Origin of the sequence: Nocardioides oceani, assembly GCF_030412965.1 — a bacterium.
In the GTDB taxonomy this organism is placed as follows: Bacteria; Actinomycetota; Actinomycetes; order Propionibacteriales; family Nocardioidaceae; genus Nocardioides; species Nocardioides oceani.
On the sequence record NZ_JAUHJQ010000004.1, the window covers coordinates 15,459 to 128,459 of the forward strand.

General features: G+C 74.3%; 113 protein-coding genes (1 of these 113 cut by a window edge). 55 read left to right on the top strand and 58 right to left on the bottom strand.

Annotated features, from left to right (window positions below; genetic code table 11):
• Positions 1 to 85: 85 nt before the first annotated feature.
• The 21 genes from QWY28_RS11390 to QWY28_RS11490 form a co-directional block, all read right to left on the bottom strand.
• A complete protein-coding gene (locus tag QWY28_RS11390; RefSeq protein ID WP_300952671.1) occupies positions 86 to 880 on the bottom strand; it encodes a flagellar hook-basal body complex protein in 795 nt (264 codons plus the stop codon).
• 63 nt (positions 881 to 943) lie between these two features.
• On the bottom strand, positions 944 to 1,423 hold the full coding sequence (locus tag QWY28_RS11395; protein WP_300952672.1) for a flagellar hook assembly protein FlgD: 480 nt from the start codon (positions 1,421 to 1,423) through the stop codon (positions 944 to 946).
• Positions 1,424 to 1,431: 8 nt separating this feature from the next.
• Positions 1,432 to 2,661: a flagellar hook-length control protein FliK gene (locus QWY28_RS11400; RefSeq protein ID WP_300952673.1), complete on the bottom strand. Its 1,230-nt coding sequence runs from the start codon at positions 2,659 to 2,661 to the stop codon at positions 1,432 to 1,434.
• Positions 2,658 to 3,608: a transglycosylase SLT domain-containing protein gene (locus tag QWY28_RS11405; protein WP_300952674.1), complete on the bottom strand. Its 951-nt coding sequence runs from the start codon at positions 3,606 to 3,608 to the stop codon at positions 2,658 to 2,660. Before QWY28_RS11405 ends, QWY28_RS11400 begins: the two co-directional genes overlap by 4 nt.
• Positions 3,605 to 4,063 (bottom strand): flagellar FliJ family protein, encoded by a 459-nt coding sequence (locus QWY28_RS11410; RefSeq protein WP_300952675.1) that lies wholly within the window; start codon positions 4,061 to 4,063, stop codon positions 3,605 to 3,607. Before QWY28_RS11410 ends, QWY28_RS11405 begins: the two co-directional genes overlap by 4 nt.
• Entirely contained in the window at positions 4,060 to 5,367 is a 1,308-nt protein-coding gene (locus tag QWY28_RS11415) for a FliI/YscN family ATPase (protein ID WP_300952676.1), read from the bottom strand. The genes QWY28_RS11410 and QWY28_RS11415 overlap by 4 nt, the downstream gene beginning before the upstream one ends.
• The gene (locus QWY28_RS11420; RefSeq protein ID WP_300952677.1) at positions 5,364 to 6,059 is read right to left on the bottom strand and encodes a FliH/SctL family protein; all 696 of its coding nucleotides are present in this window, start codon (positions 6,057 to 6,059) and stop codon (positions 5,364 to 5,366) included. The genes QWY28_RS11415 and QWY28_RS11420 overlap by 4 nt, the downstream gene beginning before the upstream one ends.
• Positions 6,043 to 7,056 carry a flagellar motor switch protein FliG gene (gene fliG, locus QWY28_RS11425; RefSeq protein ID WP_300952678.1) on the bottom strand — a complete coding sequence of 338 codons (1,014 nt, stop codon included), beginning with the start codon at positions 7,054 to 7,056 and terminating at the stop codon, positions 6,043 to 6,045. Before fliG ends, QWY28_RS11420 begins: the two co-directional genes overlap by 17 nt.
• The gene (gene fliF, locus QWY28_RS11430) at positions 7,056 to 8,636 is read right to left on the bottom strand and encodes a flagellar basal-body MS-ring/collar protein FliF (protein WP_300952679.1); all 1,581 of its coding nucleotides are present in this window, start codon (positions 8,634 to 8,636) and stop codon (positions 7,056 to 7,058) included. Before fliF ends, fliG begins: the two co-directional genes overlap by 1 nt.
• Positions 8,636 to 8,974 carry a flagellar hook-basal body complex protein FliE gene (fliE, locus tag QWY28_RS11435; RefSeq protein WP_300952680.1) on the bottom strand — a complete coding sequence of 113 codons (339 nt, stop codon included), beginning with the start codon at positions 8,972 to 8,974 and terminating at the stop codon, positions 8,636 to 8,638. The genes fliF and fliE overlap by 1 nt, the downstream gene beginning before the upstream one ends.
• Positions 8,974 to 9,366, bottom strand: coding sequence for a flagellar basal body rod protein FlgC (locus QWY28_RS11440; protein ID WP_300952681.1), 393 nt, complete (start codon positions 9,364 to 9,366; stop codon positions 8,974 to 8,976). The genes fliE and QWY28_RS11440 overlap by 1 nt, the downstream gene beginning before the upstream one ends.
• On the bottom strand, positions 9,366 to 9,737 hold the full coding sequence (flgB, locus tag QWY28_RS11445) for a flagellar basal body rod protein FlgB (RefSeq protein ID WP_300952682.1): 372 nt from the start codon (positions 9,735 to 9,737) through the stop codon (positions 9,366 to 9,368). The genes QWY28_RS11440 and flgB overlap by 1 nt, the downstream gene beginning before the upstream one ends.
• A 173-nt stretch (positions 9,738 to 9,910) precedes the next feature.
• Positions 9,911 to 10,405 (bottom strand): hypothetical protein, encoded by a 495-nt coding sequence (locus QWY28_RS11450; protein ID WP_300952683.1) that lies wholly within the window; start codon positions 10,403 to 10,405, stop codon positions 9,911 to 9,913.
• Complete coding sequence (locus tag QWY28_RS11455; protein WP_300952983.1) at positions 10,402 to 10,773, bottom strand: response regulator; 372 nt, start codon at positions 10,771 to 10,773, stop codon at positions 10,402 to 10,404. The genes QWY28_RS11450 and QWY28_RS11455 overlap by 4 nt, the downstream gene beginning before the upstream one ends.
• A gap of 24 nt (positions 10,774 to 10,797) precedes the next feature.
• Complete coding sequence (locus QWY28_RS11460) at positions 10,798 to 11,259, bottom strand: chemotaxis protein CheX (protein ID WP_300952684.1); 462 nt, start codon at positions 11,257 to 11,259, stop codon at positions 10,798 to 10,800.
• Entirely contained in the window at positions 11,256 to 11,639 is a 384-nt protein-coding gene (locus QWY28_RS11465; protein WP_300952685.1) for a response regulator, read from the bottom strand. The genes QWY28_RS11460 and QWY28_RS11465 overlap by 4 nt, the downstream gene beginning before the upstream one ends.
• 28 nt (positions 11,640 to 11,667) lie before the next feature.
• A complete protein-coding gene (locus QWY28_RS11470) occupies positions 11,668 to 12,024 on the bottom strand; it encodes a hypothetical protein (RefSeq protein WP_300952686.1) in 357 nt (118 codons plus the stop codon).
• Complete coding sequence (gene fliS, locus QWY28_RS11475) at positions 12,021 to 12,419, bottom strand: flagellar export chaperone FliS (RefSeq protein WP_300952687.1); 399 nt, start codon at positions 12,417 to 12,419, stop codon at positions 12,021 to 12,023. The genes QWY28_RS11470 and fliS overlap by 4 nt, the downstream gene beginning before the upstream one ends.
• Positions 12,420 to 12,443: 24 nt before the next feature.
• A complete protein-coding gene (fliD, locus tag QWY28_RS11480; protein WP_300952688.1) occupies positions 12,444 to 13,766 on the bottom strand; it encodes a flagellar filament capping protein FliD in 1,323 nt (440 codons plus the stop codon).
• Positions 13,767 to 13,893: 127 nt separating this feature from the next.
• Entirely contained in the window at positions 13,894 to 15,072 is a 1,179-nt protein-coding gene (locus QWY28_RS11485; RefSeq protein WP_300952689.1) for a flagellin N-terminal helical domain-containing protein, read from the bottom strand.
• Between the two features lie 264 nt (positions 15,073 to 15,336).
• Positions 15,337 to 16,248 carry a sigma-70 family RNA polymerase sigma factor gene (locus QWY28_RS11490; protein WP_300952690.1) on the bottom strand — a complete coding sequence of 304 codons (912 nt, stop codon included), beginning with the start codon at positions 16,246 to 16,248 and terminating at the stop codon, positions 15,337 to 15,339.
• A 290-nt stretch (positions 16,249 to 16,538) separates the two neighbouring features.
• On the opposite strand from QWY28_RS11490, the gene QWY28_RS11495 reads away from it, so the two are divergent.
• Genes QWY28_RS11495 through csrA form a run of 5 tightly spaced genes read left to right on the top strand, consistent with a single transcriptional unit; the run spans position 16,539 to position 19,951 of the window.
• Positions 16,539 to 17,015: a flagellar protein FlgN gene (locus QWY28_RS11495; protein ID WP_300952691.1), complete on the top strand. Its 477-nt coding sequence runs from the start codon at positions 16,539 to 16,541 to the stop codon at positions 17,013 to 17,015.
• A gap of 1 nt (position 17,016) precedes the next feature.
• A complete protein-coding gene (flgK, locus tag QWY28_RS11500) occupies positions 17,017 to 18,396 on the top strand; it encodes a flagellar hook-associated protein FlgK (RefSeq protein ID WP_300952692.1) in 1,380 nt (459 codons plus the stop codon).
• Positions 18,393 to 19,301 (top strand): flagellar hook-associated protein FlgL, encoded by a 909-nt coding sequence (gene flgL / locus QWY28_RS11505; protein ID WP_300952693.1) that lies wholly within the window; start codon positions 18,393 to 18,395, stop codon positions 19,299 to 19,301. Before flgK ends, flgL begins: the two co-directional genes overlap by 4 nt.
• Before the next feature lie 20 nt (positions 19,302 to 19,321).
• Positions 19,322 to 19,708, top strand: coding sequence for a flagellar assembly protein FliW (fliW, locus tag QWY28_RS11510; protein WP_300952694.1), 387 nt, complete (start codon positions 19,322 to 19,324; stop codon positions 19,706 to 19,708).
• A gap of 9 nt (positions 19,709 to 19,717) precedes the next feature.
• Positions 19,718 to 19,951 carry a carbon storage regulator CsrA gene (csrA, locus tag QWY28_RS11515; protein WP_300952695.1) on the top strand — a complete coding sequence of 78 codons (234 nt, stop codon included), beginning with the start codon at positions 19,718 to 19,720 and terminating at the stop codon, positions 19,949 to 19,951.
• A gap of 175 nt (positions 19,952 to 20,126) precedes the next feature.
• Here csrA and QWY28_RS11520 read toward each other — a convergent pair whose 3' ends face one another.
• From QWY28_RS11520 to QWY28_RS11550, 7 genes are all read right to left on the bottom strand, one after another.
• On the bottom strand, positions 20,127 to 20,963 hold the full coding sequence (locus QWY28_RS11520) for a CheR family methyltransferase (protein WP_300952696.1): 837 nt from the start codon (positions 20,961 to 20,963) through the stop codon (positions 20,127 to 20,129).
• On the bottom strand, positions 20,960 to 22,066 hold the full coding sequence (locus tag QWY28_RS11525) for a protein-glutamate methylesterase/protein-glutamine glutaminase (RefSeq protein WP_300952697.1): 1,107 nt from the start codon (positions 22,064 to 22,066) through the stop codon (positions 20,960 to 20,962). The genes QWY28_RS11520 and QWY28_RS11525 overlap by 4 nt, the downstream gene beginning before the upstream one ends.
• 80 nt (positions 22,067 to 22,146) lie before the next feature.
• Positions 22,147 to 23,001, bottom strand: coding sequence for a hypothetical protein (locus QWY28_RS11530; RefSeq protein WP_300952699.1), 855 nt, complete (start codon positions 22,999 to 23,001; stop codon positions 22,147 to 22,149).
• 199 nt (positions 23,002 to 23,200) lie between these two features.
• Positions 23,201 to 24,823, bottom strand: coding sequence for a methyl-accepting chemotaxis protein (locus tag QWY28_RS11535; protein ID WP_300952700.1), 1,623 nt, complete (start codon positions 24,821 to 24,823; stop codon positions 23,201 to 23,203).
• A gap of 48 nt (positions 24,824 to 24,871) precedes the next feature.
• Positions 24,872 to 26,440 carry a methyl-accepting chemotaxis protein gene (locus QWY28_RS11540; RefSeq protein WP_300952701.1) on the bottom strand — a complete coding sequence of 523 codons (1,569 nt, stop codon included), beginning with the start codon at positions 26,438 to 26,440 and terminating at the stop codon, positions 24,872 to 24,874.
• 21 nt (positions 26,441 to 26,461) lie between these two features.
• Entirely contained in the window at positions 26,462 to 26,881 is a 420-nt protein-coding gene (locus QWY28_RS11545; protein ID WP_300952702.1) for a chemotaxis protein CheW, read from the bottom strand.
• Positions 26,878 to 29,118: a chemotaxis protein CheA gene (locus QWY28_RS11550; protein WP_300952703.1), complete on the bottom strand. Its 2,241-nt coding sequence runs from the start codon at positions 29,116 to 29,118 to the stop codon at positions 26,878 to 26,880. The genes QWY28_RS11545 and QWY28_RS11550 overlap by 4 nt, the downstream gene beginning before the upstream one ends.
• 163 nt (positions 29,119 to 29,281) lie before the next feature.
• Here QWY28_RS11550 and QWY28_RS11555 point away from each other — a divergent pair, with 163 nt between their 5' ends.
• Genes QWY28_RS11555 through QWY28_RS11580 form a run of 6 tightly spaced genes read left to right on the top strand, consistent with a single transcriptional unit; the run spans position 29,282 to position 34,958 of the window.
• On the top strand, positions 29,282 to 29,917 hold the full coding sequence (locus QWY28_RS11555; RefSeq protein WP_300952704.1) for a M15 family metallopeptidase: 636 nt from the start codon (positions 29,282 to 29,284) through the stop codon (positions 29,915 to 29,917).
• The gene (gene alr / locus QWY28_RS11560; RefSeq protein WP_300952705.1) at positions 29,914 to 31,083 is read left to right on the top strand and encodes an alanine racemase; all 1,170 of its coding nucleotides are present in this window, start codon (positions 29,914 to 29,916) and stop codon (positions 31,081 to 31,083) included. Before QWY28_RS11555 ends, alr begins: the two co-directional genes overlap by 4 nt.
• Complete coding sequence (locus QWY28_RS11565; RefSeq protein ID WP_300952706.1) at positions 31,080 to 32,018, top strand: D-alanine--D-alanine ligase family protein; 939 nt, start codon at positions 31,080 to 31,082, stop codon at positions 32,016 to 32,018. Before alr ends, QWY28_RS11565 begins: the two co-directional genes overlap by 4 nt.
• Positions 32,015 to 33,019: an acyltransferase family protein gene (locus QWY28_RS11570; protein WP_300952707.1), complete on the top strand. Its 1,005-nt coding sequence runs from the start codon at positions 32,015 to 32,017 to the stop codon at positions 33,017 to 33,019. The genes QWY28_RS11565 and QWY28_RS11570 overlap by 4 nt, the downstream gene beginning before the upstream one ends.
• The gene (locus QWY28_RS11575; RefSeq protein WP_300952708.1) at positions 33,016 to 34,296 is read left to right on the top strand and encodes a sensor histidine kinase; all 1,281 of its coding nucleotides are present in this window, start codon (positions 33,016 to 33,018) and stop codon (positions 34,294 to 34,296) included. Before QWY28_RS11570 ends, QWY28_RS11575 begins: the two co-directional genes overlap by 4 nt.
• Positions 34,293 to 34,958: a response regulator gene (locus QWY28_RS11580; RefSeq protein ID WP_300952709.1), complete on the top strand. Its 666-nt coding sequence runs from the start codon at positions 34,293 to 34,295 to the stop codon at positions 34,956 to 34,958. Before QWY28_RS11575 ends, QWY28_RS11580 begins: the two co-directional genes overlap by 4 nt.
• Before the next feature lie 323 nt (positions 34,959 to 35,281).
• On the opposite strand, the gene purE is transcribed toward QWY28_RS11580, so the two are convergent.
• From purE to QWY28_RS11610, 6 genes are all read right to left on the bottom strand, one after another.
• Positions 35,282 to 35,815 (bottom strand): 5-(carboxyamino)imidazole ribonucleotide mutase, encoded by a 534-nt coding sequence (gene purE, locus QWY28_RS11585; protein ID WP_300952710.1) that lies wholly within the window; start codon positions 35,813 to 35,815, stop codon positions 35,282 to 35,284.
• Between the two features lie 4 nt (positions 35,816 to 35,819).
• On the bottom strand, positions 35,820 to 36,980 hold the full coding sequence (locus QWY28_RS11590) for a 5-(carboxyamino)imidazole ribonucleotide synthase (RefSeq protein WP_300952712.1): 1,161 nt from the start codon (positions 36,978 to 36,980) through the stop codon (positions 35,820 to 35,822).
• Between the two features lie 42 nt (positions 36,981 to 37,022).
• Positions 37,023 to 37,331 (bottom strand): winged helix-turn-helix domain-containing protein, encoded by a 309-nt coding sequence (locus tag QWY28_RS11595; protein WP_300952713.1) that lies wholly within the window; start codon positions 37,329 to 37,331, stop codon positions 37,023 to 37,025.
• 103 nt (positions 37,332 to 37,434) lie between these two features.
• A complete protein-coding gene (locus tag QWY28_RS11600) occupies positions 37,435 to 38,472 on the bottom strand; it encodes an adenylate/guanylate cyclase domain-containing protein (RefSeq protein ID WP_300952714.1) in 1,038 nt (345 codons plus the stop codon).
• Positions 38,465 to 38,974 (bottom strand): PH domain-containing protein, encoded by a 510-nt coding sequence (locus tag QWY28_RS11605; protein WP_300952715.1) that lies wholly within the window; start codon positions 38,972 to 38,974, stop codon positions 38,465 to 38,467. Before QWY28_RS11605 ends, QWY28_RS11600 begins: the two co-directional genes overlap by 8 nt.
• A gap of 71 nt (positions 38,975 to 39,045) precedes the next feature.
• Entirely contained in the window at positions 39,046 to 39,867 is an 822-nt protein-coding gene (locus QWY28_RS11610) for a biotin--[acetyl-CoA-carboxylase] ligase (RefSeq protein WP_300952716.1), read from the bottom strand.
• A 68-nt stretch (positions 39,868 to 39,935) separates the two neighbouring features.
• Here QWY28_RS11610 and QWY28_RS11615 point away from each other — a divergent pair, with 68 nt between their 5' ends.
• From QWY28_RS11615 to QWY28_RS11630, 4 genes are all read left to right on the top strand, one after another.
• Positions 39,936 to 41,567, top strand: coding sequence for an acyl-CoA carboxylase subunit beta (locus tag QWY28_RS11615; protein WP_300952717.1), 1,632 nt, complete (start codon positions 39,936 to 39,938; stop codon positions 41,565 to 41,567).
• Complete coding sequence (locus QWY28_RS11620) at positions 41,567 to 41,815, top strand: acyl-CoA carboxylase subunit epsilon (protein ID WP_300952718.1); 249 nt, start codon at positions 41,567 to 41,569, stop codon at positions 41,813 to 41,815. The genes QWY28_RS11615 and QWY28_RS11620 overlap by 1 nt, the downstream gene beginning before the upstream one ends.
• A gap of 223 nt (positions 41,816 to 42,038) precedes the next feature.
• Positions 42,039 to 43,532, top strand: a complete 1,494-nt coding sequence (locus tag QWY28_RS11625) for a glycosyltransferase family 2 protein (protein WP_300952719.1) — start codon at positions 42,039 to 42,041, stop codon at positions 43,530 to 43,532.
• The gene (locus tag QWY28_RS11630; protein ID WP_300952720.1) at positions 43,529 to 44,350 is read left to right on the top strand and encodes a hypothetical protein; all 822 of its coding nucleotides are present in this window, start codon (positions 43,529 to 43,531) and stop codon (positions 44,348 to 44,350) included. The genes QWY28_RS11625 and QWY28_RS11630 overlap by 4 nt, the downstream gene beginning before the upstream one ends.
• Positions 44,351 to 44,568: 218 nt before the next feature.
• Here QWY28_RS11630 and QWY28_RS11635 read toward each other — a convergent pair whose 3' ends face one another.
• Together QWY28_RS11635 and QWY28_RS11640 are read right to left on the bottom strand one after the other, a co-directional pair.
• Positions 44,569 to 45,831, bottom strand: a complete 1,263-nt coding sequence (locus QWY28_RS11635; RefSeq protein ID WP_300952721.1) for a winged helix-turn-helix transcriptional regulator — start codon at positions 45,829 to 45,831, stop codon at positions 44,569 to 44,571.
• 129 nt (positions 45,832 to 45,960) lie between these two features.
• Entirely contained in the window at positions 45,961 to 46,965 is a 1,005-nt protein-coding gene (locus tag QWY28_RS11640; protein WP_300952722.1) for a glycoside hydrolase family 6 protein, read from the bottom strand.
• A 41-nt stretch (positions 46,966 to 47,006) separates the two neighbouring features.
• Between QWY28_RS11640 and QWY28_RS11645 the strand changes: the two genes are divergently transcribed.
• Positions 47,007 to 47,606, top strand: coding sequence for a Maf family protein (locus QWY28_RS11645; protein ID WP_300952723.1), 600 nt, complete (start codon positions 47,007 to 47,009; stop codon positions 47,604 to 47,606).
• Here QWY28_RS11645 and QWY28_RS11650 read toward each other — a convergent pair.
• From QWY28_RS11650 to QWY28_RS11660, 3 genes are all read right to left on the bottom strand, one after another.
• Positions 47,536 to 48,147: a GtrA family protein gene (locus QWY28_RS11650; RefSeq protein WP_300952724.1), complete on the bottom strand. Its 612-nt coding sequence runs from the start codon at positions 48,145 to 48,147 to the stop codon at positions 47,536 to 47,538. The genes QWY28_RS11645 and QWY28_RS11650 overlap by 71 nt on opposite strands.
• Positions 48,148 to 48,239: 92 nt before the next feature.
• Positions 48,240 to 49,469, bottom strand: a complete 1,230-nt coding sequence (locus QWY28_RS11655; RefSeq protein ID WP_300952725.1) for a glucose-1-phosphate adenylyltransferase family protein — start codon at positions 49,467 to 49,469, stop codon at positions 48,240 to 48,242.
• A gap of 45 nt (positions 49,470 to 49,514) precedes the next feature.
• On the bottom strand, positions 49,515 to 50,687 hold the full coding sequence (locus tag QWY28_RS11660) for an acyl-CoA dehydrogenase family protein (protein ID WP_300952726.1): 1,173 nt from the start codon (positions 50,685 to 50,687) through the stop codon (positions 49,515 to 49,517).
• A 91-nt stretch (positions 50,688 to 50,778) separates the two neighbouring features.
• Here QWY28_RS11660 and QWY28_RS11665 point away from each other — a divergent pair, with 91 nt between their 5' ends.
• Both QWY28_RS11665 and QWY28_RS11670 read left to right on the top strand, forming a co-directional pair.
• Positions 50,779 to 52,143, top strand: coding sequence for a tyrosine-protein kinase domain-containing protein (locus QWY28_RS11665; RefSeq protein ID WP_300952727.1), 1,365 nt, complete (start codon positions 50,779 to 50,781; stop codon positions 52,141 to 52,143).
• On the top strand, positions 52,143 to 53,174 hold the full coding sequence (locus tag QWY28_RS11670; protein ID WP_300952728.1) for a glycosyltransferase family 4 protein: 1,032 nt from the start codon (positions 52,143 to 52,145) through the stop codon (positions 53,172 to 53,174). Before QWY28_RS11665 ends, QWY28_RS11670 begins: the two co-directional genes overlap by 1 nt.
• A gap of 7 nt (positions 53,175 to 53,181) precedes the next feature.
• On the opposite strand, the gene QWY28_RS11675 is transcribed toward QWY28_RS11670, so the two are convergent.
• Positions 53,182 to 54,267 (bottom strand): glycosyltransferase, encoded by a 1,086-nt coding sequence (locus tag QWY28_RS11675; protein ID WP_300952729.1) that lies wholly within the window; start codon positions 54,265 to 54,267, stop codon positions 53,182 to 53,184.
• Positions 54,264 to 55,547 carry a hypothetical protein gene (locus QWY28_RS11680; protein WP_300952730.1) on the bottom strand — a complete coding sequence of 428 codons (1,284 nt, stop codon included), beginning with the start codon at positions 55,545 to 55,547 and terminating at the stop codon, positions 54,264 to 54,266. Before QWY28_RS11680 ends, QWY28_RS11675 begins: the two co-directional genes overlap by 4 nt.
• A gap of 52 nt (positions 55,548 to 55,599) precedes the next feature.
• Here QWY28_RS11680 and QWY28_RS11685 point away from each other — a divergent pair, with 52 nt between their 5' ends.
• Both QWY28_RS11685 and QWY28_RS11690 read left to right on the top strand, forming a co-directional pair.
• Positions 55,600 to 56,739 carry a CDP-glycerol glycerophosphotransferase family protein gene (locus QWY28_RS11685; protein ID WP_300952731.1) on the top strand — a complete coding sequence of 380 codons (1,140 nt, stop codon included), beginning with the start codon at positions 55,600 to 55,602 and terminating at the stop codon, positions 56,737 to 56,739.
• On the top strand, positions 56,736 to 58,124 hold the full coding sequence (locus QWY28_RS11690; protein WP_300952733.1) for a hypothetical protein: 1,389 nt from the start codon (positions 56,736 to 56,738) through the stop codon (positions 58,122 to 58,124). The genes QWY28_RS11685 and QWY28_RS11690 overlap by 4 nt, the downstream gene beginning before the upstream one ends.
• Here QWY28_RS11690 and QWY28_RS11695 read toward each other — a convergent pair.
• Together QWY28_RS11695 and QWY28_RS11700 are read right to left on the bottom strand one after the other, a co-directional pair.
• Positions 58,102 to 58,746, bottom strand: coding sequence for a sugar transferase (locus tag QWY28_RS11695; RefSeq protein ID WP_300952734.1), 645 nt, complete (start codon positions 58,744 to 58,746; stop codon positions 58,102 to 58,104). The two genes, QWY28_RS11690 and QWY28_RS11695, sit on opposite strands and share 23 nt — an antisense overlap.
• Positions 58,743 to 60,266, bottom strand: a complete 1,524-nt coding sequence (locus QWY28_RS11700) for an RNA polymerase sigma factor (RefSeq protein WP_300952735.1) — start codon at positions 60,264 to 60,266, stop codon at positions 58,743 to 58,745. Before QWY28_RS11700 ends, QWY28_RS11695 begins: the two co-directional genes overlap by 4 nt.
• Before the next feature lie 280 nt (positions 60,267 to 60,546).
• Between QWY28_RS11700 and QWY28_RS11705 the strand changes: the two genes are divergently transcribed.
• The 8 genes from QWY28_RS11705 (at position 60,547) to QWY28_RS11740 (ending at position 68,316) form a co-directional block, all read left to right on the top strand.
• Positions 60,547 to 62,337 (top strand): acetyl/propionyl/methylcrotonyl-CoA carboxylase subunit alpha, encoded by a 1,791-nt coding sequence (locus QWY28_RS11705; protein ID WP_300952736.1) that lies wholly within the window; start codon positions 60,547 to 60,549, stop codon positions 62,335 to 62,337.
• Between the two features lie 35 nt (positions 62,338 to 62,372).
• Entirely contained in the window at positions 62,373 to 62,654 is a 282-nt protein-coding gene (locus tag QWY28_RS11710; RefSeq protein WP_300952737.1) for a hypothetical protein, read from the top strand.
• On the top strand, positions 62,651 to 62,917 hold the full coding sequence (locus QWY28_RS11715) for a hypothetical protein (RefSeq protein WP_300952738.1): 267 nt from the start codon (positions 62,651 to 62,653) through the stop codon (positions 62,915 to 62,917). The genes QWY28_RS11710 and QWY28_RS11715 overlap by 4 nt, the downstream gene beginning before the upstream one ends.
• 177 nt (positions 62,918 to 63,094) lie before the next feature.
• Positions 63,095 to 63,610, top strand: a complete 516-nt coding sequence (locus QWY28_RS11720; protein WP_300952739.1) for a PH domain-containing protein — start codon at positions 63,095 to 63,097, stop codon at positions 63,608 to 63,610.
• Positions 63,607 to 65,160 (top strand): PH domain-containing protein, encoded by a 1,554-nt coding sequence (locus tag QWY28_RS11725; protein WP_300952740.1) that lies wholly within the window; start codon positions 63,607 to 63,609, stop codon positions 65,158 to 65,160. The genes QWY28_RS11720 and QWY28_RS11725 overlap by 4 nt, the downstream gene beginning before the upstream one ends.
• Positions 65,127 to 66,386 carry a hypothetical protein gene (locus QWY28_RS11730; protein ID WP_300952741.1) on the top strand — a complete coding sequence of 420 codons (1,260 nt, stop codon included), beginning with the start codon at positions 65,127 to 65,129 and terminating at the stop codon, positions 66,384 to 66,386. Before QWY28_RS11725 ends, QWY28_RS11730 begins: the two co-directional genes overlap by 34 nt.
• Positions 66,383 to 67,642: a hypothetical protein gene (locus tag QWY28_RS11735; protein WP_300952742.1), complete on the top strand. Its 1,260-nt coding sequence runs from the start codon at positions 66,383 to 66,385 to the stop codon at positions 67,640 to 67,642. The genes QWY28_RS11730 and QWY28_RS11735 overlap by 4 nt, the downstream gene beginning before the upstream one ends.
• Positions 67,639 to 68,316: a hypothetical protein gene (locus tag QWY28_RS11740; RefSeq protein ID WP_300952743.1), complete on the top strand. Its 678-nt coding sequence runs from the start codon at positions 67,639 to 67,641 to the stop codon at positions 68,314 to 68,316. Before QWY28_RS11735 ends, QWY28_RS11740 begins: the two co-directional genes overlap by 4 nt.
• On the opposite strand, the gene QWY28_RS11745 is transcribed toward QWY28_RS11740, so the two are convergent.
• The gene (locus QWY28_RS11745; protein WP_300952744.1) at positions 68,313 to 69,545 is read right to left on the bottom strand and encodes a calcium-binding protein; all 1,233 of its coding nucleotides are present in this window, start codon (positions 69,543 to 69,545) and stop codon (positions 68,313 to 68,315) included. The genes QWY28_RS11740 and QWY28_RS11745 overlap by 4 nt on opposite strands.
• 112 nt (positions 69,546 to 69,657) lie before the next feature.
• On the opposite strand from QWY28_RS11745, the gene QWY28_RS11750 reads away from it, so the two are divergent.
• Together QWY28_RS11750 and QWY28_RS11755 are read left to right on the top strand one after the other, a co-directional pair.
• A complete protein-coding gene (locus QWY28_RS11750; RefSeq protein WP_300952745.1) occupies positions 69,658 to 73,059 on the top strand; it encodes a pyruvate carboxylase in 3,402 nt (1,133 codons plus the stop codon).
• Positions 73,060 to 73,068: 9 nt separating this feature from the next.
• The gene (locus QWY28_RS11755; protein ID WP_300952746.1) at positions 73,069 to 74,256 is read left to right on the top strand and encodes a benzoate/H(+) symporter BenE family transporter; all 1,188 of its coding nucleotides are present in this window, start codon (positions 73,069 to 73,071) and stop codon (positions 74,254 to 74,256) included.
• Between the two features lie 30 nt (positions 74,257 to 74,286).
• On the opposite strand, the gene QWY28_RS11760 is transcribed toward QWY28_RS11755, so the two are convergent.
• The 3 genes from QWY28_RS11760 to QWY28_RS11770 form a co-directional block, all read right to left on the bottom strand.
• Entirely contained in the window at positions 74,287 to 75,717 is a 1,431-nt protein-coding gene (locus tag QWY28_RS11760) for an amidase family protein (RefSeq protein WP_439117250.1), read from the bottom strand.
• Positions 75,718 to 75,736: 19 nt separating this feature from the next.
• Positions 75,737 to 76,975 carry a SpoIID/LytB domain-containing protein gene (locus tag QWY28_RS11765; protein WP_300952748.1) on the bottom strand — a complete coding sequence of 413 codons (1,239 nt, stop codon included), beginning with the start codon at positions 76,973 to 76,975 and terminating at the stop codon, positions 75,737 to 75,739.
• 111 nt (positions 76,976 to 77,086) lie between these two features.
• Positions 77,087 to 78,637, bottom strand: a complete 1,551-nt coding sequence (locus QWY28_RS11770) for an LVIVD repeat-containing protein (RefSeq protein ID WP_300952749.1) — start codon at positions 78,635 to 78,637, stop codon at positions 77,087 to 77,089.
• A gap of 863 nt (positions 78,638 to 79,500) precedes the next feature.
• On the opposite strand from QWY28_RS11770, the gene QWY28_RS11775 reads away from it, so the two are divergent.
• The 3 genes from QWY28_RS11775 to QWY28_RS11785 all read left to right on the top strand — a co-directional run bounded on the left by QWY28_RS11775 (position 79,501) and on the right by QWY28_RS11785 (position 82,267).
• Positions 79,501 to 80,823 carry an HNH endonuclease signature motif containing protein gene (locus QWY28_RS11775; RefSeq protein ID WP_300952750.1) on the top strand — a complete coding sequence of 441 codons (1,323 nt, stop codon included), beginning with the start codon at positions 79,501 to 79,503 and terminating at the stop codon, positions 80,821 to 80,823.
• A gap of 88 nt (positions 80,824 to 80,911) precedes the next feature.
• The gene (locus QWY28_RS11780; protein WP_300952751.1) at positions 80,912 to 81,604 is read left to right on the top strand and encodes a DUF305 domain-containing protein; all 693 of its coding nucleotides are present in this window, start codon (positions 80,912 to 80,914) and stop codon (positions 81,602 to 81,604) included.
• Positions 81,605 to 81,625: 21 nt separating this feature from the next.
• Positions 81,626 to 82,267 carry a hypothetical protein gene (locus QWY28_RS11785; protein WP_300952752.1) on the top strand — a complete coding sequence of 214 codons (642 nt, stop codon included), beginning with the start codon at positions 81,626 to 81,628 and terminating at the stop codon, positions 82,265 to 82,267.
• A gap of 4 nt (positions 82,268 to 82,271) precedes the next feature.
• Here the strand turns inward: QWY28_RS11785 and QWY28_RS11790 are convergent, their stop codons facing one another.
• Together QWY28_RS11790 and lpdA are read right to left on the bottom strand one after the other, a co-directional pair.
• Positions 82,272 to 83,669, bottom strand: a complete 1,398-nt coding sequence (locus QWY28_RS11790) for an NAD(P)H-quinone dehydrogenase (RefSeq protein WP_300952753.1) — start codon at positions 83,667 to 83,669, stop codon at positions 82,272 to 82,274.
• Positions 83,669 to 85,060 (bottom strand): dihydrolipoyl dehydrogenase, encoded by a 1,392-nt coding sequence (lpdA, locus tag QWY28_RS11795; protein ID WP_300952754.1) that lies wholly within the window; start codon positions 85,058 to 85,060, stop codon positions 83,669 to 83,671. The genes QWY28_RS11790 and lpdA overlap by 1 nt, the downstream gene beginning before the upstream one ends.
• Positions 85,061 to 85,129: 69 nt before the next feature.
• Here lpdA and QWY28_RS11800 point away from each other — a divergent pair, with 69 nt between their 5' ends.
• The 10 genes from QWY28_RS11800 to QWY28_RS11845 all read left to right on the top strand — a co-directional run bounded on the left by QWY28_RS11800 (position 85,130) and on the right by QWY28_RS11845 (position 95,055).
• Entirely contained in the window at positions 85,130 to 85,582 is a 453-nt protein-coding gene (locus QWY28_RS11800) for a gamma-glutamylcyclotransferase (RefSeq protein WP_300952755.1), read from the top strand.
• 32 nt (positions 85,583 to 85,614) lie between these two features.
• Positions 85,615 to 86,451, top strand: coding sequence for a purine-nucleoside phosphorylase (locus QWY28_RS11805; protein ID WP_300952756.1), 837 nt, complete (start codon positions 85,615 to 85,617; stop codon positions 86,449 to 86,451).
• 8 nt (positions 86,452 to 86,459) lie between these two features.
• Positions 86,460 to 87,125, top strand: a complete 666-nt coding sequence (locus tag QWY28_RS11810) for a TetR/AcrR family transcriptional regulator (protein ID WP_300952757.1) — start codon at positions 86,460 to 86,462, stop codon at positions 87,123 to 87,125.
• A 71-nt stretch (positions 87,126 to 87,196) separates the two neighbouring features.
• Entirely contained in the window at positions 87,197 to 87,877 is a 681-nt protein-coding gene (locus QWY28_RS11815; RefSeq protein ID WP_300952758.1) for a biliverdin-producing heme oxygenase, read from the top strand.
• A gap of 30 nt (positions 87,878 to 87,907) precedes the next feature.
• On the top strand, positions 87,908 to 88,705 hold the full coding sequence (locus QWY28_RS11820; protein WP_300952759.1) for an NAD-dependent epimerase/dehydratase family protein: 798 nt from the start codon (positions 87,908 to 87,910) through the stop codon (positions 88,703 to 88,705).
• Between the two features lie 119 nt (positions 88,706 to 88,824).
• Positions 88,825 to 89,829: an aldo/keto reductase gene (locus QWY28_RS11825; RefSeq protein ID WP_300952760.1), complete on the top strand. Its 1,005-nt coding sequence runs from the start codon at positions 88,825 to 88,827 to the stop codon at positions 89,827 to 89,829.
• A 34-nt stretch (positions 89,830 to 89,863) separates the two neighbouring features.
• Entirely contained in the window at positions 89,864 to 91,519 is a 1,656-nt protein-coding gene (locus QWY28_RS11830) for a phospho-sugar mutase (RefSeq protein ID WP_300952761.1), read from the top strand.
• A 7-nt stretch (positions 91,520 to 91,526) separates the two neighbouring features.
• On the top strand, positions 91,527 to 91,952 hold the full coding sequence (locus QWY28_RS11835) for a BLUF domain-containing protein (protein ID WP_300952762.1): 426 nt from the start codon (positions 91,527 to 91,529) through the stop codon (positions 91,950 to 91,952).
• A 219-nt stretch (positions 91,953 to 92,171) separates the two neighbouring features.
• Positions 92,172 to 92,780, top strand: coding sequence for a hypothetical protein (locus QWY28_RS11840; protein WP_300952763.1), 609 nt, complete (start codon positions 92,172 to 92,174; stop codon positions 92,778 to 92,780).
• 70 nt (positions 92,781 to 92,850) lie between these two features.
• Positions 92,851 to 95,055 carry an Ig-like domain-containing protein gene (locus QWY28_RS11845; protein WP_300952764.1) on the top strand — a complete coding sequence of 735 codons (2,205 nt, stop codon included), beginning with the start codon at positions 92,851 to 92,853 and terminating at the stop codon, positions 95,053 to 95,055.
• Positions 95,056 to 95,101: 46 nt separating this feature from the next.
• Here the strand turns inward: QWY28_RS11845 and QWY28_RS11850 are convergent, their stop codons facing one another.
• Entirely contained in the window at positions 95,102 to 95,707 is a 606-nt protein-coding gene (locus QWY28_RS11850; protein ID WP_300952765.1) for a hypothetical protein, read from the bottom strand.
• Between the two features lie 78 nt (positions 95,708 to 95,785).
• Here QWY28_RS11850 and deoC point away from each other — a divergent pair, with 78 nt between their 5' ends.
• The 4 genes from deoC (at position 95,786) to QWY28_RS11870 (ending at position 98,078) form a co-directional block, all read left to right on the top strand.
• Positions 95,786 to 96,475 (top strand): deoxyribose-phosphate aldolase, encoded by a 690-nt coding sequence (gene deoC / locus QWY28_RS11855; protein WP_300952766.1) that lies wholly within the window; start codon positions 95,786 to 95,788, stop codon positions 96,473 to 96,475.
• Between the two features lie 65 nt (positions 96,476 to 96,540).
• Entirely contained in the window at positions 96,541 to 96,933 is a 393-nt protein-coding gene (locus QWY28_RS11860) for a Rieske (2Fe-2S) protein (RefSeq protein ID WP_300952767.1), read from the top strand.
• A 33-nt stretch (positions 96,934 to 96,966) separates the two neighbouring features.
• Positions 96,967 to 97,569, top strand: coding sequence for an ATP-binding protein (locus tag QWY28_RS11865; protein ID WP_300952768.1), 603 nt, complete (start codon positions 96,967 to 96,969; stop codon positions 97,567 to 97,569).
• Entirely contained in the window at positions 97,566 to 98,078 is a 513-nt protein-coding gene (locus QWY28_RS11870) for a hypothetical protein (protein WP_300952769.1), read from the top strand. The genes QWY28_RS11865 and QWY28_RS11870 overlap by 4 nt, the downstream gene beginning before the upstream one ends.
• Before the next feature lie 35 nt (positions 98,079 to 98,113).
• On the opposite strand, the gene QWY28_RS11875 is transcribed toward QWY28_RS11870, so the two are convergent.
• Both QWY28_RS11875 and QWY28_RS11880 read right to left on the bottom strand, forming a co-directional pair.
• Positions 98,114 to 99,124 (bottom strand): DUF559 domain-containing protein, encoded by a 1,011-nt coding sequence (locus tag QWY28_RS11875; protein WP_300952770.1) that lies wholly within the window; start codon positions 99,122 to 99,124, stop codon positions 98,114 to 98,116.
• Between the two features lie 163 nt (positions 99,125 to 99,287).
• Entirely contained in the window at positions 99,288 to 100,394 is a 1,107-nt protein-coding gene (locus QWY28_RS11880; RefSeq protein WP_300952771.1) for an adenosine deaminase, read from the bottom strand.
• A 68-nt stretch (positions 100,395 to 100,462) separates the two neighbouring features.
• On the opposite strand from QWY28_RS11880, the gene QWY28_RS11885 reads away from it, so the two are divergent.
• The 3 genes from QWY28_RS11885 to QWY28_RS11895 all read left to right on the top strand — a co-directional run bounded on the left by QWY28_RS11885 (position 100,463) and on the right by QWY28_RS11895 (position 101,411).
• On the top strand, positions 100,463 to 100,918 hold the full coding sequence (locus QWY28_RS11885) for a MaoC family dehydratase (protein ID WP_300952772.1): 456 nt from the start codon (positions 100,463 to 100,465) through the stop codon (positions 100,916 to 100,918).
• A 100-nt stretch (positions 100,919 to 101,018) separates the two neighbouring features.
• Positions 101,019 to 101,171, top strand: coding sequence for a hypothetical protein (locus QWY28_RS11890; protein ID WP_300952773.1), 153 nt, complete (start codon positions 101,019 to 101,021; stop codon positions 101,169 to 101,171).
• Between the two features lie 45 nt (positions 101,172 to 101,216).
• Positions 101,217 to 101,411, top strand: a complete 195-nt coding sequence (locus tag QWY28_RS11895) for a hypothetical protein (protein WP_300952774.1) — start codon at positions 101,217 to 101,219, stop codon at positions 101,409 to 101,411.
• A 108-nt stretch (positions 101,412 to 101,519) separates the two neighbouring features.
• Here the strand turns inward: QWY28_RS11895 and QWY28_RS11900 are convergent, their stop codons facing one another.
• Positions 101,520 to 102,248, bottom strand: a complete 729-nt coding sequence (locus tag QWY28_RS11900; protein ID WP_300952775.1) for an SDR family oxidoreductase — start codon at positions 102,246 to 102,248, stop codon at positions 101,520 to 101,522.
• Between the two features lie 107 nt (positions 102,249 to 102,355).
• Here QWY28_RS11900 and QWY28_RS11905 point away from each other — a divergent pair, with 107 nt between their 5' ends.
• The 5 genes from QWY28_RS11905 to QWY28_RS11925 all read left to right on the top strand — a co-directional run bounded on the left by QWY28_RS11905 (position 102,356) and on the right by QWY28_RS11925 (position 107,857).
• Entirely contained in the window at positions 102,356 to 103,201 is an 846-nt protein-coding gene (locus tag QWY28_RS11905) for a LysR family transcriptional regulator (RefSeq protein WP_300952776.1), read from the top strand.
• A gap of 44 nt (positions 103,202 to 103,245) precedes the next feature.
• Positions 103,246 to 103,845 carry a hypothetical protein gene (locus tag QWY28_RS11910; protein ID WP_300952777.1) on the top strand — a complete coding sequence of 200 codons (600 nt, stop codon included), beginning with the start codon at positions 103,246 to 103,248 and terminating at the stop codon, positions 103,843 to 103,845.
• Between the two features lie 10 nt (positions 103,846 to 103,855).
• Positions 103,856 to 105,421, top strand: coding sequence for a peptide chain release factor 3 (locus QWY28_RS11915; RefSeq protein ID WP_300952778.1), 1,566 nt, complete (start codon positions 103,856 to 103,858; stop codon positions 105,419 to 105,421).
• A 46-nt stretch (positions 105,422 to 105,467) separates the two neighbouring features.
• A complete protein-coding gene (locus QWY28_RS11920; protein WP_300952779.1) occupies positions 105,468 to 106,694 on the top strand; it encodes an MFS transporter in 1,227 nt (408 codons plus the stop codon).
• Between the two features lie 92 nt (positions 106,695 to 106,786).
• Complete coding sequence (locus QWY28_RS11925; protein WP_300952780.1) at positions 106,787 to 107,857, top strand: NADH:flavin oxidoreductase/NADH oxidase; 1,071 nt, start codon at positions 106,787 to 106,789, stop codon at positions 107,855 to 107,857.
• A 58-nt stretch (positions 107,858 to 107,915) separates the two neighbouring features.
• Here QWY28_RS11925 and QWY28_RS11930 read toward each other — a convergent pair whose 3' ends face one another.
• The 5 genes in view from QWY28_RS11930 to QWY28_RS11950 are tightly spaced (at most 8 nt apart) and all read right to left on the bottom strand, a layout consistent with a single transcriptional unit that may run on beyond the window.
• Positions 107,916 to 109,424, bottom strand: coding sequence for a fused MFS/spermidine synthase (locus QWY28_RS11930; protein WP_300952781.1), 1,509 nt, complete (start codon positions 109,422 to 109,424; stop codon positions 107,916 to 107,918).
• A gap of 5 nt (positions 109,425 to 109,429) precedes the next feature.
• Positions 109,430 to 110,728, bottom strand: a complete 1,299-nt coding sequence (locus QWY28_RS11935) for a thymidine phosphorylase (protein ID WP_300952782.1) — start codon at positions 110,726 to 110,728, stop codon at positions 109,430 to 109,432.
• Positions 110,725 to 111,132 (bottom strand): cytidine deaminase, encoded by a 408-nt coding sequence (locus QWY28_RS11940; protein WP_300952783.1) that lies wholly within the window; start codon positions 111,130 to 111,132, stop codon positions 110,725 to 110,727. The genes QWY28_RS11935 and QWY28_RS11940 overlap by 4 nt, the downstream gene beginning before the upstream one ends.
• Positions 111,133 to 111,136: 4 nt before the next feature.
• The gene (locus QWY28_RS11945; protein ID WP_300952784.1) at positions 111,137 to 112,465 is read right to left on the bottom strand and encodes an ABC transporter permease; all 1,329 of its coding nucleotides are present in this window, start codon (positions 112,463 to 112,465) and stop codon (positions 111,137 to 111,139) included.
• An 8-nt stretch (positions 112,466 to 112,473) separates the two neighbouring features.
• A protein-coding gene (locus QWY28_RS11950) for an ABC transporter permease (protein ID WP_300952785.1) crosses the window boundary here: on the bottom strand, positions 112,474 to 113,001 show its 3' portion. 735 nt of this gene lie beyond the right edge of the window; the window shows 528 of its 1,263 coding nt (coding positions 736-1,263); its start codon lies beyond the right edge, outside the window; it ends in the stop codon at positions 112,474 to 112,476.

The window sequence follows — 113,001 nt, forward strand, 5'->3', positions numbered from 1 at the left end:
CCCGGGCGGGGGGGGGCCCCACGCCCCCCCCCCGCCCCCCCCCCCCCCGGCCGGTCAGCGTCTACCGGGGCTCAGCGCCGGGCGATCAGCGCTTGAGGTTGACCAGGTCCTCCAGGACCGAATCGGAGGTCGTGATCACGCGCGAGCTGGCCTGGAAGCCACGCTGGGCGAGGATCAGGTTGGTGAACTCGGCGGCCAGGTCGACGTTGGACATCTCCAGGGCGCCGGCCATGATGTCGCCGCGTCCGGCAGCGCCCGGCGCGCCGAGCTCCGCGGCGCCGGAGTTGGCCGACTGGCGGAAGGACGTCTCGCCGACCTTCTCCAGGCCCATCGGGTTGGTGAACGTCGCGACCGCCAGCTGGCCGAGCGGGGTGCCCACGCCGTTGACGATGCCGGTCAGCGTGCCGTCGCTGCCGATGCTCATCGACTCCAGCTCCTGGGCCGGGTCGATCCGGATCGGGTTGCCGTCGACCCCGATGACACGGGCGCCGGAGGAGGTGACCAGGTTGCCGTCCCGGTCGAGCGCGAAGGCGCCGGCGCGGGTGTAGAGGCGCTCGCCGCCGGACTCGACCACGAAGAACCCGTCGCCGGAGATCATCACGTCGGTGGTGCGGCCGGTCGTCTGGGCCGAGCCCTGGCCGAGGTTCGTGGCGGTGGCGGCGAGCTGGACGCCGAGGCCGACCTGGATGGGGTTGGTGCCGCCGCGCTCGGCGTTCGGGCCGGAGGCGCCGGTGAGCATCTGGCTCAGGGTGTCCTGGAAGACGGTGGTGCTCGCCTTGAAGCCGGTGGTGTTGGCGTTGGCGATGTTGTTGCCGGTGACGTCGAGCATCGTCTGGTTGACGCGGAGGCCGCTGATGCCAGCGAAGAGTGAGCGCAGCACGGTGGTGTTCCTTTCGGGGGGTGGTGCTGGGGGTGGTGCCGGGGGGTGGTGCGGGGCGAGCGGTCAGTCGGTGGGTGCAGCAGGGAGCGGTACGTCGGCGGGCACGTCGGTGAGGGCGGCGGTGGGGGCGGCGTCGCGGACCTGCTGGACGAGGGCCAGCGGGACCTCGGCGCCGTCCACGTCGAGCACCGGGCCGCCGGCCCCGAACGTCACGCCGGTGACGGTGCCGGTGGCGGTCGTGCCGTCCTCGCGCCCGTAGGTCACCGCGCGGCCGACCATGCCGCTGGCGCCGAAGGCGAGGGAGGCACCGAGCAGGAGGGCGGTCTGGTCGGCGACCTCCTGCATCTTCTCCAGCGCGGTGAACTGCGCGGTCTGGGAGAGGAACTGCGAGGAGTCCGTGGGGTTCATCGGGTCCTGGTACTTCATCTGCGCCACCATCAGCTGCAGGAACATGTCCTTGTCGGCGGTCGAGCCCGTGCTCGCCGACGGCTGCGGGGCGAAGACGGAGGTCGGGGTGACGCCCTCGGTCGGGGTGATGCTCATCGGTCTCCTCACAGGGCCAGGTCGACGCGCGAGGACGTCCACCCGGCCGGGTCGTGCGGCACGGTCCGGGGTGTCCCGGTCCGCTCGGTCGTGGTCGGTGCCGCCGGGTGGGCGGACGCGTCCTGGGGCGCCTGGCGGTCGGGGCGGTCCTCGCCGCCCGCGGCGGCCCCGCCCGTCTGCTGGCCCATCTGCTGGCCGGTCTGCTGGCCCGTCTGCTGGCCGGCCTGCTGCTCGCCGCCGCCCGCAAGGTCACGCACGGTCACCCGGACGTCGGCGGGGCCGGAGGTCTGCAGCAGGCGGAGCAGCTCCGCGGAGCCCTCGCCCAGGGCCTGCAGCGCCTCGTGGCCGGCGGCGAGGTGGACCTGCAGGCCGCCGTCGCGCACGACCAGGTGGACGCGCACCTCGCCGAGGGAGCCTGGGTCCAGGCGCAGCGTCATCCGGTGGGTCCCCTCGCCGGCGCGGGCGAGCTGCTGGACCGTGTCGGCCAGCTGGCGGCTGACCGGGGCCGGGGGTGACGCGACGCCGGTGTCGCCGGTGGCCGCGGGCGCCGCCGGGGCCTGCGGGGCCACCGCCGCGGACAGCCCCGTGGGGGCCGCGGGCGCCGAGGTGGCGGCCACCGGAGCAGCTCCCTCGCCGGCCCGGCTCGCGGGCGGGACCGCCCCGTCGCGCTCGCCGGTCGCCGGGTGCTGCGCGGGGACCTCCGCGGTGCCCGGCGCCGTGCCTTCGACGGGCCACGGCTCCTCGGCCGCCCGGGACGCGGGCGGTGCGGCCGGGACCCGGCCCGCTGCGAGCGAGGGCTCGCCGCCGGGCTCGTCCGCGGGCACCTCGGTGACGCCGCCGGCCCCGGGCACACCCGACCCAACCACGGACGCGACCATCGACGGAGCACCCAGGGGCGCCGAGGAGGGTTCGACGACCGGGGGCGGCAGGACCAGCGCGGCCTGGAGCGCGGCCAGGGCGGGGTCAACGACGGGCTCCCCGCCCTCCCCTGCTCGCTCCTCCGCCGAGCCCGCCGGGCCCGCCGAGCCCTCCTCGGCCGCGGCGGCGGGCGGAGCGCCCGGCGGCGTACCGCCGGTGGGTGACGCGTCGCCGCTCGCGACGAGCGCGGCGAGCAGGGCGGTGAACCCGCCCTCGCCCGTCCCGGCCTCGGCGCCCGTCCGACCGCCGACGGCGGGGACCACCGGCGCGGGGCCCGGGGCCGCCGGCGTCGAGCTCGGGAGCGCGGTCGTGGTGCTCACGGGGTTCCTCCCACGGTCGCCAGGACGGACCTGACGTAGTTCTGGGTCTCGGGGTAGGGCGGGATGCCGCCGTACCGCAGCACCGCCCCGGGCCCGGCGTTGTACGCCGCGAGCGCGAGGTCGGTGCGGCCGAACCGGTCGAGCAGGTCGCGCACCAGGCGGGCGGCGCCGTCGACGGCCTGGGCCGGGTCGAAGCTGTCGCTGACGCCCAGGCCGCGGGCGGTCGCCGGCATCAGCTGCATGAGGCCCTGGGCGCCGACCGGGCTCACCGCGTCGGGGCGGTAGCCGGACTCCTGCTTCGCGATCGCCGCCAGCAGCCCCGCGTCGACGCCGTACGTCGCGGCGGCGCGGTTGAACAGGTCGGCGTACGGCACGGCCGAGACCGGCGCCGAGGCCCGTCCCGAGACGGTGGGCGCCGACTCGGGGAGCACGCGACGGATGGCCGTGAGGTCCCCGCTGACCTCGGTGACCCGCACCGACAGTCCCGGCCGCGGCGCCTCGATCATCTTGCCGTCGCCGACGTAGATCGCGATGTGGCTGACCGGGGAGTTGAACGCCAGGAGGTCGCCGGGCTGGGCCTCCGCGAGCGAGGCCACCGGCCGCCCGGCCTGCGCCTGGTCGCGGGACACGCGGGGCAGGTCGATGCCGAGGTTGCGGTAGACGAGCTGCACCAGGCCGGAGCAGTCCAGGCCGTTCGCCGGGTCGGTGCCGCCCCAGACGTAGGGGACGCCGAGGTACTTCTCGGCCTCGGCCACCACGCGCGCGCCGCCCGGCGAGGCAGCCGCCGCGGGCGCGCCGGCAGGGGCGAGGGCGGTCGCGAGCGCGCCGTCCATCGCCGTGCGGAAGGAGCCGGCGGCGAGCGCCGAGCCCGGCGCGCGAGGGGCGCCGAGCTGGGACAGGACGCCCTGGATCTCCGCCACGCGGCTCGTGACCGCGGTGACGCTCATCGCTCCTCCTCGGTCCGTCGCGTGGCGACCGCGCGGCGCAGCCACTGGCGACCGGCGGCGTCGTCGAGCTCCTTGGCCTCCTCGCGAAGGGCCTCGGCCCGGCGCGCGTCGGCCCGGCCCTCGAGCAGGCCCTCGACCGCGGAGAGCCGGGTGTGGTCGACCTGCCAGTGCGCGTCGGCTGCGGCGCGGACGACCTCGGCGGAGTCGAGCCGCCCGCGGGCGCCGCCGACGGCCGCGCCGAGGGACTGCAGGCTCGCGCGCCGGGCGACGTACGTCGCGGCGTCGGCGGCCGCGGGGTCCTCGGCCCGCGCCGCGAGCTCGGCCTGCAGAGTGGCGAGCGCGGCGGCGTGCTCCCGCTGCTCCTGCGCGGCTCGCTGGAGGCCCAGCCGGCTGTCGCGCTCCCGGACCTCGCGGACCCGCGCGACCGCGCGCAGGCCCCGGTCGCGGCTGCTCACGGCGCCACCAGGTCGTGGAGGGCCCGCCGGGTGTTCTCGAGCGGGGTGCTCTCCGACATGGACTGGCGCAGGAACGTGTCGATCCGGCCGGACCGGGCGATGGCGGCGTCGGCGTCGGGGTCGGTGCCGGCGACGTAGGCACCGATCTCGACCAGCTCCTTGACGTCGCGGTGGGCGGCGAGCATGCGGCGCAGTCGGGTCGCGTCGGCCTGGTGGTCGGCCGAGGTCACCGCGGAGGTGACGCGGGAGATCGACTCGAGCACGTCGATGCTCGGGAAGTGCCCGGAGGTGGCGAGCCGCCGGGAGAGCACGACGTGGCCGTCGAGGATCGACCGGGCCGTGTCGCCGACGGGGTCCTGGAGGTCGTCGCCCTCGACGAGGACGGTGTAGAGACCGGTGATCGAGCCGGACGGCGAGGTGCCGGCGCGCTCGAGCAGCCGCGGCAGCAGCCCGAAGACGCTGGGCGGGTAGCCGCGGGTCGCCGGGGGCTCCCCCGCCGACAGGCCGATCTCGCGCTGGGCCATCGCCACGCGGGTGAGGCTGTCCATCATCAGCACCACGTGGCGGCCGGCGTCGCGGAACCACTCCGCGATCCGGGTCGCGACGAACGCCGCGCGCAGCCGCTCGACCGGCGGGGCGTCGGAGGTCGAGACGACCACGACGGAGCGGGCCAGGCCCTCGGGACCGAGGTCGTTCTCGAGGAACTCCCGCACCTCGCGGCCACGCTCGCCGACGAGCGCGATCACCGAGACCTCCGCGTCCGTGCCGCGGGCGATCATCGAGAGCAGGCTGGACTTGCCGACGCCGGAGCCGGCCATGATGCCGAGCCGCTGGCCACGGCCGCAGGGCACGAGCGCGTCGAGCGCGCGCACCCCGAGCCGCAGCTGCTGGTCGATCCGGGGTCGCGAGAGCGCGTCGGGTGCGTCCTGGTCGACGGTCACCTCGGGCAGGCCCCGGAGGTCGGGGCCACCGTCGATCGGGCGGCCGAGGCCGTCCAGGACGCGGCCGGTCAGCTGCTCCCCCACCCGGATCCGCAGCGGGCCGCCGGTGTGCCGGACGACCGCACCGACGCCGAGGCCGCGCGTGTCGCCGAGGGGCAGGCAGGTGAGCCCGTCGGTGCTGCTCGCCCCGACCTCGGCCAGCAGGGGCTGCGGGCCGAGCACTTCGACGAGGTCGCCGACCGCTGCCCGCAGGCCGGTCACGCGCAGGTGCAGGCCGAGCATCTCGTCGACCCGGCCGAGCACCTCGGGCCGGGTGGCCGCGAGCGCCGGCTCGCGCAGCCCGGCCAGGGCCGCGGCCGTCACGACAGCACCTCGCGGACCCGCTCGAGGCGTCGGCGCACCCGCAGGTCGACCACGCTCGCGTCGACCTCCACCATCGCGTCGTCCGGCTCGAGGGTCGGGTCCTCGACGACGTGGACGCCCGCGGCGGCGAGCTCGGCGGTCGCCGCGGGGTCGAGCAGGCCGGGGTGGAGCCGGGCGACGACGGGGCGGTCGTCCGGGCGCTCGGCCAGCACGCGTCGTACGACGTCGTCGGCCCGGTCCGGGGAGGACCGCAGCTCGTGGCCGACGAGGGCCTCGGTCAGCTCGCGGGCCAGGTCGACGGCCTGCGCGTGCACGAGCTCCTCGACCACCGCCGCGCGAGCGGCGAGCTCGGCGGCGGCGCGGCGCAGGCCGGCGAGCACCTGCTGGTGCTCGGCCTCGCGCCGCTGGTCCTCCGCGGCCCGGTCGGCCTCGCGGCGCGATGCCGCCTCCCGGGCCACCTCCGCGGCCTCGCGACGTCCCTCGGCCCAGCCGACGGCGTACCCCTGGGACTGCGCGGCGCGGCGGGCCGTCTCGGCCAGCCCGCTGAGCGTCTCCTCCGTGACCCGGTCACCGAGCACCGACCCGGCACCGAACCGGGTCCAGGCGCCGGTGCGCAGCTCGGGGGTGCTGGCGGCGCGGACGGCCGAGGCCTCCGCCCCGCGCAGCACCGGGGCCTCACTCGACGAACTCATCGTCGCCCCCTCGCCGGACCATGATCTGGCCCTGCTCCTCGAGGTCGCGGATGGTGCGGATGACGGCCTGCTGGGCCTCCTCGACCTGGGCGAGGCGGACCGCGCCGAGCAGCTCGATGTCCTCGACGAGGGTCGCGGACGCCCGCTCGGACATGTTGCTGGTGATCTTGTCCCGCACCGCCGGCGCGACGCCCTTGAGCGCCAGCGCCAGCTGCGAGCCGTCGACCTGCCGCAGGACCTGCTGCACGGAGCGGTCGTCGAGCGTCACGACGTCCTCGAACATGAACATCCGGCTGCGCACCTCGTCGGCCAGCTCGGCGTCGAGCGCCTCCAGGCCCTCGACGATCTGCCGCTCGGTGGCCCGGTCGGAGCGGTTGATGATGTTGACCAGCGGGTCCACGCCACCGACCCGCGAGACGGTGGTCGGCTGCAGCATCGAGGAGAGCTTGCGCTCCAGGGTCGCCTCGACGGCCTGGACGATCTCGGGCGAGGTGCGGTCCATGACCGCGATCCGGTGGGCCACGTCGGCCTGCTTGTCCGGCTCGAGGCTCGCCAGCAGCATCGAGGCCTTGTCGGCCGTCAGGTGGGCGAGCACGAGCGCGATCACCTGCGGGTGCTCGTCGATGATGAACGAGCGCAGCTGGGCGGGGTCGGCGGCGTGGAGGAACTGGAAGGGCATCTGCACGGCGGCGGCGTTGAGCCGCTCCATGATCTCCGCCGCGCGCTCGGCGCCGAGCGACTCCTCCAGCAGCTTCTGGGCGTACCCCAGGCCGCCCTGGGCGACGTGGGCCCGCGCCGTCATCAGGTCGCGGAACTCCTCCATGACCGCCTCGCCCTCGGCGCTGCTGATCGAGTCCAGGCGGGCGATCTCGACCGAGATCGCCTCCACCTCGGGCTCGCTGAGCTGGGCGAGGACCTGCGCGGCCTTCTCCTTGCCGACCTGGATCAGCAGGACGGCCGCCTTGCGGGCGCCGAGCCCGTTCAACGTCGTGGTCATCAGGGACGCTCCGAGAGCCAGCCGCGCAGCAGCGCGGCGACGTCGTCGGGCTGGCGCTCGATGAGCTCGGTCAGCTCGTCGCGCAGGTCGTCGGCGCGGCTGGCCTCGGACTCCTCGAGGGCGAGCAGGGCCGGCGACGGCTCGAGCGCCGCCTGGGCCTGTCGGCGCTCGCGCAGCTGCTCGACGATGTACGTCGTCTCCTCCTCGCGCTGGCGGGCGCGTCGGCGGCTGCGGAAGGCGAGGAACACCAGGGCGCCGATGACCAGCAGGCCGATCGCGGCGTTGCGGATCAGCGCGTTGCGGCGGGCGGCGGCCTCCTCGGCCTCCGCCTCCTCCAACGCGGCCGCGGCCGCCTCCTCGGCGCTGCGGTCGAAGGGCAGGAACGCCACCGAGATGGTGTCGCCCCGCTTGCGGCTGATGCCCGCCGTGCCCATCACCAGGTCGCGGACGTCGGTCTCGTTGGCCTGCTGGGCCGTCATCGGGTCGACCACGACACCGATGCTCAGCCGCTCGATCGCCCCGGGCGTGGACTCCCGGCGCTCGCTGCGCGAGCCCACCGCGTTGTCGAGGGTGGTCTCGTTCTTGCGGTAGCTGCCGCTGCCGTCGCCGCCGGCACCCGCCGCGGGGTCCATCTGCCCGTCCGGGCCGACGACGCCGGTCACGCCGTCGGCCGCCGCCCCGTCGTAGCTCTCGGTGCTCCGGCTGGAGGACAACGGCAGGGCGTCGGCCTCGGAGTCGTACTGCACGACCTCGCTGACCGACTTGTCGAAGTCCAGCTCGGCGCTGACCTGGACGGTGGAGTTGCCCACGCCGACGACCCGGTCGAGCATCGACTGGAGCCGGGCGCGGTACTCCTCCTGGACGTCGGAGACCATCTGCGCCCGCGCCGTCCCGTCCGCGCCGGCGACGCCGCCGGGCGTGGAGAGCACCTTGCCGGTGGCGTCGGCGACGGTCACCTGCTCGGGCTCGAGGCCGTCGATGCTGGAGGCGACGAGGTTGACGACCGCCTGCACCTGGCCCGGGTCGAGCGTCGAGCCGGTGCGGGTGCCGACGAGGACCGACGCCGTGGTGGGCGCCTGCTCCTCCTCGAAGACCTGCTTCTCGGGGATCGCGAGGTGGACGAGGGCCGTCTCGACCCCGTCGATGGACTCGATCGTCGCGGAGAGCTCGCCCTCCATGGCCCGCTTGTAGTCGGTGCGCTCCTTGAAGTCCGAGGTGGTCAGGCCCTGGTCGTCGAGCAGCGAGTAGCCGCCCTCCGAGCCGCTGGGCAGCCCCTCCCCGGACATGTCGATGCGGGTGGCGCGGACGACGTCGCGGGGCACCATGATCGTGGTGCCGTCGCCGGCGAGCTCGTACGGCGTCCCCTGCGCCTCGAGCTGCTCGACCACGGCGCTCGCGTCGGTCGAGGACAGGTCGGAGTAGAGCGGCGCCATGCTGGGCCGGGCCGCCCACTGGAAGACCAGGAACGCCCCGAGCAGCACGGCGAGCGTGCCGACCACGGCGACGACCTTCTGGCCGGTGGTGAAGGCGGCGAAGCCCTGCTGGGCGCGCTGGAGGAAGCGGGTGAGGTTCTGCTTCATCAGACCTGCATCCGCATGATCTCGGTGAACGCCTCGACCGCCTTGTTCCGCACGGCCACCGTGACCTGCGTGGTCACCGCCGCCTCGGAGGCGGCGATCGTGTAGTCGTGGATGTTCTGGAGGTCACCGGTCGCGGCCTGCACCGCGAGGTTGTCGGCGGTGCGCTGCACGCCGTCGAGCCGGTCGAGGCCGTCGACGAGGAAGCTGGAGAACGACGGCCCGTCGGCCGCGTCGGGGCCCTGGGGCCCGCGGGCGTCGACGACCGACGTGGTCGGGTCGGTGGAGCGGACCTGGGTGAGGTCGAGCGGCACGAAGCCCTCGATGCCGGCGACGCTCATCAGCGGGCCCCGATCTGCAGCGCGCTGGTGTAGGCGTCCTGGGCGTACTTCGTCGTCTGGACCGACGCCTGGTAGCCGCGCTGGGCGATGATCAGCTGCGACATCTGGCTCGCGAGGTCGGTGGCCGGCGCACGGACGTAGCCGTCCTCGTCCGCCAGCGGGTTGCCCGGGTCGTGCTCGAGCAGGCCCTCGGGATCGCCGAGCACGATGCCGCGCACGTCGACGCCGCCCGCGGGGTCCGCACCGGCGACGACCATCTGCGCCTGGAAGGCGTCCTGGTCGGTGGGGACGACCGTGTTGACGTTGGCGATGTTGTGGGCCAGCGCGTCCAGCCAGGTCTGGTGCATGCCGAGGCTGGAGCCGGCGATGTGCAGGGTGTCGTAGGCGCCCATCAGGAGGCACCCGCCGCCGTCTTGACCAGGTCGAAGCGGTCGCTCATCGCCCGCGTCATCACCTGGTACTGGTACTGGGTCTGCATGGCGGCCATCGCCTCGTGCCGCAGGTCGACGTTGTTCCCGTCGGCGCCGACCGGGGTCGCCGTCGCGGTGACGCCGAGCGCCGTCCCGCGCTCCAGGGAGCCCGCGTCGCCGGAGAGCACCGACGCACGCAGCGCGGTCTCGAAGTCGACGGTGCTGGCCCGGAAGCCGGGGGTGTCGACGTTCGCGATGTTGTCAGCGATCACGTCGCGCCGCAGCGACAGTCCGTCCAGGGTGGTGCCGAGCACGGTCGAGACCGCGTCGTGGCCGACGGGCGAAAGAGGCACGGCCGTCCTTCCTCAGGTGTGCCAGTGCCAATCCGTCGGCGTGGGGGGATGAGCGATCCGTGCTCGCCCTCCCCATCGGCCGCCGCAGGCGCGACCTGAGGAGAAGTCGAGGACGCGCGTGTGACGCGGGCCTCGGGGCCGTCCGCGGCTGGGGCTGCGGCTCGGGCTGCCGCTCAGGTGAGGACGACCGAGAGCCGGCCGCTGCCGTAGCCCGCCACGTCGACCGCGAGGTCCTCGCGGCGGCCCAGGGTGAGCGTGCGCCCGTGCACCTCGCCGGGGAGCGGCAGGCCGGCCGGGTGCAGCGCGTGCAGCTTCAGGTGCGGCGCGTCCGGCACGTTGAACATCGACGCCGCGACGTTGAGCACCTCGTGGAGGTTCTCCGCGAGCGTCTCGTCGAGACCGCCGGCCTCCAGCGAGGCCTCCGTGGCCGGCGGCGGCAGCAGGGCGATCGCGGCCGCGGCGTACGCCGAGAGCGGCAGGTCGCAGACGACGACGGCGCGGACGACCAGCCGCGCGTCGACGTACACCCCCACGCTCGCGGGACGCTTGCGGCTGACGACCAGGGGCGGCGCGGTGCGCAGCTGCACCTCGCGGCCGAGCAGCCCGCTCAGCAGGTCGCGGACCTCCTTGGGCCCGGGCAGGTGCGTCTCGACCGTCCCGAGGGTCACGAGGCGACCAACCCGACCCCGGAGAGCGCCTCGTCGAAGGCCTCGGGCGTGAAGGGCTTGGCGATGAGGAACGCCGCGCCCGCCTGCTGGGCGCGGGCGCGCATCTCCTCAGAGCCCTCGGAGGTGACGAATCCGAACGGCACGGCGCTGCCGGCGCCGCGGAGTGTGAGCAGGGCGTCGATTCCGGTCATCTCCGGCATGTTCCAGTCCGAGAGCACGAGGTCGGGCGCCTCCGTCTGCACCAGCTCGACGGCCTGGCGGCCGTTCTCGGCCTCGACGATGTCGTGACCGCCGTGCCCGGCCTGCCGCAGGGTGCGGATGACGATCTGACGCATCACGCGGCTGTCGTCGACGACGAGGATCTTCATGGTCACTGCTCCAGGGTGGGTCGATCAGGACGACGTGGTGGTGGTGAGGACCCGCACGCGGACCGGGGCCTCGCACCAGGTGAGGTGCAGGACGCTGGCCTCCTCCATCTCGGAGGGGACCTCGACCGCACCGCGGGAGACGACCGGCAGCGAGAGGGTGCTGGGGCCGGGCATCAGGCTCTTGACGTTGCCGCCGACGACGTTGACGAGCTCGCCGACCGCGTCGGTGCACGAGGCGGCGTCAGGCTCCTCGTCGTCGCCGAAGCCGAGCATGCCGCGGGTGACCCCGAGGACGGCGGCCTCGGCGAGGTCGACGCTGACCATGCCGCGCCACTCCCCCGTCACGGTCACCGTCGCGGACCACAGCACCGCGTCGTCGGCGGGCGGGCCGGCCGGCAGCAGCAGCTCCGGGGCGCCGACGAAGGACGCCCACATGTCGGTGACGAGGGCCTCGAGGTCGAGCGCGGACGGCGCGAGGATGCTCATGCGGGGACCTCCTGGTCCAGCAGACCGAGGAGGCCGAGCTTCTCGACGATGGCCTCCGCGGTGAACGGCTTGATGACGTACTCGTGGGCGCCCGCGGCCAGGGCGCGCACGATCTGCCCGTGCTCGCTCTCGGTGGTCACCATCATCAGCGTGACGTCGCGCCAGCGCTGCTCGGCACGGACCCGCTGGACGAAGGTGTAACCGTTCATGACCGGCATGTTCCAGTCGATGAGGCACAGGTCCGGCGCCAGGCCGCCCTCCAGCAGGTCCAGGGCCTCCTGCCCGTCGCCGGCCTCGGCCGTCGTCCACCCGAGGCCGGTCACGATCCGGCGCAGGATCGAGCGCATCGCACGGGAGTCGTCGATGATCAGCGCTTGCATGCGGTGCTCCAGTACGTCGGCGGTCGGATCAGGCGGTCAGGTCGATGTAGGCGGCGCGCGGCTCGGTCGGTGCGGAGGTCCGGCCGATGCTCTCGACGGCGGCCCGCTGGCGCAGCGTCACCGCCATCCGGTGGCGCAGCGCCTCGATCACCGCGTGCTGGCGGGTGACGAGGTCCTCGGCACGCTCGCGGAGCTCGGGTGGCAGCGGCCCGTACCTCGCCGGCACCTCCCAGGGGTCCGCCTCGACGACCCGGTCACCCAAGCCGAGCGAGCGCTCCAGGCGGACCAGGTCGAGCTCCAGCCGGTCGAGGGCGACCTCCCACGCCTCCCGGTCGACGTCGGCGGTGACAGGCAGCCCGCCGCGGTCGACCGGCTCGGGGGTCATCCGGCCGCGGCCACGGCCGGCGCGGACTGCGCCGACTGCATGGCCGCCTCGCGCCAGGTCGCGGCGAGGTCGGTGACCAGGCCCAGGCACTCCTCGGTGATCGTCGTGTCGCGGCTCGTGTTCGCCGCGACCAGCCGCCGGCGGAGGTAGTCGTAGAGCGCGGCGAGGCCCGCCGCGCCGTCCCAGACGTCGAGCCGGAGGCTCGACTGCAGCTCCAGCACGATGTCCTGGGCGTGCAGCAGCTGCCCGTTCGCCTCGTCGAGCACGCCGCGTCGCTGCGCGTCCAGGCCGCGGGTGACGTCGAGGACGAGCCGGTCGAGGAGCATGACGAGGAGCCGCGCGGGGTCCGCGGTGGACACAGAGGCGCCGAGGTAGGTGTCACGTGCGTTGAGCATGAGGGGCCTTTCGTCGGGACCGGGTCAGCTGTTCGAGGACGAGCCGAGGGCGGAGATCTGGCCGGCGAGCCAGGTGGACTGGCTGTTCATCGTGCTGAGCGCCGTCTCCAGCGCGGTGAACTGGCGGCTGAGGGCGGTGCGCCGCAGCTCCAGCCGCAGGTCCCACGCCTCGACGCTGTCGTTGAGCCGCTCGATGCCGGCCTTGCGGCCGGTGACGGCTGCGGTGAGCAGGCCGGTGTCCTTGTTGCTGGCGGCGTCGGCGGCCGCCTCGACCCGCGCCGCGAAGCCGCCGCTGATGCTCGCCGCCGTGCCGGCCGGGTCGGCGGCGTACGTCTTCTTGAAGGCATCCTCGTCCAGCTTGAACGCACCGGTGCGGTCGATCTCGATGCCGTACGCCGAGAGCGACTCGTTCCCGCTGCCGAAGATCGTGGCCCGCAGCTCGGCCTGGACCGAGCGGACCGTCGAGTCGCCGGCGAGCATCCCCTTGCCGGTGCCGGCGGTCCCCGTGCCGTACGCCGTCAGGCTGCTCATCTCGGTGAGCACGGAGTTGAGGCTGTCGACGAGGTCCTTGACCAGCTTGAGGGCGCCGGCCTCGTCGCGCGAGACCGTGACCTCGCTGGTGGTGCCGGCCGAGCCCGCGGCGACGGTGACCGTCACCCCGGGGACCAGGTCGGTGAAGGTGTTGGTGGGCGAGGTGACCGTGATCCCCGCGCCGAGGCCGAGCTCGGCGTCCTGACCGGCGCGCGCCGTGGCGCCGCCGAGCAGCGCGGAGCCGTCGGCATTCGTGAGGCCGAAGTCGGAGGCCCTGCCGGTGGTCGTCGACTCGACGAGCAGCCGGAAGCCACCCGCCGTGCTCACCAGGCTGGCGCGGACGCCGGTCTTGTTCGCGGGGTCGTTGAGCGCGTCGGCGAGGCCCTGAAGGGTCCCGTCCTTGGTATCGATCGTCGTCGTGGTGCCGTCGAGGCGGTCGAGCGTCACCTGCGTGCCGCCGGCGACGACGGCATCGGTGCGGGCGGCCGTGCTTGTGAAGCCGAGCTGGTGGCTCAGCGCGGTCTTCTCGACCTTGATGGTCAACGATCCGGGCGACGCGGTGGCACCGGCCGACACCCCGACCTTGGCGTCGGTGGACGTAGCGGCGAGGCCGCCCCAGGTGGCGAGGTCGGCCGCGGCTGCGGCCCTGGTGGCGAGCGAGGCGACCTTGGAGTTGAGCGTCTGCAGCGAATTGAGCTGGAGCTGCTCGCTCGAGGCGCGGCTCTGGAGCCGCTGCTGCGGCAGCTTCTCCAGCGCCATGAGCTGGTCGACGAGGCTGGCGGAGTCGAACCCGCCCAGCCCACTGACGCTGGCCATCTGCCTGTCCTCCGTGAGTGGTGTCGCCCGAGGTGGTGCGCGTCCCCGGGGGCGGTGGGGTGGCCACCCCGCCGGGACGCGAGCTGGAGCTCCGCCCGCGGCGAGGACGCCGCGGGCGGAGCCGGGATCAGCGGAGCAGCGAGAGCACGCCCTGCGGGGCCTGGTTGGCCTGGGCGAGCATCGCGGTGCCGGCCTGCGACAGGATCTGCGAGCGGGTGAAGCTCATCATCTCCTGCGCCATGTCGGTGTCGCGGATCCGGCTCTCGGAGGCCGAGAGGTTCTCCACGGCGACGTTGAGGTTGTTGATGGTGTGCTCGAGGCGGTTCTGCATGGCACCCAGGCCGGCGCGAGCGGTCGACACCTTGCTGATCTGTGCCTCGATGGTCTTGATCGAAGCCTGCGAGGCGTCGGCCGTGCTGAAGTCGAGGCCGGTGCCGGGGCCGGCGACGACCGCGGCGGAGACCGCGGCACCGGTGCCGGCGGCGGCGTGCGTGCCGGCGGTGTTGCCGCCGTACACAGCCGCGCCGTCCTTGGCCGTGACGACGAGCTGGTTGTCCTTGCTGACCGACGCGTTCAGGGTCTTGGAGAAGTTCGCGTCCTTGTTGAGCGCGTCCGCCAGCGCCCCGACCGTCTTGTACGTGCCCGCCGCACCGAGGTTCGCGGTCGTGACGGTCGTGTCGACGTTGCTCGTCCCGACCGTGCTGCGGGTCGTGAACGTCATCGCGCCCGTGACTGCGGTCGGCGTGACGACGTCCATCGTCGCGCCGGTCGCCGGCGCGCTGAGCGTGTCGGCGATGGACTTGACGTTCGCGCCCGAGAGGTCGACGGAGATGCGGCTGTTGGCGTCGCCGTCGGCGCCGACCTGGAAGTGCATCGTCCCGGCGGAGCCGTCGAGCAGCTCGGTGCCGTTGAAGTTGGTGGACTTGCCGATCCGGCCGAGCTCCTTGACCAGGCTGTCCGCCTCGGTCTTGATGTTCGCGCGGGCCTCGGCGTTGTTGCTGTCGTTCGAGCCCTGGACGGCCAGGTCGCGCAGGCGCTGCAGGACCGAGTGGACCTCGGTGAGGGCGCCTTCCGCGGTCTGGACGACCGAGATGCCGTCCTGGGCGTTGCGCGAGGCGACCTTGAGGCCACCGACCTGCGAGCGCAGGCCCTCGGAGATCGCGAGGCCGGCGGCGTCGTCGGCGGCGCGGTTGATGCGGAAGCCGGAGGACAGCTTCTCGAGGGACTTCGACATCTGGCCCTGGGTGACCGACAGGTTGCGGTAGGAGTTGAAGGCGTCGATGTTCTGGTTGATGCGGAGACTCATGGTGGTTCCTTCCTGGGTGAGTCGACCTGCTGGAGCCCGTCCGTGGGCTCCGTCGGACGATGGATCGGCATCCGGCGCTGCCGGATGAGCGATTCGTGGGGGGAAAGTTCGGCGACCTCCCCGCGAGTGCACGAGGACGCAGCCGGACCGCCGCCTCCATCGGCACCCGGGCACCGGACCTGAGCGGAACGCAGACGACCACGCCGCGGCCGGCACGAGGGCCGGCCGCGGCGTGCGGCGGAACGGAGGAGAAGGAGTGCTGCGTCAGGCGGAGGTGTCGAGCACCGGCATGGTCGCGCGGACGGACCGGGCGGCGGCGTGCCGCTCGGCGACGGCGGCGACGTAGGCGTCGCGGCGGCGCGCGACACACCCGTTCGGCTTCGGGTGCGGCTGGAGCCGGTCGGGGTCGAGCGCGGCGTTGAGGGCGTCGCGCAGCAGCACGAGCGCCTCGGCGCGGATCTGCGAGATCCGCGACTCGGTCACGCCGAGCTCCTCGGCGAGCTCGGCCATCGGCCGCTCGTCGAGGAAGTAGCCGGTGACCACCGCGCGCAGCCGCTCGGGCAGCTCGGTGATCGCCTCCTGGAGGTACTGCAGCCGCTCGGCGACGAGCAGCGACGCCTCGGGGCCTGGCTCGGTCGAGCCGACCGAGTCAGCCACAGAGCCGTCGGACCCGTCCGGACCGGCGTCGAGGGACAGCACGCTCGCGCGGGCGACGTCGTCGTCCGAGCGCTGTACTTCCGCCACGTCGAGGCCGAGGGCCGCAGCGACGGCCGCGTTGTCGGGGAGCCGGCCCATCGTGGCCGCCAGGCGGGTCCGCGCGTCCTCGATCTCCCGGCTGCGGCGGCGCACGGAGCGCGACGCCCAGTCGACCGAGCGCAGCTCGTCGAGGATCGCACCACGGATCCGGGAGGTGGCGTAGCTGCCGAAAGGCACGCCGCGGGCGGGGTCGAAGGACCGGGACGCCTGCACGAGCGCGGCGAGACCGGCGGAGCGCAGGTCGTCGCCGTTCACATGCGACGGGACGCGCGACAGGGTCTCGCGGACGACGTGAGCCACCAGCGGCACGTGGTCGACGGCGAGCTGGTCGGCCTCGGCGGTCGTGAGCGCGAGGGTGTGCGCGGCCGACGGTCCGAGGGGCTCGTGGACAGGGGTGGGGGGCGTGATCGGGGGGGTCACGGGGAGGATTCCCCCATACCGATCGCCCGCTCGGATGCAGTTCAGCGCGTGTTTCACATTAATGGCCGAGACGGGTGGTGCCGACGGCCCCCGAGTAGTCCGAACGGACTATCCGCGAGCGACCGGCCAGCAGTGGCACGAGGGAGGGTTTCTCCGGAAAGGGCTCAGGACCGGTTCGGCCGGGCCGATGGGTCGGCCGTCAGCGGGCAGCCGCTCCCGGCAGCGGTCGGGCGAGCTCCCGGACGAACGAGTGGGCCCGGCCGGCCGAGGGCCGACGGGCGTGAGGGGCCATGGAGAACCTGTCCGCCACCCTGTGGCACGAGCGCGAGCTGCTGGAGACCCTGCAGTACCACCTGGAGGTCGAGCAGCTGGTCCTCGCCAGCGGCCGCACGACGTGGCTCATGCGGGCCGCAAAGGACGTGGAGTCCGTGCTCGAGCAGCTGCGGACCGCTGAGGTGCTGCGCGCCACCGAGGCCGACCAGGTCGCCGAGCGGCTCGGCCTCGAGCCCGCGCCCACGCTGCACCAGCTGGTCGACGCCAGCCCCGAGCCGTGGCGCACGATCCTCGTCGAGCACCGCGACGCCCTGACCGCCATGACCCGGGAGATCACCGCCCTGGCCGACAGCAACCGCGACCTGCTCAGCGCGGGGCACCGGTCCGCGCGCGAGACGTTGCTCGCGATCGGTGGCACGACGTCGAGCTACGACGCCGACGGCACCGCGGTCACCCAGGTGGCCGGGCCGGCCCTCGTGGACAGGACTTTCTGACGTGGCCGGGACCTTCGCCTCCTTCAACACCGGGCTCTCCGCGCTCCGCTACCAGCGCATCGCGATGGACGTCGCAGCGAACAACATCGCCAACGTCACCACCGACGGCTACGTACGTCGCCGGGCCGACGCCGTCTCGACCGGCGCCAGCGTGCAGGCCGCCGTGTGGTCACGCTCCGACGACACCGCGGGCGGGGTCGCCCTGGGCAGCCTGGACCGGATGGTCGACCCGTTCCTCGACCAGCGCGCGCGACGCGAGCACGGCAAGCAGGCCTTCCTCGACACCCGCGTCGCGGTGCTCGACCGGGTCGAGAGCGGCATCGGGGAGCCGGGCGCCAACGGCGTGGCCGCGGCGCTCGACGACTTCGCCGCGGCCTGGGAGGACCTCGGCAACCATCCCGAGCGCGAGGCCTCGCGCAGCGCGGTGCTCGCCGCCGGCGCGACGCTCGCCGACGCGATCCACGTCCAGGCCGCGAACGTCACGACCGAGATCGCCGACCAGGTCGAGCACGCCGCCGACCTCGCGGCGGAGATCGGCACGACCGCGGCCGGCCTGGCGGAGGTCAACCGCAGCCTCGCCGCGGCGCAGCTGGACGGCACCGACACCAACGACCTGCTCGACCGGCGCGACCAGCTCGCGGACCGGCTCTCCACGCTGACCGGCGGCCAGGCGAAGGTCCGCCCCGACGGCGGCATGGACGTGTCGGTCGACGGGGTCCCCCTCGTCGCCGGGAGCACCGCCGGCACCGTGGCCGTCGCCGGCAGCACCGGCGGGGCGCCGCTGAGCTTCGCGATCACCCTCGGGTCCACCACGACCCCGGTCCCGACGTCGTCCTGGGGCGGCGAGCTGGGCGCTGTCGCCGAGCTGGTCACCACGACCCTGCCGCAGCACCTCGCGGGGCTGGACGCCATGGCGGTCACGCTCGCCGACGCCGTGAACACCGCCCACCGGGCCGGCCACGGCCTCGACGGCAGCACCGGCCTGGACTACTTCGCCTACGACGTCGACGCCCCCGCCTCGAGCCTCGCCGTCGCCCTCACCTCCCCCGAGCAGCTCGGGGTCGCCCGGTTGGCCGGCACCTTCGACGGCTCGAACGCCACGGCCGTCGGCCGCGAGGTGGCCGGCGCGGCCTCGGCGTACCAGCGTCTGGTCAACGGCTTCGGCAGCAGCGTCCAGTCCGCCACACGGCTGGCGAGCACCCAGCGCCTGGTCACCGCCCAGGTCGACGGCTCGCGCGAGCAGCTGACCGGCGTGAACCTGGACGAGGAGACGCTCAACCTGGTCGCCGCGCAGCGCGCCTACGAGGCGGCCGCCCGAGTGATCTCCACCGTCGACGCGGTCATCGACACCCTCATCAACCGCACGGGAGTGACCCGATGACGACGTTCCGGGTCACCCAGACCATGCTCGCGAACAGCTCGCTCCGGTCCCTGCAGGCGGGCCTCGGCCGGCTGGCGAGCGTCCAGGAGCAGCTCACCACGGGGCGGGTGCTCAACCGGCCCTCGGACTCCCCCACCGACACGACCAACGCGATGCGCATCCGCTCCTCGCTGACTCAGGCGGCGCAGCACGCGCGCAACGCCGATGATGCCGAGGGGCGGCTGGCCCTCATCGACACGACGCTGGGCAGCATGACGACCCAGGTGCGGCGTGCCCGCGAGCTGGTGCTCCAGGGCGCCAACGCCGCGAGCGGCCCGGCGGCCCGCGAGGCGCTGGCCACCGAGATCGACCAGCTGCGCGAGAGCCTGCTCTCCGCGGCCAACACCCGGTACCTCGAGCGGCCGGTCTTCGGTGGCATCACCGCCGGAGGCAAGGCCTACACGGACGGAAGCGATCCCGCCGTGCCGGCCGGCACGTGGGTGGGCACCCCCGGAGTGGTCTCGCGCCAGGTCGGCACCGACGTCACGGTCCGCGTCGACCTCGCCGGTCCCGAGGTCTTCGGGTCGGGGCAGGACTCGCTCTTCGCCACGCTGGAGGCGGCCTCGACCGCGGTCATCGGCGGCGACCCGGCCGGCATGGACGCCGCCCTGACCGAGCTCGCCGCACACCTGGACAGGATCGGTTCGTCCCAGGCGGTGATCGGCGCCCGCCAGGCCCAGGTGGACCGGGCGGTCGTCGCGACCGGGGACGCGCAGCTGGCGCTGACCACGCGGCTATCCGACGTCGAGAACGTCGACCTGCCCCGTGCCCTCGTCGACCTCAAGCTCCAGGAGGTCGCCTACCAGGCGGCCCTCGGCGCCACGGCCCGGGCGACCCAGCCCAGCCTGCTCGACTTCCTCCGCTGAGCCCGTGGGAGGCTGCTGACATGTCCGACATCCCGGTGATCGAGATGGTGCACCCCCTGCCGGGCTTCCCCGGCGAGCGCCGCTTCACCCTCGTCGAGCTCGACGAGGACGGCGTGCTGTGCGCGCTGCGCTCGCTCGAGGACCCCGACCTGCGCTTCCTCGTGGCGCCGCCGGCGCCGTTCTTCCCCGACTACGCCCCAGTCGTCGACGACGCGACCGTCGCGGACCTCGCGATCACCTCCGCCGAGGAGGTCGTGGTGCTCCTTGTGCTCACGCCGGGCGGCTCGCTGCAGGAGACCACCGCCAACCTGCGCGCACCGCTGGTGCTCAACACCAGCACGCGTCGCGCCTGCCAGGTGATCCTCGACGACGCCGCCCTGTCCGTGACCACCCCGCTCGTCGCGTAGCCTGCTGCCGTGCTGGTTCTGAGCCGTCGGGTCGGCGAGAGCGTCGTCATCGGCGACTCCGTGACCGTCACCGTCCTCGACGTCCGAGGTGACGTCGTCCGGATCGGCATCGACGCGCCCCGCTCGGTGTCGGTCAACCGTGCCGAGCTGCTCGCGGAGCTCGAGTCGAGCAACAAGGCCGCCGCCTCGCCCGCCGACGAGACCGTCTCGGCGCTCGCCGAGCAGCTGCGCGGGCGGCGCTGACCCCGCTCCGCTGGTTGCGCAGCGGAGCCGCCCCGCTGGTTGAGCAGCGAAGGCCCCCAGGCCTGAGCGGGTCGAAACCCCCGCAACCGTCGCAGGAACGCAACCCCAGTCACCGGGTCTCGACACGGCTCGCTGGCGCTCGCCTGCTCAACCAGCAGGACGGCGTCCCCGCTGGTCAGGCGACGCCGCTGCGGACCACCGGACGCGGCCGGTAGATCGAGGACCGCCCGGCGGGGACCCGCTCCCAGGCGTCGTCGACGCCCGTGGTCATCTCCGCTGCGCCGAGGAACAGGTAGCCGTCGGGCGCGAGCACCTGCCGGACCCGGCGCAGGATGTCGCGCTTGGTCGCCAGGTCGAAGTAGATGAGCACGTTGCGCAGCATGACCACGTCGAAGGTCCCCATCGGCGGGAACGGGCGCACCAGGTTCAGGGTCCGGAAGCTCACCCGCGCCGCGATCTGCGGGTCCACCCGCCACCCGACGCCGGCCCGCTGGAAGTACCGCACCAGCGTCGTCGCCGGGAGCCCGCGGTTGACCTCCAGCTGGGAGTACTCCCCCGTCCGCGCGCGCTGCACCATCTCCTCGGACAGGTCGGTGGCGACGATCTCGACGCGGTGCCCGGCGACCGCCGGGCTGTCCTGCACGACCATGGACACGCTGTAGGGCTCCTGGCCGCTGGAGCACGCCGCGCACCACACCCGGATCGGCCGGCCGGGACGACGCCCGGCCAGCTCGGGGAGCACCAGCTGCTGCAGCGCGGTGAACGGCTCGGAGTCGCGGAACCACGACGTCTCGTTGGTGGTGAGCGCCTCGACCACCGCCCGCACCGCCGACGCCGTACGCCGCCGCTCGAGGTCGGCGACGTAGGCGTCGACGTCCGCGTGGCCGCCCGCGCGAGCCAGCGGCAGCAGCCGCGACTCCACGAGGTACTCCTTGCCCGCGGGCAGCACGATCGCGCTCTCGGCGCGGACCAGATCGGCGACGAAGGTGAAGGTGCGGGGACTGATGCTCATCGGTGGGCTCCTGCGGCGGGGACGGCGGCGCGCCGGGGCGAGAGCCTGCGCACCAGCTCGGGGGCGATGTCGGTGAGGGGCAGGACCTGCTCGGCGAGGCCGGCACCCGCGATCGCGCCCGGCATGCCCCACACCACGGAGCTGGCCTGGTCCTGGGCGAGCACGCTCCCGCCGGCGTCGACGAGGAGCTGGGCGCCGCGGCAGCCGTCCTGGCCCATGCCCGTCAGGACGACGCCGAGGGCCGCTCCCCCGACCGCCTCGACGGCCGACCGGAACAGCACGTCGACCGCCGGGCGGCAGTAGTTCTCGGGCGGCTCCTGCGAGAGCCTCGCCGTCAGCCGGCCGGGCCGGCCGGTCACGTGGAGGTGCTGGTCCCCGGGGGCGATGGTCACCGTCCCCGGCAGCAGCGGCTGGCCGTGCTCGGCCTCCACCACGCGCGCCGCGACGTTGCGGTCGAGCCGCGCCGCGAGCTGCCGGGTGAACAGCGGGGGCATGTGCTGGACGACCACCACGGGCACCGGCAACGGGGGCAGCGCCGCGAGCAGCGCTCCCAGCGCCTCGGGACCGCCGGTCGAGCTCCCCACGAGGACCACGCGGTGCCCACCGACCGGCGCCGGCCGCGGCGGCCGCAGGGCGGTCGGAGGGGCCTCGCGCGTCGGGACCACGGGAGGCGCGGTGGCGCCGAGGCGGGCGGCACGGTGGTGCGGCACCAGCGACTTGATGCGCGGGATGAGGGCGTCGCGGACCTGTTCCATGGACCGGCCCACGCTGCCGACGTTCGCCGGCTTGGCGACGTAGTCCGACGCGCCCGCGGCGAGGGCGTCGAGCGTCGCGACGGCGCCCCGCTCGGTGAGGGTGCTGAACATGATGACCGGCACCCTGTTGCCGGTGGCGCGGATGCGGCGCACCGCCTCGATGCCGTCGACCTCTGGCATCTCGATGTCCATGGTGACCAGGTCGGGACCGAGCGCGGCCACCTTCTCGACGCCGGCGCGGCCGTTGACGGCGGTGCCGACGACCTCGATGTCGGGATCGGCGGCCAGCAGGTCGCTCACCAGCCGGCGGATCACGACGGAGTCGTCGACGACCAGCACCTTGATCACGTTGCCACCGCTCCTTTGCCCGGTCCGGCCGTCGGCGGGTCCGCCCCACCATCGGCAGCCGGCGTGCGGACCTGAGGTCGCTAGCGGATCGCGCGCTCCACGTCCTGCCAGGGTCCGAGCAGCACCTCGGCGTCCGCTTCGTCGAGCAGGTCGACGGCGGCGAGCGCCTGCACCGTGCCCGACACCGCGTTCCAGACGCCGTACGCCGCGTCGCGCTCGGTCAGGCCGCCGCGCCCGAAGGCGACGGCCGCGGCGAGCTGGGCGTCGGCGGCGACCCGGAGCCGGTCGGTGACGGTGAGCACCCAGGTGGCGCGGTGCATGGCCGGCGCCCACAGCGCGGGCCGTGACCGGTGGCGGTCGACCACCTCGCGCCAAGCGCGCCGCGCGGCGTCGTCGCTCGATGCGAGGGCGCCGAGGACGTCATCGACCACCGGCAGCCCGACCGCGACCGTGTGGTCGCGGATGGTGACGCCCGATCGGAGCAGCGCCGTCACCATCGAGCGCCGTTGCTGCGGGGCCAGGTCCTCCTCGAGGTAGCAGGCGAGCGCGGCGTCGGCGAGCACGTCGGCGGCCTCGGACGCCGCCGGGTCCTGGACCGCGAGGTCGCCGCTGCGCACCCAGGTCCGCTCGAGCGCGTCGTGGCGCAGGAACCGCTCGAGCGCAGCGGCGTCGCCGAGCAGGGACGTCTCCAGACTGCGCAGCGCGATCCCGTCCCGGGCGAGCTCGCCGGCGGTGCGCGTGCGTCCGGCCGGGACCGGCACGGCCCCGGCCCACCGGGCACGCGCCGGGTCGCCGGGGTGCTGTTCGGCGAGCGCGGCGAGGTCGGTCCCGGTGCACGTCAGCGCCGTGCGCAGGACCGCCGCGGCGCGAGCCCCGCCCGGCAGTCGGACCAGGTCGAAGCCGAGCGCCGACATGCCCACCAGGGTGTACGGCACCTCTCCGCCTCCTCGTCACGCCGACGTCCTCGAGCGCCCCGGTACCCGTACCTGCGAGCCTCGGACGGCCACGTCCCACGCGGGGCACGGGCCGCACAGACGCACGGGCCGCAGGAACGCACCGCGGCCGGCCGGACCCCATGGTCCGGCCGGCCCGTGCTCGTGCCCCGTTCCGCTGGCGGAGCGGGCCTGCCGCTGCTCAGGCCTTGAAGTAGGCCACCGACCCCCGGAGCTCGGCGGCCATGCGGGAGAGCTCGTCGACGGCCACGCGGGACTGGTTCATCGCCTCGGTCGTCGAGACCGCCGCCTGGGAGACGCCGGCGATGTTGCTGGCGATCTCGTTGCCACCCGTCGCAGCCTCCGCCACGTTGCGCGACATCTCGTTCGTCGTCGCCGTCTGCTCCTCCACCGCCGAGGCGATCGTCAGCTGGTAGTCGTTGATCGAGGTGATGATCGACGCGATCTCACCGATCGCCTCCACCGCACCACCGGTGTCACCCTGGATCGCCTCCACCCGACGAGCGATGTCCTCGGTCGCCCGCGCCGTCTCCTGCGCCAGCTCCTTCACCTCGTTCGCCACCACCGCGAACCCCTTGCCCGCCTCACCCGCACGAGCCGCCTCGATCGTCGCGTTCAACGCCAACAGGTTCGTCTGCTCCGCGATCGAGGTGATCACCTTCACCACGTTCCCGATCTCCTGGCTCGACGTCCCCAGCTTCGCCACCGTCTCGTTCGTCAGCTCCACCGTCGACACCGCCTGCGACGCCACCCGAGCAGCCTCGTTCGCCGACTGCGCGATCTCCCGGATCGAAGCACCCATCTGCTCCGCACCCGCCGCCACCGTCGACACGTTCCGCGACACCTCCTCCGCAGCACCCGACACCACACCCGCCTGCACCGACGTCTCCTCCGCACCCGCAGCGATCTGCTGCGCGGAGGCCGACAGCTGCTCCGAGGCGGCCGCGACCGCGTCGGCCGACCCGCTGATCGAGGCCATCAGCTCGCGCAGCTTGGCTGTCGCGGCGTCCATCCCGGTCGCCATCTGGCCGAGCTCGTCGCGGCTCGACACCTCCGCGCGGCGGGTCAGGTCGCCCGCGGCCACGGCGTCGATGACCGCCTTCACGCGGCTGGTGTTGCGAGCCACGCCCCGGGCGACGGCCCACCCCAGCGCGAGCGCGAGCGCCACGCCGAGGAGCAGCACGACGACCATGGTCGTGCGAGTGGAGGCGTAGGAGTCCTCGACGGCCGCGACCGCGTCCGCCCCGGAGGACCGCTCGTGCTGCAGGAGCGACTCGACCGCCCCGCCCATCCGGTCGGTCAGGGGGCTGACCCGCCGCTCGTTCACGGCCGACCAGGCCTCGACCCGACCGGCCAGCGCCAGCGCGGCCATGTCGGTCGTCTGGATCTCGATGTACTCCTCCGAGGCGGTCGCGAGGTCCTCGAAGGCCGGTCGCAGCTCGGCGTCGACCCCGGTGGCGTCGTACGCCTCGATAGCCGTGCGCAGCTCGTCGTACGCCGCCGCGAGCTCCTCGAGTGCGGCCTGCTTGTCGGCCCGGGATGTCTTGATGATCGTGTCCCGGGCGCGCAGCCGCATGTCCCCGATCGCGATCTGCATGTCGGCGGCGGTGTCGACGCCGACCAGGTTCTCCGCGTAGAGCTCGCGGGCGTCGTCGGTGGTCGACCCCAGCGAGCGGATCCCGTTGACCCCGACCACGGTGGCCACCAAGGCGGCGACCGTGACGGCGGCGAGGATCTTGACGCGGATGGGAAGGTCGGCGAACCGCTGCACCGGGGAGCGGCGGGTCACGGGCGTGCTGGTCATGCGGGTGCTCCTGTCAGGGGGGCGAGGGGATTCGGTGGGAGGTCCCGGTCAGCGGACGGTGAAGCGCGAGACCTCGTCCCGCAGCGCGCCGGCGAGCTGGGCGATCTCGCTCACGGCGGCGTGCGCCTGGGACACCGCCTGGGTGGTGGACTCGGCGCCGGCGGCCACGCCGGCGATGTTGCTGGCGATCTCGTTGCCACCCGTCGCAGCCTCCGCCACGTTGCGCGACATCTCGTTCGTCGTCGCCGTCTGCTCCTCCACCGCCGAGGCGATCGTCAGCTGGTAGTCGTTGATCGAGGTGATGATCGACGCGATCTCACCGATCGCCTCCACCGCACCACCGGTGTCACCCTGGATCGCCTCCACCCGACGAGCGATGTCCTCGGTCGCCCGCGCCGTCTCCTGCGCCAGCTCCTTCACCTCGTTCGCCACCACCGCGAACCCCTTGCCCGCCTCACCCGCACGAGCCGCCTCGATCGTCGCGTTCAACGCCAACAGGTTCGTCTGCTCCGCGATCGAGGTGATCACCTTCACCACGTTCCCGATCTCCTGGCTCGACGTCCCCAGCTTCGCCACCGTCTCGTTCGTCAGCTCCACCGTCGACACCGCCTGCGACGCCACCCGAGCAGCCTCGTTCGCCGACTGCGCGATCTCCCGGATCGAAGCACCCATCTGCTCCGCACCCGCCGCCACCGTCGACACGTTCCGCGACACCTCCTCCGCAGCACCCGACACCACACCCGCCTGCACCGACGTCTCCTCCGCACCCGCAGCGATCTGCTGCGAGCCGGCGGAGAGCTCCTCGGCCGCACCGGCCACGGCCTGGGCGGACTCGCCCACTGCCGTCACGATCTGGGCGACGGAGCCGATCGAGGCGTTCAGCGCCTGCTCGAGCTGGCCCAGCTCTGCGGTGGAGACCTCGTCGACGCGGCGCGTCAGGTCGCCGCCCGCGAGGGCCTGCAGCACGTCGATGCCCCGGCGCAGCGGCCGGGTGATGGAGCGGGCGATGAGGAACGCCAGCCCGCCGAGGACGAGCATGCCGAGCACGGCCACCAGGACGATCCGGAGCATCATCGCGCTGCGGGCGTCGTCGACCTCGTTCGTCTTGGCCTCGGCGGCGAGGGTGAGGTCGTCGATCGCCGAGCCGAGGAGGTCGTCGACCGCGTCGTTCGCCTCCTGGATCTCCTCGACCCGCGCGAGCATCGCGGCCTGGTCCTCGACGGCTCCGTCCACGAACCGGGCGATGTCACGGCCGTAGGTGTCGAGGGACGCCCCGAACGCCGCGACCTGCTCGGGCCTGACCTCGGCGGTGGTCGCCGGCAGCGAGGCGACCAGGGCCTCCATCGTGGCCACGTCGTCCTCGACGTCCTTGGCGACCGATTGCGGACGCTCGGCGGTGAGGGACTTCAGCGCGTCGTACTTCAGCTCGCTGGAGCGGGTGTCGATGGCGTGCATGCCCGACCGGGTGTCCTCGAGGGCCGCGAGCTCCTCGCTGAGCCCGTCGACCTGCTGGAGGCCGTGGACGGCGACGCCGGTGATGACGACGGCGGTCGTGACGCCGATGCCGGCGATGGCGGCCAGGCGACGCCCGACCGACCAGGTGACGAGGTTCTTCATGATGGGTTCTCCCGGTGGGTGTCAGGCGGCGACGGCGCGGTCGACGTCGAGGGCGAGCAGCAGCTGGTCCTCGAGCTTGTAGGCGCCGAGGATGAGGTCGCGGGCGACGCCCACGAGCGTGTCCGGAGGGGGCTCGAACTGGTCGGCCTCGACGTCGACGACAGAGCCGATGCTGTCGACGAGCAGCGCGACCGGCTCCCCGGAGACGCGGATGACCACGAGCATCGGCTCCTGGTCGGTCGAGTACGCCGCGAGCCCGAGCTGCTCGCGCAGGTCGACCGCCGAGAGGACCTGGCCCCGCAGGTTGATCAGCCCGGCCACGCTGGTCGGCGCGAGCGGGATGCGGGTGCGCGGCTGGCCGCGCAGGACCTCCTGGACGGCGTCGACGTCGACGCCGTACACGCGCTCGTCGAGGGTGAAGGTCACCAGTCGGGTGCTCACAGCGCCTCCGTCAGCTCGGTCGCCGCCTCGAGGGGAGCGTGGTCGTAGAAGCCTGGGTCGGCGGCGAGGATCGCGGCGCGGACGTCGAGCAGCTCGACGATGCGGTCGCGCACGAGCGCCGACCCGAGCAGGCCGTGGTCGTCGATGTCGCTGCGCACCTGGGCGTCCTCGTCGACGATGTCGATGATCTCCTCGACCACGATCGCGACGCTGCGGTCGCCGGCGGAGTAGACGACGACGGTCAGCTCGTCGTGCTGCTTCTCGCCGAAGGCACCGAGGTGCCGGTCGAGCCGCAGGAGCGGGAGGATCGCGCCGCGGTACTGGACGACCTCGCGGCTGCCGACCTGCTCCACCGCGGACGCGGCGATGCTCTCGAGCCGGGTCACCGAGGAGAGCGGGATCGCGACGCGGCGTCCTCCCGCGATGCCGACCACCAGCATCCGCAGGTGGTCGGTGGCGGCCGTGGTCTCGACAGTCGTGGCGTGGCCGGTCGCCCGCTCCAGGGCCTCGGCGGAGAGCACCCGCCGGGCGAGCGCCTGCACGTCGAGGATGAGCGCCACGCGCCCGTCGCCGAGGATCGTCGCGCCGGAGTAGGTCCCCAGCTCCTTGATCCGCGAGGTCAACGGCTTCACGACGATCTCCTCGGTGCTGAGCACGCGGTCGATCACCAGGCCGAACCGCTTGCCCTCGGCCTGGAGCACCGCGATGAGCACGTGCCCGTCGGAGCGAACCGACTCGACGCCGAGCACGTCGGCGAGCCGGACGAGCGGCAGCAGCGCGCCGCGCAGCCGGTAGACGCTCGCCCCGTTGACGTCCTCGACCTCGCTGGCCGCGCGGTCGGCGTCGAGCGCGACCAGCTCCAGGAGGCTCACCTGGGGGATGGCGTACCGGTCGCCGGCACACTCGACGGTCAGCGCAGGCACGATCGCGAGGGTCAGCGGGATGCGCAGCCGGCAGGTCGTGCCGCGCCCGAGCACGGACTCCACCTCGATGGTGCCGCCCATCGCCTCGATGTTGGTCTTGACCACGTCCATGCCGACCCCGCGGCCGGAGACGTTGGTGACCGCCGCGGCGGTGGAGAACCCGGGCGTGAAGATCAGCTGCAGCACGTCGGCGTGGGACATCGCCTCGAGCTGGGCGGGGGTGCGCAGGCCGCGCTCGACGGCCTTGGCCGACACGCGGGCGGGGTCGATGCCGCTGCCGTCGTCGCAGACCTCGACGACGACCTGGCCGCCCTCGTGGTAAGCCCGGAGGGTCAGCACACCCTGCGCCGGCTTGCCCGCGACCAGGCGGTCCGCGGCGCTCTCGAGGCCGTGGTCGACCGCGTTGCGGACCAGGTGCGTGAGCGGGTCCTTCACCGACTCCAGCAGCGAGCGGTCCAGCTCGGTCTCGCGTCCCTCCATCACCAGCTCGACGGACTTGTCCAGCGCCGAGCCCAGGTCGCGGACGACCCGCGGCAGCTTCGACCACAGGTGGTCGATGGGCTGCATGCGTGTCTTCATCACGCCCTCCTGCAGCTCGCTGGCGATCAGGTTCAGCCTCTGCGCGGCGCCGGCCAGCTCCTGGTCGGCGCTCTGGGCACCCGCGTGACGCACGATCTGGTTGCGGGTGAGCACCAGCTCCCCGACGAGCCGCATGAGGGTGTCGAGCAGGTCGACGTCGACCCGGATCGACGCGTCCGCGACGTTCCTGCGGGCGGGCTCCGTGGCCTCCACGTCCTGGGCATCGTGCGGTGCGGGCGCGACGGCCGTGCCCGCCTCCAGGCGGGCGTCCAGGGGGGCGTCCGGTGCCGGTGCGGAGGTCGGAGCGGGCGCCAGGGCAGGCGCGGCGCCCGGCATCGGGTCGGCCGTTCGGCCCTCGAGGAGGGCGGTGACCCGCGCGACGACCGCCTCCACGTCGACGTCGCCTTCGCCACCGGTCGCCTCGATGGAGGTCAGCAGCTCGCGGACCACGTCGACCATCGCCAGCAGGGTGTCGGTCGTGGCGGCGGTCATCGACATCTTGCCGTCACGGAGCCGGGCGAGGAGGTTCTCGCCGACGTGGGTGACCGCCTCGAGTCGCCCGAACGCGAGGAACCCGCTGGTCCCCTTGATCGTGTGGATCGTGCGGAAGATGCTCGCCAGCAGGTCCCGGGATCCGGGCTCCCGCTCGAGCGCGACCAGGTCGCGGTCCAGCTGGTCCAGGTTCTCGTGGCTCTCCACGAGGAACTCCTGGACGATCTCGTCCATCTCGTCCATGTGTGTGCTGCTGCCTTCCATCCATGTTCGGCAGCCCCTCCATCGGTCGCCGCGTGGCGGACCTGAGCCGAACCACCGGAGGGAGTCGTCTCGTCCTCGAAGACAGCGGTCCGGCACCTGCGACGGACGCGGAGGAGGGTCGCCGGGCGGCAGCGTTGTCCGCATGACGATCCTCCTCGCGGACCCGCGGGTCCGCGCCGTGCCGGTGGTCGAGTCCGGTGAGCCCCTCGTGCGCCTCGGCGCCGACCTCTCCCCCGCGGGCGCGCTCGTCCGGCGGGGGCTGGCCGAGCGCCTGGTCCGCGCCGACGCCGCGCTCCCGGCCGGCCTGCGGCTGCGCGTGCTCGAGGGGCACCGCAGCGCGGCCGACCAGCAGGCGATCATCACGGCGTACGCCGCGGAGCTGGCCGTCCTGCACCCGGGCCTCGGTGCGGCCCACCTCGAGCGGCTCACGAGCCGGTTCGTCGCCCCGCTCGACGTCGCCCCGCACGTGGCCGGTGCGGCGGTCGACCTGACCCTCGTCGACACGAGCAGCGACCCCGCGGGCGTCGAGCTCGACCTCGGCACGCCGGTCGACGCGACGCCGGAGCAGAGCGGCGGCCGGTGCTTCACCGCGGCCGCCGACATCCCGGCCGCGGCCCGGGCGCGGCGGGACCTGCTGGCGCGGGTGCTCGGGGACGAGGGGTTGGTCAACTACCCGACCGAGTGGTGGCACTGGAGCCACGGCGACCGGTACTGGGCGCTGCTCACCGGCGCCGACCACGCCCTCCACGGCCCGGTCGCCGAGGCGGTGGCCGCGTGAGCGCGCCGTGCCCCAGCGCCGTGGTGCCCGCCGCGCCGACCCGCCCGCTGCTGGAGGTGGACCTGGCCGCGGTCGGCGCGAACGTGCGGCTGCTGGCCGGTCGCACCGGCGGCGGGCTGATGGCCGTCGTCAAGGCCGACGGCTTCGGCCACGGCGCGGTCGACGTCGCGCGGACCGCCCTGGCCCACGGCGCCACCTGGCTCGGGGTGACCGGCCTCGCCGAGGCGCTGCCGCTGCGGGCGGCCGGGCTGCGGGCGCCGGTCCTGAGCTGGCTGAACCCCGTCGGCGCCGACTGGGCGGCCGCGATCGCCGCGGACGTCGACGTCGCCGTGCCGGGGCTCGAGCACCTCGCGGCGGTCGCCGCCGCCCCCGGTCGCGCCCGCGTGCACCTGCACGTCGACTGCGGCATGGCCCGCGACGGCGCGGCCCCGGCCACCTGGTCCGCGCTGTGCGCCGCGGCCCGCCGGGCCGAGCGGCGCGGCGAGGTCGAGGTGGTCGGCGTGATGGGTCACCTGGGCTGCGCCGAGGACCCGTCCGACGCGTGCAACGCCCGCGGACGCACCCGCTTCGCCTGGGCCCTGGAGACCGCGCGTGCGGCCGGCCTGCGCCCGGTGCACCGCCACCTCGCCTCCACCGCCGCGACGCTCACCGACCCGCGCACCCACCACACCATGAGCCGCGTCGGCGCCGGGCTGGTCGGCATCGACCCCTCCGGCACCACCGCCCTGCGCGGCGCGCTCACCCTGACCGCGCCGGTCGTGTCCGTGCGGCAGGTGCCCGCGGGCACGCCGGTGGGCTACGGCCACGAGCACCGGACCGCTCGGGCGACGCACCTGGCCCTCGTCCCCGTCGGGTACGGCGACGGGCTGCCGCGCGCCGCCTCCGGCCGGGCCGAGGTGGTCGTCCGCGGTCGGCGGCGGCCGGTGGTCGGCCGGCTCTCGATGGACCAGCTCGTCGTCGACGTCGGCGAGCGCCCGGTCCCGCCCGGGGAACCGGTCACCCTCCTCGGCCCGGGCGACGCCGGCGAGCCGACCGCCACCGACTGGGCGGGCTGGGCCGGCACCATCGCCCACGAGGTGGTCACCGGCCTCGGCGCCGCGACCCGCACCGGCACCCGGCTCGAGCGCCGCGTCGTCGGCGCTGCGCACCTGAGGAGCCTCGCGTGACCGCGCGCGTGGCCGTCATCGGCGGCGGGCGCAGCTGCGAGCACGACGTCTCGCTGGCCTCGGCCGCCTCCGTCGCCGACGCGCTCGACCCGGCGGCGTACGACGTCGTGCGGCTGAGCATCGACCGCGACGGCTCGTGGCTCGACGACCGGGGCACGCGCCTCGACCTCGCCGACGCGGTCGCGGTGCTCGCCGGCTGCGACGTCGTGCTCCCCGTGGTGCACGGCCCCCACGGCGAGGACGGCACCCTCGCCGCCCTCTGCGAGCTGGCCGGCCGGCCCTACGTCGGCTCGGGCGTCGGCGCCGGTGCCGTCGCCATGGACAAGTGGGTCACCAAGCTCGTGGCGGAGGCGATCGGCATCGCGACCGCGCCCGGCCGCCTCGTGACCGCCGCGACCGCTCCTGGCCTCGCCTGGACCGGCCCCGTCGTGGTCAAGCCGGTCGCCGCCGGTTCCAGCCACGGCGTCACCCTGGTCCGCGCACCCGAGGAGCTCGCGGCCGCCCTCGACGCCGCGCTCGCGCTCGACGACCGCGTCCTGGTCGAGGAGGTCGTCGTCGGCCGTGAGGTCGACGTGGCGGTCCTGCGCCGGGCGGACGGTTCGCTGGTCGCCTCCCCCGCACTGGAGATCGTCGTCGACGGGCTCTTCGACCTGGACGCGAAGTACGGCGGCGGCGCCGACCTCCGCGTGCCCGCGGCGCTCGACGAGGTGGACGCCAAGGCGCTCGAGTCGGCCGCGCTGGCGACGTACGCCGCCCTCGGCTGCGACGGCGTCGCGCGGGTCGACTTCTTCCTGACCGACGCCGGGCTGGTCCTCAACGAGGTCAACACCGTGCCGGGCATGACCGAGCACTCGCAGGTGCCGCGCATGTTCGCCGCCGCCGGCCTGCCGTACGCCGCGCTGCTCGACGAGCTCGTCCGCGGCGCGCTCGCGTGAGGGGGCGGGTCGACGGCATCGACCTGCTGCGCGGGGTGGCCGTCGGTCTCGTGCTGCTGCGGCACGCGGCCCCGGACCTCTTCCCGGGCGCCGGCGTCGTCGGGGTCGTGGTCTTCTTCGCGCTCTCGGGCCACCTGATCACCGGGCTGCTGCTCCACGAGGTGGGCCGCACGGGCCGGATCGACCTGCGCCGCTTCTACCGGCGGCGGGCGGTGCGGCTGGTGCCGCCGCTGCTCGTGCTCGTGGCGGGCGTGGTCGTGGTGACCCTCGCCCTCGACCCGCTCGGCGACCGGGACCGGCTCGGCGACACGGTGCTGGTCGCGCTCACCTGGACCGCGGACCTGCCCCTCGGCGACCCCAGCGACGCGACGTTCCACCTGTGGACCCTGGCGCTGGAGGAGCAGTTCTACCTGGTCTGGCCGGCGCTGCTGCTGCTCGCCGTGCCTCGGCGCCGCACGGGCACCCTGCTGGTCGTGGCGGCCGGCGGCTGCCTGCTCGCCTGCGTCGCGACGGTGGTGTGGCTGCGCGCCGACCCGGACCTGGCCTACGCGCTGCCGACCTCGTGGGCGGTCTGCTTCGTCGTCGGCGCGGCGTCCCGCGTCCACGCCGAGCACCTCCGCCCGTCACCGCCGGTGGTCCTCGCCGCCCTCGGCGCGCTGGGGCTCCTCGCCGTGGTTCCATTGCGCGGTCACGCGCTCACCTACCTGGCAGGAGGCCCGGCCATCGCGCTCCTCACGGCGGTCGTGCTGTCCTCCTGGCGCAGCTGGACGACCGTGGACGCCCCGCTCCTGCGGCCGTTGGTGTGGCTCGGGACCGTGTCCTACGCGGCGTACCTGTGGAACTACCCGCTGACCGTCTGGCTCCGCCCGCACACCGACCTCGCCGGCCCGCTCGCGGTCGTGCTGACGCTCGGGTGCGCGGCGCTGAGCTGGCGGTACGTCGAGGCGCCGCTGCAGCGCCGGCGCGAGGCCTCCCCCGGCCAGGCCCCGGTGGCCGCATGAACGCCGTGCCGGCCTGGCAGCGGTGGATCCCCGACGCGTCCGCCGGTGTCGCCGCGCTGGCCCTCGGGGTCATCGAGGTCCGCGGGAACGCCCTGCTCGACGGTGGCGCAGCTGCGTACGTCATCGTGCTGGCCGTCGCCGTGGCGGTCGGGCTCTCGCGGGCCCTGCCCTCCGGGTCGCTCGCGGCGGCCTGGGTCGCGCTGGCCGTGCAGGTCACCAGCGGAACCCCCGCGATGCTCGTCGAGGTGCTGCTCGCGGTCGCGGCGTTCGGCTGCGCCCGCTGGGGCCGGGCCGCCACGGTCTGGCTCAGCGGCCTCTCGATGCCGCTCGGCGCGGTCATCGGCGTGCTCTGGCTCGACAGCGACCTCGTCTACCGCGCGCTCGACCTGGTCGGGGTGCGGCTGCTCGCTCAGACCGCCTACCGGGGCGGCGACTGGCGGGTGCCGGCCAGCCTGCTGATCCTGGCGCTGCTGGCCACCCCGTGGCTGGCCGGGCTCGCGCTCCGGTTCCTCGACCGCGCGCGCACCTCGCGGGTCTCCCAGGTCGCCGCGGAGGCCGAGCGCGACCAGGCCGAGGAGATCGCCCGGCTGCGCGAGGGCCAGGCCCAGCTGGCCCGCGACGTGCACGACGTCGTCGGCCACTCGCTGGCGGTGATCCTCGCCCAGGCCGAGTCCGCGCAGTACCTCCCCGACACCGACCGCGACGCCCACGTCGAGGCGCTCCGCCGCACCATGGCCAACATCGCCACCTCGGCCCGCACCTCGCTCCAGGACGTCCGTCAGGTGCTCAGCGCCTCCTCTGGCGCAGCGCCGGCCGCCGGCCAGCACGGCGACCTCGACGCCCTCCTCGAGGGCGTCCGGGCCAGCGGCCACGAGGTCGTCTCCTCCGAGGTCGGCACGCCGCGTCCGCTGCCGCCCGAGCTCGAGGTGGTCGCGTTCCGCGTGCTGCAGGAGATGCTGACCAACGCGATCCGCCACGGTCGCCGAGACGAGCCGGTCCTGGTCGAGCGGCACTGGGAGGGCGAGCTGCGGCTCGAGGTGCGCAACGTGATCGGCGCTCCGCCCGCCGCCGACGAGACCCGCCCGATGGCGGCCGTCGACCCCGCGGAGCTCTCCGCCCAGGCGACCGCCGGGCACGGGCTCGAGGGCATGCGCCGCCGCCTCGAGGCGGTCGGTGGCCGGCTCGACGTGCGCCGCCGGGAGGAGCCGGGCGGTGCGACCTTCACCGCCACCGCGTGGGTGCCGCTCCGGTCCGTGCCGCGGGGGGCCGGCCGGTGACCGGCGACATCGAGGTGCTGCTGGTCGACGACCAGGAGCTCTTCCGCGAGGGCGTGCGCGTCATCGTCGACGCGCAGGAGGGCATGCGCGTGGTCGGCGCGGCCGGCGACGGGCTCGAGGCGCTCCGCCTGGTCGACGAGCTCCAGCCCGACGTCGTGCTCATGGACATCCGGATGCCGGAGATGGACGGCGTCGAGGCGACCCGGCAGCTCTTCTCGCCCGACCGGGCAGCCCGGCGGGGCAAGCCGCTGCGGGTGGTCGTGCTGACGACGTTCAACCTCGACGACCGGGCGGCCACGGCGATCCGGTACGGCGCGAGCGGCTTCCTGCTCAAGGACACCACCCCGCTCATGCTGCGCGACGCGATCCGCACCGTGCACGCCGGCAACGCGGTGCTCGCGCCCCAGGACCTCTCGACGCTGCTCGACGGCCAGTTCCGCGCGCGAGCGGCCGTCCCGGCGGCGTACGCCGGGCTGACCGAGAAGGAGCGCGAGGTCTTCGCCGCCGTCGCACGGGGCCTGTCGAACACCGAGATCGCGGGACTGGTCTTCGCAAGCGAGTCCACGGTCAAGACCCACGTCGGGGCGATCCTGCGCAAGCTCGGGCTGCGCGACCGGGTGCAGATCGTCGTCTTCGCCCACGAGCACGGCCTGGCCGGCTGACTCCCCAGCCCCCTCAGCCGGGTCGGTCGGGCCTGCCCGTCCGGCGGGAGCCGCAGGCCCCGACCCACCACCCGGCGTCCCCCAGGCCGCGGTCGGGTCACCGGGTTTCGACACGCTCAGGCCTTGGCGGCCTTCGCTGCTCAACCAGCGGTGGGGCTCGGCGGCCTTCGCTGCTCAACCAGCAGTGGGGCTCGGCGGCCTTCGCTGCTCAACCAGCGGTGGGGCCTGGCGGCGTTCGCTGCTCAACCAGCAGTGGGGCCTGGCGGCCTTCCGCTGCTCGACCAGCGGGGCGCCGGCGCTCGGGCGGGCCGGGTGGGAGCGGCCTAGAAGCCGACGCGGCGCGGCGCGGACTCGCGCCGGACGACCTCGCCCTTGGCCTGGGCGGAGGCCTTCAGCTCGGCCTGGAAGTCGACCATCCGCTGCTGGAGCGCGGGGTCGGTCGCAGCGAGGATGCGCACGGCGAGCAGGCCGGCGTTGCGGGCGCCGCCGACCGCGACCGTGGCGACCGGCACGCCGGCCGGCATCTGCACGATCGAGAGCAGCGAGTCCATCCCGTCGAGGTAGCGCAGCGGCACCGGCACGCCGATCACCGGCAGTGGCGTCACCGCGGCGAGCATGCCGGGCAGGTGCGCCGCTCCCCCGGCCCCGGCGATGATCACCGACAGTCCCCGGCCGGCCGCCTCCTTGCCGTAGGCGAGCATCTCCTCGGGCATCCGGTGCGCGGAGACGACGTCCGCCTCGTGCGCGACCCCGAACTCCTCCAGCGCCTCCGCCGCCGCCTGCATCGTCGGCCAGTCGGAGTCCGACCCCATGACGATCCCGACGCGCGCCCCGGTCGGCCCACCCGTGCTGGTCATCTGCTCACTCGCTCTCGTTGCCGAGGTCGCCGCGGAACCAGGCGGCGGCGTGCCGCGCCCGCTCCAGGCAGTCCTCGAGGTCGTCGCCGTAGGCGTTGACGTGGCCGACCTTGCGGCCCGGCCGCGGCTCCTTGCCGTACAGGTGCACCCGCAGCTGCGGGTCGCGCGCCATCGCGTGCGGGTAGCCGTCCCAGAGCCGGCCGACCTCGGGGTCGGGGCCGCCGAGGATGTTGACCATGACCGTCCAGCGTGCCCGCGGTGCGGGTGAGCCGAGCGGCAGGTCCATGACCGCTCGGAGGTGGTTCTCGAACTGGCTGGTGACTGCGCCGTCCTGCGTCCAGTGGCCGGTGTTGTGCGGCCGCATCGCCAGCTCGTTGACCAGGACCCGCCCGTCGGTGGTCTCGAACAGCTCGACGGCCAGCACGCCGGTGACGCCGAGCTCGCCGGCGATCCGCAGTGCGACCTGCTGGGCGTGGGTCGCCAGGTCCGGGTCGAGGTCGGGCGCCGGGGCCACGACCTCGTGGCAGATGCCGTCGCGCTGCGTGCTGGCCACGACGGGGTACGCCGCGGCCTGGCCGCTCGGCGCGCGGACGACCAGCGCGGAGAGCTCGCGCCGGAACGCGACCCGCTCCTCGGCCAGGATCCGCACCCCGGTCTCGCGGGCGACGGCGAAGGCCTCGGCGCAGTCGTCGGTGTCGTCGACGAACCACACCCCCTTGCCGTCGTACCCGCCCCGGGTCGTCTTGAGGACGCACGGGACCCCGAACGCCTCGACGTCGGCGGTGTCGGCCACGATCGCGTTGCGGGGGCACTCGACGCCGAGCTCCGCGAGCCGCTCGCGCATCACGCCCTTGTCCTGGGCGTGGACCAGCGCGTCGGGACCGGGCCGGACGGCGACCCCGTCGGCCTCGAGGGCGTGGAGGTGCTCGGTCGGGACGTGCTCGTGGTCGAAGGTGACCACCGAGCAGCCGGCCGTGACCGCGCGCAGGGTCGGGAGGTCGCGGTGGTCGCCGACCTGGTGGTCGGGGATGACCTGGGCGGCGGAGACGCCGGGCGCCTCCGCGAGCAGCCGCAGGGGCAGCCCCAGCGCGATCGCCGGCTGGGCCATCATCCGGGCGAGCTGGCCACCGCCGATGACGGCCAGCGTGGGAGCGAGCTCAGGCACGTCGGCACCCTAGAGCAGACGGCCGAGCGGGTCCGCGGCCGGTCAGGCCGGCGGCTGCAGCTCGAACCGCAGGCCCTTGCCGCGGATCGTGGTGATCAGGTGCGGGTGGCGGCTGTCGTCGCCGAGCTTGCGACGGACCCAGCCCAGGTGGACGTCGATGGTCTTCGACGACGTCCAGAACGTCGTGTGCCACACGTCGCGCATCAGCTCGTCGCGGGTGACGATGTCGCCCGCGCGGGAGATCAGGGCCTGGACGAGGTCGAACTCCTTCCGGGACAGGACGATCTCCTCCTGACCACGCCACGCACGGCGGCTGTCGGGATCGACTCGGACGTCCTGCACCTCGAACACGTCGCAACCGTAGGCACGCCGGCGACCGGACCGGGAGGAAACGCCGGAAAGTGCCAGTGGCATTTTCCTGACACATCCCCCACCCCGACGGGTGAGACCGGTCTTAGTGTCTCCGGACGGCCAACGGCTCGACGATGCCGAACCCGCGGACCGGTCGCGCGGGCAGCCGACGGGTCTCGAACTGGTCGGCCGGGAGCAGGCCGGCGGTGGTCGCGTCGACGATCACCCGGTTGCGGCGCGCGACCGCGGTGAGCCGGGCGGCCATGTTGACCGGCGGGCCGAAGACGTCGCCGAGGCGCATCACGACCGAGCCGGTCGCCAGACCGAGGCGCACGTCGGGCATCCGCTGGTCACGGCCGATCACGTTGATGATCCCCTCGGCGATGTCGTAGGCCCGGACGGGGTCGTCGTTCACGAACAGCACCGAGTCGCCGATGCTCTTGATGACCCGGCCGCGCTGGATGGCCACCACGTCGGCGCAGCGGGACTCGAAGAGCTCCACCAGGTCGCCGATCCGCTCCTCGGTCAGCTGGTTGGACAGCGCGGTGAACGAGACGATGTCGGCGAAGCCCACGGTCAGGGTCGTGGTGTGGAGGTCCTCCTCGTCGGCGCCGAGCGCCTCGATCCGCGCGACCGCCGCCGCGAGGTGACGCCGCCACGCGTAGAGCAGGAGCTCCTCGAACGGCGCACCGAAGTGCTCGAGGAACCGTCGCGCGGAGCCCGCCCGGGTCCCCGTCGCGGCGTCGCCCTGCTCGAGCTCGTCGATGCGGTTGACCATCGCCGCGACCTCCCAGTCGGCGAGGCGCGCCATGTTCTGCCCCACGGCCCGGGTGATGTTGACGGCCAGGTCGAAGTCGAACAGGCCGGCCCGCACGCCGTCGACGAGGGTGGCGAGCGCGCGCCGGTCGGCGTCGGTGTACGCCGCCTCGTCGCCGTGCTCGGGGAAGCCGAGCGCGCGCCAGAGCCGCCGGGTCTCCTCGAGGCTGACCCCGGCCGCGTCGGCGACCTCGACGGCGCTGAACGCCGGGTCCTCGCCCAGGATCGTCCGGTGGAGGTCCTCAGGCACCTCGGGCACCGCGGGCCGGTCGGGGTCCGTCGACTCGTCGGAGCGGGCCGGCTGGTCGGGGTTCAGGTCAGGCACCTTCGTCGCGTCGGTCGGGGCGCGGGTCGTGGATCTCGTGGAGCAGGTCGTTGAGGCGGCGCTGCACGTCCTCGACGTGCGGGATGTCGGGCAGGCGCACCTGCCCGTGGGTGCTGGCGTCGCTGATCACCAGCGTGCCGCAGCCCAGCATCCGGTCGGTCAGGTGCAGCTCGATCGCCACGTCGCTGATCCGCGAGAGCGGGATGTCGTGCCCGCGCCGGGTCAGGACGCCGGTGCGGGTGACCAGCCGGCGGTCGGTGAAGGTGTAGGTCGCGGTCGTCCAGACCAGGAACGGCCACACGACGTACCGCACGAGCACGATGGCGGCGACCGCCCAGACGAAGATCGTGACGTAGCGGTTGTCGGCCAGCACCTGGACGACCACCGCCGCCGCGAGCGTCAGGACCAGCACGAGCAGGGGCACGAGGAGCGCCTTGACGTGCGTGCGGGTGCTGACGACGACGGACTCCCCGTCGCTCAACAGCTTCTGCGAGATGGCCACGCCAGGATCATGTCACCGATCACACCGGCGGCGTCGCGGTTCCCACCGGCGCCGACCGGGCCGGGGCCTGCTCAGCCGGCGGCGCGGACGTGCACGACGTCGCCGGCACCGACCGCCACCCGGCCACTCGGGCCGTCGACCACGAGGTGGCCGGAGGGGTCGATCGCGGTGGCCATGCCGGCCAGCACCGAGCCGTCGGGCAGGTCGACGCGGACGTCGCGGCCGACGGTCACGCACGCGTCGGCGTACGACTCCGCCAGCCGCATGCCGGCCAGGTCGCCGCCGGCCTGCCAGGTGTCGTACGCCTCACGCAGGCTCGCCAGGACGTCGACGAGGAGCGCCGTGCGGTCCGGCGCCCCGCGGTCGCCGGCCTCGATCGACAGCGACGTCGCTGTCGGCACCGGGAGCTCGTCGGCGGTGAGGCCGACGTTGATGCCGATGCCGACCACGGCGCAGGGGCCCTGCTCGGTCTCGATCCGCTCGACGAGGATGCCGGCCACCTTCCGGTCGTCGATGAGCACGTCGTTGGGCCACTTCACCCCGGCGTCGAAGCCGGCCGCCTTGAGCGCCTTGTCGACGGCGTACCCGGTGAGCAGCGGGAGCCACGGCCAGCTCCGCGTCGGCGCCGTCGGCCGCAGGAGCACCGAGAACGTCAGCGCCGAGCGGGCCGGGGTCTCCCACGACCGGTCCAGCCGCCCGCGCCCGGCGGTCTGGTGCTCGGTGACCACGACGAGGCCCTCCGGCGCACCGGCCCGTGCGCGTTCCACCACGAGCGCGTTGGTCGACGCCGCCTGCTCGACCACCTCCACGGACACGCCGGGCACGAGGTCCGGGCTGATGGCGGAGAGGACGGTCTCGTCAAGGGGTGGGCGCTCGGCCGACGTCACGGTCACGGGCACTACATTGACCCACGCCTCAACCACCATGCCAGCACCGACGCCAGCGAGGAGACCTCCGGACCGTGAGCGCAGAGAGCACCGAACGTCCCGGACAGGGGACCGACGTCCCCGCGGACATCGACCTGCACACCACGGCCGGGAAGCTGGCCGACCTCGACCGCCGGCTTGAGGAGGCGGTGCACGCCGGCTCCGCGAAGGCGGTCGAGAAGCAGCACGCCAAGGGCCGCAAGACGGCACGCGAGCGGATCGAGATGCTCTTCGACGAGGGCTCCTTCGTCGAGCTCGACGAGCTCGCCCGCCACCGCAGCACCGCGTTCGGGCTGGAGAAGAACCGCCCGTACGGCGACGGCGTGATCACCGGCTACGGCACGATCGACGGCCGCCAGGTCTGCGTGTTCTCCCAGGACTTCACGGTCTTCGGCGGCTCCCTCGGCGAGGTCTACGGCGAGAAGATCACCAAGGTGATGGACCTCGCCATGAAGACCGGCTGCCCGATCATCGGCATCAACGAGGGCGCCGGCGCCCGCATCCAGGAGGGCGTCGTCTCGCTCGGCCTGTACGGCGAGATCTTCAAGCGCAACGTGCACGCCTCGGGCGTCATCCCGCAGATCTCGATGATCATGGGCAACTGCGCCGGCGGGCACGTCTACTCCCCCGCCGTCACCGACTTCACGATCATGGTCGACCAGACCTCGGCGATGTTCATCACCGGCCCGGACGTCATCAAGACCGTCACCGGCGAGGACGTCTCCATGGAGGACCTCGGCGGCGCGCGGACGCACAACACCAAGTCCGGCAACGCCCACTACATGGCCTCCGACGAGGAGGACGCGATCGAGTACGTCAAGGCGCTGCTCTCGTTCCTCCCGCAGAACAACCTCGACGAGCCGCCGGCCTACGACGAGGTCGCGGACCTCGAGGTCACCGACTCCGACCGGGCGCTCGACACGATCATCCCGGACTCCCCGAACCAGCCCTACGACATGCACGACGTCATCAAGGCCGTCGTCGACGACGAGGACTTCGTCGAGGTCATGGAGCTGTTCGCGCCGAACCTCATCATCGGCTACGGCCGGGTCGAGGGCCGCCCCGTCGGCGTCGTCGCCAACCAGCCGATGCAGTTCGCCGGCACCCTCGACATCGACGCCTCGGAGAAGGCCGCCCGCTTCGTGCGGACCTGCGACGCCTTCAACATCCCCGTGCTGACCTTCGTCGACGTCCCCGGCTTCCTCCCCGGCACCGACCAGGAGTGGAACGGCATCATCCGCCGCGGCGCGAAGCTGATCTACGCCTACGCCGAGGCCACCGTCCCGCTGGTCACAGTCATCACCCGCAAGGCCTACGGCGGCGCGTACGACGTCATGGGCTCCAAGCACCTCGGCGCCGACATCAACGTCGCGTGGCCGACCGCCCAGATCGCGGTCATGGGTGCCCAGGGCGCCGCCAACATCGTGCACCGCAAGACGCTCGCCCAGGTCGAGGCCGAGGGCGGCGACGTCGAGGCCCGCCGCGCCGAGCTCATCGACGAGTACGAGACCACGCTGGCCAACCCCTACATCGCCGCCGAGCGCGGGTACGTCGACGCGGTCATCCAGCCGCACGAGACCCGCTCCGAGGTCGTCCGGGCGCTGCGGCTGCTGCGGTCCAAGCGGGCCAGCCTGCCGCCGAAGAAGCACGGGAACATCCCGCTCTGATGGCCGCCGACGAGCAGACCCCCGACGCCGCCCCGGAGCAGGAGCCGGCCCGGCCCCTGCTGCGGGTCGTCAGCCCGGACGCGACGCCCGAGGAGGTCGCGGCGCTCGTCGCCGTGCTCTCCTCGATGGGCGGGGCCGAGGCGCCCGCGCCGAAGCCGCGGCCGGAGTGGGGCGCGCCCCACCGGTCGGTGCGCCGCACGCTGCCCCACGGCCCCGGCGGCTGGCGGTCCAGCGCCCTGCCCCGCTGACCTGGCCACGCCGACCTGGCCACGCTGACTGACGCACCTCCTCGAGCCGGCACGCGGACCCGGCGATTCGGCTGCGCCCGCCGCGTACCTCCGCCAGAATCCTTGAGCGGAAGTTGAGGTTCGCGGCGCCCGTCCTTGAGGTCCGGCTCCCAGACTCGGTCACGACAAGTCGACCGGGTCGGTGGACCGCAGGAGCGGCACCGCACCAGTGATGGGACAGCGCGTGAACGCCAACGAGATGGGGCACGACGGGGCGGGGCTCACCACGAGCGCCGCTCCCGGGTTCGACGACCCCCGGTACGTGCGGATGCCCGACCCCGCGCTGCAGGCGTACGCCGAGGAGTTCCTCGACGCCGTCGACGACCTGCCCACGCTGCGTGCGACCGTCGGCTGCATCATCCCGGCGTACAACGAGGCCGAGACGATCGCCGGCGTGCTGGACTCGCTGCTCCAGCAGACCCGACTGCCCGATGTCATCCACCTCGTCGTCAACAACACCAGCGACGACTCGGTGGAGATCGCGAGCCACTACGCCGGCCCGCACACCCGGATGACGCCGACCGGCGAGCAGACCACGGTCGTCTACGTCCACGACATCGGCAAGAACCCCGACAAGAAGGTCGGGGCGCTCAACTACGGCTACTCGCTCGTCGAGCACATGGACTACCTGCTCGGCGTCGACGGCGACACCACGCCGGAGCCGGACGCGATCCAGCACCTGGTCGACGAGATCACCAGCGACGACCGGATCGGCGGCATCTCCGCGATCTACTCGATCGACGACTCCGCGCTCGACGGGCTGATCCCGAAGTTCCTCATCGCCGGCCAGCGCGCGCAGTTCTCCGCGTTCAACATGCAGAACCTGCTCAAGGGCCGCAACATGGCGGTCCTCGGCGGGCAGTTCTCCATCTTCTCCACCCAGGCCCTGCGCGACGTCATGCGCGACAGCCACCAGCGCACGCCGTGGGTGAGCGACTCCGAGGTCGAGGACTCGCTGCTCTCCCTGCAGATCAAGTCCGCCGGCTACCTGACCAAGATCTCCGCCCGTGCCCGCGCGCACGTCGGCGGCATGACCACCCTGCGCTCGCTCGACGCGCAGCAGGTCAAGTGGAACTTCGGCGCCATCGACCTGATGTGGCCCGGCCAGCGTGGCGACACCAAGGGCCAGCCGTTCCACCCCAACCTCCGGCTGCGGTGGTTCGAGCACCTCTCGATGGTGCTCAACATGACCACGCGCATCATGTTCCTGGTGCTCCTCATCGGGGCGCTCACCATCGAGGCGTTCGTCTTCCAGGCCTGGTGGCTGATCCCGCCGCTCGCCGCGGTGTGGCTGAACTTCCGGGTCGCCCACTCGATGGAGTTCGCCAACAGGCGCGACTACCTGTTCGTGCTGCTGGTCTTCCCCTCCGAGCTCTACATGTTCATCCGGATGGGCCACTTCGTGCGCGCATGGCTGAAGTTCTTCAGCCGCCAGCAGACCGACAACTGGGCCGCCCAGGCCAAGGCCGAGCGCGGCAAGGGCATCGCCTGGACCTACCCGTTCCTCGCCCTCGGCGTCTTCTTCGCCGCCGCCTGGGCCGTCTGGCTGCAGGTCCCGATCCAGGTCACCTCGGACCTCCTGGAGATCGGCTGGCCGATCCTCGGTGTCATCACCGTCCTCCAGACCGTCTGGATGGTCATCAAGGCCTCGAAGCGCTACCGGGGCTTCAAGGCATGACCAGCAGCGCCGTCCGCACCACCACTGCTCGGGAGAACACCACCATGTCCGTGCCCGCCGCCCGGCCCTCGCGTCGGCCCTCGCGTCGGCCCTCGCGTCGGCCCTCGCGTCGGCTCCGCACGCTCACCGCGTCGCTGGCGCTCGTCCTGGCCGGCTCGCTGTCCGGCTGCTCGCTGCTCGACGAGATCGGCGGCCCGGACGCCGTCGAGGCGGAGAAGCCGACCGCCGCGGCGACGGAGGCGGCGTACAACTCCCAGTTCACCCGGGACGGCACCTTCCAGTCGCACGTCAAGATCGACGGCATGGACTTCGTCTACACGCTGTGGCCGACCAAGTCGACGCCGCGGACGAACGAGTGGTACCCGAAGGGCAACAAGTTCTTCTCCTTCACCTTCCAGGTCTACGACCTGAACCAGAAGCTCCGCGACCCCTTCCGCACCAAGCGGAAGGCCTACCTCGGCAACATCAAGGTCACCTCGCGGACCATCACCACCGAGGGCGGCCGGACCCAGCACCCCTACAAGCTGGACGCCGAGGCCTGGCGGATCACCTTCGACCCCGAGGCTGTGAAGCACCCGGTCCACGGCATGCTGATCACCTCCCCGAAGGGCTCCTTCGAGATCCGCAACCAGAAGATCGGGCCGGTCTCCGACGACACCCGCGGCATCGAGCTGACCTTCATCGCCGACGTCCACTTCGAGAGCTCCCCCGGCTCCGGCAGGTTCATCGCCGAGAAGGTGAAGCAGACCGTCCCGATCGCGATCTTCGAGTCCGACACCCCGACCCAGGTCGCCAAGATCCCGATCAACGCCAACTGACCTCGGCGCGACTCTGCGCCGCCTCGACCCGCCTCGACCTGCTCGGCGGGCCGGCGCGGCCCGGGACGTCGTGCGCCCGGCGCCAGGGGTGGCTCCGTCCGCATGACGTCCGGGCCCTTCGCCCTGGCTCGGCGGTCTCGGGCCGGAGCTCAGCCCACCGGGTCTCGACATCGTCGGCGCTGGCGCGCCTCATGCTCGACCACGGGGCTCGGTGGGGGTCAGGCGGTCTCGGCGAGGCGGTAGCCGACGCCGCGGACGGTCTCGATGAAGCGCGGGACGGCACCGTCGTCGCCGAGCTTGCGGCGCAGGTTGGCGATGTGGACCTCGACCGAGCGCTTGTCGGCCTCGTTGACGAAGTACGAGGTGACGTACTGCTGACCGCGCATCGTCAGGACCAGGTCGGCCTTGCTGCGCACGCGGCGGCCGGTCGTGAGCAGCGAGGCGAGCAGGTCGAACTCGGTGCGGTTCAGGTCGACCGCTCCCCCGCCGACGGTGACCACCCGGCTCTCGTGGTTGAGCGCGAGCCCGTTGAAGCGCACCCACCCACCGTCGGCCGCGGGACCCGCCGGAGCAGCGGCGGGCGCCGCGTGGGCCGGAGCGGCCGGAGTCGCCGGAGCGGCGGGAGGGACGTAGGCGGGCTGCTGCTGCTGGTACGCCGGCTCGGCCGGCGGGGCGTAGGGCTGCTGCGCGGGCTGCTGCGGAGGTTGCTGCGGAGGCTGGTAGGCCGGCGGCTGCTGGACCGGCGGCGGCTCGTAGGCGGCGGGCGCCTGGTGCTGCGGCTCGTACGCCGGCTGGTACGGCTGCTGGTACGGCTGCTGGTACGGCTGCTGGTAGGGCTGGGTCGGCTGCGGCGCCGGCGGGGGCGGCTGCACCTGCGGCTGGTAGGTCGGCTGCGGCGGCGGCGCGACCGGCTCGGGCTGCTGGGGCGGAGCGGGCTGGGCGGGCTCGTCGACGCGGACGGCGCGGAGGCCACCGCTGCCCTGGGTGAGGTCGCGCGCGGCGGCCGCGGCCCACGACTCCTCCTTGGGCGGGGTCGCGACGGGCGGGAGACCGGACGCGCCGGGCGCCTCGCCCTCCTCGGCCCAGCCGACCGGCTGCTCCGAGCGCGACCGCGGCCGGCGGAGCATCGAGTCGGCCCGGGCGCGCAGCTCGCGCGGACGGAACGGCTTGACGAGGTAGTCGTCGGCGCCGGCCTCGAAGCCCTGGACGACGTCGATCTCGTCGGCCAGCGCGGTGATCATGATCAGGTAGGTGTTGCTGAACTCCCGCAGGCGCCGGGCGACGGCGAAGCCGTCCATGCCGGGCATGTTCACGTCGAGGGTCGTGATGAGCGGGTTGTGCGCCCGCACCGCCTCGACGCCGGAGGGACCGTCAGGGGCGACGACCGTGGAGAACCCCGACTGCGTGAGCACGATGTCGATGAGATCGCGGACGTCCGGGTCGTCCTCGATGATGACCGCGGTCCACGCATCCCCCTGCATGAGGTGAACCCTAACAACGGGCCGGCCAGTGCGAACGCCATCCGGTGCACCCGGGCACCGGAATCCGGACACTTGACCCGACGGGGGCTCGAGGGCGGGCGGGTTCCGGTGGAGACGGGTGGGGCCGGCTCAGGACCCCGCGCTGAGCTCCATCGCCCGCTGCGGCCAGAACTCGCCCGCCGGCGGCCCGCCGTTGCACTCGCCGTCGCTCTCGCCGGGCGGCTTGATCCACAGGTAGGCGTCGAGGCCGGTGCCGTCGTCGACGTACCCGGGCTCCTGCCCCAGCGCCTGGCCCGGCGGGTTGCACCACTCCTCGAGCGAGCCGACGCCGTTGCGCCCGCTGTCGACGACGTAGTGCGCGCCGCCGACGAGCTCGCTGAGCCGCTCGGCCCAGACGACCTCGTCCCGGTCGGTCTGGTAGTTCGACACGTTCGTCGCGAACCCCCGCACCCGCTCGACGCCGACCTCCCGCAGCAGCGCGGCCACCTGCTTGGCGGGCACCCAGCCGGAGTGGCCGCCGTCGACGTACGTCGTCACGCCGGCGTCCGCGAGCACGCCGACCGCCTGCGAGAGCAGGTCCACGCGCTCCTCCCTGCGGTCGCACTCGACCGCGGAGGCCAGCGCGTCGGGCTCGAGCACGACCGCCGCCGCGTAGGTCGTCGCGGCCGCGGCGATCTCCTCCACCCACGGGACGTAGGTGGAGGCGTCCAGGCCGCCGCTGGAGAAGCCGCCGCTGCAGTCGCGGTCCGGGATGCCGTAGACGACGAGCAGCGGCACCCGGCCGGCCTCGTCTGCGGCGGTCACGATGCCGGCGACGTACCCCCCGACCTCGCCGAGCGGCCGCTCCTCCGGCGTCAGCCAGATGCCCTGCGGGACCGCCGCGAGCTCGGCGAAGACCGCGGCCTCCTCGCTCCGGCCGTCGGCCTCGGCCTGCTCGGCGGCCTGGGCGGTGCGGGAGCTCGGGTCGACGTACTGCGGCTGCTCGGCGAACCGGTTGCGCTCCTGCGGGCCGAGCTCCCAGGGTCCGAGGTGCTGGGCACGGGCCACGAGGACACCGGCGACCAGGGCCGCGACGAGCGCGACGGCCACGACGAGCAGGACCCGCGGGAGGCGGGACGGGGCATCGGAGGGCACGCGGTCATTGTGCCGACCACCCGGTGCGCGATGCTGGGGCGGTGCCGACGTTCGTCCTCGCCTCCGCCTCCCCCGCCCGCCTGGCCACGCTGCGCAACGCAGGCCTCGACCCCGTCGTGGTCGTCTCCGGCGTCGACGAGTCCCAGGTGGTCGGCGTCCCGCCCGCCGAGCTCGCGCTGGAGCTGGCCCGGCTCAAGTGCGACGCGGTCGTCGGGCGGCCCGAGGTGCCGGACGGCGCCCTGGTGCTCGGCTGCGACTCGGTGCTCGAGCTCGACGGCGAGGCCCTCGGCAAGCCGGCCGACGCCGCGGAGGCGGTGGCCCGCTGGGGCGCGATGCGCGGCCGGTCGGGCGTCCTGCGGACCGGTCACGCCCTGCGCGACACCGCCAGCGGCCGGGTGGTCGCCGCGACGGGGTCCACGACCGTCCACTTCGCCGACGTCGGCGAGGAGGAGGTCGCGGCGTACGTCGCGACCGGCGAGCCGCTCCACGTGGCCGGCGCCTTCACCGTCGACGGCCTGGGCGGCGCGTTCGTGACCGGGATCGAGGGCGACCACCACAACGTGGTCGGCGTCAGCCTTCCACTGCTCCGGACCCTGGTGAACGGCCTGGGCCACTCGTGGACGGGTCTCTGGGCTCGCTGACCGGACCGCCCGGCAGGGCCGTGCCGTCGGGGTCGGTCATCTCACCGAGGTGGTCGGGCTCGGCCGGCAGCATCGGCTCGGCCGGGTCGTACATCTCGGTGAGGTGGATCGGCCGGCGGAAAATGAACCGGCGGAACAGGTAGAACCGCGACGCCAGGCCGAGCACCAGCCCGATGACGTTCGCCGCGACGTTGTCGGAGATCGGGTCGTCCAGGCCCAGCACGTCGCGGCTGATCGTCAGGCACGCGATGGGGATGAGCATGGTGACCGCGTTGATCGCGACGAACGCGGTCAGCCCGCCGTCGGCCTGCCGCGGGGGCCGGTCGCGGAAGGCCCAGGTCCGGCTGCCGCGGTAGCTGACGAACATGCCGACCGTGTTCGCGATGACGTAGGCCAGGACCGGCTGGTCCGGCAGCAGCGCGTGGTCCCCGGTGTTGAAGCCGTGCACCAGCACGTTGAAGATGATGAGCGCGACGACCGTGGCGACACCGCCGACGGCGATGAACCGGCCGGCCTCACCGAGGAAGCGGCGGTTCGACATGGGCTCAGGCTAACGAACGAGCACCCCGGGGCGTGCCTCGGCGCCGCGTGCCGCCCGGCGCCGGCTCGGAGCACCCTCCGCAGGGGGTGGCGTCAGGCGGTCGTCCCCGGCTCGAGACGGCTGCCGGCCGGCAGCTCGACACCGTCGCCGACGACGCTGTGCCGCCCGACGATCGTCACCGCGTCCGGGTCGTCGAACGCCGCCGCGTCCGGGTCGCCGAGCCGCGCGCCGGCCCCGACCTCGCAGCCGGTGTCGACGATCGAGCGGTGCACGGCCGCCCCGCGGCGTACGACGGTGTCGGAGAAGACCACGCTGTCGACGACGACGGCGCCCTCCTCGACGACGACCCCCGGACCGAGCACGCTGCGGACGACCTCGCCGGCCACCCGGCAGCCGGGGCTGAGCATGCTGTCGACCACCGCGGCGCCCTCGAGCACGCGGGCCGGCTGGCGCTGCGGCTGGCGGGTGAGGATCGTCCAGCCCGGCACGCCGAGGACGTCGTGGTCGTCGGTGAGCAGCTCGCGGTGCGCGGTGAGGTACAGGTGCGGCTGGCCGAGGTCGCGCCAGTAGCCGGGCATCGGGTGCGCGACGACCTTGCCGCGCTCGACGAGCCGCGGGAGCAGGTGGTCGCCGAAGTCGCCGAGACCGGTGTCCCCGGGCTCGCTGTCGTCGGACAGCTCGCCGTGCAGCTCCTCGAGGACCCGCACCAGCACCTCGGGGTCGTAGACGAACACCTCGGTGGCGACGGTCCCGGTCGTGGGCTCCTCGGGCTTGTAGGCGAACCCGGTGACCAGCCCGTCGTCGTCGTGCTCGACCGTCGCGTGGTTCGAGGCCTCCTCGATCGGCACCTCGCTGGTGACGAGCGTGCACTCCGCGCCGCGCTCGTGGTGGGTGACGATCGCGTCGCGGTAGTCGAAGCGGTAGACGTGGTCGGCGCTCATCACCAGCACGACCTCGGGGTCGAAGGACTGGATCTCGGCGCGGATCCGGAAGAGCAGGTCGGCGTTGCCCTGCGCGAAGCCATCCTCGTCGAGGCTGCCGGTGCCCTCCTGGGGCATGAGCAGCCGCAGGCCGCCGGTGTTGCGGTCGAGGTCCCAGGGCCGGCCGTTGGCGACCTGCTCCTCCAGCGTGCCGCCCTGGAACTGCACCGAGAGCCACACGTCGGTGCAGCCGGAGTGGGTGAGGTTGGACAGCGGGAAGTCCAGCAGCTGGTAGACGCCGGCGAAGGGCAGCGCCGGCTTGGCGCGCTCCCGCGTCAGCACGTCCATGCGCCCGCCGGCGCCTCCGGCCTGGACGATCGCGAGCACGCGGTGAGCCACCATGCGCGCCATCGTGTCAGGCGGGCATGACGGGGCTCACTCGACCGCTCACTCGACCGGCAGCCCGAGCCCCCGCGCGATGAGCATCCGCTGGACCTCCGAGGTCCCCTCGCCGACCTCGAGCACCTTCGCGTCGCGGTAGAACCGCGCGACCGGGTACTCCTCCATGAAGCCGTAGCCGCCGAAGACCTGCGTGGCGATCCGGGTCGCGGTCACGGCCGACTCGGTGGAGTAGAGCTTGGCGACGGCCGCGGCCTGCTTGAACTCCCGGTACGGCGCACCCGCGTCCTTCATGGCGGCCGCGCGGTAGGTCAGCATCCGGCTCGCGTGGAGCATCACCTCGAGGTCGGCGACCTGGAAGGCCACGCCCTGCTTGCGGCCGATCGGCCCGCCGAACGTCTGCCGCTCGCCGGCGTAGGCGACCGACATGTCCAGGCACGCCTGGATGCAGCCGACGGAGAGCGCGGAGATCGCGACCCGGCCGTCGTCGAGGGTGGCGAGGAACTGAGCGTAGCCGCGACCGCGCTCGCCGAGGAGGTGGTCGGCCGGGACCCGGGCGTCCGCGAAGGACAGCGGGTGGGTGTCGGAGGCGTGCCAGCCGAGCTTGTCGTAGGCCTTCTCGGCGGTGAAGCCGGGCGTGCCGGCCGGCACCATGATCGCGGAGATCTCGGGCCGGCCGTCCTCGCGCGTGCCGGTCCGGGCGGTGACGGTCACCAGCGAGGTGATCGAGGACCCGGAGTTGGTGATGAACTGCTTGGCGCCGTCGACGACCCACTCGTCCCCGACCAGCTCGGCCCTCGTGCGGGTCGCCCCGGCGTCCGACCCCGCGCCCGGCTCGGTGAGGCCGAAGCCGGCGAGCTGCTCGCCGGCCACGAGCGCCGGGAGCCACTGCTGCTTCTGCGCGTCGGTGCCGTAGGTGAGGATCGGGTTGATGCCGAGGCCGACGCCGGCCTGCAGGGTGATCCCCATCGACTGGTCGACCCGGCCGATCTCCTCGATCGCCACGCAGAGGCTCGTGAAGTCCCCGTCGTCCCCGGCGCCGCCGTACTCCTCGGGCGAGGTGAGCCCGAACAGGCCCAGCGCCCCCATCTTCTGGACCACGTCGACGGGGAAGTGGTGCTCGCGGTCCCAGCGCGCCGCGTGCGGCGCGATCTCGGCCTCCGCGAACTCGCGGACGCTGCGACGGAACTCCTCGTGCTCACGGGACAGCTCGAACGTCATGCGCCGCATGCTAACCGCACAGGTTAATGCTTGTTAACCAGTAGGGTGCTGCCCGGTCCGCTTCGACCGACTCGCTCCCGAAAGGCCCCCGGTGGTCGACTTCCTCTCCGTGCTCGCGCGACGTTGGCGCATCGTGGTCGTGGCCGCGCTGCTGGGTGTCGCGGTCGCCACCGCGATCACCAGCCAGCTCACACCGTCCTACCGGGCCACGTCGCAGCTCTTCGTCGCGCTCGCCTCCGGCGACAGCGCCGCCGAGCAGGCGCAGGGCCAGCTGTTCGCGGCCAACCGGGTCAAGTCCTACCCCGACCTCGCCGAGAGCCCGCTCGTGCTCGACCCGGTCATCGCCGAGCTCGGGCTGGACACGACCGCGGAGGACCTGGCGGGCCAGGTCTCGGCCGAGGCCCCGGCCAACACCGTCCTGCTCGAGGTCTCCGTCGACGACCCCTCCCCCCAGCTCGCGGCCGACCTCGCCAACGCGGTGTCGCTGCAGCTGGGCAAGGCGATCGAGGACCTCGACAAGACCTCCCCGAGCGCAGAGTCGCCGGTCCGGGTCAGCCAGGTGCGCCCGGCGACGACGCCGGAGGACCCGCGCACCCCGATCCCGCTGCTCAACCTCGCGATCGGCCTGCTGGCCGGCCTCGGGCTCGGGCTGGCGGCAGCGTCGCTGCGCGACACGCTCGACAACTCCCTCAAGGACGACGGCGACGTGCAGGAGGCGGTCGGCCTCCCCGTCCTCGGGACCGTCCCGGTCAACGCCTCCATCGACCGCGCGCCGGTCATCGACCAGGGGACGCCGGACCCGGTCTGGGCGGAGTCGTACCGCAAGCTGCGCACCAACCTCAGCTACCTCGACCCTGACCACCCCCCGCGCACGCTGCTGGTCACCAGCGCGCTGCCCGGCGACGGCAAGACCGTCACCGCCGCCAACCTCGCCGCCTCGCTCGCGCAGGGCGGCCAGACCGTGTGCCTGGTCGAGGCCGACCTGCGCCGCCCGTCGGTCGCGCGGATGCTCGGCCTGGTCCCCGACGTCGGCGTGACGACCGTCGTCGCCGGCAAGGCCACCCGCGCCGAGGTCACCCAGCGCGCGTCCGGGATGGACGTCATCACCAGCGGCCCGGTCCCGCCGAACCCCAGCGAGCTGCTCGGCTCCCAGGCGTTCCGCTCCTTCGTCGAGGAGCTGCTCGGGGAGTACGACGTGGTCGTGGTCGACACCCCGCCCCTGATCGCCGTCACCGACGCCGCCGTGGCGGCCGTGGCCGCGGACGCGGTGATCGTCGTGGCCCGCGCGCGCAAGACCTCCCGCCCCGACCTGCGCAAGGCGATCGAGGGCCTGCGCAACGTCGACGCGCACGTGGTCGGCGTCGTGCTCAACCAGGTGGCCCTGTCCTCGGGGTCCTACTACCAGTACCAGTACGAGTCGCGGCCCGGCGGCGGACGGCGCAACCGGAAGAAGTGATGAGCCGGTCCGGGCCGGGCGCCCCGGTCGTCGTCAACGGGTCCTTCTGGCCCCAGCCGGTGACCGGCCAGCAGCGCTACGCCCGCGAGATCGGCTCCCGCCTGGAGGCGGGCGGCCTGAGCCTGCTGCGACCCCCGCCGGCGTGGTCCGGCAGCGCCGCCCGCACCTGGGCCTGGTCCCAGGGACCGCTCCCGGCGCGGACCCGGGGCAGCGTGCTGGTCTCGCTCACCTCGCGGGCACCCGTCGCCCACCGCCGCCACGTCGTCACCGTCCACGACCTCTTCCCGGTCACCCACCCCGAGTGGTACTCCCGGAGGTACGCCGCGTTCCACGCCCCCCTGCTGCGCCGGCTGCTCCGCACCGCCGCCGCGGTGGTGACGGTCAGCGCGCCGGTGCGCGACCAGGTCCGCGCGCTCGGGCTGGCCCCGGAGCGCACCCCGGTCGTGGTCGCGCCCAACGCGGCCGGCGCCGCCTTCGCCGGGGACGCGCCGACGTCGGCGACGGAGCTGCCGTTCGTGCCGGCGGGGGCCGACGGCTTCCTGCTCGCGGTCGGCACGCTCGAGCCGCGCAAGAACCTGCCCCGGCTCGTGCGGGCCCACCAGCGCCTCGACGACGACGTACGCCGCCGGCACCCGCTGGTGCTGGTGGGTGCGTCCGCGTCCATCTACGCCGAGCTCGACCTGCCCCGCGACGACCGGGTCGTGCTCGCGGGGTTCGTGACCGACGCCCAGCTCGCCGCGGCCTACCGCCGGGCGACCGCGGTCGTGGCCCCCAGCCTCGACGAGGGCTTCGGCCTGCCGCTGGTCGAGGCGGTGCGCAGCGGGGCCGTCCTGCTCGCCTCCGACATCCCGGTCTTCCGGTGGGTGGCCGGCGACGCGGCGACGTACGTCGACCCGCTGGACGAGGCCGACATCGCCCGGGGGCTGCTGGCCGCCGTGGAGGGTCGCGTGCGCCCCGGCCCGCTCCCCCGCACCTACGACTGGGAGACCAGCGCCGCGACCGTCCTCGACGTGGCGGGCTCCCTGGCCTGAGCCGGGCTCAGACGACCTCGTCGACCCAGGCGTGGACGGCCGCGCGGAAGGACGCCGGCGAGAACCGGTCGGCCTGGGCGCGGCAGTCCGCCGCCGACAGGCCCGTGACCGTGCGGACGCACTCGGCCCAAGCCGCCGGGTCGGAGGTGTCGGGCAGGAGCGCCCCGGTCACCCCGTGGACGACGGTCTCGGCCGTGCCGGCGGCGTCGAGGGCGAGCACCGGCGTGCCGGCCGCCATCGCCTCGACCGGGACCAGCCCGAAGTCCTCGAGCGCGGGGTAGACCAGCGCGGTCGCGTCGGCCAGCAGCTGGGCCACCTCGGCGTCCGACAGCCCGGTGCGGAAGGTCACCGGCACACGCGCCCGCTCGGCCCGGGCGCGCAGCTCGGCCTCGAGCGGGCCACCGCCGACGAGCACCAGCGGAAGGCCGGCGGCGTCGGCGACGTCGATGACGAAGTCGAGCCGCTTGTAGGGGATGAACCGGCTGAGGCCCAGCAGGAACGGCTCGCCGCCACGGGCCTCGAGGCCGGCGAAGCGAGCCAGGTCGACGGGCGGGTGGATGACGGTCGCCTCGCGGTCCCACACCTCGCGGATCCGGTCCCGGGTGGCGGCCGAGTTGGCGGCGTACGACGCCACCCGCCGCGCGGCGCGCCGGTCCATGCGTCGTACGTGGGCGGCGACGGCGCGGGCCGGGCCACGGGAGGCGCGGTCGTCGACCTCGGGGAACCAGGCGTAGCGGGCCGGGGTGTGCACGTAGGAGACGTGCGGGACGTCGGACCACACGGCGGTCCAGTGGCTGGCGAGGTGGTGGCTGGCCACGACCAGGTCGGCGCTGCGGTCGAGCGTGCGGGCGAAGACCGGCCACGCCGCGACGTTCATGGCCGCAGCGACCTGGCGGTGCTGCATCAGCCGCTCGGGCCGACGGAACGCCGCCGAGACCCGAGTCGCGTCGATGCCCGGCGCGCCGGCCGCGAAGACCACCGGGGAGAACACGCGCGCCTCGGGGAACGCCTCGGCCAGGTGCTCCACGACCCGCTCCGACCCGCCGACCGGCGAGAGCCACTCGGCGGTGATGACCGTCCGGCGGCCGCTCACGCGGCGACCACCGGCGTCGGGCGCGGGCGGCGCAGCGGTGCGAGGACCGTGAGCACGACGGCGTACGCGATGGAGGCGACTGCCACGCACCAGGCGACGTTCGCGACGGTGTCGAAGGGCGCGAAGACCCAGACGAACGCCAGCGCCGTGAGGGTCGCGGTGAGCCGGGCGGCGCCGATCTCGAGCGAGCGGCGGTCGGCGCGGAGGTCGGCCGCCGGCAGCATCGCCGCCATCACCGCCGAGTGGTTCGTGGCGAACCCCGCCACCGCGAGCCAGGTCAGCCCGCCGAAGCCCGGCAGGAGCAGCGGGTAGAGCGGGGTGCGGGTGAGCGCGAGGATCGCGAAGCAGACCGCGAAGACGGCCCCGATCGCGACGGTGAAGAGCAGCCGCGCCCGCGGGCTGAGCGCACCGGTGGAGCGGGCGGAGTAGACGATGCGCCGCCCGGCGATCCCGAGGACCGTCACGGGGCCCAGGATGGTCAGCGCCATCCGGGCCGCGGAGGCGTCGCCGACGCCGCCCTGGCTGCGCGCGAGCGCCAGCGCGAGGACCAGCGGCACGCCCGCGAGCGCCGCGTCGAGCAGCAACGGCGCCGACTCGCGCCGGTCGGCCCACACGACCGCCAGCCCGGCCAGCGGCCGCCCGGTGCCGGGCCGCCGGTCCTGCGCCACGAACGCGGTCCAGGCCAGGAGGCCCACACCCCACCAGGCGAGCACCAGCAGGTGACCGGGGACGTCGAGCGCCCAGGCCCCGACCGTGGCCGCCACCTGGCCGACCAGCACGCCGACGTCGCGCTTGAGGAACCACGAGGCCCGGTCGAAGCCCTCGACGATCCGCAGGTAGTCCCACACCGCCCAGGCCAGGACCGCGACCGCGCACAGCGCGAGCTCCCAGCTGCCCAGCCAGGCACCGACCACGGCCTGCACGGCGGCGATGGCGGCGCCGAGCGCCCAGGAGGAGGAGCGCCCCTCGGCGCGGCTGCGGACCCCGATGACGACCCGCTCGGAGCCGATCGCCTGGCCCAGGCCGACCACGAACATGGTGCTGGTGATCCAGACCGAGTAGTCGTCGAAGAACGCGCGGGGCAGCAGGATCGCGAACAGGCCGAGCTGCACGACCGTCGAGAGCGAGCTGACCGCCTGCATGAGCACCACGCCGCCGGAGCGGCGCGCGCCGGACCGGGCCGGGGCTCCCTCGGAACCCTCCCCGGGGGGCTCGCCGGGTGGTAGCGTGCCGCGGCCCGCCCCACCGTCCGGCTGCTTGGCCGTCACCTCGTCAGTCACGCCTCCCTAACGTCCTTCCCCGTCCCTCGTCACGCCCCTGTCGTGAGGTCCGATGCCGCCGATCCGCGCCCGCCTGGTCCGTGCCAAGGGCCGGGTCGTCCGCGCGCTGGACCGCGTGGTGCCGGCGGCCGCCACGGCGGTGGTGCACTCCTCCCCCGACCTGGACGACAGTGTGGTCGCCCTGCTCCGCGAGGCGCCCGCCGACGTGCCGGTGACCGTGCTGTGCCGGGACCCGCGGGCGGTCGCGCGCCGTGCCGACGCCCTCGGTCTCCCGCGGCCGCGGGCGGTCCCGCACCAGTCCGCCCGCGGGTGGTGGGCCTACCTGCGCTCGACGGTCGCCGTCTCGACCCACGGGCTGCACGGCTGCCTGCCGCGTCCGGGCCGCAAGTCGACCGTCGGGCTGTGGCACGGCGAGCTCGGGAAGGCGATCGGCGCCTTCGCCGGCGAGGGGCCGCGGCACTTCGACTGGGTGCCCGTCTCCAGCCCGCTCTCGCGGTCGCTGCGCTCCGCGGAGTTCGTGCTCGACCCGGCACTGATCCACGTCGTCGGCTCGCCCCGGCAGCGGCTGCTCGCGCCCGGCCCGGACCGGGCGGCTGCTCCCCTGCCGCCGGGTCGCCACGTCGTGTGGGTGCCGACGTACCGCACCTCGGTGACCGGCGCGATCCGCACCGACGGCGACCCCGAGGCGCTGCGCTCGGAGCTGCCGCTGGACGACCCGCGCCTGGACGCCCTCCTGACCCGGCACGACGCGACGCTGTGGTTCCGCCCGCACCCCGCCGCCGACCAGGCGCTGCCGCCGACCGGCCCCCGCGTGCGGCGGGCGACCAACGCCGACCTCGCCGACCTCGGGCTCACCTTCTACGAGCTGCTCGGCCGGGCGGACTGCTTCGTCACCGACTACTCCTCGGTGTGGGTCGACTTCCTGCTGCTCGACCGCCCGATGGTCGCGTTCTGCCCCGACCTGGCCGCGTTCCGCTCCGGCCGGGGGCTCGCGGTCGAGCCGCACGAGGCGTGGTTCCCCGGGCCGGTGGTGACGACCGCGGCGGCGCTGCTCGACCGGCTCGACGCCGCCCTGGCCGACCCGCGGACCGGTGCCGAGGTCCGCGAGCATCGCCGGGCCGTGCTGCACACGGCGACGGCCGACCCCGTGGCGGCGGTCTGGGACCGGGTGCGCTCGGAGGTCGGCCGGTGACGCCGTACGGCGTGCTCGTCGTGGTCGCGCTGCTCCTCGCGCTGGCCCGCTGGCGGACGAGGATCCCGTGGCTGCTCGCGCTCTGCCTCGGGGCCCCCGCCTCCGCGGTCGTCGTCGTGGGCGGCCAGTCGGTGGCGGCCTTCCAGGTCGTGCTCCTCGCCGCGACGCCGCTCGCGCTGTGGACGTGGTTCCGCGGCAAGCAGGAGCCGTTCTCGTGGCCGGGCGCCGGCCTGCTGGTCGTCTTCGTCGCCTGGTGCACCTTCATCACGGTGGCGGGGCCGGTCTTCTTCGACGGCACCGACGTGCTGCTGCCCGACGGCGGCATCGACGAGCAGGTCGCCGACCCGACCCCGCTGGAGTTCGGCGTCTCCAACCTCGCCCAGGTCGTCTACCTCGGCCTCTCGGCGCTGCTCATCTGCCTGTTCGCCGGCTACCGCCGGCTCTCCCCGCACCTGCTCGCCCCCGGCCTGGGCGTCGCGATGCTGCTCAGCCTCTGGCGGCTGGGCTCGGAGCAGGGGCCGCTGCCGTTCCCGACGACGTTCTTCGACAACTCGATCGGCATCGACTACATCGACGGCGCCGCGGGCGGCGGCTACCGCCTGCGCGGGGTGTTCCCCGAGCCGTCGACCCTCGCGCTCTACTCCCTCGGCACGCTCGCCTACGCCCTCGCGATGGTGCCGCGCACCCGCGGCTGGACCCGGATCGGCTACCTCGCCCTGGCCGCCGCGGCCGGCACGAACCTCTTCTGGGCCCGCTCGGGCACCGCGCTCGTCGCGGGGGGCACCGTCCTCGCGCTGGCCCTCGTCGTCGCCCTGGTCCGCGCGGTGCGGCACGGCATCGCGGTCATGCCAGTCGCCTTCGCCACCTGCGTCGCCGCCGCGGTCGCGCTGGCCGCCTCCGGCCGACTCCTGGCGTACGCCGGCGACCTGGTCGGCGAGAAGGTCGTCTCCTCCAGCTACTCCAACCGGACCGGCGCCGACGTCTTCTCCCTCGGGCTGTTCCTCGACAGCGGCGGGCTCGGCCTCGGACTGGGCAGCAACCGCCCCTCCAGCCTGTGGCCGATGCTGCTCTCCTGCACCGGCCTGGTCGGCACGCTGCTCTACGCCGCCCTGGTCCTCACCCTCGTCGTCCGCACCGCCCGGCTGGGCCCCTGGCGCCCGGTCGTGTGGGCGCTCGTCGCCGTGACGGTCACCAAGAGCGTCGCGGGGTCCACGCTGTCGGACCCGCTGATGATGCTGTCGCTCGGGCTGTGCGCCCACGCGGTCGCCCGCGCCCGGGACGATGCCCGTGACGATGCCCGTGACGATGCGCGGGACGGCGACGGGGAGGCCGGTGCCGCGGAGGCGCCGGAACCGGTCGGGGTCAGCGCGCCCCGCGCTGGGTGACGAGCACGGCGGCGGTCCGCAGCAGGACCCGCGCGTCGAGCAGCGGCGACCAGGAGCGGACGTACTCGTCGTCGAGCGCCAGGCCCTCCGTCGGGCTCAGGTCGCTGCGACCGCTGACCTGCCACAGGCCCGTGACGCCGGGTCGGGCCAGGAGCCGGCGCCAGGTGGTGTCGTCGTACGTCGCGACCTCCTGCGGCGTCTGCGGGCGGGGCCCGACCAGCGCCATGTCACCGCGCACGACGTTCCACAGCTGCGGGAGCTCGTCGATCGAGAGCCGCCGCAGCCACCGGCCGACGGCGGTCACCCGCGGGTCGTGGTCGAGCTTGACGAACGGCGTGACCGTGCGGCCCTGGAGCGCCAGGAGCGCCAGGAGCTCGTGGTCGGCGCCGGCGCGCATGGTGCGGAACTTGAGGATCGTGAAGTGTCGGCCGAAGCGGCCGACGCGGGTCTGGCGGTAGACGACCGGTCCCCTGCTCGTCAGCCCCACCAGCAGCGCGACGGCGAGCAGCACCGGCGCGCCGAGGACGAGGAGCAGCAGCGCGAGCACGCGCTGCAGGGCGTACGTCGCGTGCTCGGCGACCTCCCGGCCCAGCGGGCCCGGGGGCACCGCGCCGATGGTCACGGGAGCAGCCCGCCGCCGGTGACCGGCGTGCCGTTCTTCGGGCCGCCCAGCACGCCGCCGAGGACGCCACCGACTGCACCGGTGGCTCCGCCGACGACCTGGTCGACGGTCTCGACGACGTCGCCGACGACCTCACCGACGGGGCCGGAGCTGCCACCGGGCAGCGGCGGCGTGGTGACCTCGACGGGTCCGGTGACCGGGGTCTGCACGCCGACGGTGACCGAGCCGTCGGGGTTCTGCGAGGCGCCCGCGTCGACGATGGGGGTGGGTGCCGGGCCGGGTGTCGACGGCGTCGAGGGGACCGACGGCGTCGCCGGGGTGGTGGGCGTCGTGGGGGTGTTGGGTCCGGTCGGGGTGGACGGCTCTCCCGGGGTCGACGGCCCACCGCTCGGAGGCGCACCCCCGCCGGGCTGCTGGCCCGGTGCGCCGGAACCGGTGGACGGGCCCGCGGCGGTCCCGCCCGGCGCGACGGGGAAGAGCGCGTCGAGCCGCGCGGCCCGCGCGGCAGCGGCCGCCTCGCCCGACCCGCCGGTGGTGCCGGCGGTCGCGGCGTCGGAGACCCGCACCGGCATCAGCACCGACCCGGGGAGCGCGGCGTTGCCCACCGCGACCCGGTCGCCGTCGCGGGAGGGGACGGCGTACGGCCCGACGAGCATCACGCCGGCCGCGGCGGCGCCGATGATGCCGGCGCCGGCGGTCGCGACGACCGGGCGGAGCCGGCGCGCGGCGGCCTGGCCGGCGGCGCCGCGGCTGCGCTGCACCGGGAGCCGGCGGGGCTCGGGCCGCGTGCGGAGGTACGCCGCGGCGTGCTCGCCGAGGACGGCCTCCGCGAGGGTCTCGCGCAGCGACAGCTCGAGGAGGAACACGTCGCGGACCAGCGCCATGCAGTCGTCGCAGTGCCGGCCGTGCTCGCGCAGGCCGCGGCGGCTGGAGCGGTCCAGCCGGACCGGCGAGCCGTGCTGCAGGGCCAGGAGCAGCTCCTGGCAGGCCACTCCCGTGCCGGCGGTGTGGCGGGCGGCGGTGGCCTGGCGCAGCGCGATCCGCGCGGAGGCGACGGCCCGCGCGACCTCGGGCTCGCCCAGGCCGAGGTGGGCGCCGATCTCGTCGGCCGTCTCCCCCTCGACGGCGTGGTGCCACAGCACGATCTGCCAGGCGTCGGCGAGGTCGCGGTAGGCCGACCAGATCGCGTCGCGGTGGTCGGCGACCCCGAGGGCGAGGGTCGTGCCCGCGACCTCCGCCAGCCAGGCGGTGCGCACGGGCAGGCCCAGGTGCTCTCCGCGCGAGAGGCGCTCGCGCACGGCGTCGTACGACCGGTCGTAGACCTCCGGGCCGAGGTCGTCGGCGAGCTCGCGCACCGCCGGGCCGTGCCGACCGAGCAGCTCCTCGGCGGCGTACGCCTCGCCGGCGCGTGCCCGGTGGGTCAGGGCCACGTCGCTGGCGTCGTGCACGGACTCGTGCGCGAACCCCCGGCCCGCCCCGCGGATCCGGTCCTGCACCGGACGGATCTCGACCTCGGTCACCTGTGCCCCCTTGTTCACCCGTGTCACCTGTGTCGTGCGCGTGCTCGACGGGAGCGCGACGGCGCGCGTCCCGGATGGGGTGTCAACGACGCCCCGGCCGGTGGGTTACTGCGGAGTCGGTCACACCGCGCGCGCTGGTCTGGACCGCGGGCGGCGCCGGGCGGCGCGTCTCGCGGCTGAGACCACCCCGGACCCGCTGGACCGGGGGCGATAACCTGCCCGCCGGGTCGTCCGACCCGTCCACGAACGAGCCACCCTCGAGAGCCCAGGAGTGCCTACGGTGCCGGAGACCAAGCCCCTCACGAAGGTCCTCATCGCCAACCGCGGCGAGATCGCGGTGCGGGTCATCCGCGCCTGCAAGGACGCGGGCATCGGCAGCGTCGCGGTGTACGCCGAGCCCGACCGTGACGCCATGCACGTCCGGCTGGCCGACGAGGCCCACTCCCTCGGCGGCGCGACCCCGGCCGACTCCTACCTCGACATCGCCAAGATCATCGCCGTCGCCGAGAAGTCCGGCGCGGACTCGGTCCACCCCGGCTACGGCTTCCTCGCCGAGAACGCCGACTTCGCCCAGGCCGTCATCGACGCCGGGCTGACCTGGATCGGTCCCCCGCCGGCCGCGATCGAGGCGCTCGGCGACAAGGCCAAGGCCAAGCACATCGCCGACAAGGCGAACGCCCCGCTCGCGCCGGGCACCAAGGACCCGGTCGCCGACGCCGACGAGGTCGTGGCTTTCGCGAAGGAGCACGGCCTCCCCGTCGCCATCAAGGCGGTCTTCGGCGGCGGCGGCCGCGGCCTCAAGGTCGCCCGCACGATCGAGGAGATCCCCGACGCCTACGAGTCGGCGGTCCGCGAGGCCGTCACCGCCTTCGGCCGCGGCGAGTGCCTCGTCGAGAAGTTCCTCGACAAGCCGCGCCACGTCGAGACCCAGTGCCTGGCCGACCAGCACGGCAACGTCGTCGTCGTCTCCACCCGCGACTGCTCGCTGCAGCGCCGCAACCAGAAGCTCGTCGAGGAGGCCCCGGCCCCGTTCCTCTCCGAGGAGCAGCTGAGCGAGCTCTACGAGTCCTCCAAGCGGATCCTCCAGGAGGCCGGCTACTACGGCGCCGGCACGTGCGAGTTCCTGGTCGCCCAGGACGGCACGATCTCCTTCCTCGAGGTCAACACCCGCCTCCAGGTCGAGCACTGCGTCTCCGAGGAGGTCACCGGCATCGACCTGGTCCGCGAGATGTTCCGCATCGCGGCCGGCGAGGAGCTCGGGTACGGCGACCCGGAGATCCGCGGCCACTCCATCGAGTTCCGCATCAACGCCGAGGACGGCGGCCGCAACTTCATGCCGGCGCCGGGCACCCTGTCGGCGTGGAGCCCGCCGAGCGGCCCGGGCGTGCGCCTCGACGGCGGCTACGAGAACGGCGAGACGATCCCCGGCTCGTTCGACTCCCTCATCGCCAAGCTGATCGTCACCGGCCGCGACCGCACCCAGGCGCTGGAGCGCTCGCGCCGCGCGCTGGACGAGTTCGTCGTCGACGGCATGCCGACGGTCATCCCGTTCCACCGCGCGGTCGTCTCCGACCCGGCGTACGTCGGCGCCTCGACCCCCTCGGGCGAGGGCTCCTTCGACGTCTACACGCAGTGGATCGAGACCGAGTTCGACAACCAGATCGAGCCGTACGCCGGTGACGTGGCCGAGGCCGACGAGGCCGAGGAGCGGCAGAGCGTCGTCGTCGAGGTCGGCGGCAAGCGCCTCGAGGTCGTCCTCCCGGCCGGTCTCGGCGGCATCTCCGCCGGCGGCGGCGCCGCGGCTGCGAAGAAGCCCAAGCGCAAGAAGGGCGGCGGCTCGGGTGCCGCGGCCAGCGGCGACTCGGTCACCAGCCCCATGCAGGGCACCGTCGTCAAGGTCGTCGTGGAGGAGGGCCAGGAGGTCGCCGAGGGCGACACCGTGGTCGTCATCGAGGCGATGAAGATGGAGCAGCCGCTCAAGGCCCACAAGGCCGGCACCGTCACCGGCCTGCAGGCCGAGGTCGGCGCGACCGTCACCAACGGCGCGGTCATCTGCGAGATCAAGGACTGAGGCAACCTCCTCCGCCCGCTGTGCGTAGACAGGTCATGGACACGACTCGTGCAGCACGGACCATCGCGGCAGCGCTCCTCGGCGGAGCGCTGGCGCTGACGACGGCGGCGCCCGCGGGCGCCGCCGTCGGCGTCGTCACGGACCCCGCCGGTGACGGCCGGACGTCCTTCCCCGGCGGCGACGTGACGAAGGTGCGCGTCAAGCACGCTCCGAAGGCGCTGCGCCTCGCCGTGACGCACGCCGAGGACAGCGGGCTGGCCGACGTCTACCGGTTCAACATCGACACCTCCGCCGACACCCCGGCCCCGAGTGGGTGATCAGCACCGGCACCGAGGTCGAGGAGTGGCGGGTGCTGCGCGCCGACGGCTGGAAGGGCGTCGAGGGCGGCGTCGTGTGCCGTGACGACAACGACGTCGACTGGGACGCCGAGCGGATGCGCCTCGTCGTCCCGCGCGGGTGCCTCGGCTCGCCCGAGCGGGTGCGGGTCAACCTCGTCACGGCCAACGACTACCCCGGGACTCCCGTCGACCACGCCCCCGGCAAGCGACGCTTCGGCGCCTGGGTCCGCGCCGGCGCGTAGGTCTCCCGGGCGGGCCGGTAGCGGGCGGGCCGGTAGCGGGCGGTCGCAATCGTTCAATTGCGCGGTTGTGACGCGCGGAAGCGCTTCCACCCGGTCGCAATCGTTCAATTGAACGATCGTCGACGCGCCCGACCCGCCGCCGGTCGGCCGGCCGGGTGGCCTGGCTAGCGTTGCCGCGTGACCGACGTACCTGCCCCGCCCACACCGGTGACGGCCCTGCTCCGGGCGCCGCGGCACCGGGTGAGCCCGCGGGCCCGGCTGATGTGGCAGGTCGCGGCGCTGGTCGAGGGCGCGGTGGCGATCGGCGTGCTGCTGCTGGTCGACCTCGCGGTCGACCAGGTCGACCTGCCCTGGTGGGGCGTCGTCGCCGCGGTGGCCGCGGTCCTGGCCTGGGTGGCCGTCGTGCCGCAGTGGCGCTACGCCGTGCACCGCTGGGAGGTCACCGAGACCGCGGTCCACACCCAGAGCGGCTGGTGGGCCCAGGAGCAGCGGATCGCCCCGCTGTCGCGGATCCAGACCGTGGACCGCGCCGAGGGTGCGGTGGCCCGGGTCTTCGGGCTCGCGACCGTGACGGTCACGACCGCCTCCGCGGCCGGCGCGCTCGAGATCGACGGGCTCGACCGGGCGCGGGCGCAGGACCTGGTCGCCGAGCTCACCCTCAAGGCGGACGCGGTCGAGGGCGACGCCACGTGACCGACGGCGGCCCGGTCCCCGCCGCGCCGGACGACTGGCAGCGCCTGGACCCGCGGATGCTGCTGGTCCACCCGGTGCGCGAGACCGTCCGGTTCCTGCCGGTGCTCCTCGGCCTGCTCGTGGCGGGTACGGCGTCGGGCGCTCGCGGCTGGCAGCTGCTCGGGGTCCTGGTGCCGGTGGCCCTCGGCCTGCTGCGCTACCTCACCACCAGCTACCGGATCAGCGGCGGCCGAGTCGAGCTGCGCCGCGGCCTGCTCGAGCGGCACGTGCTCTCCACGCCGGTCGACCGGGTCCGCACCGTCGACCTCACCGCTCCCCCGGTCCACCGCCTGCTCGGCCTGGTGACCGTCCGGGTCGGCACCGGCACCGCGTCGACGAGCGAGGACGAGCAGCTCGACCTCGACGGGCTGCCGGTCGAGCGCGCGCGTCGGCTGCGCGAGGAGCTGCTGCGCGCCTCGCCCGCCGCCGGCACCGGCACCGCGACCGACGGGTATGACGGCGCTCCGGACGCCGGCGCCCGGCCGCCCGTGCTCACCTTCGACCCGGCGTGGGCGCGCTTCGCGCCGCTCACCTCCACCGGCGTGGTCATCACCGCCGGCCTGCTGGGCGGCGGCGCGCAGCTGCTCGACGCGCTCGGCGGCCTGCGCCGGCTGGACGCGTCCTCGTGGGCCGACCGGGCGGCCGGCGTACCGGTCCTCCTCGCCGGCGCCGGCGCGCTGCTCGCCCTGGCGGTGAGCACCTCGGTGCTCGCGGTCGGCGGGTACCTCGTCGCGAACTGGGGCTTCACCCTCGGTCACCACGACCGGTCCTGGCACCTGCGCCGCGGGCTGCTCACCACGCGGGAGACCAGCCTCGACGACGCTCGCCTGGCCGGGGTCACCCTCGGCGAGCCGCTGGGGCTGCGCGCGACCGGGGGCGGCCGGCTCGCGGCGATCGTCACCGGGCTCGGCGACGGGCAGGAGTCCTCCTCCGTGCTCGTCCCGCCGGCCCCGCGGCCGGTGGTCGAGGCGACCGCGCGGGCGGTCCTCGGCGCCGCCGGGCCCGTCGACGTACCCCTGCGCCGGCACGGGCCCGCCGCCACCCGTCGCCGCTGGACCCGGGCGCTCGGGCCGGCGCTGCTCGTCGCGGCGGCCTGCCTGGCGCTCGCGACCCGCTCGACGTGGTGGCTGCTGCCGGCGCTCGCGGCGCCGCTGGTCGCCGGGGCGCTCGCCGCCGACCGGGCGCGCTCGCTGGGGCACGCCCTGAGCGAGGGGTACGTCGTCAGCCGCTCCGGCAGCCTGTACCGCCGCCGCGACGTGCTCTCCGTCGGCGCGGTCATCGGCTGGAACGTGCGTGCGACGTGGTTCCAGCGCCGCGCCGGGCTGGTCACCCTCGTCGCCACGACCGCCGGCGGCCGGCAGTCCGTGGCGGTCCTCGACGTGCCCGTCGCCGACGCCGTCGCGCTGGCGGCCCGGGCGACCCCGGACCTCGTCGAGCCGTTCCTCTACGATCGCCCGGCGACCGGGAGGAGCGCTCAGTGGCCGACGTCGACGCCATCGTCGAGGACCTGACGCGCACCGGCGTGCACCTCGGCCCCGGGACGGAGTCCTGGCTCAGCGCCGAGCAGCTCGCGGCGTACCGCCAGACCGTCCGCGAGTCCGGCCTCCCCGTCCACCTCGTGCTCGTGCAGCCGCCGGAGGACGGCGGCATCTCCTCGGGCGACGACCTCCTGGTGCGCGTGCACGACGCCGGCGGGCCCGACGGCCTCTACATCGGCGTCAACAACGTCTGGAGCTTCACCGAGGAGGGCGAGCCGGCCTACAACCCGACGCTGCCGGACGGCTCGGAGGTCAACATCGCCCTGCAGCAGTGGGGCGCCGTCCGCGGCAGCACCGACGTGGTCCGCGACGCCGACTCGATCCTCCGCGCCGGCGGCCCCGACGGCACCCCGCTCGAGCTCGGCGACGGCGTCGTGGCCGTCGCCGAGCAGCTCCTCGCCGGCACCCTGCCCGCCGCGGCGACCGCCGCCCAGGACGCGGCGTCGGCCCGCCACGAGCGGGAGGACGCGGCCGGGTCCACCCAGGTCGGCACCGGGTCCTCCGGCGGGACGGACGGGTCGGGACCGGGCGACGCCGTCCTCGGCGCCGTGGTCGTGCTGCTCGTCGTGGTGGCCGCGGTGCTCGGCCTCCGGGCCCTGGTCCGGCGCGGACGCGCCCGGACCCGCGCGCAGACCTTCGCGCTGCCCGACTCGGTGCTCGACCGCGTCCGCGAGGCCGGCGACGCCGAGCTGGCGCGGCGCGCCCGGCAGGACGTGCTCGCCCTCGGCGAGCGCATCGACGCCGCCGACCTGGACGGGTCCGGGGCACCGGCCTGGGCCGCGGCGCTCGACCACTACGACGCCGCCGGCCGGCTGCTGCCGGGCGACCCCACCGCCGACGTCGACCCGCTCGACGCGGTCGGCGCGATCGCGCTCGCGGGCCGCGGCGAGGAGGCGCTCGCCGCGGCGCGCAGGGGCCGGCCGTTCGAGCCCTCGACCCCCTGCTTCCTCAACCCGCTGCACGGGCGGGCCGCGCGCGGCCACGCCCTCGAGCACGCCGGGCGCCGGGTCGAGGCGCCGATCTGCGCGGCCTGTCGTCGCGACCTGCAGGCCGGCCGCCGCCCTGACATCCTCGACGTCGTCGTCCGCGGGCGCGCCGAGCACTACTTCGAGACCGACCGCGAGCCGTGGGCGTCGACCGGCTTCGGCGCGCTGGAACCCGACCTCGTGCGCCGGCTGCACCGCGGCGGGCACCGGTGAGCGCCGACGAGACCTCCGCGGTCCCCGAGCTCGCGGCGGCGCTGGCCGAGGACCCCGTCCAGGTCGACCCGCTCTTCGGCAACGGCCGCACCGAGGACGTCGACGCAGCGCTCACGGCCGTCGTGGAGGACCTGCCCTTCCCGGCGTACGTCGTCCTCGCCCCCGGCCCAGCCGGGCTCTCGACCACCGACGCCGGTCGCGACCTGGCCGGCCGCCTGCACGAGCTGATCGGCGGGGACGCGGTCTTCGTCGTGCAGACCGACCCGAAGAGCCACGGCATGGCGGTCGTCTCGTTCGGCGACGTCCCGGACGAGACCGCGGTCTACGGCGTCGACCTGGAGTTCTTCCCGAACGGCGGGTCCGAGGAGGGCCTCCACCCGGCCGGCATCGCGGCCCGCACGCTCGAGGTGCTCGGCACCCTCGACGAGGGCGGCGAGGTCACCCGCGAGCAGCTCGACGCCGTCCGCGAGCAGGCCGTCTTCCGCCGCACCGACGAGTGGGACCCCACCTACGACCCGCCCACCGCGGAGACGATCGCGCTCGGCACGACGTTCGCGTTGGTCGCGGTCACCGGCGGCGCCTACCTGGCGCTGCGGAACCTCCTGCGCTGGCACGCCACCGGCCCCGGCGCCCGGCCCCGGGCCGCCACCGACCGCGCGGTCCGGGCGGGCCTCGGGACGCCGGCCGAGGTGCGCGCCGCGGTGGAGGGCGAGCTCGAGTCGCTCGCCCGGCTGCTCGCCCGCTCCGCCGGAGGTCCCGCCGGCCTCGAGCGGCGAGCCCTCGTCGACGGGTCGTACGACGTCGCGCGGGCGTTGCTCGAGCGGACCGGCACCGCCGAGGCCGCCCTCGACGACCTGGTCGGCGCGCTGGTGCTCGTCCGCACCGCCGCCCGGGCCGCCGGGGCGGAGGACCGGTCGGAGGACCGGCCGGGCCGCCGACGGGGACGGCGCGGCCGGTCCGCGGCCGGGGCGGGCGACCCGACGCCGTACCGCCCCTGCTTCTTCGACCCCCGCCACGGCGAGGGCCTCGCCCGCCGCACCGTGCCGGTCGGCGACCGCGAGCTGACCGTCCCGGCGTGCCGCGCGTGCAGCCACACGACGGGCCGCGGGCTGGCGCCGATGACCGTGCGCTCGGGGCTGCTGGGCCGCGAGCGCCCGTGGTACGAGCTCGACACCGTCTGGGCGCGCACGGGCTACGGCGCGTTCGTCGACGACCTGTGGCGCCACGTCGCCCGCGAGACGGGGGGCGTCCGGTGAGGGCCGAGCGGCTGGTCTGCGCGGTGGCCGCGCTCGCCCTCGGCGGCGGCGCGGCCGCGTGGGCCGAGCAGCGGCTGGACCGGTCGGCGGAGCCCACGCCCGCCGGCGACCGCGTGCTCGAGGCGGTCGAGGGCCTGCGCGACGACCAGGTCCACGTCACCGACGACGGCCGGGCCATGCTGGGCGAGGAGGACGAGCGACGGATCGCGGCGCTCATCGCCGAGCGCGGGTCGCCGGTGCACGTGCTGGTCTGGCGAGACAGCTGGTTCGCCGGCCACGACCACTACATCCAGGCGGCCGAGCAGGTCCTCGAGCGGCTCGACGGGCCGGCCGCGCTGGTGCTGTGGCAGGGGCCGGACGGCAGCTACACGGGCACCACGCAGGGCTGGACGTTCGACCGGTACTCCGGGGACTGGGACGACGACGTGGAGGAGGAGCCGTCGTACCTCGGCGATGCCTCCCGGCGCCTGCCCGAGTGGATCACCGCGCTGCCCGACGACCCGATCACCCGGCTCTCCAGCGACTCCGGGGCCGGCAGCACCGCGTCCGGGATCACCGCCGGCGTGCTGCTCGGCGTCCCCGCGGTGCTCGGCGTGTGGCTCCTCCTCGGCATCGTGCGGGTGGCGACCGGGCGGCGCTTCCGCAACCGCCCGCTCCCGGCGGGTCGCGGCTAGCGCCGGACCTCGCAGCGCAGCGCGCGCTCCGCGCGCGGGCACCGGTCGCGGCCCTCGCCCCCGTCGACCCGGTCGCGCCCCGGCCCGCCGTCGAGCAGGTCGTCGCCCGAGCCGCCCTCCACCTCGTCGGGCCCCCGCCCGAGGCGCACCGCCACCGGCAGGTCCGCGCCGTACGCCGACACGACGTCGGGACCGCCCGTCCCCCGCACGGTCCACCGGGCCGTGCCCAGCACGTGCAGCTGCTCGAGCCCCCGGACCCGACCGGGCGTCGTGCCGCCCCGGCGGGGCCGGACGACCCCGCGGCCGAGGTCGACGCGGACGTCGGTCCTCGACAGCCGCTCGTCGGTCCACAGGGCGAGCCGGTCGAGGCCCGTCCCACCGCGCAGGACCGGCCCCGGACCCGGCGCCAGGTCGATGCTCAGGTGGTCGTCGCCCGGCCCGGCGTCGACGATCGCGTTCGCCCGCCCGGAGACGGTGGCCGAGTCGGCTCCCCGCCCGAGGTCGATCCGGTCGCGACCGGCGGCGCTGACGACCGTGTCGTCGCCGGCCCCCGCCTCGACCACGTCGGGCGCCGGGCCGCCGCGCCGGCCGGCGTCGGTCACCACGGCGTCGTCCCCGGCGCCCGTGCGGATCGTGTCCCCGCCGAGCAGCCCGCGGACGCGGTCGTCGCCGGGCGAGCCGAGGACGAGGTCGGCGTACCGCGACGCGGCGACGAGGGGCGTCCCGGTCAGCACGACGACGTCGCGGCCGTGCCCGGTCACGACGCCGCGCTCGCCGTCGTGCAGGTCGACGCGGACGCCGCGCGGGGCGGTGCGCCAGCTGAGCCGGTCGCGGTTCGGCGAGCCGCTCGGGTCGTGGCCGGCGTCGAGGCGGTCGTCGCCGGGTCCGCCCTCCAGCAGGTCGCCGCCGAGACGCTCGTCGGGGTCGGTGTCGTCGAGCCCGCCGAGGAGCCGGTCCGCGCCCGGCCCGCCGGCGAGCACGTCGCCGCCGTCGTCGCCGCACACCACGTCGTCCCCGGCGCCGGCCTCCACGCGGTCTGCCCCGCCGAGGGCCGCGATGACGTCGTCGCCGTCGGTGCCGGTGATCGTCTCGCCGGCCCCCGTCCCGACGATCGTCGCCACCAGGCCGTCGCAGGTCGCGGGCGCCGGCGGGGCGGGCTCGTCGGCGACGGCGGGCAGCACGACGAGCAGCACGGCCGGCACGAGGGCGGCGGCGAGAAGGGTCCTCACGAGAGGTACGACGCCCGCGGCGCCGGCTCGGTTCGTGGCACGGTGACGGGCGGCGTCTCGCGGGTGGCGCCCGTCACCGCGCCCGCCGGCGTCGGCCCCTAGCCTGTCGCCCATGTTCTCCAAGGTGCTGGTGGCCAACCGCGGCGAGATCGCGGTCCGGGCGTTCCGCGCGGCCTACGAGGTCGGCGCGAGGACGGTAGCGGTCTTCCCCTACGAGGACCGCTGGTCCGAGCACCGCCTCAAGGCCGACGAGGCCTACGAGATCGGCGAGCGGGGCCACCCCGTCCGGGCCTACCTGGACCCCGAGACGATCGTCGCGACCGCGGTGCGGGCCGGTGCGGACGCGGTCTACCCCGGTTACGGCTTCCTCTCGGAGAACCCTGCGCTCGCCGAGGCCTGCGCCGAGGCCGGGATCACCTTCGTGGGCCCGACCTCCGAGGTCCTGGAGCTGACCGGCAACAAGGCCCGCGCGATCGCGGCCGCGAAGGCCGCCGGCGTGCCCACCCTCGCGAGCGTCGAGCCGTCCACCGACGTCGACGCCCTCGTCACCTCGGCCGCCGAGCTGCCCTACCCGCTCTTCGTCAAGGCCGTCGCGGGCGGCGGCGGCCGCGGCATGCGACGCGTCGACGAGCCCGGGCCGGACCACCGCAACCTGCGTGAGGCGGTCGAGACCTGCATGCGCGAGGCGGAGGCCGCCTTCGGCGACCCGACCGTCTTCATCGAGCAGGCCGTCGTCGACCCGCGCCACATCGAGGTGCAGATCCTCGCCGACGGCGAGGGCAACGTGATCCACCTCTTCGAGCGCGACTGCTCGGTGCAGCGGCGCCACCAGAAGGTGGTCGAGATCGCGCCCGCGCCCAACCTGGACCCCGAGCTGCGCGACCGCATCTGCGCCGACGCCGTCCGGTTCGCCACGGAGATCGGCTACCGCAACGCCGGCACCGTGGAGTTCCTGCTCGACCCCGAGGGCAACTACGTCTTCATCGAGATGAACCCGCGCATCCAGGTCGAGCACACGGTGACCGAGGAGGTCACCGACGTCGACCTGGTGCAGTCGCAGCTGCGGATCGCCTCCGGCGAGACCCTCGCCGACCTCGGTCTCTCGCAGGAGGGCATCGTGCTGCGCGGCGCCGCCCTGCAGTGCCGGATCACCACCGAGGACCCCGCGAACGGGTTCCGCCCCGACACCGGCGTCATCACGACGTACCGCTCACCCGGCGGCGGCGGCATCCGCCTCGACGGCGGCACGGTCTACACCGGCGCGGAGGTCTCCGCCCACTTCGACTCGATGCTGGCCAAGCTCACCTGCCGCGGCCGGACGTTCGACAAGGCCGTGGAGAAGGCGCGCCGCGCGGTCGCGGAGTTCCGCATCCGCGGCGTCTCGACGAACATCCCGTTCCTGCAGGCGGTGCTCGACGACCCCGACTTCGCCGCCGGCAACGTCACCACCTCCTTCATCGAGACCCACCCGCAGCTGCTCCAGGCCCGCGGCAGCGGCGACCGCGGCAGCAAGCTGCTCGCCTACCTCGCCGACGTCACCGTCAACCAGCCGCACGGCGAGGCGACGGTGTCGGTGGACCCGGCGAGCAAGCTGCCGGAGACCGACCTCGAGGTGCCCGCGCCCGACGGCACCCGCCAGCTGCTGCTGTCGGTCGGGCCCGAGGAGTTCGCGCGCCGGCTGCGCGAGCAGAGCCGCGTGGCGGTCACCGACACGACGTTCCGCGACGCCCACCAGTCGCTGCTCGCCACGCGCGTGCGCACCCGCGACCTGCTCACGGTCGCTCCGGTCGTCGCCCGCACCACGCCCGAGCTGTGGTCGCTGGAGGCGTGGGGCGGTGCGACGTACGACGTGGCGCTGCGCTTCCTCGCCGAGGACCCGTGGGAGCGGCTGGCCCGGCTGCGCCAGGCCGTGCCGAACATCTGCCTGCAGATGCTGCTGCGCGGGCGCAACACCGTCGGCTACACGCCGTACCCCACCGCGGTCACCGACGCCTTCGTCGAGGAGGCCGCGGCCACCGGCATCGACGTGTTCCGCATCTTCGACGCGCTCAACGACGTCGAGCAGATGCGCCCGGCGATCGAGGCGGTCCGCGCGACCGGCACGACCGTCGCCGAGGTCGCGCTGTGCTACACCGGCGACCTCTCCGACCCGGGCGAGGAGCTCTACACCCTCGACTACTACCTGCGCCTGGCCGAGCGGATCGTCGAGGCCGGCGCGCACGTGCTGGCGATCAAGGACATGGCCGGTCTGCTGCGCGCCCCGGCCGCCCGGACCCTCGTCAGCGCGCTGCGCGAGCGCTTCGACCTGCCGGTCCACCTGCACACCCACGACACCACCGGCGGCCAGCTCGCCACGCTGACCGCGGCGATCCAGGCGGGGGTCGACGCGGTCGACGCCGCGACCTCATCGATGGCCGGCACGACCTCCCAGCCGCCGCTGTCGGCGCTCGTGGCCGCCACCGACCACTCCGAGCGGGAGACCGGCCTGTCGCTGTCGGCGGTCAACGCGCTCGAGCCCTACTGGGAGGCCACGCGGCGCGTCTACGCGCCGTTCGAGTCCGGCCTCGCCTCCCCCACCGGCAGGGTCTACCGCCACGAGATCCCCGGCGGCCAGCTCTCCAACCTGCGCCAGCAGGCGATCGCGCTCGGCCTCGGCGAGAAGTTCGAGCAGGTCGAGGACATGTACGCCGCCGCGAACGACATCCTCGGCAACGTCCCGAAGGTGACCCCGTCGTCCAAGGTCATCGGCGACCTCGCCCTGTCCCTGGTGGGCATCGGCGCCGACCCGGCCGAGTTCGCCGCCGACCCCGGCCGCTTCGACATCCCCGACTCGGTCATCGGCTTCCTCAACGGCGAGCTCGGCGACCCGCCGGGCGGCTGGCCCGAGCCGTTCCGCAGCAAGGCGCTCGAGGGCCGCAGCTGGCAGGCGCCCGACGAGGACCTCACCGACGAGCAGGCCGCCGACCTCGCCGACCCCGGCCCCCGCCGGCAGCGCGCGCTCAACCAGCTGCTCTTCCCCGGGCCGACCAAGGAGTTCCGCGAGAAGCGCGAGCAGTACGGCGACGTCTCGGTGCTGCCGACCGTCGAGTACCTCTACGGCCTGCGCACCGGCGTCGAGCACGAGGTCGACCTGGCCGAGGGCATCCGCCTGATCCTCGGCCTGCAGGCGATCAGCGAGCCCGACGAGCGCGGCTTCCGCACCGTCATGGCCACGATCAACGGGCAGCTCCGGCCGGTCGCCGTGCGCGACCGCTCGGTCGCCTCGGAGGTCGCCGCCGCCGAGAAGGCCGACACCTCCAAGCCCGGCCACGTCGCCGCGCCGTTCGGCGGCGTCGTCACCGTGGTCGTGTCCGAGGGCGACACCGTCGCCGCCGGTGACACCGTGGCCACGATCGAGGCGATGAAGATGGAGGCCTCCATCACCGCCCCGGTCGCCGGTCGCGTCGACCGCGTCGCGCTCGGTGGCACCCAGGCCGTCGAGGGCGGCGACCTCGTCCTCGTCCTCGCCGACTGACGCCGCCGGGTGAACCCGCCCGGTGCCCACGCGGCCCGCGCGCACGGCACGCCGCGGTCCACCCCCGTCGTGGCGGGGGTGGTCACGGCGGTCGTGGGGTTCAGCAGCTCCTTCGTCGTCGTCCTCGCGGGCCTCGCGGCCGTCGGCGCCTCCTCGGCCGAGGCGGCGTCGGGGCTCGTCGCCCTCTGCCTCGCCCAGGCGCTGGGGATGCTCTGGCTCGGGCTGCGCCACCGCACGCCGCTCACGCTCGCCTGGTCGACCCCCGGCGCGGCCCTGCTGGTCTCCACCGGTGCCGTCGAGGGCGGCTGGCCGGCGGCGGTCGGCGCCTTCGTCGTGACCGCGCTGCTCATCGGTCTCACCGGCCTGGTCCCCTGGCTGGGCGACCTGGTGGGCCGCATCCCCGCCTCGCTCGCGCGCGCGATGCTGGCCGGGGTGCTGGTGCCGTTGTGCCTGGCGCCGGTGACCGGGCTGGCCGACTCCCCCGGCCTGGTCGGCCCCGTCGTGCTCACCTGGGTCGTCGGGCAGCTGCTGTTCCGGCGGTGGGCGGTGCCGGCCGCGCTGGTCGTCGCGCTCGCCGTGGTGCTGCTCGAGGCCGGCGACGCGGTCCGGACCGACCGGCTGCTGCCCACCCTCGCCTGGACGACACCGGAGTGGACCCTGCCGGCCCTGGTCTCCATCGCGCTCCCGCTCTACGTCGTGACCATGGCCTCCCAGAACCTCCCCGGCGTCGCGGTCATGGGCAGCCACGGGTACGCCGTGCCGTGGCGCGAGTCGATGGCCGTCACCGGCCTGGGGACCTTGCTCGCCGCCCCGCTCGGCGGCCACGCCGTCAACCTCGCCGCGATCACCGCCGCGATGGCGGCAGGCCCGATGGCAGGCCCCGACCGGTCCCGCCGCTGGCTGGCCGGCACCAGCGCAGCCCTCTCCTACCTCGTCCTCGCCGCCGCGGGCGCCGCGCTCACGGCCGTCGTCGTCGCAGCGCCCGGCGACGTCGTGCAGGCCGCTGCCGGCCTCGCCCTCCTCGGCACCCTCGCCGCGTCCCTCGCGGGCGCGCTCGCCGAGGAGGACGGCCGTGAGGCCGCCGCCGTCTGCTTCCTCGTCGCCGCCTCCGGCGTCACCGTCCTCGGCGTCGGCTCGGCGTTCTGGGCGCTCCTCGCCGGCCTCGCGCTCCGCCCGCTGCTCCGCGCGCGCGGCTGAGTCCTCCGCGACGGGCGCGTCCCCCGCGGCTCACACCGAGGGCGCGAAGGTCGGCGCCGGGAGCGGGTCCCGAAGCGCCTCGTAGCCGGCCGCGACCTCGACCAGCGTGCGCTCGCTGCCGGCGGTCCCCCAGAACGACACCGCCACGGGCAGCCCGCCCGCGAGCCCGGTCGGCACGGTCACCAGCGGGTAGCCCGCCATCGCCGGCACGCCCGTGCACGAGCCGAGGAGCTCCTCGGGGCCGTCGAGCCGGATCCGGTGGGCCCGGTCGTAGGACGGCGTGACCAGCGCGTCGAGCCCGTGCTCGCCGAGCACCCGGTCGATGCCGCCCGCCCGCGAGGCCGCCACGCAGCGCGCCCGCGCGGCGGCGTACTCCTCGGAGTCGGTGGTGGGACCGGCCAGCGCCTGCTCGAAGAGCCCCTGGCCGAAGTGCACGAGCTCGACGTCGGCGTGCCGACGGTTGAACTCCACGAGCTCGGCGAGGTCGCGCGGCCCGTCGCCGGGGCGTGAGGAGAGGTACGCCGCGAGGCCGGTGCGCAGCTCGGCCAGCATCACGAGCAGCTCGTCGTCCCAGATCGAGTCGGGGACCTCGGGGAGGTCGGTGCCGTCCACGACGACCGCGCCGGCGGCCGCGAGGGCGGCGACGGCGCGCTCGGCGGCCTCGTCCGCGCCGGCCGAGTAGCCCCAGTAGGGCCCGCGCGGCACCCCGATGCGCTTGCCGGCGAGCCGGCCCTCGACGGCGTGCGACGCGTAGTCGACGCCGTCGCCGGCGAGCACCGACAGCAGGGCCGCGGCCTCGCGGACGCTCGGGGCCATCGGCCCGGGGACGTCCTGCGAGCGCGAGATCGGCACCACCCCGTCGGCGGGCACCAGGCCGACGGTGGGCTTGATCCCGACGCAGCCGTTGTACGCCGCCGGGCAGCTGATCGACCCGTCGGTCTCCGTGCCGACGGCGTACGTCGCCAGGCCGGCCGCGACCGCCGCGCCGCTCCCCGAGCTCGACCCGCCCGCGGACCGGTCGAGCGCGTAGGGGTTGCGGGTCAGCCCGCCGTAGGCGCTCCACCCGGAGGTCGACGCCACGTCGCGGATGTTGGCCCACTCCGAGAGGTTGGTCTTGCCCAGCACGACCATGCCGGCCTCGCGCAGCCGCCGCACGAGGGGCGCGTCGGCCGCCGGGTTCGGCTGCCCGGCCAGCGCGAGCGAGCCGGCCGTGGTGGGCAGGTCGGCGGTGTCGACGTTGTCCTTGACCAGCACCGCGCGGCCGTGGAGCGGCCCGCGGCCGCGGCCCTCGGCGGCCTCGGCGTCCCGGGCGCGGGCCTGGTCGAGCGCGTCGGGCGCGACGGTGCAGACCGCCCGGACCTCGGTGTCGACGGTGGCGATGCGGTCGAGCAGCCGCTCGACCTCGGACACGGCGGAGGCGGAGGTCTCGGAGCGGGTGGAGTCGTCGGGCACGGGCGGCATCATCCCCCGCCCGCGGCGGTCAGCGGCCGCCGACCCGGAAGGTGAGGTAGGTCGAGCGCAGGCCCAGCAACGAGCGGAACGTGTCGCCGGAGACCGTCACCGACCCGCGCGACCCGGTCAGCCGCAGCGATCCGACGCGGCCGCCCCACTGGCCGTTGCCGTCGCGGCCGAGGACGGCGATCCGCTGGAGGTCGCCGATCGCCGGCCAGGCCCCCTCGAGACGGGCGTCGTCGAGCGTGGTCGTCCAGCGGTGCACGGGGTTGCCGGCCCAGCCGTCGTACGGGTCCTCCTGCGCGGTGAGGTACGGGACCGAGCCGGCCGACGTCCAGCCGCCGCTGCTCGAGGCGAACTGCGTGAACGCGGGCTCGCCGCCGGCGGTGAGCGCGAGGCCCTTCGTGGCGTCGACCGCGGCGTTCGAGGCGGGGTGCTCCGCGGCGGCGCCGCCGTAGACCTGGCAGGAGGTGGTGTCGCACAGCTGGTAGGCCGCCGACCGCGGGTGGGCCCGCTCGTACGCCGCGTAGGTGCGGGCCGCGATCGCCTGGGCGCGCACGGCCGCGGGACTCCAGCTGGCGGGGATCTCCAGCGGGACGACGCCCTTGAGGTAGCTCTCCAGCGTCAGGTCGTTGACCGTGGCCACCCCGCCGTCGACGCGGGCCGCACGCAGCCGGCCGCGGTAGGGCTTCTCCCCTGCCGGGGTGACCAGCGTGATCGGCCGGCCACCGGCGTAGAACTCGCCCGCGCCCGCCAGGTCGCGCCAGCGACGCCACCGGTCGGTCCGGTAGGAGACGCGCAGCTCGCCGGTCGCCGCCCGGGCGATCCGCCACTGCTTGGCGCCGTTCTGCGGGAGGGCGGTGCGACCGCCGCCGGCCAGACCGGTCACGGTCAGCCCGCGCTGCGGCCGGACGACGACGTCGTCACCGGGGTCGGCCGAGATCGCGACGGTCACCCGTCCCCTGGCCCGGCCCCAGGTGGTGCCGGGGTAGTAGAACTCGACGATCTGCCGCTCGCTCAGCCCCTGGCGCGCGGCGCCCTCCGCGCCGTACTGCGACATGCCGTGGCCGTGCCCGTAGCCCCGGCCGGTGATCGTCACCGTCGCCGCGCGCGGGACGGACCAGGCGTCGCCGGCACCCGCGGCGGACGAGGCTGACGGGGCTGACGGGGCTGCTGTGAACGGTGCGGGCGCGGCCGCGACGGTGCCGGGCAGGAGCACCGCCGGGACCGTCAGGACGCACGCCGCGAGGGACAGGAGAGGACGCACGCACCAATCGCACCACTGGTCACAGCAGTCACGCAATCGGTGCGGCTGAACTACAGATCTGTAGTTTCCGCAGGTCAGGAGCGGTGACGGTTCAACTGCGAGAGGCCGCCCTCAGCCGTTGTACGACGGCTGCGACTGCGCGTTGAACGCGCCCATCCGCACCTTCCGCGCCCGGTCTGCCCAGCCCCCGCTGATCCGGAACACGTCGAGGCCGCGGGTGATGTCGTGGCTGTAGACGAAGCCGTTGTACCAGTACGACGACCACGACCCGCCCAGCACGAGCTCGGTGTCGCTGATGGCGCCGCGGTCGAAGTGGGCGATCTCGCGCGGGTTGCGCGAGTCGGTGAAGTCGAAGACCGACGTACCGCCCTGGTACCACGCCTGCACCATGATGTCGCGGCCCTTCACCGGCACCAGCGAGCCGTTGTGGGCGACGCAGTTCTCGGTCAGGGACTGGCTGCGGGGCATCTTGTAGTAGCTGCGGAAGACCAGTCGCTTCCGCGCGATGTCGTAGATGCCGTTCGCCCCGCGCGTGCCACCGAGCAGCGGGTTGCAGGTCGGCGCCGAGCCGCCGCCGAGCTCGTCGGTGAAGACGACCTTGGTGCCGGCGTTGTTGAACGTCGCGGAGTGCCAGAAGGCGAAGTTCTCGGTGTCGCGGACACGGTGCAGCACCCGCGGCCGGGCCCGGTCGCTGATGTCCATCAGGATGCCGTCGCCCATGCAGGCGCCGGCCGCGAGGTCCTTGGCGGGGTACGCCGTGACGTCGTGGCAGCCGCTCGTCTCGCTCGAGCCGAGCGGGTTGGCCGAGCCCGGGTTGCCACCGTCGGGGAAGAGGCGCGGCTGCGCCACGACGCGCGCCCGCGACGGCTTCGCCACGGGCACCTTGACGATGCTGATCGAGTCGTGCGGCGGCTTGCAGTCGGGCTGGTCCTCGCTGGGGCCGTAGGAGGAGACGTAGACGAACAGGTCGCGGCCGTCCCTGCTCGGGGCGAGCGTGTGGGTGTGGGAGCCGCAGTCGGTCTCGACGGACGCGACGTACCGCGGCTTCGCCGGCCGGCTGATGTCGAAGACCCGGATCCCCTCCCAGCTGCTCTTCTCGCTGGCGGATGCCGGCTCGCTGCGGCAGGTGTCGTCGCTGCGGCTCGCGTCGACGCTCAGCACCAGCAGGTCGCGGTGGACCGAGACGTCGTTCTGCGCGCCCGGGCAGACGACCTGGGCGACCTTGCGGGGCTTCGCCGGCCGGCTGATGTCGTAGACCGTGAAGCCCTCGTAGTTGCCACCGAACGCGTAGCGGCCCCGGAACGCGATGTCGGTCCCGTACGCCTCCTCCCCCGCGAACGTCCCGCTCCTCGGCAGGTTCGCCACCAGCCGCATGTTGTCCGACCGGTCGACCTCGCCGGCCGCCGCCGCGGGCTCGACCCGGTCCATCCCCGACAGCAGCTGGCCGGGCAGCCGGCACGCCTCGGCGAAGTTGTCGCCCGCCGCCTGCAGCCGTGCCGCCTCCTTCGGCGTGCACGCGCCCGGCACCACCTCGCCGCTCGCCGACCCCTGTGCCAGCACCAGGCCGGCCACCAGGGTCGCCCCCGCGGCCACCGCCGCCAGCGGCGTGCGGCCGAGCCGCCTCAGGGTGCGACGGTTGCGGGAGCTGCTGCGCTGGGACATGCGGGAACCTTCCACCGGCGGGACCCGCCCCTGCAACCCCCACGAGGCCCCGAAGTCACGGCGCCTGCCCGCCGTCCGCTGGTCGAGCAGCGAGCGCAAGCGAGCGTGTCGAGACCCGGCAGTCGACCACGGCCTCCGGGCCGCGGGTGGTCTCGGTCCGCCGCCGGCCTCCGCTGGTCGAGCAGCGAGCGCGCGCGGGTGATTGCGGTGGAGGGCAGCTGCGGGAGCAGGTACGCCGTGGGCTGCGGTCCGCCGCCGGCCTCCGCTGGTTGAGCAGCGAGCGCCAGCGAGCGTTGTCGAAACCCGGCGAGCCGACCTACGGCCTCCGGGCCGCCGGTGGCCGCGGGTGATCCACGGCCCGCACTCCGCTGGTCGAGCAGCGAGCGCCAGCGAGCGTGTCGAAACCCCCGGCAGCCGACCTACGGCCTGCGGGCCGCAGGTGGTCGCGGGTGGTCACGGGAGATCCGCGGCCCGCACTCCGCTGGTCGAGCAGCGAGCGCCAGCGAGCGTTGTCGAAACCCCCGGCAGCCGACCTACGGCCTGCGGGCCGCAGGTGGTCGCGGGTGGTCACGGGAGATCCGCGGCCCGCACTCCGCTGGTTGAGCAGCGAGCGCCAGCGAGCGTTGTCGAAACCCGGTGAGCCGACTCTTGGCCTACGGGTGCGGGTGGTTGCGGCTTGGGCAGCTACGGGGCGAGGTACGTCGTCGGTCGCGGTCCGCTGCCGGCCTCCGCTGGTTGAGCAGCGAGCGTGTCGAAACCCTGGCAGTCGAGCTTCGCCCTAGGGCCGCAGGTGAGCCGCGCAAGATCTACGAGACTGCTGTGCACACCCTTGTCATCGAACGCGCGTTCGAGTAGAATAAGGCATGGCCTTGATCGCGACGCTCGAGCACCCGCTGGACACCCCAGCCGACGTGCTCGCGTCCGCGCGGGCCGAGCAGAAGGCGGCCAACGCGGCCGAGGTTCGCCTGCTCGAAGCAGCGGTCCAGTGGTGCGTACTGCACCCGGCGGAGTCGCTGGACGAGGCGGCGACCTGGTCGGTGTTCCGCGGGTTCGGCGACAAGCCGGTCTGCCTCGCGGGTGAGGGCGCTCCGTTCGTGACCGAGTTCGCGGTCGTCGAGTTCGCCGCCGGCCTGGGGAAGTCGGAGGACGCCGGCCGCGCCTACCTGGCGGAGGCGCTCGAGCTGCGGTACCGGCTGCCGAAGCTGTGGGTCAAGGTCACCTCCCTGGAGCTGCCGGCGTGGAAGGCGCGCTCGGTCGCGCGGCGGACGCTGCACCTGCCGAAGAAGGGCGCCGCGTTCGTCGACACCCACCTCGCCCCCGTCGCCGCCACCATCGGCCCTGCTGCACTCGAGCGGCTGCTCGAGGAGGCACTGGTCCGGTTCGACCCCGACGAAGCCGAACGCGTCGCCACCGAACGCGCCGAGGCACGCCACGTCACCATCCAAAGCAGACAGGTGTCGTTCGACGGTCACGTGGACGTCTGGGCCACCCTCGACCTCGCCGACGCGCTGGACCTCGACGACGCCCTGGAGAAGGGCGCAGCCCGGCTCGAGGCGCTGGGCTGCACCGACACCCTCGACGCCCGCCGCTCCGTCGCCCTCGGAGACATGGCCCGCCGCCAGATGAGCCTCGAGTTCGACACCGACCCCAAGCCCCTGGTCGTCCACGTCCACCAGCACCCCGACCCTCAGACCGGCGAGCCAGTGCTCGACCCGATCACGCGCGTGGAGAACACCCGCGGATTCGTGCTCACCAGCCAGCTCGCCGACTGGTGCACCCGCGCAGCGCGGTCCGACGCCGCGAACACCATCACCGTCAAGCCGGTCATCGACCTCAACGAACGCATCCACGTCGAGGCCTACGAGGTCCCCGATCGCCTCAGCGTCCAGACCCGGGTCCGCGACCTGCACTGCGTGTTCCCCTGGTGCACTCGGCCGGCTCACGCCAGTTCGAGGGTCGACGACGACCACGTCGTTCCCCGTGGTCGCGGCGGCCCGACAGCCAGCGAGAACATCGCGCCGCTGTGCCGACGGCACCACCGCGCCAAGACCCACGCCGGCTGGCACCAACAGTCACCAGCCCCGGGCACATTCGAGTGGCGCAGCCCCACCGGCCTGACGTTCCGCGTGGACCACCGCGGCACCCACGACCTCGGACCCGAACCACCCGAGCCACCCGACAGCTGACCATCCTGCCCCACGACCCCGCCGGAGCACCCACCCGGCGGGGCACAGGCACGCCCGGAGCGCACCTCCGCGTGGTCTGCTGTTCCCTGTGAGGACGACGGCGACGCTGGCAGCCCTCCTGACCGCGCTCGCGCTCGGCGGCTGCTCGGCCGGCGACGACGGGCCCGCAGCGGGAGGCGCCACCACTGCCCCGCCCACCAGCACCGCCGCGCAAGCCCCGCCCACCGACGTCGTCGAGGTGCAGCCCGGCGGGCCGGGTGAGCCCTCGTCGACGGTGGTCGAGACCGACGGGCAGGGGTGGAACCACGACGACATCGCCTTCGTGCAGATGATGCTCCCCCACCACCGGCAGGCGCTCGAGATGGCCGCGCTCGCCCCGGACCGGGCCGAGGACGACCGGGTGCGGACCCTCGCGGAACGGATCGCGGCGGCGCAGGCGCCGGAGGTGCTGGTCCTGGCCTCACTCCTGGACGAGCAGGGCGTCGACGTACCGGAACCGGGCGAGGACCCCGCGAAGTACGACCACTCCCAGCACGGCCACCACGCCATGCAGGGCATGCTGACGACCGCGCAGCTGGCGGAGCTGGCCGACGCCGAGGGCGCCGACTTCGACCGGCTCTTCCTCGAGCGGATGATCGACCACCACGCCGGCGCGGTCGCGATGGCCGCCGACGTGCGTCGCACCGGCTCCAGCCGGCGGGTGGCCGAGCTGGCGCTGGACGTCGAGTCGGGCCAGGCCGCGGAGATCGCGCGCATGGAAGAGCTCCTCGCCACGCTGTAGCCGACGCCGTACCGTTCCGGCATGGGTCTTCTCGGGCGACGCAGGGAGCGCAAGCTGCACGAGGCGGAGACCTTCCGCGCAGCCAGGAAGCTCGCCGCCGAGGACGTCACCGTCCTCGGCGAAGAGCTCGCCGAGCTCCACCTCGACACCCTCACCACCGAGCTCGACGACGCCATGCGCACCGACTACCGCATGGCCCTGGACCGGTACGACGCCGCCAAGACCGCCCTCGACCAGGCCACCACCACCGAGCACGTCGACGCCCTCGCCACCCACCTCGCCGACGCCCGCTGGGCCCGCGCCCGCGTCCTCGCCCGACGCGACGGCCGACCTCTCCCCGAACGACGCGAGGAGTGCTTCTTCAACCCCCAGCACGGACCGGCCCAGTTCGACCTCGACTGGACCCCACCCGGCGGCACCCCACGCACCATCGCCGTCTGCGCCACCGACCACCAACGCCTCACCCGCGGCGAGCAACCCGCCACCCGGATGGTCCGAGCCGGCGACCGCTACGTCCCCTGGTACGCCGCGGACATCGCGCGCTCGATGGACTCGACGTACGCCGCGCACGTCGTCCGCGGGCACTCCTACCACTCGCAGGCCGCCCTGCTCGACACCTACCTGCGCTCGGCCGGCAACGGCAGCGGCGGGGCCGCCGGCTGACCGCTCAGAAGCGGTGCAGCCTCCGGGCGGCCTCGGCGATCGAGCCGGACATCGACGGGTAGACGGTGAACGCCTGCGCCAGCTGGTCGGCGGTGAGCGACTCGGCCACGGCCACGGAGACCGGGTGGATGAGCTCGCTGGCGCGCGGGCCGACGACGACACCACCGACGACGATGCCGGTGCCAGGGCGGCACAGCAGCTTCACGAAGCCGTCGCGGACGCCCTGCATCTTCGCGCGCGGGTTGCCCGACAGCGGCAGGGTGACCACCTCGGCCTGCATCTCGCCGGCGTCGACGGCCTGCTGGGACCAGCCGACGGTCGCGATCTCCGGGGAGGTGAAGACGTTGGAGGAGACCTTCTTCAGGTCCAGCGGGTGCACCGTGTCGCCGAGGAAGTGCCACATCGCGATCCGGCCCTGCATCGCCGCGACCGAGGCGAGCATGAGCACGCCGGTGCAGTCGCCGGCGGCGTACACGCCACGGGCGGAGGTCCGCGAGACCCGGTCGACGTTGACGAAGCCGCCGTCCTTGAGGACGACGCCGGCCTCCTCGAGGCCCATGTCGCCGGTGTTGGGCACCGAGCCGAGGGCGAGGATGCAGTGCGAGCCCTGGACCGTGCGGCCGTCGGTGAGCGCGACGGTGACGACGTCGCCGGAGCGGGTGACCGACTCCATCCGCGACTTCGACAGCACCGTCATGCCGCGGCGGCGCAGGACGTCCTCGAGCACGGTCGCGGCGTCGGCGTCCTCGCCGGGCAGCACCCGGTCGCGCGAGGAGACGAGCGTGACGGGGATGCCGAGGTTGAGGTACGCGCTGGCGAACTCCGCGCCCGTGACGCCGGAGCCCACGACGATCAGCTCGGTCGGCACCTCGGTGAGGTCGTAGACCTGCTCCCAGGTGAGGATCCGCTCGCCGTCGGGCTGCGCCGTCGGCAGCGTGCGCGGGGCCGCGCCGGTGGCGATGAGGACCGCGTCGGCCTCGAGGGTCTGCTCCGAGCCGTCCGCCGCCGTGGCGACGACCCGGCCGGGGCCGTCGAGACGACCGCGCGCCTCGACGACCTGGACGCCGTCCTTGGCCAGCCGCCGCGCGATGTCCATGGACTGGTCGGCCGCGAGCTGCTTGACCCGGGTGTTGACCCGGGCCAGGTCGACGCGGATCGTCTCCGCGGCGTCGCCCTCGGTGTCGGTGAAGATCACGCCGAGCTCGGCGGCGCCGGCCAGCTCGTCCATCACCTCCGCGGTGGCGATGAGCGTCTTGCTCGGCACGCAGTCGGTGAGGACCGCGGAGCCGCCGACACCGTCGGTGTCGACGACCGTCACCTCCGCACCCAGCTGTGCGGCGACGTGCGCGGCTTCGTACCCGCCGGGGCCGCCCCCGACGATGACGACGCGGTCGGTGGCCATCAGAAGTTGATCATGTGGCCGGCGATGCCGTGGACGGCTTCCTTCACGGCCTCGGACAGCGTCGGGTGGGCGAACACGTTGCGCGAGACCTCGTCGGCGGTGAGGTCCCACTGCTGGGCCAGGGTGAGGACCGGCAGCTGCTCGGTGACGTCGGGCCCGATCATGTGGGCGCCGAGGATCTCGTTGTGCTCGGCGTCCGCGACGACCTTGACGAAGCCGACGGCGTCGCCGAGGCCCTGCGCCTTGCCGTTGGCCGAGAACGGGAAGGTCGCCGTCTTGACGTCGTACCCCTTGTCCTTGGCCTGCTGCTCGGTGTAGCCGAACGAGCCGATCTGGGGCTGGCAGTACGTCGCCCGCGGGATCATGTCGAAGTCGATCTCCATCGTCTCCGCGCCGGCGATCGTCTCCGCGGCGACGATGCCCATCGCCTCGGCGGCGTGGGCGAGCATCATCTTGCCGGTGACGTCGCCGATGGCGTACACGTGCTCGACGTTCGTGCGGCCGCGACCGTCGACGGCGATCGCGCCGCGCTCGGTGAGCTCGACGCCGGCGGCCTCGAGGCCGTAGCCCTCGGTGCGCGGCTGGAAGCCGATCGCCTGGAGCACCTTGTCGGCCTCGAGCACCTGCTGCTCGCCGTCCTTGGAGACGGTGACCTTGACCTTGTCGCCGGAGTCGTCGATGCCCTCGACCTTGGTCGACAGCAGGACCTTCACGCCGAGCTTCTTGTAGTGCTTGAGCAGCTCCTTGGACACGTCGGCGTCCTCGGTCGGCACCATCCGGTCGAGGAACTCCACGATCGTCACGTCGACGCCGAAGTTCTTCATCACGTAGGCGAACTCGACGCCGATCGCGCCGGAGCCGGCGATCACGATCGAGCCGGGGAGCTCGTCGGTGAGGATCTGCTCCTCGTAGGTCACGACGCGGTCCGAGAGCTCGGTGCCCGGGATGAGCCGGGTCCGTGCGCCGGTCGCGATGATCAGGTCGTCGCAGGTGTACGACGTGGTGTCGCCGTCCTTGGTCACGTCGATCGACGTGGGCCCGGTGAGGGTGCCCCAGCCGTCGATCTCGGTGATCTTGTTCTTCTTCATCAGGAAGTGGACGCCCTTGACGATGCCGGCGGAGACCTGCCGGCTGCGCTTGTGGGTGGGCCCGAACGACATGGTGGCGTCGCCCTCGATGCCGAACTTGTCCTTCTCGTGCGTGAGCACGTGGGCGAGCTCGGCGTTCTTCAGGAGCGCCTTGGACGGGATGCACCCGACGTTGAGGCAGACACCGCCCCAGTACTTCTCCTCCACCACGGCGACCGACTTGCCGAGCTGGGCGGCGCGGATCGCCGCGACGTAGCCCCCGGGACCGGCGCCGAGGACGAGGACATCGAAGTGGTTCGTCACGACCTGCAGCCTACTTCTGTCGCACAGGTCACCCCGAACCGGTCGGCCCGCGGCCACTACCCTGCCGGTGTGACGCTCTACGCCGCCTACGGGACGAACCTCGATCCCGCCCGGATGGGCGAGCGCTGCCCGCACTCCCCGATGCGCACGACCGGGTGGCTGACCGGCTGGCGGCTGACCTTCGGCGGCGAGGAGCACGGCTGGGACGGAGCGCTCTCGACGATCGTCCAGGACCCCTTCGAGCAGGTCTTCGTCGCCATCTACGACGTCACCCGCGAGGACGAGAAGCACCTCGACGGCTGGGAGGCGGCCGACTCCGGGCTCTACCGCAAGACCAAGGTCCGGGTCTCCACGATGGACGGCGAGGTCGTCGTGTGGACCTACGTGCTCGACGCCTACGAGGGCGGCCTGCCCTCCGCGTCGTACCTCGGGGTGCTGGCCGACGCCGCGGAGGCGGCCGACGCCCCGGCCGACTACGTCGCCGCGCTGCGCCGGCGGCCATGCCGCTCGACAGGACTCTGACCCGCGGCGGGGTCTGACCTACAGTCTCCGCCGTGACCGACCAGCAGCCCCCGCTCTCCAGCACCGAGCCGTACGAGACCGACCCCTACGCGCTCGCCCAGCAGGCCGCCGCGACGCTCGCCGAGCTGACCGGCGTCCAGCGCCACGACCTGGCGCTCGTCCTCGGCTCCGGCTGGCTGCCGGCCGTCGACGCCCTCGGCGGGGCCACCGCGGAGATCGCCACCACCGACCTCCCCGGCTTCAGCGCCGCCGCCGTCGCCGGGCACTCGGGGAAGATCCGCTCGCTCAAGGTCGGCGACAAGAACGTGCTGGCGTTCCTCTCGCGCACGCACTACTACGAGGGTCGCGGCGTCGCCGCGGTCGTGCACGGCGTCCGCACCGCGGCCGCGGCCGGCTGCTCCACGGTCGTCCTCACCAACGGGTGCGGCGGCCTGAAGGAGACCTGGACCCCCGGCACCCCGGTCCTCATCTCCGACCACATCAACCTGACCGGCCGCTCCCCCATCGTGGGCGCGAACTTCGTCGACCTCACCGACCTCTACTCCAGCCGCCTGCGGGCGATGTGCCGCGAGCTCGACCCGAGCCTGGACGAGGGCGTGTACGTCCAGTTCCCCGGCCCGCACTACGAGACCCCGGCCGAGATCGGCATGGCCCGCGCCATCGGGGGTCACCTGGTGGGCATGAGCACGACGCTCGAGGCGATCGCCGCCCGTGAGGCCGGCATGGAGGTGCTGGGCATCAGCCTGGTCACCAACCTCGCCGCGGGCATCACCGGCGAGCCGCTCAACCACGAGGAGGTCCTCGAGGCCGGCCGCGCCGCGGCGACCCGCATGGGTGACCTCCTGGGCCGGATCGTCCCGAGGATCTGAGCCGGACCGTGGACAGCCCGGCGAGCGGCACCCCGGCGAGCGACACCCGCCAGCGCCTCGTCGACGCGGCGCTGCGTGCCTTCGCCGACCACGGCATCCACAACGCCTCCCTGCTCGAGATCACCCGGCAGGCCGGACAGCGCAACCGGGGCGCGGTCCACTACCACTTCGGCAGCCGTGAGGGCATGCTCGCCGCGGTCCTCGAGCAGCACGCCGACGAGCTCGGCCGGCGCGAGATCGAGCTGCTCGACATCGCCCGCGAGCAGCCCGACGACGACATCGCCTCGATCATCGAGGCGATCGTCCGGCCGACCACGGAGGTCGCCGAGACGGGCTGGCGGGGCCGCTGCTACATCGTGATCCTCGGCGAGCTGGTCCAGCAGGACATCACCCCGCTCGGGCCCGACGTCGAGGCCGCGATGGCGCGCACCGGCGGCTACGCGCTGTTCGGCCTGCTGCGCGACCGGCTGGCGGCGTACGCCATGGACCTCCCGCTGGAGAACGAGCGGCTCGCGCTGGTCACCGCCTTCATCATGCGCGCGGTCGCCGACCGGGCACGCGCCGGCGAGCTGCCGCCGAGCGGGCGCGAGGAGCTGCCGACCGAGCGGTTCGTGCGCAACCTGGTCTCCATGGCCACCGCCATGCTCGTCGCCCCGTTGCCGACCGACGCCTAGCGCGCGCGGGCCGGACCCGCGCCGAGCGCACCGGACCGGTCACGCCGCCGCACCAGCCGCAGGAGAGACTCGTGACCGTGCTCCACGCCGGACCCAGCCCCGCCCTCTCGACCGCCATGCGTGACGGCTCCCGCGCCGAGCACGAGGAGGCGGAGGGCTCGACCTTCGTGTCCGAGCTCCTCGACGGGCGGATCTCCGAGGAGGGGTACGCCGCGTACCTGCGCCGCCTCCGCGCGGTGTACGCCGCCATGGAGGCCACCGTGCGCGGCCGCACCAACGACCCGCTGGTCGCCGCGATCCACGACCCCGCCCTCGAGCGGCTCGCCGCCCTCGACGCCGACCTCGCCCACTGGGCGCCCGGGGCACCCCGCGAGCTCGCGCCCGGCGAGTCGCCCGCCGCCGCGGCGTACGTCGCCCGCCTGGAGGGCGCGACCTGGGGTGGCGACCTGGTCGCCCACCACTACACGCGCTACCTCGGCGACCTCTCGGGCGGGCAGGCGATCGGCCGGGTCCTGGACCGCGCGTTCGACCTCGACGGTGCCGGCACGGCGTTCTACGCCTTCCCCGCGATCCCCAAGCCGAAGCCGTACAAGGACGCCTACCGCGCCCGCCTGGACGCCCTCGGTCTCGACGCCGCCGGGGTCGCCCGCGTCGTGGACGAGGTGAAGGTAGCGTTCCGGCTGAACCAGGCCCTCTTCTCAGAGCTCGGAGAACGCATCGATGCCTACCGCCGCCCGGCCCCGCAGGACTGACGTCCGCACCCACGGCCGGGGCACCCGCGCATGAGGGTGCTCGTCACCGGCGCCGCCGGCAGCATCGGCCGGGTCGTCTCGCTGGGCCTCGCCGACCGCGGCCACGACGTCGTCGGGCTGGACCGGCTGCCGCAGCCCTCCGGCGAGGACGGCCCGTGGTACGCCCTGGACTGCACCGACCCCGACGCCGTCGAGGCGGTCTTCGCCGAGCAGTCGCTCGACGCCGTCGTGCACCTGGCCGGCCACCCGGGCGAGGCCAGCCTCCCGGACTCGCTGACCTCCCACGTCGTCACCACCGGCGCGCTGCTCGACGCGATGGTCGCCCACGACGTGCGCCGCATGGTCTACGCCTCCTCCAACCACGCCGTCGGCCGCACGCCCCGCCGCGAGCTGGTCGGGGTCGACACCCGCCCGCGGCCAGACACCTTCTACGGCGTCTCCAAGGTCGCAGCGGAGGGGCTGCTCAGCCTGTACGTCGACCGGTACGGCATCGACGCCGTCGCCTGCCGGATCGGATCGTTCCTGCCCGAGCCCGAGACCGTCCGCAACCTCTCGACCTGGCTCTCCCACGACGACTGCGTCCGGATGGTCCACGCCGCCCTCACCGCCACCGCGCCCGGCTTCGCGGTGCTCTACGGCATCTCGGCCAACACCCGCGCCTGGTGGGACCTCGAGCCCGGCCGCGCCCTCGGCTACGAGCCGCAGGACGACGCCGAGGCGTGGGCCGACCGGATCCAGCCCTCCCCCGAGGACGACTGGGACGCCGCGCACGTCGGCGGCCCGTACGCCACCACCACCTTCGAGCGCCCCGCCCTCGACCGCCCCTGAGCCACTCCGCCATCCCGGACTCCTCAGGCGGAACCCGGGTACCCGGCGAAACCTGCCGCCCGGAGCCTGGCCCTGGCAGGACCTGGCACGGCTTGGCGACGAGGCGTTTGCTGGGAGCCATGACCTCACCCGTGACGCAGAAGCGAACCCTCGGCACCGCCTCGTCCCTCACCGTCTCCGCGCTCGGCCTGGGCTGCATGGGGATGTCGGAGTTCTACGGCACCGCCGACGAGCAGACGGCGACCGCGACCATCCACCGCGCGCTCGACCTGGGCGTGACGTTCCTCGACACCGCCGACATGTACGGCCCGTTCACCAACGAGCAGCTGGTCGGCGCCGCCATCAAGGACCGTCGCGACGAGGTGCAGCTCGCGACGAAGTTCGGCAACGAGCGGCTGCCCGACGGCACCCGCGTCGGCGTCAACGGCCGCCCGGAGTACGTCCGCTCCGCCTGCGACGCTTCCCTGTCCCGCCTCGGCGTCGACCACATCGACCTCTACTACCAGCACCGCGTCGACAAGTCCGTCCCGATCGAGGAGACGGTCGGCGCGATGGCCGAGCTCGTGCAGGCCGGCAAGGTGGGCCACCTGGGCCTCTCCGAGGCGTCGGCCGCCACGATCCGGCGCGCGCACGCGGTCCACCCGATCACGGCGCTGCAGACCGAGTACTCCTTGTTCACCCGTGACCTCGAGGACGAGATCCTCCCGACGATCCGGGAGCTGGGCATCGGGCTGGTGCCGTACTCCCCGCTCGGCCGCGGCATCCTCACCGGCGCCATCACCGACGAGTCCTCGCTGGCCGAGGACGACTCGCGCCGCTCGGCGTACTTCCCGCGCCTCAACGGCGAGGGGCTGCGCGCCAACCTGCAGCTGGTCGACCGCATCCGCGAGATCGCCACCGAGAAGGGCTGCACGCCGGGCCAGCTGGCGCTCGCGTGGGTGCTCGCGCAGGGCGACGACGTCGCGCCGATCCCCGGCACCAAGCGCGTCGCCTACCTGGAGGAGAACGTCGGCGCGCTCGGCGTCCCGCTCGACGCCGACGACCTGCGCCGGCTCGACGAGGCCGTGCCGCGCGGCGCCGTCGTGGGCGACCGGTACGGCGACATGTCCACCATCGACGCCTGACGGGAGCGGGCGGCGGCCCTCGTAGGGTGGTCCGGTGACGAACACCGCCGTTCCCGCCCTGCTCGACGCCGCCCGCGCCTGGATCGCCGACGACCCCGACCCGCGGACGCGCGAGGAGCTCCAGGCCGTCGTCGCGCGGGTCGAGTCCGGCGACGACGCCGCGACGGCCGACCTGGCGGACCGGTTCGCCGGGACCTTGGAGTTCGGCACGGCCGGCCTGCGCGGCGCGATCGGCGCCGGCCCCAACCGGATGAACCGGGCGGTCGTCACCCGCGCGGCGGCCGGCCTGGCGGCGTACCTCCGCGACAGCGGGGCGACCGGCCCCGTCGTCATCGGGTACGACGCCCGGCACGACAGCGACGTCTACGCCCGCGACACCGCCGAGGTGATGACCGGTGCGGGGTACGCCGCGCACGTGCTGCCGCGGCCGCTGCCGACGCCGCTGCTGGCCTTCGCGATCCGCGAGCTCGGCTGCTCGGCCGGCGTGATGGTGACCGCCAGCCACAACCCGCCGCAGGACAACGGCTACAAGGTCTACCTCGGCGACGGCAGCCAGATCGTGCCCCCGGCCGACGCCGAGATCGCGGCCCGGATCGCGGCGGTCGGGCCGCTCGCCGACGTGCCCCGCGGCGCGGGCGGGAAGGTGCTCGACGAGGGCATCGTCGACCGGTACCTCGACACCGTCGCCGGCCTCGCCGCCGACGGCCCCCGCGACCTCGACCTCGTCTACACCCCGCTGCACGGCGTCGGGGGCACCTCGGTGCTGCAGGTGCTGGAGTCGGCCGGGTTCTCCCAGCCGCGGGTCGTGGAGCAGCAGGAGCAGCCCGACCCCGACTTCCCGACCGTGGCGTTCCCGAACCCCGAGGAGCCCGGAGCGATGGACCTCGCGATGGCACTGGCCGCGCAGCACGGCGCCGACCTCGTCGTCGCCAACGACCCCGACGCCGACCGCTGCGCGGCGGCCGTCCCCGGCCCGCACGGCTGGCGGATGCTGCGCGGCGACGAGGTGGGCGCGCTGCTCGCGCACGCGCTGCTGAGCGCCGGCAAGCAGGGCACGTACGCCACCTCGATCGTGTCCTCCTCGCTGCTCGGCACGATGGCCGCCGCCGCGGGGCAGCCGTACGCCGAGACGCTCACCGGCTTCAAGTGGATCGGCCGGGTCGAGGGGCTGGCCTTCGGCTACGAGGAGGCACTCGGCTACTGCGTCGACCCCGAGCACGTCCGGGACAAGGACGGCGTCTCCGCGCTGCTCCTGCTGTGCGAGCTGGCCGCGCGGGCGAAGGCGGAGGGCCGCGGGCTGGTCGACATCCTCGACGACATCGCCCTCGAGCACGGGCTGCACGCGACCGACCAGCTCTCGGTCCGGGTCACCGACCTCGCCGAGATCGGCGCCGCGATGGAGCGGCTGCGGGCCACCCCGCCGGCCGAGCTCGGCGGGCTGCCCGTCGAGCGCGTCGACGACCTGAGCGCCGGCTCCGCGGACCTGCCGCCGACCGAGGGACTGCGCTACTCCCTCGCGGGCGGCGCGCGCGTCGTCGTACGCCCCAGCGGGACCGAGCCGAAGCTGAAGTGCTACCTCGAGGTCGTCGTCCCCGTCGACCCCGAGGACGGCGTGGACGCGGCGCGCATCCACGCCGCCGGCCGCCTCGACGCGCTCCGGTCGGGCATCAAGTCGGCCGCGGGGATCTGAGGTCGTCGTGCTGTCCCTGACCTACGTCAGCTCCGCCACCGAGCTCGCCGACGCCGACGCCCTGGTGGGCGCGCTCGAGGCGATCCGGCCCCGCAACCACGAGCGCGGCATCACCGGCGTGCTCCTCTACCGAGGCGGCAACATCATCCAGGTGCTCGAGGGCCCCGACGAGCAGGTCGAGCGCACCTTCGCCTCGATCGAGCGCGACCACCGCCACCGCGGCGTGATCGTGCTCCTGCGCGAGCAGGTCGACCGGCGCTCGTTCCCCGACTGGTCCATGGGGTTCCGCGACGTCAGCGCCCTCGACCTCGACCGCGAGGACGGCTTCACCGACTTCCTGCGCGGCCGCGACGACCTCACCACCGGCGAGGACGACCACCACGCCGAGATCGTCGCCTCGTTGCTGCGGACGTTCCGCGAGTCCATGCGCTGAGCGGGGCGCGCGGCACCGGACCGCACCACCGAACACCCGAGTGGCCCCATGGCCCGTCCGGGCCATGGGAGATGGTCCGGACGGGCCAGGGGGTCAGCCGCCCGGCTCGTCCTGCCGCACAGCCGGGCCATGTCGATCTCGAAGCTGGGACACAGGTCACATCGGCGACCGAGGGTGGTCCAGACAACCCCCTCACCCCCTTCGAGGAGCAACCCCCTCATGCGCACCCCCACGCCCCGCACCGGCAAGATCGTCGCCGCTGCCGCCACTCCCCTCGCCGTGCTCGCGGCCGCCGGCCTCGTCTGGCAGTCCTCGTACGCCGCGTTCACCGGCACGACCCGCAACTCCGGGAACGAGTGGTCGACCGGCGCCGTCGCCCTGACCGACGACGACAATGGCAGTGCCCGGTTCCAGGTTGCCGGCATGGTCCCCATGCAGACGGACACCAAGTGCATCAAGGCGACCGCGAACGCGTCCGTCCCCGGTACGGTCCGTGGCTACGCGGTCAACCCGGTCGTCTCGGCGCAGGGCCTCGAGAACCACGTGAAGGTCGAGGTCGCCTCCGGCGACGGCGGGGGCTTCGGCTCGTGCGACGGCTTCGTCCCCGTCGACACCGTCATCCCCGCCGGCACCAGCCTCAAGCAGCTCGCCACGTTCGACGAGTACGCCGACGCGGTCGGCGGCTGGGACGTGCCGGCCGGCACGAGCTCGCGGACCTACCGGATCACCTGGACCTTCGACACCAGCGCGCTCTCGCAGGCCGAGGTCGACCAGCTCCAGGGCGCGAAGACCGGCATCGACTTCCAGTGGGAGCTGCAGAGCAGCTGATCCCGCGTCACCGACAGCACGACCGTTGCACCCCCGCGCCTGAACGCGCACCTCTCGGGAAGGAGGGACCGTGGCCGACACCACCACGGCCGGGGTCCACGGACCCTCCTTCACCGACCCTGCCGGGGCTCCTGCCGGAGCCGCCGGCCAGACCGGCCCCGCCTGGGCGTGGGCCGGTCTCGTCGTGCACTTCACCGCACGCGCCTACCGGGCGCTGCTGCTGACCCTCGCGGTCGTCGCGACCCTCCCTCTGGCGTGGAGCTGGACCTCGCACGTCATCCGCACCGGCTCGATGGAGCCCGCCATCGGCGTGGGCGACGTCGTCGTCGCGCGACCGTTCACCGACGCCGAGGACGTGCCCCTCGGGCGGGTGATGGTCTTCACCAATCCCGCGGTGACCGACCGCGAGCAGCTCCTCGTCCACCGGGTGGTGTCCGACCTCGGGGAGGGCGAGTGGGCCACCGCGGGCGACGCCAACCGCGAGATCGACGCCACCTCCGTCCGACGTGGAGACCTCCGCTCACGAGCGATCCTGCTCGTGCCCTTCGTGGGCAAGCCGTTCGTGTGGATCGCCGACCGCAACATCCTGCCCCTCGCCGCGTGGGCGATGCTCACGTGCGCCGCTTTCGCGCTCGCCCGCCGCGGCACCGCGCGCGGGCCAGCGCCACGCCCACCGGCCAGGCCGAAGGCGCGCCGCCGGCCGCCGGCACCGGAGGACCGCATCCGCAGGTTCCGACGGCCCCGTCTGGTGCCGGCCGACGGACAGGTCCTGGCGCGATCACCCCTGGCCGTCGTCGCCCTGCTCGCCCTCCCTCTCGTCTGGTCCGGCAGCGCCGGCGCGTCGTTCACCTCGACCACCGCGACCACCGGCAGCACGTGGTCGGTCGCCGAGGAGGTCGTCACCTCCCTCACCTTGGTCGACCCTCCCGATGCGGTGCGCGGCACGACCCCCCTGACCGCGGTGGTCACCGGCTCTGTCGCGCCGGGCACCACGGTCCGCATCGACTACGCGCCCGCCGGCAGCACCACGTGGCGCACGATCTGCACCGACACCGCGGCGCCGTACACCTGCAGCTGGTCGACCACTGGCCTGGCCAACCAGGAGTACGACCTGCGCGCGGTCCTCGTCTCGGGCTCGGCGACGATGACGTCCCCGGTGGTCGAAGGGGTGCAGGTCGACAACGTCGCACCCTCGGTGGTCCTGCAGGATCCCGGCTCTCCGCTGCGAGGGGTCGTGACGCTGACGGCCAGCGCGAGCGACGCGCACTCCGGCGTCGACCAGGTGGTCCTCCAGCACGCCGCTGCCGGCTCGACCACGTGGCGCGACGCCTGCACCCTCACCGAGGCGCCCTTCAGCTGCCGGTTCGACACCACCACGGTCGCCGACGGCACCTACTCGTTCCGCGCCGTGGCCACCGACGCCGCGGGCGGTACGACGACGTCCGCGGCGGTCACCGGCCGGACGGTCGACAACCGGGTCGCGTCGGTCTCGGTCGTCGATCCGGGCGCCTTCCTCAGCGGCACCGTCCAGGTCGCGGCGTCGGCGTACTCACCCTCCGGCGTCGTCTCCGTGCGCGTGCAGCGCGCTGCGACCGGCACCACCGCCTGGACCGACCTCTGCACCGACACCACCGCGCCCTACGCCTGCAGCTGGAACACCGGCCTGGTCGCCAACGGCTCCTACGACCTGCGAGCGGTCATGGTCGACGGCGGCGGGCGCACCACGACCTCGGCGAGCGTCACCTCCCGGCGGGTGGACAACAGTCCCCTCCGTGCCATGGACGTGCAGACCGTCCCGGGTGGCGCCACGCTCGGCCGGATCGAGCCGGGCGACCGTCTGGTGCTGACCTACAGCGGGCAGGCGCAGCCCTCGACGATCACCTCGGGGTGGACCGGTGCCGCGATCGGCGTCACCGTCCGGGTGCGGGACGGCAACCTGCTCGGCCTCGGCAGCCGTGGTGACACCCTCGACGTCCAGCGCACGGGCGCCGCGGTGAACCTCGGGTCGGTCAACCTGCGCGAGGACTACGTCAGGAGCCTCCGGACCGCGCTCTTCAGCGCGACGATGACCGCCACCACGACCAGCGTCGGCGGTGTCCCGGTCACCCAGGTGACCATCGTCCTCGGCGCCCAGACCAGCGGGTCGACGCCGCGCACCAGCAGCACGTCCGCGAGCATGGTGTGGACGCCGTCCACCGCGGTGCTCGACCTCGCGGGGCGCCCGGCCGCAGCCACTCCCGCCACCGAGACCGGTGGGTCCGACCGCGACTGGTGAGCGACGTCCGTGCCCGACCCGCGGCCGTTCGCGCTGAGTCGGCGGCTCAGACCAGCAGGGTGACCACGAACGCCACGAGCGCGGCGGCGAGCAGGGCGAGCTCGGTCCACGCCGGCGTACGCCGCACCTCGGCGGCGAGCGCGTCGGCCTCGGGCGAGTACCGCTCGATGCCCCGCTGGGCGCGGTCGTCGTCGACGAGCTGGCGGATCCGCGCCTCGACGACGTCGGCGTACGCCGGGTCCTTGCGCGGGGCGGCTCCGTCGCCGTCGGTGGCCGCCGGCCGCTTGGAGGACTTCAGCGTGTTGCGCCACGAACGCCCCACCGCGGGCGAGACGTAGCGCTTCTCCCCCACCCGGACCGCCAGCACCTGGCGGACCGCGAGCTCCTCGATCGCCGCGAGCGGGATCGAGGTCGTCTCCAGCATGTTGCGGAGCACCAGCCGGCGATCGGCGACGATTACCCGGGGCTTGAGCATCGAGGCCCAGGCCAGCACGCCCACGACGACCGCGCCGGCGACGACCGGCGCCGGGAAGCCGTCGACGAAGCCGAGCACGACGATGCCGGCGACCGCCACGAGAGCGAGCACACCGGTCACCCGCCCGCTGGTGGGTCGGAAGCGTTCGGTGACCCCGCCGGGTCCTGCCTCGACCACCGCGTGCTCCTCCCGACCTGTCCCGTGCCTGCGGGCCCGCCGTCCCGACGGGGCCCGCACCGAGCCTATGCTGACGCGGTGAGCGAACCCTCCGTCACCCAGGTCGCCCAGGCCATCGACCACACCCTGCTGAAGCCGGAGGCCACCCACGCCGACGTCGAGGCGCTGGTGGCCGAGGCCGTCGAGCTCGGCACCTACTCGGTGTGCGTGTCCCCCTCGATGCTGCCCGTCGCCGTGCCCGAGGGCAGCGACCTGAAGGTCGCGGTCGTCTGCGGCTTCCCGAGCGGGAAGCACACCTCGGCCGTCAAGGCCGCCGAGGCCGCGGAGTCCGTCGCCCGGGGTGCCGACGAGATCGACATGGTGATCGACATCGGCGCCGCGAAGGAGGGTCGCTTCGACGCGGTCGAGGCCGACGTCGCCGCGGTCCGCGCGGCCGCCCCGTCGCCGACCGTGCTCAAGGTGATCATCGAGTCCGCCGCGCTGTCCGACGACGAGATCGTCGGTGTGTGCCGGGCCGCCGCTGCCGCGGGCGCCGACTTCGTCAAGACCTCCACCGGCTTCCACCCCTCTGGCGGCGCCTCCGAGCACGCCGTGCGCCTGATGGCCCAGACCGTGCCCGACCTGCAGGTCAAGGCCTCCGGCGGCGTCCGCACCCTCGACCAGGCGCGGGCGATGATGGCCGCCGGCGCCACCCGGCTCGGCGTCTCGGGCAGCCGCGCCCTCCTCGGCTCGGCCGACGGCGCGACCTCCGGCGGCAGCGGCTACTGACCTCCCGGCCCGCCACACGTGACCACTCGGCGGGCGGAGGGGTGAGGGGTGGGTACCGGCGCAGCATGAACGACGACAAGCGCAGCGTGCCCCTCTCCGAGCTGGCCGGCGGGACGGTCCGCCTGGTCGGCCAGTGGGTGGTCGGCCTGCGACGCACCACCGACGCCACGGACCCGACGGCGCGCACCGGCGAGCCGTTCGCGGTCTCCCGCCGCTGCCGCCACCAGCTCGCCGACCTGAGCAAGGGCCACGTCGACGAGGACGGCTGCCTGGTCTGCCCGTGGCACCAGAGCCGGTACGACGTGCGCACCGGCGCCATGGTCGACGGCCCGAAGGGGTTCCTGGGCTACCACGGCCCGGCCCGCGGGTACCGCCAGTTCGTGGCGGCGTACGCCAAGGTCCTCACGCTGCGGACCGGCCGCGCACGCGTCACCGGCGACCGGGTCGAGGTCGACTGAGGGTCGCCGGTCCCCGACCGGCAGAATGTCCCGGTGCGCGCCCGGGTCATCGTCCTCGCCGGCCCCTCGGGGTCGGGCAAGTCGCGGCTCGCGGCTCGGATCGGGCTGCCGGTGCTGCGGCTCGACGACTTCTACAAGTCCGGCGGCGACCCGACGCTCCCCCGCATCACCCACGGCGCGAACACCGGACTGGTCGACTGGGACCACCCGGACTCCTGGCTGCCCGAGGACGCGATGAGCGCGATGCGCGAGCTGTGCGAGCGCGGCGTGGCCGAGGTCCCGGTCTACGACATCGCGCACGACGGGCGCTGCGGGTGGCAGACCCTCGACCTCGACGGGGCGCGGTTCTTCGTCGCCGAGGGGATCTTCGCCCCCGACGTGGTGCAGCCGGCCCGCGAGGCGGGCATCCTCGCCGCGGCGTACTGCATCCGGCGCTCGCCGCTGCGCACGTTCTGGCTGCGTCTCCAGCGCGACCTGCGCGAGCACCGCAAGCCGCCGCTGGTGCTCGTCCGCCGCGGCCTCGCCCTCATGCGCGCCCAGCGCGAGGTGGTCGCCGAGGCCGTCGCGAAGGGCTGTACCCCCGTGACGCCCGACGAGGCCTGCGCCGACGCCCGACGGCTGCTCGCCGGCGGATGACCCTCCCCTGGGGCGCCCCGCTGCGCCAGCCCGACCCGCTCTCGTGCGGGGCGTCGGTGCTGGTCGTGTCGCGGATGCTGGCCGAGGAGGAGTACGCCGCGCGAGCCGCCCGGTCCTTCCCGGCCGAGGTGCTCGCGATGCACCGACGGGTGACCGGCCCCCGCTCGCGGGACGGTCGCGCGCAGCTGCCCTGGCCGCGCGCCCTCGGCACCCCGCCCTGGGCGGTCGCGCGCGAGCTGGCGCTCGTCACCGGCTCGCCCTACCGCGTCCGCCGCGCGCGCTGGTCGACCCTCGGCGACGCATCCGGCCCGGTCGCGCTCTACGTCGGCAACCGGTGGCTGCCGCGGCACGTCGTCCTCGTCCTGGCCGCCGACGGCGACCGGATGCGCCTCTACGACCCCGCCGTCGGCGGGCCCGTCATCGTGCGCCGGACCGCCTTCGACGCCCGCCGGCTGCGGGTGGCCGGCTGGGACCGGCCCTGGTTCGCCGTCGTGCCCGCCCGCGCCTGACGGTCGGATCGGCCGCCTGCCCTCCGGGCCGGACGTCATGCGAACGGAGCAAGCGGGTGCTCCCTCTGCATGACGTCCGCTCGGTCGCTCCCGCGTTCCGCGTCCGGTGATACCGCCGAGTCGTCACCCCGGCCACGGAGCGCCTGCTCGATCTGGCCGTAGAACGTGTCCGGCTCCAGCCGGAGCCCCAGCGCGGGCACGCGGAGCACGCGGTCCCCGGCAAGGACGAGGTCGTTGTGCCGGACGGCGTCGCCGACGACGTGGTCGGCCCAGGCGTGCTGGATGCCGTCGACCTCGACGACCAGGCCGTGCGCCGGCCACGAGAGGTCCAGGAAGTACCGGCCGTTGCGGCCCCGTCGCAGCACCTGCCTCGCGGGCGCCGGCAACCCGCGACGCACCAGCTCCCGGACGATCGCCGCCTCGTCCAGTGTTCGCGCGCCGTCGACGAGCTCGTGGACCACCGCGTGGACGAGCGCCCGGCGGCGGTCCCGGCGCACGCGGAGCGCCTCGACACCGACCTGCTCGGCGGTGGCCAGCCCCTGCTGCACCGTCAGGGTCAGGAGGTACGCCGCCTGACGGTCGGTCGCGGCCCAGAGCGCGGCACGGACGGCGGCCACCGAGGGTGTCGTCCGCGGCACACCGGTGGCGACGACGTCGGCGGCGTTCCACCGCCGGGTCTGACGGATGTCGTAACGGGGGCTGCGCCGGACCCGGGCGCCGCGCGGCACGGACACGCGCACCCGGTCCACGGCGTACCGCTGCAGGCCACCGGCCACCAACGCGGACGCACCGTCGAGGCACGCGCGCGGGCCACCATGGAACACGGCTGCCCACTGGTGGCCGACGTGGCTGACCTCGCCGTTGTGCAGGCAGACCGACTGGTCCCCGAGCAGCTGCCAACGGTGGGCCCGCACCTGGCCGCGCACCTGCCACCGGGTGACGCCGAGCGCGTACAGCTGACGACGGGAGACGACACCTCCCTGGCGCCCGGCGACACGACGAGCGGCGGCGAGAGAGGGAAGGTCGTGCGGTGGCGTGGCAGGCATGCGGCCACGTTCGCGTGCGCGGCCGCAGCGGACCGCTGGGCCGGCACCGCCCTGGGGGCAGCCACGTCGCTGAGCGTCCCTGTGCACGGCAGGCGGCCCTGCGGCGGACGTCATGCGGACGGAGCAAGCGGGTGCTCCGTCCGCATGACGTCCGCTCGACGGCTCAGCCCTGAGCGGCCTCGGTCGCGAGGGCGGCGTACCCCGGCTTGATCACCGAGGAGATCAGGTCGAAGCGCTGGTCGAAGGGCAGGAAGGCGGACTTCATGGCGTTGATGGTGAACCACTCGAGGTCGCGCAGGCCGTAGTCGAACGCCTGGGCGAGCGACCACATCTCGTGGGTCATCGAGGTGCCGCTCATCAGCCGGTTGTCGGTGTTGACCGTGACGCGGAAGCGCAGCCGCTTGAGCAGCCCGATCGGGTGCTCGGCCAGGGACGCGGCGGCACCGGTCTGCAGGTTCGACATCGGGCACATCTCCAGCGGGACCCGCTTGTCGCGGACGTACGCCGCGAGCCGGCCGAGCTCGACCGAGCCGTCCTCGTGGGCGGTGATGTCGTCGATGATCCGCACGCCGTGGCCAAGCCGGTCCGCACCGCACCACTGGAGCGCCTGCCAGATCGACGGCAGCCCGAACGCCTCGCCGGCGTGGATGGTGAAGTGCGCGTTCTCGCGCTGGAGGTACTCGAAGGCGTCGAGGTGCCGGGTGGGCGGGTAGCCCGCCTCCGCGCCGGCGATGTCGAACCCGGCGACGCCCCGGTCGCGCCAGGCGATGGCCAGCTCGGCGATCTCCATCGAGCGGGCCTGGTGGCGCATGGCGGTCAGCAGCTGACGTACGACGATCCGGTCGCCGGCGGCCGCGCAGCCCTCGTCGAAGCCCTGCTGCACCGCGGCGACGACCTCGTCGAGGCTGAGCCCGTCGCGGACGTGCTGCTCGGGGGCGTAGCGGATCTCGGCGTACACCACACCGTCCTCGACCAGGTCCTCCACGCACTCCCGCGCGACGCGGGTCAGCGCCTGGGCGCTCTGCATGACACCGACGGTGTGGTCGAAGGTCTCGAGGTAGCGCTCGAGGGAGCCGGAGTCCGCGGACTCGGTGAACCACCGGCCGAGCTCCTCGGCGCCGCCGCTCACCGGCAGCTCGTGGCCGCACCCGGCCGCGAGCTCGACGATCGTCTGCGGGCGGAGGCCCCCGTCGAGGTGGTCGTGCAGGAGGACCTTGGGTGCCCGGCGCACCTGCTCCTCGGTCAGCGGGGCGGGGGCACTATCTTGCATGCGGTCCATCCAAGCACCAGGGCCGCCGACGTCCACATCGCCTTCCGCACCTTCACCGAGGAGCCACCATGCGTACGTTCTCCAGCTTCGAGGAGGTCGCCGCGGCGGCCGGCACCGACATCGGCAGCACCGACTGGGTGGAGATCGACCAGCAGCGCGTGGACCTCTTCGCCGAGGCCACCGGCGACCACCAGTGGATCCACGTCGACGTCGAGCGCTCCGCGACCGGCCCCTTCGGCGGCACCATCGCCCACGGCTACCTCACCCTCTCCCTCGTCCCGTGGCTCGGCAGCCAGGTCTTCGCCCTGGACACCCCCGGCGCGAAGCTGAACTACGGCGTCAACAAGGTGCGCTTCCCGAACCCGCTGCTCGTCGGCAAGCGGGTGCGCGGCCACGTCGCGTTCGGCGAGGTCACCGACATCCCCGCCGGCAAGCAGGCCGTCATCAAGTACACCGTCGAGATCGAGGGCGAGGCCAAGCCCGCCTGCGTCGCCGAGACCGTCGTCCTGCTGCTCGCCGACTGAGCGGCGGGAGCGCCGCTCGGCGGCGTCGAGCTCCTCGGTGGGGCGCCGGATGAGCCTGCGTGCTCATGCGCCGACGCGACCGCCCGCCGATCCTGACCCGGTGCGACTCCTGAGGACCGTGGTCACCGTCCTGACCGCTCTGGCAGCGAGCTGCTTCGTGCACCTCGCGACCTCCGTCGGGCTCTCCTGGTGGGAGGCCGGCCTCCTCCCGGCCGCCGCCCTCGGGCTGGTCCTCGTGCTCCTCTGGACGTGAGCACGCCGACCCCGGGCGTGCCGCCGAGCGGATGGCGTCGCGGGCATGCCCGACACCCTGACCCCGGCCGAGCTCGCGAAGGAGCTCTGCGTCGCACCCAGGGCCGTCCGGCAGTGGCTGCGCGACCATGGGTGGCAGAGCGTCCCCCACAGCCGCTGGCACCTCACGCCCGAGCAGGCCGCCGCCGTCCGCGAGCGCTTCCGCGACCCGGCGGGCGGGGACGGACGCCGGCCGTCCTGACGCGGTGAGCCCGCGGCGGGCCCGGCCGCTGCGTCCGTGTGACTGGTGGGGCTGGAGTGACGCGAGGCCCGGGTACGCCGCGCCCGACGGCGCCCCGGGGCGGACGGGTCACCAGGGCACGACGCCGGCGTCCTCGAAGAACCCGCCGGTGGGGCCGTCGTCGGGCAGGGTGGCCAGCCGGATCGGCGTGGCCGCGCCCTGCTGCGGGGTGCGGGTGCCGCGGAAGCCGTTGAGGTCGGTGGCGACGTACCCGGGGCACGCGCAGTTGATCTTGATGCCGGTGCCGGCGAGCTCGCGGACGTACTGGAGCGTGACCGCGTTGAGGAACGTCTTCGACGGCGAGTACGCCGCCGCCACCGGCCCGACCGAGTCCTCGCCGCTCGCGGCGGCCTGGCGGGTGAGCGAGCCGACGCCGCTGGAGACGTTGACGATCCGCGGGGCCGGCGAGCGGAGCAGCAGCGGCAGCATCGCGTTGGTGACCCGGACGACGCCGATCACGTTCGTCTCCACGACCGTGCGGATCACGTCGACGTCGACCGTGGTCGGCGCCTGCGGCACGCTGCCGGTGATGCCGGCGTTGTTGACCAGCGCGTCGAGCCGCCCCACCTCCCCGAGCCGTCGCGCGGCGGCCGCCACGCTCTCGTCGTCGGTGACGTCGAGCGGCACGCCGAAGGCGTCGACGCCCGCCTCGCGCAGCCGCTCCACCGCCTCCTGCCCCCGGGCCGCGTCGCGCGCCCCCACCCCCACCTGCCAGCCGAGGGCACCCAGGCCCGCAGCGATCTCGTAGCCGATCCCCTTGTTCGCGCCCGTGACCAGGGCGACCTTCTTCTCCGTCATGCCGTTCATCCTTCGGCGCCGCGACCGGGCGGTCCAACACCGCCCTGGTCAGGGTCGATACCTCACGGGTATCGGTCTCTCGGCCGCGCGGGACTAGAGTCGCGCTCGTGGAGACCCGGGAGCTGCGGTACTTCGTCGCCGTCGCGGAGGAGCTGCACTTCGGCCGCGCCGCGGAGCGCCTCGGCATCGCCCAGCCGCCGCTCTCCCGCGCGATCAGCCAGCTCGAGCGCCGCCTCGGCACGCCGCTGCTGACCCGCTCCAGCCGCTCGGTGACGCTCACCGCGGCCGGCGCCGTCCTGCTGCACGAGGCGCGCGCCGCCCTCGACGCGGTCGAGGCCGCCGAGCAGCGCACCCGGCGCGCGGCGGTCGCCTCCGCCGGGCGTCCCACGATCGTGCTGGCGAGCAAGGCCGGGGCGTCCAACGAGCTGCTGGCCAAGCTGCTCGACGCGTACGCCGCGGAGCCCGGCGCCGCCCACGTGGACGTGGCGCTGTGCGCGCCCGGTGAGCAGCAGCGGCTGCTGCGGACCGGCCGGGCCGACGTGGCGATCCTGCACGCGCCGTACGACGACCTCACCGGCCTGGACGTCGAGGACCTCGTCACCGAGACCCAGGTCGTCATCCTCCCGCCCGGCCACCCGCTCAGCGCGTCCCGGGAGCTGCGGATGGCCGACCTCGACGGGATCGACCTGCCGGTGCCGCGGTGGCCCGGGCGCGACGGGCGGTACGCCGACGGGCCGGGGCCGGAGGTCCGCGACCACACCCAGCTGCTGCAGCTGATCTCGCTGGGCCGGACGTACTTCCTCGCACCCGAGTCGGCCCGCAGCCAGCTGCGCGACGACGTCGTCGCGGTGCCCGTCCTGGACGCACGGACGGTCACCACCGTGGTCGCGTGGCCGCCGCACAGCCGCTCGCAGCACGTCGCCCAGCTGGTGCGGACCGCGCTGCGGCTCTGAAACGGGGAGGACCTCCGCCCCCGGGCTGCCTAGGCTGCGGGAGCGTGACGCCCGACGAGGTACGCCGGCTGGCCGGCTCGGCCCACGAGCGGTGGACCGAGCTCGAGCTCGTGCACCGCTCCTCCTACCTCTCGGTCCACGCCACCCTCCGGCACGGAGAGCTCGACGGCGTCGTGCTCGACGACGGCCGCCGCGTCCGCGAGCGCGGCGCTCCCCCGTCCTCGTGGTCGCTGCGCCCGCTGGAGCCCTACGCCACCAGCTACGAGTGGTCGGCGATGCTCGACCCGCACGAGCTGACCGAGGGCGTGGAGATCACCGACGTACGCCGGGCGGAGCTGTTCGGCCGACCGGTCGTTGCGTTCGTGGCCCGGGCGGTGACCGGCTACGACCCGATCTGCTCGTGCTGCCCGCTGGTCCTCTCCGAGGTCTCCGAGCGGCTCGAGCACGGCGAGGACCGGACACCGGCGGCGCCCGGGGACCTGCCCACCGCGACCGAGCTCGCGCTCGACCTGGGGGTCGGCATCGTCGTCAGCAGCCGGGAGCGCGACGGTCGGCGCGGCGGATGGTTCACCAACGAGCTGCTGCGGGCGGTCGCCGACCCCGGCGCTGGCGCTGAAGCGGGGAACGGCGCCCGCACCGCGTAGATTTTCCGCCGTGCCCGACACCCGTCCCCGTCGTACCTTCGCCGTCATCAGCCACCCCGACGCGGGCAAGTCGACCCTGACCGAGGCGCTCGCGCTGCACGCGCGGGCGATCAACGAGGCCGGCGCCGTGCACGGCAAGGGCGACCGGCGCGCGACCGTGTCGGACTGGATGGCGATGGAGAAGGCGCGCGGGATCTCGATCACCTCCGCCGCGCTGCAGTTCGCCTACCGCGACCACGTCGTCAACCTCGTCGACACCCCGGGCCACAGCGACTTCTCCGAGGACACCTACCGCGTGCTGTCCGCGGTCGACTCCGCCGTCATGCTGGTCGACGCCGGCAAGGGCCTCGAGCCGCAGACCCTCAAGCTGTTCCGGGTCTGCGCGCTGCGCGGCATCCCGGTCATCACGGTGATCAACAAGTGGGACCGGCCGGGCCTCTCCGCGCTCGGGCTGATGGACCTGATCCAGGAGAAGATCGGCCTGCGGCCCACCCCGCTGACCTGGCCGGTCGGCGAGGCCGGCGACTTCCGCGGCGTCCTGGACCGACGTACCGGGGACTTCGTGAAGTACACCCGCACCGCCGGCGGCGCCACCCGCGCCCCGGAGCAGCGCCTGGGTGCCGACGAGGTGGGCGAGGACGACCTGCAGGTGTGGCGCGACGCCGTCGAGGAGCACGAGCTGCTCGGCCTCGACGAGGCCGACCACGACCAGGAGCAGTTCCTCGCCGGCCGCACCACGCCGGTGATGTTCGCCTCCGCGCTGCAGAACTTCGGCGTCGCCCAGCTGCTCGACCTGCTGCTCGACCTGGCGCCGGCCCCGGGCGGGACCGAGGGCGTCGACGGCTCGGTCCGGGCCGTCGACGACGACTTCAGCGCGTTCGTCTTCAAGGTGCAGTCGGGCATGAACACCGCCCACCGCGACCGGCTCGCCTACGCACGGGTCGTCTCGGGGACCTTCGAGCGCGGCATGGTCGTCACGCACGCCGCCACCGGCCGGCCCTTCGCGACGAAGTTCGCGCAGGCGGTCTTCGGCCGCGAGACCACCTCGGTCGAGACCGCCGAGCCCGGCGACATCATCGGTCTGGTCAACGCCACCGCGCTGCGCGTCGGCGACACGATCTACGTCGGCGAGCCGATCGAGTACCCGCCCGTCCCGACCTTCGCCCCCGAGCACTTCGTGACCGCCAGCGCCGGCGACATCGGCCGCTACAAGCAGTTCCGCCGGGGCATCGAGCAGCTCGACCAGGAGGGCGTCGTCCAGGTGCTGCGCTCGGACCTGCGCGGCGACCAGAACCCCGTCCTCGCCGCCGTCGGGCCGATGCAGTTCGAGGTCGTCGAGGACCGGATGACCAACGAGTTCAACGCGCCGATCCGCTTCAACCGGCTCGACTACCAGCTCGCCCGGCGCACCGACGCCGCCGGCGCGGAGGCGCTGGCCGGGATGCGCGGGGTCGAGGTGCTCCAGCGCAGCGACGGCACCCGGCTCGCGCTGTTCGTCGACCAGTGGCGCGCGAAGGTCACCGCCCGCGACAACCCCGACGTGATGCTCGAGGCACTGCCGGCCGGCGGCAGCTGAGGAAACCGCACGTCGACCGCGCCGGCGACGCCTAGGCTCGCCGCTCGTGAGCAGCCGCCTGTCGCCGCTGGCGACGCCGGCCTTCCGCTGGTTCTTCCTCGGCGAGGTCGTCAACCGCGCCGGGTCGTCGATGGCCGGGGTGGCGCTCGCGTTCGCCGTCCTCGACATCAGCGACTCCCCCGGGGCGCTCGGCCTGGTCGTCGCCGCGTGGACGGTGCCGATGGTCGCCTTCATGCTGCTCGGCGGGGCGATCGCCGACCGGCTGCCCCGCGCGGTCGTGCTGCGCGGCTGCAACCTCCTCCAGGGCGCCGTCCAGGCCGCCACGGCCGCGCTCGTGCTCGCCGACGTGGCCGAGATCTGGCACCTGGTGGTGCTGCAGCTCGTCGCAGGCACGGTCTTCGCGGTCAGCTACCCCGCGTTCCACGGCATGGTGCCGATCCTGCTGCCGGTGGGCGAGCGCAAGCCGGCGTACCTGCTCGTCAGCCAGTCCGAGAGCGCCGTCGGCATCGCCGGTCCCGCACTGTCGGGCCTCCTCGTCGCGACCGCGGGGCCCGGGTGGGCGCTGGCGGCGGACGCCGCAACGTACGTCGTCGCCGCGGCGTTCCTCGCGCTCGTGCGCCTGCCTCCCGGGGACCGTAGCCGGGCGCGGCCGAGCGTCATCGGCGACTTCGTCGCGGGGTGGTCCTTCGCGCGCAGCCTCGGCTGGGTCATCCCGGTCGCCTCGGCGTCGTTGGTGTTCAACGCGCTGATGAGCGGCGCGCTCGGGGTCCTCGGGCCCACGATCGCCGACGACACCATCGGCAGCGAGGGCTGGGGCCTGGCGCGGTCGGGCCAGGCGGTCGGCGTGTTCGTGGCGGCGTTCTTCCTGGCCCGGGTGACCCTGCGGGTGCCGCTGCGGACGTGCGTGCTCGGATTCGGCCTCAGCGCCGTCCCCATGCTCGTCCTCGGGACGTGGGTCGACACCTGGCTGCTGGCCGCGGCGTTCGTCGTGGCCGGTGCCGGGCTGAGCCTGATCGACCTGGCCTGGAACCTCACCGTGCAGGAGAAGGTCCCCGAGGCGATGCTGTCGCGGATCATGTCGATCGACGGGTTCTTCTCCTTCGTCGCCATGCCCGTCGGCCAGCTCGCCATCGGGCCGCTCGCCGTCGCGATCGGTGCCGGTCGCACGCAGCTCGTGTGCGCGGTGCTGATGGTCCTCGTCGTGGCCGTCGCCGCCACCCGGCCGACGATCACCCGCGTCCGGCTCACCGGCTCCCCGGACGCGCCCGCCTGAACGTCGGTCGCCGGCCCCGGCGGAATCTCCACGCCCCTGCGCCGGTTGGGCCCCTGGAACCCGCAACCCCGCGACCCAGGAGGCAGCACCCCGTGAGCCAGCTCTTCACCCCGATCACCCTCCGCGACGTCACCGTCCGCAACCGGGTCTGGGTGGCGCCGATGTGCCAGTACTCCGCCATCGACGGGATGCCGGACGACTGGCACCTGGTCCACCTCGGCTCGTTCGCGCGCGGCGGGGCCGGGCTGGTCATCACCGAGGCCACCGCGGTCGTGCCCGAGGGGCGGATCTCGCCCCAGGACACCGGCATCTGGAACGACGAGCAGCAGGCGGCGTGGGCTCGGATCGTGGACTTCGTGCACGGGCAGGGCGCCGCGGCCGGCATCCAGCTCGCCCACGCCGGGCGCAAGGCGTCGACGTACTCCGGCTTCACCGGCGAGCGCGGCGGCGTCCCCGACACCGAGGGCGGCTGGCGGCCGGTCGGACCGTCGGCGGACCCGTTCCCGGGCCTGCGCGAGGACGTCGAGGAGCTCGACGCGGACGGCGTCGCGCGCGTCGTGACGGCCTTCGGCGACGCCGCCGAGCGCGCGGTCGCCGCCGGCTTCGACGTGCTGGAGGTGCACGCGGCGCACGGCTACCTGCTGCACGAGTTCCTCTCCCCGCTCTCCAACCACCGCACCGACGCGTACGGCGGCTCGTTCGACAACCGCGCCCGGCTCGTGCTGGAGGTGGTCCGCGAGGTCCGCGGGCGGGTCGCTGCGGGCGTGCCGGTCGTGGTGCGGCTCTCCGCGACCGACTGGGTGGAGGGTGGCTGGACCGCCGACGAGACGGTGCGCCTGGCGTCGCTCCTCCGCGAGGAGGGCGTCGACCTGGTCGACACCTCCACCGGCGGGAACGTGCTGGCCGACATCCCGCTCGAGCCGGGCTACCAGGTGCCGTTCGCCCGGCGCGTCCGGACCGAGGCGGGCATCCCGTCCGGCGCGGTCGGCCTGATCACCGAGCCGAAGCAGGCCGAGGACGTCCTCGCCGACGGCTCCGCCGACGTCGTCCTGCTCGCCCGCGAGCTGCTGCGCGACCCGCACTGGCCGCTGCGCGCCGCCCGGGAGCTCGGCGTCGAGGGCACCGACCTCTGGCCGGTGCAGTACCGCCGCGCGGCACGCTGACCCGCTGACCTTCCTGGACCGCTCGCCCTCGGACACCGGGTCGTGGAGACGCCCGGGCTCAGCCCTCCGCGAACGGCGTGAGCAGCTGGTCGACAGGCGCGCGGTCGTCGGTGAGGACGTCGGCGTCGCCGACCCAGGCGTCCAGGTCGGCGTCGGCGCGGACCTCCCAGCCGAGGTCGCGATCGGCGAGGCCACGCGTGACGGCGGCGAGGTCGAGCGGCTCGTCCGAGGCGACGACGACCACGTTGCCGCCGGCCGTCCGGTCGAACGCGCCGGGCCGCGCGACGAGCGCCACGTGGTCGAAGACCTCACGGAGCGTCGCCACCTCGGCGCGGGCGAAGGCGAGCGGTCCGTGGTCGATGAGGTTGGCGGCGTACACACCCTCGCGGCGGAGCACGCGCCGGACCTCGGCCACCGCCTCCCGGGTGGTCAGGTGCCACGGCACGCTGACGCCGCCGAAGGCGTCGCCGACGACGAGGTCGCGGCTGTTGTCGGCGAGCGAGGCGAGCCCGAGCCGGCCGTCCTCGACCCGCACCTCCAACGCGGGCCCGGTCTCGAGGCCGAGCAGGTCGCGGTCGACGGCGACGACCCCGGGGTCGATCTCGGAGACCAGGCTCGTCGTGCCCGGCCGCGTCTCGGCGAGGTAGCGCGGCAGGGTCAGGCCCCCGCCACCGAGGTGGTACGCCGCCAGCGGCTCGCCCGCGGGGAGGACCGCGTCGACGACGGACGCGACCGCCTGGACGTACTCGAACTCCAGGTGGGTGGCGTCGGAGAGGTCGACGTAGGAGTGGCGCAGCCCGTCGAGCACCAGCACCCGACCCGAGGAGCGCTCGGGGTCGGTGTCGACGCGCGCGCAGTGGTACTGCGTCTCGACGTCGCAGCCGCCCGGGGCCACCGCGGCCGCCAGCCCGCCGAGGCCGGTCCCGGCCAGCACGAGCGCCAGCGTCGGGGCGACCCCCCGCGGGCCGCGCACCCGCACGCCGACGACGACGGCGGCCAGCGCCAGGAGGACGCCGAGCCCCACGAGGATGCCGCTGATGGGGACCGCCGAGACGAGCACGAAGCCGGTGAGCACCGTGCCGACGATCGAGCCGGCGGTGCCGATGCCGGAGAGCCGGCCGACGACGGTGCCAGTCTCGGCGAGGGAGGTCAGCGCGAGCTTGGTGACCATCGGCGTGACGGCCGAGAGCAGCGCGCCCGGGACGCCGATGGTGACCGCGGTGGCGAGCAGCAGGAGCGAGCCGCCCGCGGACTCCGCGGCCCCGCGGACGAGGAACGGCGTCGCCGCCACGACGACCCCGGACCCGCCGAGCAGCGGGGCGAGCGCGCGCCGCGGGTCGACCACGTCGGCCGCGCGGCCCCCGGCCCACGAGCCGAGCGCGATCGCGGCCAGCGCGAGGCCGATGACCAGCGTGTTGGTCTCCAGCGTCAGCCCGAGGTAGGGCGCGAGCAGCCGCAGGGCGACCAGCTCGACGACGAGCACCGCCGCCGAGGACCCGAAGACCAGGGCGGCCGACTCGCGGGGCCCGGGCACCACCCGGCCGGCGGGCGGACCGGACCCCGGCACGCGGCTCAGCCGATCCGGTCGATGACCAGCGGCTGCGGGGTGACCTCGGTGCCGGCCGGCGCGACGTCGTACCCACCCTCGAGCGAGGCGAGCGCCCGCTCGAAGCGGTGCTCGTCGTCGGTGAGCAGGGTGAACAGCGGCTGGCCCTCGGTGACCGCGTCGCCGGGGCGGGCGTGCCAGACGACACCGGCCCCGGCCTGCACCGGGTCCTCCTTGCGGGCGCGGCCCGCGCCGAGGCGCCAGGCGGCGAGCCCGACGGCCATCGCGTCCAGGCGGGTCAGCACGCCGGTCGACGGCGCCACGACGACGTGGGACTCCCGCGCGACCGGCAGCTCCGCGTCGGGGTCGCCGCCCTGCGCACGGATCATCGCCTTCCAGGCGTCCATCGCCGAGCCGTCGGCCAGCTTGTCGGCCGGGTCGGCGTCGGTGACGCCTGCGCCGGCGAGCATCTCCCGGGCGAGCGCGAGGGTCAGCTCGACCACGTCGGCCGGACCGCCACCGGCGAGCACCTCGACCGACTCCGCGACCTCGATCGCGTTGCCGGCGGTGAGCCCGAGCGGGGTGGACATGTCGGTGAGCAGCGCGGTCGTGCGGACGCCCGCGTCGGTGCCCAGCGCGACCATCGTCTCTGCGAGCTCGCGGGCGCGGTCGACGTCCTTCATGAAGGCGCCGGAGCCGACCTTGACGTCGAGGACGAGCGCCCCCGTGCCCTCGGCGATCTTCTTGCTCATGATCGAGGAGGCGATCAGCGGGATCGCCTCGACGGTGCCGGTCACGTCGCGCAGCGCGTAGAGCTTCTTGTCCGCCGGGGCCAGGCCGTCGCCGGCCGCGCAGATGACCGCGCCGAGCGAATCGAGCTGGTCGAGGATCTCGGCGTTGGACAGCGAGGCGCGCCAGCCGGGGATCGCCTCGAGCTTGTCGAGCGTCCCGCCGGTGTGGCCCAGCCCGCGGCCGGAGAGCTGCGGGACGGCGACGCCGCACGCCGCGACGAGCGGCGCCAGCGGCAGGGTGATCTTGTCCCCGACGCCGCCGGTGGAGTGCTTGTCGGCGGTGGGCCGCGAGAGCGAGGAGAAGTCCATCCGCTCCCCCGACGCGATCATCGCGCCGGTCCAGCGGGCGATCTCGCGGCGGGTCATCCCGTTGAGAAGGATCGCCATCGCCAGCGACGACATCTGCTCGTCGGCGACGGCGCCGCGGGTGTAGGCGTCGACCACCCAGTCGATCTGGCTGTCGGACAGCTCGTGGCGGTCCCGCTTGGCGGTGATCACCTCGACCGCGTCGTGGGCGCCCGCGTCGTTCGTCATCGAGTTCCTTCCTTGGCCAGGTCGTCCGGTCCGAACGCCTGGGGCAGCACCTCGGTCATGGGTCGCACGCCGAGGGGGGTCATCACCTGGAGAGCGGCTCCGCCGTTCTCCCACAGCAGCTGGCGGCAGCGGCCGCACGGCATGATCACCGCGCCGTCGCCGTTGACGCACACGAAGTGGGTCAGCAGGCCGCCGCCGGTGATGTGCAGCTGGCTGACCAGCCCGCACTCCGCGCACAGCGTCACGCCGTACCCGGCGTTCTCGACGTTGCAGCCCACCAGCGTGCGACCGTCGGCGGTCACGCCGGCGGCGCCGACGCGGTAGCCGGAGTACGGCGCGTACGCGTGCCGCATCGCCTCGGTCGCCGCCTCCTGGAGCGCCGCCCAGTCGATGTCGTCGGCCACCGGGTCAGCCCTTCACGTACGGCTCGCCGTCGGCCGCCGGCGGGCGGACCCGACCGACGAAGCCGGCGACGGCGATGATCGTGGCGAGGTACGGCGCGGCGCCGAGCAGCTCGCCCGGGACCGGCTGCACGAACGACAGCTGGTTCTGCAGGTTCCACATGAAGCCGAAGAACACCGCGGCGAACGTCGCGCCGACCGGGTGCCAGCGGCCCATGATCACCGCGGCGAGCGCGATGAAGCCGGTGCCGGCCGAGACCTCGCGGTCGAAGGCTCCCGTGGAGCCGACGGTGTAGTAGGCGCCGCCGAGCCCGGCGAAGACGCCCCCGAGCAGCACGGCCTGCCAGCGGACGCGGTCGACCTTGATGCCGACCGTGTCGGCGGCCTTGGGGTGCTCGCCGACCGCGCGGACCCGCAGCCCCCAGCGGGTCTGGAAGAGCAGGAAGCTGACCAGGGCGACCGAGGCGTACATCAGGTAGACCAGCAGGGTCTGGTTGAAGAGCGCGTCCCCGACGACCGGGATGTCGGCGAGGACCGGGATCTCGATCTTCTCCAGCACCTGGGGGTCGTTCAGCGTCTCCTTGTGCTCGCTCGGGATCTGGCCGAGCAGGAAGCTGGTCAGGCCCGTCGCGAAGGCCACCAGCACGACGCCGAGGACCACCTGGTTGACGTGGTAGCGCAGGGCGAACCAGCCGAGCATGGCCGCGATCAGCACGCCGGCGACCACACCGCCCAGCAGTCCGAACGCCGCGCACAGGCCGACCGGGATGAAGACCAGCGAGCTGTAGGCGACGCTGGAGAACACCGAGGCGAAGAACGCGCCGGAGAGGAACTGCGCCTCGATCGCGATGTTGATGACGCCGGCGCGCTCGCACAGGCAGCCGGCCAGCGCGCCGAGCACCAGCGGCGTCGCGATGCGGATCGTGCCGGGGATCGGGTTGGCGATGAACGCCTGGAAGCCGCCCTCGCCCTGGTCGGTGTAGGCCCACATGAGGAAGCCGGCGTAGAACGCGAGGCCGACGAGCACGCCGAGCAGCGCACCCTTCCAGCCGCGCGGGAACCGGTCGAGCGCCGCCAGGACGAGCGCGGCCGCGGCGATCGCCACCGCGCCCCACGAGATGTAGGTGGCGTTGCCGTCCTTCGGCACGAACTCGGCGGTCCGCTTCTCGCCGAGCAGGTAGGTGAACTTCGGGTCCTCGATCAGCAGCGCGAAGGCGACGAGGGCGGCCAGCACCACCGCGAAGGTGATGACCAGCCGGACCTGGCGGCGTACGTCGGCGCGGTCGCGGACCTGCGGCTCGGGAGCGGCCGCGGGGGCCTCGGTGGTCGTCGTCATCTCGTCCCTCACCAACCCGTCGCCATCACGTCGGCCTTGCGGCCCTGGCCGCGCAGCCGGAAGATCCCGCGCACCAGCGCGGGCGCCGCCACGAAGAGCACGATCAGCGCCTGCAGCACCTGCGTGAGCTCCGGCGGCACGCCGGCCGCGCCCTGCATGCTCAGGCCGCCCGCGGAGAGCGCGCCGAACAGCAGGCCGGCCAGCACGGTGCCCAGCGGCGTCGTGCGGCCCAGCAGCGCGACCGTGATCGCGTCGAATCCGACGGTGCCCGCGACCTGGTCGGTCAGCGAGTCCTGGCGGCCCAGGACGGTCATCGTCGCGGCGAGACCGGCGAGCACGCCGGCCAGCGTCATCGCCAGCACGTAGACCCGCGCGACGCTCATGCCGGCGGTGCGGGCGGCGTCGGGGTTCGCCCCCACCGCGCGCATCTCGAAGCCGAGCGTGCTGCGCTCGAGCAGCCACCACACGAACAGCGCGGCGACGACGGCCAGCAGCACGCCGAGGTGCACGCCGCCGATGGTCGGGTACGCCGCGCT

Excerpts from the sequence above, each read along its gene's own strand:
- QWY28_RS11395 (WP_300952672.1), bottom strand. The coding sequence starts at position 1,423 with ATGAGCATCACCCCGACCGAGGGCGTCACCCCGACCTCCGTCTTCGCC.
- QWY28_RS11405 (WP_300952674.1), bottom strand. The coding sequence starts at position 3,608 with ATGAGCGTCACCGCGGTCACGAGCCGCGTGGCGGAGATCCAGGGCGTC.
- QWY28_RS11420 (WP_300952677.1), bottom strand. The coding sequence starts at position 6,059 with ATGAGTTCGTCGAGTGAGGCCCCGGTGCTGCGCGGGGCGGAGGCCTCG.
- fliG (WP_300952678.1), bottom strand. The coding sequence starts at position 7,056 with ATGACCACGACGTTGAACGGGCTCGGCGCCCGCAAGGCGGCCGTCCTG.
- fliF (WP_300952679.1), bottom strand. The coding sequence starts at position 8,636 with ATGAAGCAGAACCTCACCCGCTTCCTCCAGCGCGCCCAGCAGGGCTTC.
- fliE (WP_300952680.1), bottom strand. The coding sequence starts at position 8,974 with ATGAGCGTCGCCGGCATCGAGGGCTTCGTGCCGCTCGACCTCACCCAG.
- QWY28_RS11440 (WP_300952681.1), bottom strand. The coding sequence starts at position 9,366 with ATGGGCGCCTACGACACCCTGCACATCGCCGGCTCCAGCCTCGGCATG.
- QWY28_RS11455 (WP_300952983.1), bottom strand. The coding sequence starts at position 10,773 with ATGAAGATCCTCGTCGTCGACGACAGCCGCGTGATGCGTCAGATCGTC.
- QWY28_RS11460 (WP_300952684.1), bottom strand. The coding sequence starts at position 11,259 with ATGAGCATCCTCGCGCCGTCCGCGCTCGACCTCGAGGCCCTCGTCACC.
- QWY28_RS11465 (WP_300952685.1), bottom strand. The coding sequence starts at position 11,639 with ATGCAAGCGCTGATCATCGACGACTCCCGTGCGATGCGCTCGATCCTG.
- QWY28_RS11470 (WP_300952686.1), bottom strand. The coding sequence starts at position 12,024 with ATGACCCCCGAGCCGGTCGACCGCGGCGGGCTGCCTGTCACCGCCGAC.
- fliS (WP_300952687.1), bottom strand. The coding sequence starts at position 12,419 with ATGCTCAACGCACGTGACACCTACCTCGGCGCCTCTGTGTCCACCGCG.
- fliD (WP_300952688.1), bottom strand. The coding sequence starts at position 13,766 with ATGGCCAGCGTCAGTGGGCTGGGCGGGTTCGACTCCGCCAGCCTCGTC.
- QWY28_RS11485 (WP_300952689.1), bottom strand. The coding sequence starts at position 15,072 with ATGAGTCTCCGCATCAACCAGAACATCGACGCCTTCAACTCCTACCGC.
- QWY28_RS11495 (WP_300952691.1), top strand. The coding sequence starts at position 16,539 with ATGGAGAACCTGTCCGCCACCCTGTGGCACGAGCGCGAGCTGCTGGAG.
- flgL (WP_300952693.1), top strand. The coding sequence starts at position 18,393 with ATGACGACGTTCCGGGTCACCCAGACCATGCTCGCGAACAGCTCGCTC.
- fliW (WP_300952694.1), top strand. The coding sequence starts at position 19,322 with ATGTCCGACATCCCGGTGATCGAGATGGTGCACCCCCTGCCGGGCTTC.
- QWY28_RS11520 (WP_300952696.1), bottom strand. The coding sequence starts at position 20,963 with ATGAGCATCAGTCCCCGCACCTTCACCTTCGTCGCCGATCTGGTCCGC.
- QWY28_RS11535 (WP_300952700.1), bottom strand. The coding sequence starts at position 24,823 with ATGACCAGCACGCCCGTGACCCGCCGCTCCCCGGTGCAGCGGTTCGCC.
- QWY28_RS11540 (WP_300952701.1), bottom strand. The coding sequence starts at position 26,440 with ATGAAGAACCTCGTCACCTGGTCGGTCGGGCGTCGCCTGGCCGCCATC.
- QWY28_RS11550 (WP_300952703.1), bottom strand. The coding sequence starts at position 29,118 with ATGGACGAGATGGACGAGATCGTCCAGGAGTTCCTCGTGGAGAGCCAC.
- QWY28_RS11555 (WP_300952704.1), top strand. The coding sequence starts at position 29,282 with ATGACGATCCTCCTCGCGGACCCGCGGGTCCGCGCCGTGCCGGTGGTC.
- QWY28_RS11575 (WP_300952708.1), top strand. The coding sequence starts at position 33,016 with ATGAACGCCGTGCCGGCCTGGCAGCGGTGGATCCCCGACGCGTCCGCC.
- purE (WP_300952710.1), bottom strand. The coding sequence starts at position 35,815 with ATGACCAGCACGGGTGGGCCGACCGGGGCGCGCGTCGGGATCGTCATG.
- QWY28_RS11620 (WP_300952718.1), top strand. The coding sequence starts at position 41,567 with ATGGCCGCCGACGAGCAGACCCCCGACGCCGCCCCGGAGCAGGAGCCG.
- QWY28_RS11630 (WP_300952720.1), top strand. The coding sequence starts at position 43,529 with ATGACCAGCAGCGCCGTCCGCACCACCACTGCTCGGGAGAACACCACC.
- QWY28_RS11635 (WP_300952721.1), bottom strand. The coding sequence starts at position 45,831 with ATGCAGGGGGATGCGTGGACCGCGGTCATCATCGAGGACGACCCGGAC.
- QWY28_RS11650 (WP_300952724.1), bottom strand. The coding sequence starts at position 48,147 with ATGTCGAACCGCCGCTTCCTCGGTGAGGCCGGCCGGTTCATCGCCGTC.
- QWY28_RS11655 (WP_300952725.1), bottom strand. The coding sequence starts at position 49,469 with ATGGTGGCTCACCGCGTGCTCGCGATCGTCCAGGCCGGAGGCGCCGGC.
- QWY28_RS11660 (WP_300952726.1), bottom strand. The coding sequence starts at position 50,687 with ATGACGTTCGAGCTGTCCCGTGAGCACGAGGAGTTCCGTCGCAGCGTC.
- QWY28_RS11670 (WP_300952728.1), top strand. The coding sequence starts at position 52,143 with ATGAGCCGGTCCGGGCCGGGCGCCCCGGTCGTCGTCAACGGGTCCTTC.
- QWY28_RS11685 (WP_300952731.1), top strand. The coding sequence starts at position 55,600 with ATGCCGCCGATCCGCGCCCGCCTGGTCCGTGCCAAGGGCCGGGTCGTC.
- QWY28_RS11710 (WP_300952737.1), top strand. The coding sequence starts at position 62,373 with ATGGACACGACTCGTGCAGCACGGACCATCGCGGCAGCGCTCCTCGGC.
- QWY28_RS11750 (WP_300952745.1), top strand. The coding sequence starts at position 69,658 with ATGTTCTCCAAGGTGCTGGTGGCCAACCGCGGCGAGATCGCGGTCCGG.
- QWY28_RS11760 (WP_439117250.1), bottom strand. The coding sequence starts at position 75,717 with ATGCCGCCCGTGCCCGACGACTCCACCCGCTCCGAGACCTCCGCCTCC.
- QWY28_RS11770 (WP_300952749.1), bottom strand. The coding sequence starts at position 78,637 with ATGTCCCAGCGCAGCAGCTCCCGCAACCGTCGCACCCTGAGGCGGCTC.
- QWY28_RS11775 (WP_300952750.1), top strand. The coding sequence starts at position 79,501 with ATGGCCTTGATCGCGACGCTCGAGCACCCGCTGGACACCCCAGCCGAC.
- QWY28_RS11785 (WP_300952752.1), top strand. The coding sequence starts at position 81,626 with ATGGGTCTTCTCGGGCGACGCAGGGAGCGCAAGCTGCACGAGGCGGAG.
- QWY28_RS11790 (WP_300952753.1), bottom strand. The coding sequence starts at position 83,669 with ATGGCCACCGACCGCGTCGTCATCGTCGGGGGCGGCCCCGGCGGGTAC.
- QWY28_RS11820 (WP_300952759.1), top strand. The coding sequence starts at position 87,908 with ATGAGGGTGCTCGTCACCGGCGCCGCCGGCAGCATCGGCCGGGTCGTC.
- QWY28_RS11825 (WP_300952760.1), top strand. The coding sequence starts at position 88,825 with ATGACCTCACCCGTGACGCAGAAGCGAACCCTCGGCACCGCCTCGTCC.
- QWY28_RS11840 (WP_300952763.1), top strand. The coding sequence starts at position 92,172 with ATGCGCACCCCCACGCCCCGCACCGGCAAGATCGTCGCCGCTGCCGCC.
- QWY28_RS11860 (WP_300952767.1), top strand. The coding sequence starts at position 96,541 with ATGAACGACGACAAGCGCAGCGTGCCCCTCTCCGAGCTGGCCGGCGGG.
- QWY28_RS11870 (WP_300952769.1), top strand. The coding sequence starts at position 97,566 with ATGACCCTCCCCTGGGGCGCCCCGCTGCGCCAGCCCGACCCGCTCTCG.
- QWY28_RS11875 (WP_300952770.1), bottom strand. The coding sequence starts at position 99,124 with ATGCCTGCCACGCCACCGCACGACCTTCCCTCTCTCGCCGCCGCTCGT.
- QWY28_RS11880 (WP_300952771.1), bottom strand. The coding sequence starts at position 100,394 with ATGCAAGATAGTGCCCCCGCCCCGCTGACCGAGGAGCAGGTGCGCCGG.
- QWY28_RS11885 (WP_300952772.1), top strand. The coding sequence starts at position 100,463 with ATGCGTACGTTCTCCAGCTTCGAGGAGGTCGCCGCGGCGGCCGGCACC.
- QWY28_RS11895 (WP_300952774.1), top strand. The coding sequence starts at position 101,217 with ATGCCCGACACCCTGACCCCGGCCGAGCTCGCGAAGGAGCTCTGCGTC.
- QWY28_RS11900 (WP_300952775.1), bottom strand. The coding sequence starts at position 102,248 with ATGACGGAGAAGAAGGTCGCCCTGGTCACGGGCGCGAACAAGGGGATC.
- QWY28_RS11935 (WP_300952782.1), bottom strand. The coding sequence starts at position 110,728 with ATGACGAACGACGCGGGCGCCCACGACGCGGTCGAGGTGATCACCGCC.
- QWY28_RS11945 (WP_300952784.1), bottom strand. The coding sequence starts at position 112,465 with ATGACGACGACCACCGAGGCCCCCGCGGCCGCTCCCGAGCCGCAGGTC.